The sequence below is a fragment of the Nocardioides sp. cx-169 genome, assembly GCF_021083605.1.
Lineage (GTDB): Bacteria > Actinomycetota > Actinomycetes > Propionibacteriales > Nocardioidaceae > Nocardioides.
Genome location: NZ_JAJNRO010000002.1, coordinates 55,463 through 168,167, shown reverse-complemented (window position 1 = coordinate 168,167; position 112,705 = coordinate 55,463). Strand labels below are relative to the sequence as shown.

Below are 112,705 nucleotides of genomic sequence, written 5' to 3'. Positions count from 1 at the left end.
CGCCGGGCAGCGTCTGGACGGCGCTCGCGCTGCTCGTCCTCGGTGGGGTGGCGACCCTGCTGGTGGGGGGCGGCCTCGTCGGCGCCTTCGGCAGCTCCACGAGCTACTCGGCCTCGCTCGACTACGTCCTCGACGCGATCCTGCTCGACCTCGGCCGGATCAGCCCCGAGCCGTCGGCCGCCGCGCCGTGGTGGGTCCGGCTGGTCATCGGAGTGCTCGGCGCCGTCGTGGTGCTCGGTGCCGCGCTCGTCCTGTTCCGGCCCTCTCGCGACACCCGCACCCTCTCGGTCGCCGACGAGGCCCGGGTGCGGGCGCTGCTGCGTGACTTCGGGGACCACGACTCGCTCGGCTACTTCGCGACCCGGCGCGACAAGTCGGTGGTGTGGGACACCGGCGAGCCGGCCACCGCGCGGGCGGGCGTCTCCTACCGCACGGTCGGCTCGGTGAGCCTGGCCAGCGGCAACCCGGTCGGCGACCCGGCGCACTGGCCCGACGCGATCGGCCGGTGGCGCGACCAGGCCCGGGCGAAGGGCTGGTCCCTGGCGGTCATGGGAGCCGGCCACGAAGGTGCGGTGGCCTACGCCGACGCCGGCCTCTCGCTGCTCGACCTCGGCGACGAGGCGATCGTCGACATGGGCGACTTCTCGCTCAACGGGCCGGGGATGAAGTCGGTGCGCCAGTCCGTCTCCCGCCTCCACCGCCGCGGCTACACCACCCGGGTGGCCCGCCACGCGACGCTGGGCGAGGCCGACTTCGCCGCCCTGGACACCGCCGCCGAGTCGTGGCGGGGGGACGGCGGCGACGAGCGGGGCTTCTCGATGGCGCTCGGCCGGCTCGCGGACCCTCTCGACGGGGCCTGCATGCTGGTGGCGGCGTACGACGCCGAGGGGGGCCTGCGCGGCTTCCTGAGCTTCGTGCCCTGGGGCCACACGGGGCTCTCGCTGGACCTGATGCGCCGTGACCCGACGTCCGACAACGGGCTGGTGGAACTGATGATCGCCAGCCTGGCCGACCAGGCGGCCACGTTCGGGATCGGGCCCGTCTCGCTGAACTTCGCGATGTTCCGCGAGGCCTTCGAGCGTGGGGCCGAGATCGGCGCCGGTCCGGTCGCCCGGCTCTGGCGCCAGGGCCTGCTCGTCGCCAGCCGGACCTGGCAGCTGGAGTCGCTCTACCGCTCGAACGCCAAGTACCTCCCGCGCTGGCAGCCGCGCTACCTGGGCTTCGAGTTCACCTCCGACCTGCCCCGGGTCGGCATGGCGGCCGGCAGCGCCGAGGGGTTCCTCACCGCGCCCTCGATCGCGCTGCTGCGCCGACAGGCCAAGGCCGAGGAGGGGCTGGAGACCGGCGGCCCCGACCACGCCGCGGCGGTGCTGGCCCTCATCCCGCCCGCGCCCGACGTCGTCGCCGAAGCGGTCTCCCCCGACCATCTGCCCGACCAGATGCGGGTCCGTCGCGCCAAGCTGGACCGGATCCGCGCCCGTGGGGTCGACCCGTACCCCGTCACCGCGCCCCGGACCCACACGCTGGCCGAGGTGCGTGGCCTGGTGGCCCCCGACCTCCCACCCGGCACCGAGACCCCGGCGATGGTCAGCGTGGTCGGCCGGGTCCTGCTCAAGCGGGACCTGGGCCGACTGGGCTTCGCCACGCTGCGCGACGGCAGCGGGGACCTGCAGGTGATGGTGGACGCGGAGCACGTGTCGGCCTCCGACCTGGACTTCTGGCGGCACTCGATCGACCTGGGCGACCACGTGGGCGTCACCGGGCGGGTGATCACGACCGAGAAGGGGGAGCTCTCGGTCCGGGCCGAGTCGGTGCTGCTCGCCAGCAAGGCGCTGCGCCCGCTCCCGGACAAGCACCGGGGCCTCACCGACCCCGAGGCCCGGGTCCGGATGCGCTACGTCGACCTGATCGTGCGCCCCGAGTCGCGCACGATCGCCTACCAGCGCGCGGCGGCCGTCCGCAGCGTGCGCGACTCGCTGCAGGCGCGCGGCTTCACCGAGGTCGAGACGCCGGTCCTGCAGACGGTGCACGGGGGTGCCAACGCCCGGCCCTTCGAGACCCACATCAACGCCTACGACCTGGACCTCTACCTGCGGATCGCGACCGAGCTGCACCTCAAGCGGCTGCTGGTCGGCGGGATGGAGAAGGTCTTCGAGGTGGGCCGGCAGTTCCGCAACGAGGGAGCGGACTTCAAGCACAACCCCGAGTTCACCTCGCTGGAGGTCTACGAGACCTACGGCGACTACGACACCATGCGGGTGCTGACCCAGGAGCTGATCCAGGAGGCGGCCATCGCGGTCCACGGCGCGCCGGTCGCCCGCCGGGCGGACGCCGAGGGCCGGGTCGTCGAGTTCGATCTGTCGGGGCAGTGGCCGGTGAAGACCATCTGTCAGGCCGTCTCGGAGGCGCTGGGCGAGGAGGTCACCACCGACACCCCGCTGCCGACCCTGCTCGCCTACGCCGACAAGATCGGCCTCGAGCTGGATCTCGACCCGTCGTGGGGGTTCGTGCTCGAGGAGATCTACGGCGAGCTGTGCGAGAGCCGGACCACCACGCCGGTCTTCTACACCGACTTCCCCAAGGAGAACGCGCCCCTGACCCGCCCCCACCGGCGCCACCCCCGGCTCACCGAGAAGTGGGACCTGGTCATGTTCGGCGCGGAGCAGGGCACGGCGTACTCGGAGCTGATCGACCCCGTGGACCAGCGAGAGCGACTGGTCGCCCAGTCGCTACTGGCGGCCGCGGGCGACGCCGAGGCGATGCAGGTCGACGAGGACTTCCTCCGGGCCCTGGAGTACGGCATGCCGCCGACCGGGGGGATGGGCCTGGGCATCGACCGACTGGTCATGAACCTCACCGGGCTCAGCATCCGCGACACCATCCTCTTCCCACTGGTCCGGCCACAGCGCTGAGCTGGGAGCGGGCTCAGGAGCGCGGGCAGGGCAACGCCAGCTCCGTCTCCTCGGGTCGCCCGCGCAGCAGCGCGCTGCCCTGCCGGCTCCACTGCGCCCCCTCCTCGCCCGCCGCCTCGACGGTGGCCCAGGTGGCGAGCAGCCGTCCGTCGACGCCCTTGGCGAGATCGGTCAGACGGGCGGCGGAGTTCACCGCGTCGCCGATGACGGTGTACTCGAAGCGCTCGCGGTGTCCGACGTTGCCGGCGACGACCTCCCCCGTCGCGACGCCGATCCCGGCCCCGATCTCCGGCACCTCGGCCGCCAGCCGCGCCGCCATTGCGCGCGCCGAGGCCAGTGCGGCGCCGGCGTGGTCGTCCAGCTCGACCGGCGCGCCGAAGATCGCGAGCACCGCGTCGCCGATGAACTTGTTGACGAGCCCGCCGTGGCGGTCGACCTCGTCCACGACGACGGCGAAGAAGCGGTTGAGCACCTGCACGACCTCGGCCGGTGAGTGCTCGGTGGCGTACGTCGTGGAGCCGACCAGGTCGACGAAGACCACGGTCACCGTCCGGGTCTCGCCGCCCAGCTCGACCTCGGCTTTCGCCGCGGCGTCCGCCACCACGCGACCGACGTGTCTGCCGAACATGTCGCGCAGGTGCTCGCGCTCGCGCAGTCCGTGGACCATCTCGTTGAAGCCCGCCTGCAGCAGCCCGAGCTCGGTGCCGTCGTAGACCGGCACTTCGCGGTCGAGGTCACCGCGCTCGACGTCGAGCAGGGCGTCGCGCACGGACAGGATCGGGGCGACGACCGAGCGCGCGTTGAGCACCGTGAGGAAGAACCCGAAGACCAGGATGACGCCGGCCAGCACGAGCGCCGTCACCGCCAGGCGGGTCAACGACGTGACGTCGTCGGTGAGCGCAACCACGGCGGCGACGACCAGGCCCACCACCGGTGCGCCGGTGCCGAGCCACCAGAAGAGCACCATCCGGCCGCCGACCCCCGCGCCCCGGGGGCGGCGCCTGCTGAGCGACGCACCGGCGAGGGCCCGGGCGGCCAGGGGGCGCAAGGTGAACTCCGTCAGCAGGTAGGCCACCCCGCAGGACACCAGCCCCGCGATGCCCACGGTCAGCCCGGTGCTCAGCGCCCTACTGGGCTGAAGCACCAGGGACAGCCCGGTGAACAGCACGGTGGCCACCAACCACATGAGCGCCTGCATCAGCGTCAGCCGCAGCGGCACGCGCAGCGCCTTGCGGCGGTCGTCGTCGTCGGGGGTGCTGTCGGTGGTCGCCCACCGCAGGGCCCGCAGCGTCGTCGCCGTACCGACCGCCGCGCCGACCAGCACCGCCGCCGCGACGTAGACCGGCACGGCGATCGCCAGCGACACCACCGTCGCGCGGGTGGGCTCGGGGGCGGGAACCACGAAGTAGGAGATCACGAACACCAGCGCCGCGCCGACGACGTTGGTGGTGACCAGCAGGGCGGTCAGCAGGACCTGCACCCGGATCCGCAGCGCCCTGGCGGACTGGTCGGCCGCCCCCAGGAGCCGCGAGCCGAACGGGTTGCGCCGGCGGGCGTCGGTGCGGCGCAGCGGCATGGGGCGGAGCCTAGTGCCGCAGCGGGCCGGGATGTCGTGGTCCCGGCAACGCCCACGCATACTGGTCGGCGTCATGTCCGGCCACCCACTGCGCAGCGCCCTGCTCCTCCTGGTGGCGCTGGGTGCCGTGGGCGCCGGGGGGTATGCCGTCCAGCAGTCCCTGTACGCCGGTCGCGAGCCGCTCGACCTGACCCCGGACGCCGTACTCGACGAGGCGCCGCCGCCGGCCACGGCCCCAGCCGCTCCGGCGAGCACGGTGCCGCTGATCGACGCGGCCTGGGTGAGCGCCACGGCGGCCCGTGCCGGGATCCCCGAGCCGGCCGTCCTCGCCTATGCGCGCGGCACCGTCCGCGTCGATCCCGACTGCGGGCTGGGCTGGACGACCCTGGCCGGCATCGGCTGGGTCGAGTCGCAGCACGGCGCCATCGGCGGCCGGCGGCTGCGGGCGGACGGCACCTCCTCCCGCAAGATCCTCGGCCCGGCGCTCGACGGTGACGGCGGGTTCGCCGCGATCCCGGCGACCGCCGAGTCGACGCGGTGGCACGGCGACCCCGACTGGGACCACGCCGTGGGGCCGCTGCAGTTCATCCCGTCGACCTGGGACGACTGGGCCTCCGACGGCGACGGCGACGGCCGGACCGATCCCAACGACATCGACGACGCGGCCTACGCCGCCGCCCGCTACCTGTGCCACGACGACGCCGACCTCACCACCGGCACCGGCTGGGCCCGCGGCGTCTTCTCCTACAACCACGCCCAGGCCTACGTCGACTCCGTCTACGCCGCGGCCACGTCCTACGCCTCCCGCACCAGCTGACCGGTCACAAACTCACGCAAGTCCCCGCTCACCCCTCAGGAACTTTCTGACGGGTCAGCGGGGAATCGGTGCAGGTTGGGACGGGTCGGTCAGGCGGGGACGCGCTCGCCCGCAGCCGTCTCCCGCTCGAGGGCGCGGGCGAGGCGCTCCTGGCGGACGGCCCACACGATGCCGCTGATCCAGAGCACCGCGATGGTCGCGGCGACGAGGACGACCGTGGTGGTGTCGGCGCCGAGGGTCTCCACGATGGTCTTGGAGTTGGTGAGCACGATCAGGCCGCCCGCCGCGACGCCGAGGACGCGGGCGGCGAGCTTCTTGACCAGCCAGGCCGCGATGGGGGCGGCGACGACGCCGCCGGCCAGCAGGGCCAGCGCGTAGGACCAGGGGATGTCCTCGGAGGCCAGCGCGAACAGGAAGCCCAGCGATCCGCCCACGGCCACCACGAACTCCGAGGTGTCGATCGAGCCGACCACCTTGCGCGGCTCGAGCCGGCCGGAGGAGAGCAACGTCGTGGTCCCGACGGGTCCCCAGCCGCCGCCGCCGATGGCGTCCAGCGCGCCGCCGACCAGGCCCATGGGGGCCAGCATGCGGGCCGACGGCCGGCTCTTGAACGTGGGTCGTCGGCCGCCGAGCACCAGGAAGCGCCAGATGACGTAGAGACCCAGGCAGAGCAGGATCCCGGCGACCCACGGCTTCGCGGCGTCGCCGTCGAGGTTGGACAGGAGCGTCGCTCCGGCGAAGGCGCCGACGAAGCCGGGCACGGCCAGGATCGACACGGTGCGCCAGTCGACGTTGCCGAGCTTGTGGTGCGAGAAGCCGGAGACCAGGGAGGTCCCGATCTCCGAGAAGTGGACGGCGGCGGAGGCGGAGGCCGGAGCGAGGCCCGCCGCGAGCAGCAGCGTCGAGGAGGTGACGCCGTAGGCCATCCCCAGCGAGCCGTCGATGAGCTGGGCCAGGAGTCCGACGAACCCGAGGACGATGAGCTTGCGCATGCGGTGCACCTTCCGGCTGTTCGGACCCTGCACCTGGCCCGACGTAGTCGACTGTGATTCAGTAATGGACTGAATTACTAGAGATTATGCAGTGACGCGACTGGATCGTCCAGTCGTCGGCGCGTCGCCGCGCCGGGGGGACGCCGAGTACGTCGAGCACGCCTACGACACCTTCCGGGACCGCGACGCGGGATGACCCTGCGCTGGGCCGAGGTCGCCGAGGCTCACGGCACCCTGTCGGAGCAGGGCCGCGCGTACGTCGCGACGTACGGCTGATCCCGGACACGACGCGAATCGGGGCATCCCGGACGCCGCGTTGACCTCGTCTGGGATGCTCAGGGGATGAGAACGGCGGCGAAGCGGATCGGGCTGGAGACAGTCGGCTGGGTGTTGGTCGTGGCCGGCATCGCGGCGCTGGTGCTGCCGGGCCCCGGCCTGCTCATGGTCTTCGGCGGTCTGGCGATCCTCTCCCAGCAGTACGAGTGGGCCGAGCGGCGCCTCGCACCGATCAAGTTCCGCGCGCTCAAGGGCGCCGCGGAGAGCGTCGAGACCCTCCCCCGGATCGTCATCTCCATCATCGGCGTCCTGGTCCTGCTCGCCGCCGGCGGGCTGTGGATCCTCAGCCCACCCTCCCCCGGGTGGTGGCCGCTGGGCGACCGCTGGTGGCTGCCGGGCGGCTGGGCCACCGCGGTCACCCAGATCGTGTCGGCGTTCATCGCGCTGGGGCTGATCGTCTACAGCTACCGCCGCTTCCACGGCGATCCCGACGCCGTCGCCCGGCTCGAGGAGGACCGGGAGCGAGCCGATGCCGACGCCCGGTGGAGCGACGACTGACCCGGCTACCAGGGCGCTGGGACAATAGGGGTCATGACCAAGCTCAGGCTGCCGCCGGGCGTGCGTGCCATCGACCGGCTGATGAAGGCGAACAAGAACTTCTCGATCGAGCGCATGGACGAGCGCGCGCTGGAGCGCGCTCAGACGACGGTCATCCCCGACGCCGGCCTCGGTGCGATCCTCGCCGGCCTGGTCATCGGGCGAGCGCGGGCGGGCGTCACGATCGCCACCAGCTCGTTCCCGGCCGAGCACGGTGAGGTTCCCCTGCGGGTCTACACCCCCGACGCCTCCGGCGGTCCCCGCCCGGTGGTGGTGAACTTCCACGGTGGCGGGTTCGCGCTCGGCAGCTCGCGGCAGGGCGACTGGATCTGCTCGACCGTCGCCGCCGACCTGGACGCCGTCGTCGTGTCCGTCGACTACCGGCTCGCGCCCACCCACCGCTTCCCGGCCGCTGTGGAGGACTGCTACGACGCCCTGGTGTGGACCGCCGCGCACGCCGACGAGCTGGGCGGCGACCCCGAGCGGATCGGGCTCATGGGCGACAGCGCCGGCGGGAACCTGGCCGCCGTCGTGGCGATCATGGCCCGCGACGAGGGCGGGCCGCGGGTCCTGCACCAGAGCCTGATCTACCCCGCGACGGACCTGACCGAAGGGCTGCGCGAGCACGAGTCGTACCTCGCCAACACGCGCGGGATCGTCCTGAGCAACGCCGACCTGGAGATCTTTCGCGCGTTCTACCTCACCGAGGACGACGACCCCTCCGACTGGCGCCTCTCGCCGCTGCACTCCAAGGACCTCTCCGGCCTGCCGCCGGCCGTCGTGGTGGTCGCGGGGCTGGACCCGCTGCACGACGCCGGAGTCCGCTACGCCGAGGCGCTCGTGGCGGCCGGGGTGCACGCCCGGGTGGAGGACTTCCACGTGATGCCGCACGGCTTCCTCGGCTTCCCGTACTTCAGCCGCGGTGCGAAGCCGGCCATGGCCGCGATCGTCGCCTCCCAGCGGGAGGCGCTGGCGCGGTGACCCTCAGCCCGTAGCGCCGAACTGCTCCACGCGGATCGTGTCGGCGCGCACCCCGACCTCGCCGAGCAGCCGGGTGGCGAAGGACGCGAAGCCGACCGAACCGCAGACGTAGGCCCGCTCCACGCCCTCGGCGAGGGGCGCGACCTCCTCGGGGTACGGCGGAGCGGCCACCCGGTCCCCGAGGTTCTCGCGGGTGAGCGCGACGAACGCGCCGGCCTCCAGCAGCTCGGCAGCGTAGGGGAGCTCGGCCAGGGTGCGCCCCACGGCGACCACCCGGAGCCGGTCGGCGAGCTGGTGGGTCCGCGCATGGCGCAGCATCGAGACGACCGGCACCACGCCGGTGCCGCCGACGACGCACAACGCGGTCGCCTCGCCGGCCCACGTGAACCAGCCGCCGATCGGGCCGCGCAGCTCGAAGACGTCGCCCACCTCCGCCACGTCGTGCAGGTGCCCGGAGACCTCGCCGCCGGGCAGGCACTCGACCATCAGCTCCAGGAGCGGGTCGCCGGGCGCGGACGCCACCGAGTACGAGCGCTGCGCGGTGTAGCCGTCGGCGGCCCGCAGCCGCAGCACGTAGTGCTGGCCGGGGAGGTGGTCGATCCGGTCCGCGACCTCCAGGCGCAGTCGGACCAGCCGGTCGCCGATCCGCTCCAGCTCGACGACCGCGCCCGTCGTCCAGTGGCCCACCGGCGCGGGGCCGGTGGGCAGGGGAGCGGTGCTCACGGGTCGCCCTGGTAGCGCTGCTCCAGCCACGGGTCGCCGCGGTCGTGGTAGCCGTTCTGCTCCCAGAAGCCCGGCCGGTCGCGGGTCATCAGCTCCAGCCGGTCGACCCACTTGGCGGACTTCCAGAAGTACAGGTGCGGCACCAGCAGGCGCACCGGCCCGCCGTGCTCCGCGGCCAGCGGGCGACCGTCGTACTCCCAGACCAGCCAGGCCCTCCCGCCCGTGACGTCGGCCAAGGGGAGATTGGTCGTGTAGCCCGTCGAGGAGTGCGCCATGACGTAGCCCGCCTCCGGGCGCGGCCCGGCCAGCTCGAGGAGGGTGTCGACGCTGAGGCCGGTGAACGTCGTGTCCAGCATCGACCACGTGGTCACGCAGTGGATGTCGCCGACGTACGACGAGCCCGGCAGCGCGTGCGCCTCGCGCCAGCTCCACGTATGGGGGCGCTCGACGGCGCCGTCGACGGTGATCGCCCAGTCCTCCGGCGAGATCTGCGGCTGGGCCTCTGCGGTGAGCACCGGCCAGTCGCGCCCGGTGTCGTACTGACCGGGCGGCAAGCGCTCCGGTCGGCCTCGCCGGTTGCCGCCTCCGAAGCCGCGTGTCACTGGCATGGGCCCAGACTGCCAGGTCCCGGCAGCTGCGGTGGGATCAGTCGGGGATGGCGGCGGAGGTGCCGGTGCGGAACAGCGTGGAGATGTAGAGGACGACCGGGGTCGTGCCGCGGTTGGCGGCGTGGTGGGTCATGTTCGGCTGCTCGACGATCCACTGGCCGGCGCGCAGGCGCGCGGTCTGGCCGGCCGCGATCCGCCGTACGACCCGGGGGTCGTCGGACGGCCCGGTGCGGACGGCGGTGGACGAGGTCTCGACCGTGTAGGTCAGGACCCCGGACTCGACGTAGGAGATCTGGGTGCCGGGGTGGTGGTGGCTGGCGAGCTCGGCGCCCGGCATCACGGTGACCCGATTGAGCCCCAGGGTGCGGTCGGCCGAGCCGCGCGGTGCGCGGTCCTCGGCGAGCAGCTCGCGCACGACGACGACCGGGGCGGCGGCCCGGTCTGCTGGGTCGGTCCGGTCCGCCTGGTCGGCGGAGGCGCTCCAGCCGACACCCACCCCGGAGGCGACGAGAGCTACGGCGGCGGCGGGGACGAGCAGGGTCCTGGTGAGGGTCATGCGTCGCAACCTAGCGCCGTACGGCGCTCGGTCGTGGCGCTTCACACGGATCGCTCAGGCGCGCAGGCCCGCCTCGATCTCGGCGAGCGCGGTGGGAAGGCCGATGGCGGGGTGCCAGCCCCAGGCGCGGGCGCGCTCGGCGGAGATGTGCCCGGTCCACGCAGGGCGGTCGTCCCACACCGGCTCGACGCCGACGGCGCGGGCGACGGTCTCGAAGTACTCGCGCTGCTGCGCGGGTTCGGCGGCGACGTTGACGGCGGTGAAGCCGCCCGGGACGGGTCCGGCCTGCGGGTCGTCCGCGGTGGCCACCGCGCCGGTGGCCAGGTCGGCGGCGAAGGCGGCGAGGTCGTCGACGTGCACCCACGACAGGGTCGCCTCGGGCACGGTGTGGCGCGCCCGCTCATCGCTGCGGATCGCCGCCGGGCGCTTGGTGTTCCAGGTCGAGGTCTCGCCGGCGCCGAACACCTGCGGAGGCCGCAGCACCACCCGCGTGATGCCCTCGATCCCGGCGAGGGCGGCGTCGGCGTCGCGCTTGGTGAGCGGGTACGCAGCCGCGGTGTCCGGGACCAGCGGCGCGGACTCGTCGACGACGAAGTCGCCGGGCTCGCGGTCGTAGACGGCGGCGGTGGAGACGTGCACGAACCTCTCGACCCCAGCGTCGGCGGCGACCCGCGCGAGCGTCGCGGTCCCCTCGACCCCGATGCGTCGCTGGGTCTCCAGGTCGCTGCCCATGGGGTGCACGGTGGAGACGACCGCGGCCGCGCCCTCGACGACCGAGGCCGCGAAGGCCGGCTCGTCGAACTCGCCGACCCACTCCTCCACCCCGACCCGCTCCGGCGCCGCACCCGCGCGCCGTACGACGGCCCGGACGGTGGCACCGCGCTCGACGAGGGCCGCGACGACGCGGGACCCGACCAGGCCGTTGGCGCCGGTGACGACGATGGGCGCGCTGCTGGGTGTGGTCATTCTCCCACCTTGACAGGACGGTGGCTGGCCGCGCCGCGCTCGTCTCAGTGGCTAGTAGGAGCCATGTCAGCGCCGCTTGCGCAGGGTGACCGACGTCGTCACGGAGCGGGCGGCGCCGCCGTTGGGGCGGTAGGTGACCTTGACCCGGACGGTGACGCGTCCCTTGCGCAGCAGGGTGCGGCGAGCCGCGCCTCGCGCGACGACGGGCAGGGAGAGCGTGCGGGCTCTCGCGGAGTCCAGGGAGACCGGCGCGACGCCGCGGCCGGCGAGGGTCGTCGTACCCACGCCGGGGACGGTGGCCGGGAGCACGGCGGTACCCGCAGCACGGTTGCCCTTGGCGGCGCCCAGGCGCAGCGTGTTGGGCGGCGCACGGAGCCCGAACCGGACGTCGTCGATCGCCTCGTTGGCGGCGGATCCGTTGGCCATGATCTGGACGTGGTCGATGAGCCGGTCCGCGGTGATCCCCACGAACCGCATCGCGCTCAGCACCGGGCAGTCGACGGTCAGCTGCGTCGCCGCGCTGAGGTCGACGTAGCTCACCGTGAGGACACAGGTCCCGCCCGCGAGGGTGCCGAGCCGGAACCCCACGGTGTCCACCGGGCTGGTGAAGTCGAGAACCAGCTCGTCGTCGGTGGCGTTGGCCAGCACGGCCGTCGAGGAGAGGCTCTGGTAGCCCGCCGCCCCGAGGGCCATGGTGAAGGTGGCGCCATCGCCGTCGACAACGCGGTAGCGCACCCCGGGGGTGAGCGTCCCGGCCGCGTAGCACTGGTCCGTGGTCGCCGCGGAGAGGACGTCGCTGCCGCAGTCCTTGACCCCGGAGGCGACCTTGGAGCCCTCGAAGTCCTCGCGCGCCAGGGTCGGATAGGCCAGCAGGAAGGTGTGCTCCGCGGCGGCGATGCTCGCCGTCCCCGCGCGGGCCGGCGCGGCGGGCGCGGCCAGCGCCGTACCGACGGCGAGCAGCACGGCGAGGCCGGGTCGGGTGAGGCGGGATCGGGGCATGGCGCTCTCCTGGGCCGGGTCCCGCTGCCCTGAGGGTGGCCTCGGGTCGTCATCACGCTGCCACCCGCGGGCGCCGTGCGCCATGGCCCCGATGGGTCATCCGGGTCTCCATCCACCCGCCGCCCCACCCCCGTCGGCGCTCCGCACTAGGGTCGGCGACGATGACGCTCCACCTGCACCGCGCGCCGCGCACCGACGAGCTCGCCGACGCGCTCGGCGGGCTGCTGGCCGACCCGCTGGCCGACCCGTTCGCGCAGGAGGTCGTGGTGGTGCCGGCGAAGGGCGTGGAGCGGTGGCTGACACAGCGCCTCAGCCACCGCCTCGGGGCGGGGCCCCGCGGCGGTGACGGCGTCTGCGCCGGGGTGCGGTTCCTCAACCCGCGCTCGCTGGTGAGCATGCTGCTCGACCGCGAGCGTGACGACCTGTGGGACCCCGACCGCCTGGTCTGGCCGCTGCTGGCCACCATCGACGACAGCCTCGACCAGCCCTGGTGCGCCACCCTCGCCGCCCACCTCGGCCACGGCCTCGACGGCGACGAGGGGATCCTGCGCCGCAACCGCCGCTACTCGGTCGCCCGCCGACTCGCCGGACTCTTCGCGTCGTACGCCGTCCAGCGACCCACGCTCGTCACCGACTGGCGCGAGGGCCGCGACGCCGACGGCGCGGGCGGCCCGCTGGCCCCCGACCTGGTCTGGCAGGCGCACCTGTGGCGCGCGTTGCTCGAGCGCACCGGGGTCGAGCCGCCCGACGTCCGCCACGCGCGGGCGCTCGACCTGCTGCGCGCCGGCGGCGACGGGCTTGACCTCCCGGACCGGCTGAGCCTCTTCGGCCACACCCGGCTGCCGGTGAGCGAGGTCGCGCTGCTCGGCGCGCTGGGCGAGCACCGCGACGTCCACCTCTGGCTGCCCCAGCCCTCGCCCGTGCTGTGGGACGCGCTCGCGGGGGTGGGCGCGGTGACCGCGCGCGACGACGACACCTCGGCCGAGCTCGTGGGCCACCCGCTGCTGGCCTCGCTGGGCCGCGACACCCGCGAGCTGCGTCGCACGCTCGCCGAGGTCGACACCGACGACCACCCGATCGCCACGAGCGCGCCGGCGCCGACCACGCTGCTCGGCCACCTGCAGCACGACCTGCGCGCCAACCACGCGCCCACGCCCGAGGAGCGCGCGCGACGCATCCACGACCCCGCCGACCGCAGCCTGCAGGTGCACTCCTGCCACGGTGCGGCGCGCCAGGTCGACGTGCTGCGCGAGGTGCTGGTCGGGCTGCTCGCCGACGACCCGACCCTCGAGCCGCGCGACATCCTCGTGATGTGCCCCGACATCGAGACCTACGCGCCGCTGATCTCGGCCGGGTTCGGGCTGGCCGACGTGGTGGACGACGGGGAGGGCGGCGGACACCCGGCCCACCGGCTCCGGGTCAGGCTGGCCGACCGCGCGCTGACCAGCACCAACCCGCTCCTGGCCGTCGCCGCCACCCTGGTGGACCTGGCCGACGGCCGGGTGCGCGCCTCGGAGGTGCTCGACCTGGCCAGCACCCCGGCGGTGCGGGTGCGGTTCGGGTTCAGCGACGACGACCTCGACCGGATCACTCGCTGGGTGGGCCAGGCCGGCATCCGCTGGGGCCTCGACGCCGAGCAGCGCGGACGCTTCGCCATGCAGGGCTTCGCCCACAACACCTGGCGCGCTGGGCTCGACCGGGTGCTGCTCGGTGTCGCGATGAGCGGTGACGACCACCGTCACCTCGGGCGCGGCCTGCCCGTCGACGACGTCGGCAGCGGCGACATCGACCTCGTCGGCCGACTCACCGAGATGGTCGACCGGCTCGCGGCCTGCGTCACGCAGCTCGGGCGGGCCACGGACGTCGACACCTGGATGCGGGTGCTCGCCGACGGCGTACGCGGGCTCACCGAGGTCGCCGCCGACGACGGCTGGCAGGTGCCGCAGCTCGAGCGGGAGCTGGCCCGCGCCGCCGCGTCCAGCGACGAGGGGCGCGCCGTTGCGCTGCGCCTGGCCGACGTGCGCGCGCTGCTGCAGTCGCGCCTGGGCGGGCGCCCCACGCGCGCCAACTTCCGCACCGGCACGCTCACCGTGTGCACGATGGTGCCGATGCGCTCGGTGCCCCACCGGGTCGTCTGCCTGGTCGGGCTCGACGATGGCGTCTTCCCGCGGGTCACCGTCGACGACGGCGACGACGCCCTGGCCCGTCGCCCGCTCACCGGCGAGCGCGACGCGCGCAGCGAGGACCGCCAACTGCTGCTCGACGCGCTGCTCGCCGCCACCGAGACCGTCGTCATCACCTACTCCGGCGCCAACGAGCACTCCGGCGCCGAGCGCCCGCCCGCCGTCCCCCTCGGCGAGATCCTCGACGCCGCCGACCGCACGACGTCCGCGCCCGTGCGCGACCGGATCCACAGCGTCCACCCGCTGCAGCCCTACGACCCGCGCAACCTGCAGCCCGGGCGCCTGGCCGTCGGCGACGACGCCCGTCCGTTCAGTTTCGACCGGGCCGCCCTGGGCGGTGCCCGGGCGCTGGTCACCGAGCGCCGGCCGGTGCCGCCGCTGCTCGACGCCCCCCTGGCCGAGCGGCCGGCCGAGGACGTGTCGTTGGCCGATCTCAAGGCGTTCTTCACCCATCCCGTGCGGTCCTTCCTGCGCCAGCGCCTGGAGATCTCGACGCCTCTGGAGCCCGACGAGCTGAGCGACGCGATCCCGGTCGAGCTCGACAACCTCGAGCTCTGGCAGGTCGGCGACCACCTCCTGCGCGAGGTGCTGGCCGGCCAGGACCCGACCGCCGTCATGACCGCCGAGCAGCTCCGCGGCACCCTCCCGCCCGGCGTGCTCGGCTCGGGCGAGCTCCGGAAGGTCGTCGAGGAGTCCCAGCGGCTGTTCACCCGCACCGCCGACCTGCGCGCCGGCACGCCCCGGTCCGTCGACGTCGACGTCGAGCTCGGCGGCGACCGGCGGCTGTCCGGCACGGTGTCGGGCGTCTACGGCGCCAAGCTGGTCTCCCTGGGCTACTCCCGCCTCAAGCCCCGCCAGCGACTGCTCTCCTGGATCGACCTGCTGGCGCTGAGCGCCTCGCGCCCCGACGAGAGCTACACCGCCCACGCCGTCGGCCGCGAGCGGGCCGGGCCGCGCCGGGCCCTCGCCGGACCGCTCGACCACCGCGCCGCCGAGCACCTGCGCACCCTCGTCGCGCTGCGCGACCTCGGCCTGCGCTCCCCGCTGCCGCTGCCCATCGCCACCGGCGCCGCCTGGGCCGAGGGTCGGGCCCGTCAGCTGCAGGGCGACGACGTCGCGCCGGAGTCGCTGGCTCGCAAGGCGTGGGAGACCGACCCCCACCACACCTTCGGCATCGAGGGCGAGGACGCCGACCCGCACCACGTGCGCACCTACGGCCGCGACGCGACGCTCGAGGTGCTGCTCGAGGCCGGCCTGGCGACGTACGCCTGGCAGGTCTGGGAGCCGCTCCTCACCGGTGGCGAGAGGGTGGGTCCGCTATGACCGAGCAGCTGCCGCCGTTCCACATCACCGCCGACCTGCCGCAGGTCGGCACCACGCTGCTCGAGGCCAGCGCCGGCACCGGCAAGACCTGGACGATCGGCGCCCTGGTCACCCGGTACGTCGCCGAGGGCGTCGCCGGGCTGGACGAGATGCTCGTGGTGACGTTCGGTCGCGCCGCCAGCCAGGAGCTGCGCGAGCGGGTGCGCGCCCAGCTCGTCGAGGCCGAGCTGGCCCTCGACGGCGACCCCGCGGTCGACCCGTCGGTCTCCGACCTGCTCCGGCTGATCCTGGACTGCGACGACGCCGAGCGCGCCCGGCGCCACCAGCGCGTCGTCGACGCCCTGGTCGGCTTCGACGCCGCGACCATCGCCACCACCCACCAGTTCTGCTCGATGGTGCTGAGCTCGCTCGGCGTCGCCGGCGACACCGACGCCCGCGCCCGCCTGGTGGAGGACCTCGACGACCTGGTGTCCGAGGTCGTCGACGACCTGTACCTGCGGGCCTTCGCGTTCTCCGAGGACCGTCCGGCCTTCAGCCACACCGAGGCGATGGCGATCGCGCGAGCGGTCGTGCGGGACCCGCAGGCCCACCTCGAGCCGGCCGCCGACGACCGCGCCACGCCGGCCGGTCGCCGCGTCTCGTTCGCGCTCAAGGTGCGTGAGGAGCTTGAGGTGCGCAAGCGGCGGCTCGGCATCCTCTCCTACGACGACCTGCTCGAGCAGCTCGCCCAGGCGCTCGAGCCGGCCGACTCGCCTGCCCGCGTGCGCATGCGGGAGCGCTGGCGGGTCGTGCTGGTCGACGAGTTCCAGGACACCGACCCGGTCCAGTGGCAGGTCCTCGACCGCGCGTTCACCGGCGTCGCCACAATGGTGCTGATCGGCGACCCGAAGCAGGCGATCTACGCGTTCCGCGGCGGCGATGTCACGACCTATCTCGCCGCGGCCGCGACCGCCACCACGCGGCAGACGCTCGGGGTCAACCGCCGCACCGACGCCGGTCTGCTGACCGCCTCGCAGCGGCTGCTGCTCGGGGCCGAGCTCGGCGACGACCGGATCGTGGTGCGCCCGGTCGAGGCCCACTACGACGAGAGCCGGTTGACCGGCGCGCCGTCGTCCTCCCCGTTCCGGCTGCGCGTCGTACGGCGTGACACGTTCGGACGCGGAGCCAACGCCACGCTCGCGGTCGCCGACGTCCGGCCGCACATCGCCCGCGACCTGGCCCTCGACGTACGCCGCCTGCTCGCCGCCGGAGCCACCTTCGCCGGCCGCCCGCTCGAGCCCGCGGACGTCGCGGTCATCTGCTACCGCCACGCCGACCTGGCCGAGTCCCAGCGGGCGCTGCACGCGGTCGGCGTCCCAGCCGTGATCGCCGGTGGCGGCAGCGTCTTCGCGACGCCGGCCGCCGTGGAGTGGCTGACCCTCCTGGAGGCGCTCGAGCAGCCGCACCGCTCGCCTCGGGTGCGCGCCGCCGCGCTCACCTGCTTCCTGGGCCGCACCGCCGCCGAGCTCGACCAGGGCGGCGACGCCCTCACCGACGAGCTCAGCGAGATCCTGCGCGGCTGGGTGGAGCTGGTCCCGCGCCGTGGCATCGCCGCGGTCATGGAGGCCGCCTCCGCCGGGGGGCTGCCCGCACGCGTGCTCGCCGAGGTCGGCGGCGAGCGACGGCTCACCGACCTGCGCCACCTCGGCGAGGCCCTGCACGAGGTCGCCACCACCGAGCGCCTCGGTGTGGTCTCGTTGCTCGCCTGGCTCCGGGCGCGGGTGGCCGAGGGCCGCGGGGGTCGGGGCCAGGAGCGCACCCGCCGCCTGGACTCCGATGCCGCGGCCGTGCAGCTGGTGACGATCCACGCGAGCAAGGGCCTGGAGTACCCCGTCGTCTACCTGCCCTCCCTGGCCGACCGGTTCGTGCCCAAGCCAACCCGGCCGCTGTTCCACGACCCCGACGGCCGGCGCTGCCTGGACGTCGGGGCCGGCGGCTCCGGGTGGACCGAGCACGTGCGTCGCTGGGCCGACGAGGAGGCCGGCGAGTGGCTCCGGCTGCTCTACGTCGCCCTCACCCGCGCGCAGTCGCAGGTCGTGTGCTGGTGGGCGCCGACCAAGAACGCCGCCGCGTCGCCGCTGCACCGACTGCTGATGCGCGACCCGGGAGCCGACCTCGGAGCCGGGCTGGTGCCGGAGACGCCGCCGGTGCCGTCTGACGAGGCCGTCGTCGGGCTGTTCTCGGCGTGGCGGGACCGCGGTGGGCCGGTGCCGGAGGCCGCCCTCCACGCCGATCCCGGACCCGACCCGGTGCTGCCGGCCGTCGGCGACCTGGCCGTGCGCACGTTCGACCGCGAGGTCGACACCGAGTGGCGGCGCACGTCGTACTCCGCGCTGAGCAACGTCGAGGCGGCGCCGGCGGCGGGCGTGGCCAGCGAGCCCGAGGTGGAGGCCAAGGACGACGAGGACGTCGAGGCCCTCCCGGAGGCCGCCGCGGGGGCGGGTGGCGGGGTGCCGTCGCCGATGGCGGGCCTGCCGGTCGGTGCGACGTTCGGCTCGTTGGTGCACGGCGTGCTGGAGCACCTCGACCCCGACGCGCCGGACCTGCGCGCGGAGATCCTCGAGCACCTCGACGAGCAGCTCGTCTGGTGGCCGGTCGAGCTGGACCGTGACGAGCTCGCCGACGCCCTCGTCGCGGTGTGCGACTCGCCGCTCGGGTCCCTGGCCGGAGGCACGACGCTGCGGCGCATCCCGCTGCGCGACCGGCTGCGCGAGCTCGACTTCGAGCTGCCGCTGTCGGGGGGCGACCTCGCGGCGGAGGGCGAGCGGGGGGCCCGACTCGCCGACCTCGCCCCGCTGCTGGTGCGCCACCTGCCCGAGGGCGACCCGGTGCGCGGCTACGCCGACGCGCTCGAGGTCCCGGCGCTGGGCGAGCAGTCGTTGCGCGGCTACCTGACGGGCTCCGTCGACGTCGTACTCCGGCTCGGCGACGCCGAGGACCCGCGCTACCTGATCGTCGACTACAAGACCAACTGGCTGGGCCCGCGCGACCTCCCGCTGACCGCCCACTCCTACCGGCCGGAGGCGCTCGACGCCGCCATGGCCCACTCCGACTACCCCTTGCAGGCCCTGCTGTACGCCGCCGTCCTCCACCGCTTCCTGCGCTGGCGACAGCCCGGCTACGACCCGCAGCGCCATCTCGGCGGCGTCCTCTACCTCTACCTGCGCGGCATGTGCGGCCCCGAGACCCCGCTGGTCGACGGGGAGCCGTGCGGGATCTTCAGCTGGCGTCCGCCGGTGGCGCTGGTCGAGGAGCTCTCCGACCTGCTCGACGGCGTCGTCGCCCCGGGGGCGAGGCCATGACCGAGCTCTTCGAGCCCGCCCCTTACGACCGGCGCCTCGCGCTCGCCGCGGCCGGGCTGGTGGCCTCCTTCAACGTGGCCGGCGTCCTGGAGGCAGGCGACGTGCACGTCGCGCTGCGCGTCGGCGACCTCGGCGGCGAGTCCGACGAGCGGGTGCTGCTCGCGGTCGCCCTGGCCGTGCGCGCCGTGCGATCCGGGTCCGTCTGCGTTGACCTCACCACCGTCGCCGCCTTGGCCCCCGAGCTCCCCTGGCCGACGGCCCAGGACTGGACGGCGGCGGTGGCCGCCTCGCCGTTGGTGGCGGCCGGTGCGATCCGGATCGAGGACGCGCTGGTCTACCTCGACCGCTACCACCGCCTGGAGACCCAGGTCGGCGAGGACCTGCTCGCCCGCGTCGCCGCGAGCGCGCCGCTGGTGGCGCAGGAGGCCCTGGCGTCCGCGCTCGCGCGCGTCCGGGGCGAGCACCTCAGCGCTGCCCAGGAGGCCGCGTCCGTGGCCGCGGTCCGGCAGTGGACGACCGTCCTCACCGGCGGCCCCGGCACCGGCAAGACCACCACCGTGGCCAGGATGCTGGTGCTCCTCGCCGACCAGGCCGCCGCTCTGGGCGAGCGCTTCTCGGTGGCGCTCGCGGCCCCCACCGGCAAGGCCGCGACCCGCCTCCAGGAGGCGGTGCTCGGCGAGCTCGCCCTGCTGGACCCGAAGGACCGCGAGCGCGTCGGTCGCCCCGAGGCGATGACGCTGCACCGGCTGCTCGGCTGGCGCCCCGACAACGCCACGCGCTTCCGCCACGACCGCGGCAACCGGCTGAAGTACGACGTGGTCGTGGTCGACGAGTGCTCGATGGTCGAGCTCACGATGATGGGCCGGCTGCTGGAGGCGGTGCGTCCGCAGGCCCGGCTGGTCCTGGTGGGCGACCCGCGCCAGCTCACCTCGGTCGGGGCCGGCGCGGTGCTGGCCGACGTGGTCCGAGGCTTCGAGGGCCACCCCGGCTCGCCGGTCGTGTCCCTGACCGAGAACTACCGCTCCACCGAGGACATCAAGGACCTCGCCGAGGCACTGCGCGTGGGCGACGCCGACGAGGTGCTGGCGACCTTGCGCCGTGCGAGCGAGGAGGTGGAGTTCGTCGAGACCGACGAGCCGGCCGAGGCCCTGCGCGCCGATGCGCTCGACGCGGCCCTGGAGATCCGCGCCGCCGCGGAGGCCGGCGACCACGAGCGGGCGCTCGCGGCGCTCGACCGCCACCGTCTGCTGTGCGCCCACCGCGAGGGGCCCTACGGCGTCCGCCACTGGAACCGCACCGTCGAGCGCTGGGTCGCCGAGGAGACCGGGCAGCCGATCTACACCGCCTGGTACGTCGGTCGCCCGGTGCTGGTGACGACCAACGACTACGCGCTGGGCGTCTACAACGGCGAGACCGGCGTGGCGGTGGCGCAGCCCGACGGGCGCCTGCGGGTGTGGGTCGCGGGCTCGGAGTCGGTGCGCGACCTGGCCCCGGGGCGGCTCGAGGCGATCGAGACCATGCACGCGATGACGATCCACAAGAGCCAGGGCAGCCAGGCCGAGCGGGTCACGGTGCTGCTCCCCGAGGCCGGGTCGCGGCTGCTGACGCGCGAGCTCTTCTACACCGCGGTGACCCGGGCCCAGCGGCAGGTGCGGGTGGTCGGCACGGAGGCCGCCGTACGCGCCGCGGTCGAGACGCAGGCCCAGCGCGCCACGGGGCTGCGCCAGCGCCTGCTCGCGGCTCGCTCCGCGGACTGAGAAGCCGAAACGGGACCGCAACACCCGCGGGTTAGGGTCGAGCGGTGCCCTACTTGCTGCGTGTCGAGCTGCCCGACGTCCCGGGGTCGCTGGGGCGCCTCGCGACCGCCGTCGGTGAGGCCGGCGGCGACATCGAGGCGATCGAGATCGTCGAGAAGCGCCACGACGGCATGGCCGTCGACGACGTGCTGCTGGAGATGCAGCCCGGGAGCATGCCCGACTCGATCGTGTCGGCCTGCCACCTGCTCGACGGCGTCAAGGTCGTCTGGATCAGCCGGTACGCCGCCGGCGGCAACCTGTTCCTCGACCTGGAGGCCGTCGAGGACCTCACCGCCCACCCGGCCGAGGCCGTCAACCGACTGGTCGACCTGCTGCCGATGACCTTCCGCTCCGACTGGGGCATCCGGCTGCACCGCGCCAAGGGCATCCTCTACGGCACCGGCGCGGCTCCGGAGGAGCTCGCGTTCGTCGAGATCGAGCGCCCCGGCCGACTGGAGTCCCTCGCCGAGGAGGTCACCCTCTACGCCGCCGCCCGACTCGACGGCAACGAGATCCTGGTCATCGGTCGCCACGGCGGCCCGGAGTACCTCGACTCCGAGATCGCCCGCCTCGGCCACCTCGCCGGCCTGGCCCAGTCCATCGCCCGCGTCGGCTGAGCGCACCTCCGTCACGGGGGCGGCTACAGGGGCGGCGCCAGCAGCCGACGCCGGCACCCGCCCGCCCGCCCGCTGGGCTAGTCCCTAACAAAATCGTCCAGTAAGAGGGCTCTTGTTGACGATTTCGTTAGGGACTACCCGGACGGCCCGGCCTCAGTCCTTGCGCTCCAGCAGGAACACCGGGATCTCGCGGTCGGTCTTCTCCTGGTACTCCGCGTACGGCGGGTACTGCGCGACGCAGCGCTCCCACCATTCGGCCCGCTCCTCGCCCTCGGCGACCCGGGCGACGTAGGTGTGCGGCTCGGGGCCGTCCTGGAGGTCGACCTCGGGGTGGGCCAGGAAGTTGCGGTACCAGGACGGGTGCTCCGGGTCGCCGCCCTTGGACGCGACGGCGGCGTAGACGCCGTCCTTCTCGACCCGCATGACCGGGTTCTTGCGCAACTTGCCGGAGGTCGCTCCCCGAGACGTGATCACCACGATCGGCCACTCCGGCTTGCCCATCAGCGTGTTGGCCTCGCGGCCGCCGCTGGCCTCGTACTTCTCGACCTGGTCGCGCACCCACTCGCTGGGGCTGGGCTCGTACTCGCCTTCAAGTGTCATGCCTCCAGAAGACCACAGCGTCGGCGTCTGTTCCAGCGCCGATACAGTCGCCGGCATGAGTGCCATCGACGGGGTGTCGGAGACCTTCGACCCCGAGGCCTGGGATGCCGTGCCCGGCTTCGAGGACCTGACCGACCTGACCTACCACCGCGCGAAGGCGCACGGCACGGTCCGGGTGGCCTTCGACCGGCCAGACATCCTCAACGCCTTCCGGCCGCACACCGTCGACGAGCTGCTGCGGGTCCTGGAGCACGCGCGCATCAGCAGCGACGTGGGCTGCGTCCTGCTCACGGGCAACGGCCCCGGCGAGCGCCACGGCAAGTGGGCGTTCTGCACCGGGGGCGACCAGCGCATCCGGGGTCGCGCCGGCTACCAGTACACGCGACCGGAGGGAGCGGACGGGAGAGCGGGTGAGACCTCGGACTCTGTCGACAAGGCCAAGCTCGGCAGGCTGCACATCCTCGAGGTGCAGCGCCTGATCCGGTTCATGCCCAAGGTCGTCATCTGCGTCGTACCGGGGTGGACGGCCGGCGGCGGGCACAGCCTGCACGTCGTGTGCGACCTGACGATCGCGAGCAAGGAGGAGGCGCGCTTCAAGCAGACCGACGCCGACGTCGGCTCCTTCGACGGCGGCTTCGGCTCGGCCTACCTCGCCCGCCAGGTCGGCCAGAAGTTCGCTCGCGAGATCTTCTTCCTCGGCCAGGAGTACGACGCCGAGGACGGCGTCCGCATGGGCGCGGTCAACAAGGCCGTGCCCCACGCCGAGCTCGAGGCGACCGCGCTGGAGTGGGGCCGGCTGATCAACGGCAAGTCCCCGACCGCCCAGCGGATGCTCAAGTACTCCTTCAACCTCATCGACGACGGGCTCGTCGGCCAGCAGCTCTTCGCCGGCGAGACCACCCGCCTGGCCTACATGACCGACGAGGCAGCCGAGGGACGAGACCAGTTCCTCGAGAAGCGCGAGCCCGACTGGTCGCCGTTCCCCTGGTACTACTGAGCAGCGCGCTGGGGAGTGGAGTGCGCGGCAGTCGGCTCGTGACCCGGTGGCGCTCCTACCTCACGCGCCGGGGAGCGGTTGTCGCACTCGCGGACCTGTGACCGGCCCTGCTCGCGGTGACCCGCACCGTCAACCGCGTGCCGCGATCTGCTCGCACCACCCGGTGGCCGCGCGTGGTCGCTCCCTTGATCGCCTTGCCGTTGCGCATCCACTGGAACCGGAACGCCGACGGGGCGGGTGACCAACGGCCGACGGTCGCGGTGAGCTTGCGTCCCACCTTGGCGGCACCGGTGATGACGGGGCGCGCCTGGTTGCGGAGAGCGGCGACGGAGACCGCGCTGAGACGGGCCGCGGACCAGTCCGGCTCGGAGCCACCGGGGATCACGAGCCGCTGGGTGGAGCTGCAGTCGTCGACGCCGGCCTTCGCCCAGATGCCGTCGCCTTCTTGCCAGGCGAGCGAGTCGCTGTCGGGGGCCCAGGTCGGGCCGGTGATCCCCGGCCACGGAATCCCGCAGAACAGATCGGGCAGCCCGGGCGGTGGGCCCTGCTTGGCCGAGCCGTTGACGTCGTACCAGACCATGGCGGTGTCCTCGCCGTAGCCGCGGATCGCCGCGAGGTGACGCCCGTCGGGCGAGAGCTCGGTGTCGCCCAGGTCGGTGGGGGGTGAGCTCATCATCCGGTCGTCGAACCAGTACTTCGGAGCAGATCCCACGTCGTGCAGCTGGACCTGCGAGTCCCACCCGCCGGTCTGCAGCGTCCGGGTGTCGGTGACCCAGGACGGGTCCCAGAAGTACGTCGAGTCGCCCGCCGGGTCGAACCCCGTCGACCTGGTGTAGCCGGTGGCCGAGCAGGGAGTCCCACCGGAGCAGGTCTGGGAGAACGTGTAGGCGATGCGGGAGCCGTCCGGGGAGATGGCCAGGTCGATCGGTGTTCCGTCGATGTCGTCCCCAGCACCGGTGGGTAGCGGCCGGGGGTCGATCGTGTTGAGGACCCGGCCGCTCTGGGTCATCCGGACGATCAGCTTGTTGTGCGATGCGACCACGACTCCGGCATCGGACTGGCTGGGCGCGCCGTAGGGGAAGGCGAAGGTGCCGTCGGTGGAGAGCGCCCGGGCGCCGGAGCCGTCGCCGCGTGCGATCCACACGTTGAACTTGTAGATGTAGACCAGCGTCCCGGCTGACGAGGACTGGCGCGCCGCCGTCCCCGCTCCGGACGGGGTCCCGTCGGGCGATGCGGCACTCGCGGCCACGCCGGCGACGCTGGTCGACAGCACCAGTGAGGCGGCCGCGCCGCTCAGCAGCGCCGCGCCGACCCGACGGGTCGATCTCGTGGCGGCTGGTTCGGTCGAGATGTGGGGCATGGTTCCTCCGGTTGCGATGAATGGAGGCCCCAGCCTCGACCGCTCCTCTGCGGCCTCACTGTGACTCCTCTGCGGTCGGTCTCGCCGACCACGCGGGGCCCTCAGCGCGCCGGCAGTTCCATCCACTGCTTCCAGGTGAGGTCTCGTCCGACGTACCGCGGGCGCTCGAGTGGCCAGGACGTGGCCACCCATTGCGGCACAAACGAGTTCAGAGCCGTGTGGACCTCGGTTCCGACACAGGCGTCGATCACCCACCAGGAGATCTCGGCGTCGGCGCCCACCTTCTCCGGGGGGTCGATGTAGACGCAGCCGAGGAGTGCGGTCTCGTCGGCGTCGAAGAGTGCGTAGTTGAACGATTCGTGCGTCTGCATCTCCGCGGCGTGACGGGCGAGGTCCTCCCTGTCCTGCTCGTGGGTCATGGCCGCCGGCGGCCAGCCCCAGGCGGCTCCGTAGATGCTCCAGAGTCGCTCACGGGAGCTCATCACGGCCACCATGTCGAGATCGACGTCCTCTGCGCGGATGGGGCGCAGGTGGTGTCCGGTCGGGATCTCGACGTGGGTGGGGTGGACGAAGTCGGGGGGCAGCCAGGGATTCTCGGGCTTCGTGGGCATGGGGTGGTCCTCTCGTTGCTCGTCGTTCAGGGATGGTGTTCGGTCGGCGGCGACCGGCCGCGAGTCGGCAGTCAGACGCCGACGACGAGGGTCCCGCCAGCCAACCGGTCGTGCCATCCGCGGCGGTGGAGGTGGTCGGAGCTGATGCCGACCGCGATGGTGACCACGGCGGCGAGGGACGCCAAGCCGCCGAGCAGCGATCCGACCAGGGGAATGATGGCGGCCACCCCGAAGGCGACCCAGATGTTGCGGGTCACCGCTGGGACGAGGCCGATGTGGTGACCGTCGTCGGTGGTCACCTTGAGTCCCAGGAACCTCTTGCCCAGCGTCTGCTGAAGGCAGGCCTCCATGAGCGAGAAGTAGGCGAGGAAGGTGGCGGCGTTGACCAGCGCGATGACAGCGGTGGTCAGGTGCCCGGAGGGCGACCCGGCCATGGTCGCGGGCAGGATCGCTGAGGGGATCAGGGCCACGGGCACCAGCACGAGGCCGTCGATGAGGCGTGCAGCGGCACGCCGGCCCGGGGATCCGGCCACGGGATGAGCGACCGGGCCGGGCTCGGGGCTCTTCATCTGGCCGGGGGAGTACGGCGTTGTCATGGCTTCCTTCTCACTGATGGGTCGTCGGGCGTGCCGCTCGCAGGAGCAGTGTCCTGGGCGACCGGGGTTCAGGGAGAGGATCGACACGGTTACTGCGCTCCGGCTGGGTCACGGCTGTAGCTCGACCAAGCAGGCACCGAGAGTCCTGGCGCACGTGCGGCGCGCCTGGCGCGCCGGCCCGGCCGTCAGAAGTGGTAGCGCTCCCGCAGGTCCGAGAGCCAGCTCGTGGCGCGCGACATCCCCCACCGGCTGCACTGCTCGAGCGCGGACTCGGCGTGGGCGGCCGCCTGAGCGGGCCGGCCTGAGCCTGCTGCCGCAAGGGCCAGGAAGGCGTCGACCGGGCCTAGAACCGCGGTGGATCCGGCGGAGGCCACGCCGCCGCTGTACGGCTGCAGCCACTCGTACATGCGCTCGGACAACGGCCGCCGACCCAGGTGCAAGGCGACCTCCGCGCTGACGGCGGCGACAAGCATGCCCATGTAGGTGCCGTCCGGCTCCAAGGCCGGCATCGAGGCATAGTGAGCGTGAGCCGCTTCGTCGAGACCCAGACGGAAGAGGATCAAGACCGCGGTCAGCTCGATCGGGGCCTCCTGGTCGGGGGGCGACTGCGTAACTGCCGCGACGAAGTCCGAAGCCCGTCCTTGCCACATCATGGCCAGCATCTGCGAACCGGCGATGGCGGCGGGCAGGTTCGATCCTGTGATGCGTTCCTGCAGGCCCACCACGCGACGCAAGGACGCGCTCGCCTCGTCGTCGCGACCCGCGAGCAGCTTCAGCGGCACCCGCAACAGCTCGAGGATCGCCACGACCGTCGCGAACTCCTGACGAGTCGCCAGGTCGAGGGCCTGAGCCATCACGACCTGGGCTTCTGTGAGCCGCCCTGCCTCGACCAGGGCGATGGCGTGCAGGGCCCCGCACGTCGCCTCGAAGCGCAGGCTCCCCGCGGCGCGGGCGAGCCCGAGGCCCCGCGAGGCGATGTCGATGCGCCACTGCACGGTCCCGGGCCGCCACCGAGCCGAATAGGCCTGTTGCAGGGCCAGGCACTGCAGCTCGGGGTCCGGCACCTCATCTGCGATGGCAAGGGCCTGCTCGACGTAGGTGTCGAGCTCGTCGTGGGTGGCGATGTAGTAGCTCTCCTGAGCGATCGTGAGGAGCAACCGGCACCGCAGCACGACATCATCGGGATCTGCCAGCGCCAGGCAGCGGTGAAGTGCGTGCACGAGATCCGCGGAGACGGTGCCGTAGCGCTGCACGTGCCAGATCGATCCCTCCGGGAGGCTGGTCGCTGCTCGGGCCGCGAGCTCGGGACGGTCCATCCGCTCCGCCATGGCGATGGCTTCGATGACGGCCGTCGCGGCCTGGTCCCAGTCGGACGAGAGCCGACATGCAGTCGCGCGCCGCTCGAGCAGGTCGAAGCGCTCGAGGTCCGTGCTGGAGGCATCCACGCGCTGCGACGCCAGGGCTTCGGCGAGGAGTCCAGCCTCCTCATGGAAGGCGAACAGCTGGTGTGCGCGACCAGCCGCACTGGCTGTCGAGCGCCAGGCTTGCGCGGCATGGTGAGGGCCCGCAGCGCGCCAGTGTCGCGCCACCTCGCTCCGGGTGAACGCGTCGGCTGCGGTCGAGTCCAGGGACGCAGCGATGCGTGCGTGCCAGCCACCGCGCTCCGAGGGACGCATGGCATCGACGACGGCATCGCGGACCAGCGCGTGAGCGAACGTCCACGTGCCGCCTGTCCGCTCACGCAGGATGCCGGCGAGACGGGCGGGCTCGATGACGGGCAGGAGGTCGCTGGACGAGTCGGTCGCCAGCGCGAGGGCCCCCACAGTGAACTCGCGGCCCAGCAAGGCCGCGACCTGGACGAGCCGAGCCGTGTCGTCGGGCAGCGCCTGGAGCCTGCGGTGCACCAGCCCGGCCAGAGAGGCAGGGAGGTGGGATCCTTGCTGGCCGGCTGCTCGCAGCAGCTCGGAGACGAACAGGGGGTTTCCACCCGAACGCTCCTGGATCTCTTTCAGCTCGTCATCGGACAAGACGGGGTCCGTCAGGTGGTCGGCAAGTTGCCGGACGTCCATGGAGGTCAGGCCCTGCAGGTGCACCCAGGTGCCTCCGCATCTGGTCACGGTGGTCGACAACGCTGCGGCAGCCGCCGTCTCGTCTTCGCTGCGGCGGGTGATCACGACCATCAGAGGCAGGTCCAGGGCGTGCTCGACGAGGTGGCGCACCACCCGAAGCGTTGACGGATCCGACCAGTGGGCGTCCTCGACTACCAGCAGCAGCGGCCGTGCGCGTGCCACGTGGCGCACGAAGGTCGCAAGCTGGTCGTCGAGGGCGAACTGTCCGGCGCCGGCGGCCTCGTCACCCTCGACCTCGACGTCCTGGGCGATGGTCGGCACGGCGATGCCCGTCGCCTCAGAGAGCTCTCCCAGGGTCCGCAGGAGTGCCCACAGGGGAGGAGCACTGTCGCTTTCGACATTGCGCACGGTGGCTGTCAGGGCGAGGCCCTGGGTCCTGACCCATCGCACCAGCTCGGTCGTGAGTCGCGACTTCCCCACCCCGGCCTCGCCCCACAGCAGGAAGAACTGGGGGTGGCCACCGGCCGCCGCCCGCATCCCGTCCTGCAGCCACTTCAACTCACGGTCTCTCCCGACGAACGGGGGTCCGTTCGGCGCCAGTGGAGCGCTTCCGGCAGCGACATCGGGCGCGCCCGCTGAGATCGGCGGTGCCTTTGCCGGCAACGTGGGAGGTGCGGCCGGAGGGCTCGCGGGGACGCCCAGAACGCTGGGGTCCTGCCGGAGGACGGCCTCGTGGAGCCTGGCGATCTGGGGGCTGGGGTCGATACCCAGCTCGTCGGCGAGCGTGGTGCGCAGGCGTCCCAGCACCTCCAGCGCATGGGCTTGGCGGTCGTTGCGTACCAGGGCGACTGCCCACATTCCCCACAGCTGCTCGCGCAGCGGGTGGAGGGTGATCAGCTCCTCGAGCACCGAAGCGGCGCGTGCGGAGCGGCCGAGCGTCAGGTCGACGACGACGTCGGCCGTGCGCACGTCGACGAGCAGTGTCTCCAACCGTCGCCGCTCGGTTGCCGCGGGCGTGAAGTCCTCCAAGTCGGCGTAGGCCTCGCCCCGCCACAGCCCCATGGCCTCGGCAAGGTCTGCTTGCAGAGCCTCGGCCGCCGAGCCGGCTGCCGAGCCGGCCGCCGTCAGGTGGGGACGGGTCGGGTCGGGGAAGCGCTGGAGGAACGAGCGGCCGGCGTCGACTGCTGACTCGAATCGCTCCGCATCGATCTGATCGGCACCCAGATCTAGTCGGTATCCGCCGGGTTCGTGCAGCAGGATCGACGGGGCGGCGCGCGGTCGTCGCTGCGGCTCGAGGGTCCGACGCAGGCTGGCTACGTAGCCCTGCAGGGTGTTGGCGGCACCCGGCGAGGGCGCTCCCTGCCACAGGACATCGATGAGGCGTTCGGCGCGAGTGGCCTGGCCGCGCCACAGAACGAGCGCCGCCAGCAGGCTCCGCAATCGTCGGGCACTCAACGACGCGGGTGCTCCGTCGACGATCGCCAGGGTCGGGCCCAGGATCCCGAGCTCGACATCAGCAGTGACCACGGTGCTTCCTCATGGAGGGGTGTGTGACGTGTTGTGTTGCGGGTACGAGGGCTGGGAGCGTAACCGCCCCTGCCGTCGTTGACGATCGGTTTGTCGGCATGGCAAGGACGAGGGCTCGACTCGTCCAGAACGAGCGGCGTGTGGAGCTCACCCACGCTCGCAGTGGTCCCGCAGCGCCACCCAAGCGAGTCTCGGCAGGCTCTTGGCAACGAAGTCCGCAGCGCAGACCGTCAGTGAGAAGGAATCGCCATGACCGCCGCATCCTCTGCTCCCGAGCAGATCTCCGCTGTTCCGACGCGCCTCGGCACGCTCCATGTCCGTGTCATCGGTGAGGGCCGCCCCTGCGTTCTGTGGCCCTCCATGTTCGTCGACAGTCACACCTGGGACCAGCTCCTCGGGCACCTCGCGGAAGACCGGCGGTACCTGCTCGTGGACGGTCCAGGTCTCGGCCTCAGCGAACCCCTGCGGCGTGAGAGCAACATCGACGAGGCAGCGGACGCAGCCACTGATCTGCTCGACGGGCTCGCGATCGCCGAGCCGGTCGATTGGGTGGGCAACGCCTTCGGCGGCCACGTCGGATTCAAGCTCGCGATCCGCCGCGGCGTCCTGCGAAGCCTTGTCGCCATCAGCGCTCCGACCGAGCCCATCGCCCCCGCGCTTCGCCGCCGCATCGTGATGCTCCGCCCGCTCCTCCGCGCCTTCGGCCCTGTCGGCCCTGTCCGCGGCGCGATCCTGGACGCCATGCTCACCGAGCGGTCGCAGGGTGACCCCGCGTTGTGCCGCGTCGTCCTCGACAGCCTCGCCCGGCCGGACCGCGCCAGTCTCAGCGCCGCGCTCGAGTCCTTCATCCTGAACCGGGCCGACGTCAACCACGAGCTCTCGGACATCGCCGTACCCAGCCTGTTCATCGCCTCCGATGACCGCGGCGACTGGAGCCCGGAGGACGCCGCAGCTGCAGCGGCGCGCACCAAGGGAGCCCGTGTGGAGACCGTGGGCGGCGCGCGCACCCTCGTGCCGCTCGAGCAGCCCGAAGCCGTGGCGGCCCTGCTGAACGGGTTCTGGGACTCGTTGCGCGACTGAACGAGGCGGACCGACGCTTCATCTCTGGACCGGAGTCCCCCGCTGAAGGAGCGCTCGCTCCGCCGCTGCCCTCGACGCCTGCGCTGCGGCACCCGCGGGTTCCTGCTGAGCGCCACGGTCCTCGGGGCGCTGCTCGTCGCAGTGCGAGCCCAGCACCGCCGCAGCCGACGAACGGATCATTCGAGCCATGATTCCCAGCATCCCAGTACGCGGCACCCACTCGATCGCAGCCGTTCTCCTGACCGCCGCCGGCCTGATGGCCGCCAGTCTCGCCACCGATGCTCCAGCCGAGGCCGCACCAGCTCGGCTCCCCGACACGAGCGTCGTCGGTGTCACTGCGCCGAAGGAGATCACCGCCGGTCAGACGATGACGGCAACGGCGCGGGTAGCCAACCGCGGCCGCGCCGCCGCCTCCCCAGCGCGCGTGCGTTTCCTGCTCTCGCGCGATGCCCGAACCGGCAACGACGTCACACTGTCCCCCCGCACCCGCGCGCAAGGGCTGCCTCCCGGCCGACGGATCACTGTCAGGGCACGGGTCCGGGTCCCGAGGTCGCTGGCCGCCGGCACCTACTACGTACTCGCGTGTGCCACCCCAGGTGGCCGGGACGCCAGCAGGGCCAACAACTGCAGGACCGGGAGCCGGATCCGTGTGCTCGAGGCACCGTGGGAGGGCCGACTGAGCGGCGAGCTCACCTTCACCGCCGCCACCGAGGTGGTCAAAGACGGCTCGAAGGTGACCACCTTCGATCGACTCCAGCTCGGTTTCGACATCGACGTGGACGAGGACGAGGAGGGCTGGCCCGCCTTCCAGAGCGTGGGCAGCGCCTACACCTATGACGGCACCCGGACCGAGGTGGACATCAGCCCCAACTGCCGCGTCGACGAGCGGGGCACGTCTCACGGCGGCGGCCCCATCACCCAGACCTGGCACCCCTACTACGACGTCCTCTACGGGAAGTTCGCACGAACCGACCACAGGGAAATCCGCCTGACCACCCGGCTGCCCTTCACGAGCACCAACCACATCACCCGTAAGCCGCTGACGGAGTACGGCTGTGGCGACGGGCCCACCGTCGAGAGCTTCGAGGCCGACCAGATCGACTCTCTGCTGTTGCGCGAGGTCAGGCGCAACGCGGCCGAGGTCGTCTACGAGGTCGCCGAAGCGGAGCACGCCGAGAGCCAGCCCACCACCTGGCAGCACATCACCGGCACGCTGGTCTTCACGCACGCAGGCTGACCTCGCAGGCCGGCGCCCGTCCGCCGAGACCCCCTCGCGCCATGCCTCGAGCACCGCGTGGCGCAGGGAGGCCGTGGGCGGAGCACCCACCCCGGGCGCTCCCGCGGCCGATCGCCAGGATCGGGCGCGGCCGAGGGAGTCGCCGGGAGTCAGGGCCCGCCGACCGGCGTCAGCCGGTCGGCTCGGGGTCGGCCCCGGCCGAGACGAGCACGCCGTCGTCGTCCGCGTCGGCGGACTTCGAGGGGCGCTCGGGGCGGTGGCGCGGTCCCATCGGGGCGGGAGGCCGAGCGCTGCCCCGGTTCAACCACCGGTCGGCCACCAGCAGGTTCAGCAGCAGACCGACGGCGCCCCAGATCCCGATGACGAGCAGGTTGCCGCCGACCCCCTCGCCGTCGAAGTAGACCACCGAGCGGGCGAGGTCCACGGCCGCCGGGAGTGGCAGGAGGTCGGCGAGGGGCCGGAAGAACTCGGGAACCATGTAGAGCGACAGCCCGCCGCCGGAGGCGGGGACGCCGGCCAGCATGACCACGACCATCACCGGGACCAGGGCGCCCAGCCCCCACATGCGGATCAACACGGCGCTGGCCCAGGCGACCGCGAAGACCGTGAGGGATCCGTAGCCGATCAGCTCGAGGGCGTGACCGTTGACCGCGCCGATCAGCACGTCGTAGAGGAACCACAGCCACACCGAGATGCCGATCGACCACCCGGTGACCAGAGGCAGGAGCTGACGGGTGCGGGTGAGGTCGGGCGCGCCCCCGCGCATCACGGCGAAGAAGAGGAAGGCCGCCATGATCCAGCCCATGCCGACGTACATGCTGTTGCTGCCGTTGCTGTCGTCGTCGGTCAGCGGGGCGAGGTCCTCGATGGCCAGTGCGCCGCCGCTCTCGGCCGCCACGCCCTGGAACATCTGGGTCACGACCGACTGCTGGCTGGGGCCGGCGCCGGCGGCGGTGATCAGCGTGGGGTCGGCTCCGGCGGAGGTCGGCAGGACGTACGCGGCGACCAGCTCCTGGCGGCGCAGCAGGTCCTCGGCCTCGTCGGTGGACTCCACCACGCGCAGGTCGAGGTAGTCGCCGAGACCCGCCTCGAGGCCCGCGAGGGCCTCGTCGGCCTGCGCGGCCGGGCCGACCACGGCGACCGGCATGTCGTGCACGTCGGGCTGGTGCATCGACAGGCTCATCAGCGTCACGACGGTGATCATGATGCTGAGCGGGAAGAGCGCGGTCGCGACCAGACGGGTCCGGTACGGCGCCACGGGCCCGCCGGGAAGCGCTGCGAGGGGCGCGTCAGGGCCGGTGTAGACGGGTCCGCCGACGATGAGGTGGCCGGAGCGGCGCTCCTTGAGGGCGGCCAGGCCGGCGGCGACCACGAGCCAGACGGCGAGGGTGAGGACGTGGCCCCAGAGGCCCGAGCCGTCGAAGTAGATCGCCGAGCGCAGCGCCTCGCCCGCCGCGGGCAACGGCAGCACGCCGTGCAGGAACTGCAGGAACTCCGGCATCGAGTGCACCGAGAGGGCCAGGTTGGAGGACGGCACCCCGAAGATGACCCACAGCAGCATGCCCAGCAGCACGGCGAACGGGCCCATCACCTTGGTGAAGAGCAGCTGGGCCGTGCCGACGGCGGTGACCGCCAGCGTGCCGACGCCGAGGAAGAGGGGGTAGTGCCCCTCCACGGCCCCGACGATCGGCCCGAGGATCAGCCAGATGAGCGAGCTGGTGAGCGCACCCCAGCCGACGGCGAGGGGCAGGAAGCGACGCACCCGCAGCAGGTTCGGCGTACCGCTCAGCACGGAGCTCAGCGGCACGTAGCCCGCCAGCATCATGCCCATCGCGGCGAAGAGCGCCATGGTCCCGGAGCCGTCGCCCTCGGGGAGCTTGCCCAGGTCGACGGTCTCGACCGGCCACGACTCCGCGACGGCGGCGCCGCCGAGCATGCGGTCGACCAGCGTCGCCTGGGAGGCGCCGCCGGCCATCGCCCGGTAGACGGTGGCGGCCCCGCGCCCGTCGGCGGGCGTGATCGCACCCGCAATCTCCTGCTCCTCGATCAGCTCCTCGGCCTCGGCCAGGTCCTCGACCAGACGTACGTCGAGCGCCTCATCGGCGCTGTCCTCGAGCCGCTCGGCGAAGCGCTCGGCCGCGGCTCCCTGGCCGACGACGGCCACGGGCAGGTCGCGGGGCTGGGGGTCGTGCATGGTGCCCATGTAGGTGGCGTACATCATCGTGACGATCAGGAACGGCATCACGAAGAGGGCGATCATCCGGCCCTTGCGCTCGGCCGGGGTCTCCGGCGGCGGCGGCGGGTACTTCACGCCGGCAGGCTCAGTGGTCGTAGACACGGGGGTCTCTCCTCAGCGGCGCCTCGGTGGGCGCCGCACGCGGTGGCGGGACCCGGTGCCGGGCCTGGCAAAATATTAAGTCACATGGCGTAAAACACCAAGACTCGGTACCGTGGGCGCCGCGTCGCCAGCCACCGAGGGGGAGCCATGCCGCGGCCGGACGTCCGCCAGCCTCTCCTCGACGCTGCCGAGCGGCTCTTCGCCGCGCGCGGGATCTCGACGGTCTCGGACCGCCAGGTCGCAGAGGCGGCCCACAACAGCAACCACTCGGCCGTCCGCTACTACTTCGGCGGCCGGACCGGGCTGCTGGAGGCGCTGCTGGATCGTCACGCCGCCTCCGTCGAGCCGGCGCAGCAGCGGATGTTCGCGCAGTCGGACTCGCTCCTCGGTGACGTTCGTGCCCTCGTCATCCCGGTGACCGACGCGCTGGACGAGCTGCCGTTCCCGTCGTACCGGGCGCGCTTCCTGCGCCAGGCGATGCACGACCCCACGACCGCGGAGCTGATGCGGGACCGGGAGCGGTTCGCCGCCTCCACCCGCATCGTCGCCTCGGCCGCCGAGCGGCTCGCGAGCGTGGATCCACGGGTCATCAGGGGGCGGGCCAGGCTCACCGCGCACGTGGTGAGCACCGCCTGCGCCCAGATCGAGGAGGACGCGGAGCGCACGGGCGAGCGACCGCGCTGGAGCGAGGTCGGCGCCTTCCTGTGCGACGCGGTCGCGGGCATGCTGCAGGCCCCGGTCAGCACGACGTAGCGGAGCGGACCGCTGGTCCGCGAGCCGGCCTCGAGACGGGCCTGGTACTACTGGTCCGTGACCCTCTGGCAGCGCATCGCCCGCGAGACGACCGGCGACGACTACGCCGCGGCGTACGCTCGCCGGTTCGCCGCGCTCGCGGCCCGGGGCCAGGACGTCCACGGCGAGGCCGCCTTGGTCGGCGCGCTGGTCCAGCCGCCCGCGCGGGTGCTCGACGCCGGGTGTGGCACCGGCCGGACCGCCGTACGGCTCCAGGAGCTGGGCTACGCCGTCGTCGGGGTCGACGTCGACGCGACCATGCTGCGTGAGGCCCGTGCCGCGGCGCCGGAGCTCGACTGGCGCGAGGGCGACCTCGCCACCCTCGACCTCGGTGAGACCTTCGACCTGGTGCTGCTCGCCGGCAACGTCATCCCACTTCTCGAGCCGGCCACGCTGCTGGCGGCCGCCGCCCGGCTGGCGGCGCACGCGGTGCCCGGAGGCCTGGTCGTGTGCGGCTTCGGCCTCGACGCCGACCACCTGCCCGGGGACTGTCCGGTGACCCCGCTGGCCGACGTCGACGCCGCCTTCGCCGCCGCCGGCCTGGTGGCGCAGGAGCGCTTCGCCACGTGGGACCGGGCGCCGTACGACGACGGCGGCTACGTCGTGACGGTCCACCGGAGGCTCCCATGAGGATCGTCGTGCTCACCGGCGCCGGCATCTCCGCCGAGAGCGGGGTGCCGACCTTCCGTGACGCCGACGGGCTGTGGGAGGGCCATCGGGTCGAGGAGGTCGCGACCCCCGAGGGCTACGACCACGCGCCGATCCGCGTGCACCGCTTCTACGACGCCCGTCGCGCGGCGCTCGCGGGCGTCCAGCCCAACCCGGCCCACCACGCGCTGGCCAGGCTGGAGCAGGCGCTCGGCGACGACCTGCTCGTCGTGACCCAGAACATCGACGACCTGCACGAGCGGGCCGGCTCGACGCGCGTGGTGCACATGCACGGCGAGCTGCTCTCGGCGCTGTGCCGCGGCTGCGGTCAGCGGGTGCCTTGGGACGGCGACCTGGTGCACCTGCCGCCCTGCCCTCGGTGCGGGGTCAGCGAGCTCCGTCCGGACGTGGTGTGGTTCGGCGAGGTGCCCTACGAGATGGACCGGATCCTCGATCGGCTCGCCACCACGGACCTGTTCGTCTCCATCGGGACCTCGGGTGCGGTCTATCCGGCCGCCGGCTTCGTCCGGGAGGCGGCGGCGTACGGCGCCCGCACCCTCGAGCTCAACCTGCAGCCCAGCGAGGGCACCGACCTGTTCGACGAGGCCCGGCACGGCCCCGCGGGGCTGCTCGTCCCGGCCTGGGTCGAGGAGCTGCTGGGCGGCTAGCTCCCCGACCAGGCGTGCCAGAGCCCGGCGTACACGCCGCCGGCGGCGACGAGCTCGTCGTGGGTGCCGGTCTCGACGACGCGCCCGTGCGCCATCACGACCACCCGGTCGGCGGCCCGCGCCTGGGTGAGCCGGTGCGCGATCGTCACGGTCGTGCGTCCGGCGGTGACCGCCGCGGCCGCCTCCTCCAGCGCCCGCGCGCCGGATGACCCGGCCTCGGCGGTGGCCTCGTCGAGCACCACCACGAGCGGGTCGGCGAGCGCGACCCGCGCGAGCGCCAGCTGCTGGGTCTGCGCCGGCGTCAACGGCAGGGCGCCGCTGCCCACCACCGTGTCCAGGCCGTCGGGCAGCGCGGCCACCCACGCCCACGCGCCGACGAGCCGGAGCGCCGCGCGCACCTGCTCGTCGTCGGCCGACGGAGCCGCCAGGGTGAGGTTGTCGCGCACCGACATCGCGAAGACGTGCAGCTCCTGGGTCACGAGTGCCACCGCCTCCCGCTCCCCGTCGGCGCTACGCCGCAGGGGTGCGCCGCCGACCTCGACGGTGCCCCTCGTGGGTCGCAGCTGCCCGGCGACCGCCGCGCCGAGCGTCGTCTTGCCCGCTCCCGTGGCGCCCACGACGGCGACCCGCTCGCCCTGCGCCACGGTGAGCGAGACACCGGACACGGCGGCCCGGCCGGCGACGTACTCGTGGTATAGGTCGGTGACGGCGAGATCGCCGCGATCCAGGACCGGACCGGCGGCTGCGGGGTCGCGCCCGGGCAGCTGGGCCAGTCCGGCGATCCGGGTCAGGGAGGCGCCCGCCGACTGAGCCTCGTCGAAGAGCGCGAGCAGCGCGCCGATGGGGTTGAAGAGCCGGTGGAAGAACAGGGCCGCCGCGGTCACTGCCCCCACGGTCGTGGCGTCGCTGCGGACCAGCTGGAAGCCGACGACGAGCAGCACGAGCAGCCCGACGAGCTCGGCCCGGTTGAAGCGGCCGGTGAAGCGCGAGTACAGGCGGTAGACCTCGATGGAGATGTCCGCGGAGCGCCACGAGGCGTCGGTGACCCGGACCTGCTGCTGCTCGGCCAGTCCGAACGCGCGCAGCGTCCGGCTGCCCTGCACGCCGGTCACGAAGGCCTCCGCGCGCTCTCCGTTGGCCTCGCGCTCGCGTCGGTAGAACGGTCCCGACCGCGGGAGGTACCACCGCAGCGCCTGCGCGTAGAGCGGCACCGCGGCCAGCCCCGCGAGGCCCAGTCGCCAGTCGAGCGTGAACAGCCCGATCGCCGTGAACACGACCATCAGCAGGGAGCTGACGAGGTGCGGGACCACCTCGGTGATCGACACGGCCACGAGTCGGACGTCGTCGCTCACCCGGGACAGCAGATCGCCGGAGCCGACGTGCTCGAGCTCGGCCGACTCCAGGTGCAGGGCGCGCTCGAGGGACTGCTCGCGCAGCTCGGCAAGCGCCGGCTCGGCGGCCCGGGCGAGCGCCCCGATGGCCAGCGCGGTGGCGGCACCCGCGGCCAGCGCCGCGCCGAGGATCCAGAGGATGGGGGCGACCAGGGCGCCGGTGTCGGCCCCGCGGTCGACCAGGTCGACGATGCGGCCGAGCATCAGCGGCGCCACCAGCCCGGCCAGGGCGTCGACGACGAACATCGCGCACGCCGTGGCCAGCGCTGGGCGGTGCGCCGACAGGAGGTGCCAGGCGAGCGCGGCGGCCTCCCGCGACGTGGAGACCGGCAGGAGCTGGGGCTGCGCCGTCACCGCAGGACCGCCGCTCGGTAGTCGTCGTCCGCGACGAGCTCGGCGTGCGCCCCGGCCCGCACGACCCGTCCACCGCGCAGGTGCACCACCGTGTCGGCCCTGGCCAGCAGGGCCGGGCTGCTCGTCAGCACGAGGGTCGCGCCGCCACCGCCGCGATGCCGTACGTCGTGCAGCGCGGCGGCGATCCGGTGCTCGGTGACCGCGTCGACCGCCGTGGTCGGGTCGTGCAGCACCAGCACCGGCGCCTCGGCCGCGAGGGCCCGCGCCAGGGCGATGCGCTGACGCTGACCGCCGGAGAGGGCCGTCCCATCGGCGTCGACGTGCTCCTCCAGTCCGGCGGCCGAGCCGACGACGACGTCGTCCGCGGCGGACGCCTCCAGCACCTGTGCGAGCCGGTCCGGGTCGAGCCGGTCCGCGGGGTCGACGTTGCTGCGCAGCGTGCCCGCGAACAGGTCGACGTGATGGTCGGCGACCAGGAGCAGCGAGCGGACGGTCTCGATCCGCAGGTCGGTGATCGCTCGCCCGCCGAGGAGGACCGAGCCAGACTCCGGCACGGCCTCGCCGCGCAGGAGGGTCATCAGCGCCGCGGCGTCGGCGGGGTCCTCGACGGCCAGCGCCACGAGCCGGCCGGGTGCCACCCGCAGCGAGACGTCGCGCAGGGGGCCGTGCTGGATCCGGTCGAGGACGAGGGTGCTCCCGTCGGTGGTCGTGTCGTCGCCCTCGTGCACGAGCGGTGGGGCGGCGAGGAACTCCACGATGCGCCCGGCCGAGGCGCGCGACTGCGCGACCTGGGCGACCATGTAGGAGAGCAGGGCGATCGGCTCGGCGACGAACTGCGCCAGCCCCACGACCGCGATCAGCTCGCCGATCCCGATGTCGCCCGACAGTGCGCGGTGACTCGCGATCAGTGCCACGACCACGAGGAACAGGCCGCTGAGCCAGCGCGTGAGGCCGTACATCGCACCCTCCCAGCGGGCGGCGGCCACGCTCGCGCGCGCCGCCTGCCGGCTGGCGGTGCGGAACCGGTCGACGGCGGCCCCCTCGGCGCCGATCCCCTTCAGCGGGCGCAGCCCCCGGACCAGGTCCGCGGCCACGCCGGTCGCCGTGCCGAGCGCCGCCTGGCGCGCCTCGCTGCGCCGCGCGAGGGGCGCGGACAGCAGCTGGGTCACGCCGAGCACGGCCGGGACGCCGAGCAGCACCACGACCGCCAGCAGCGGGTCGATGACGGCCAGGATCACCGCGCTCACGGCGAGCCCGAAGACCGCGGCGGTGCTGTAGACCAGCTGACGCAGGACGCCGGCGGCCATGTCCGCGTCCGCGGTGGCGATGGACAGCAGGTCGCCGGGCAGGCGCTCGGTCCGGGCGCCGCGGGCGTCGAGCACGCGGCCCGAGACCTCGGTGCGCAGGCGGTGGCCCTCGCGCTGCAGGGCCCCGAACCCGAGCCGGGAGCCGAACCGGTAGGAGTAGCTGAGCACGGCGAAGAGCGCGCACAGGGCCAGGCTCCAGAGCACGAGCTCGGAGACGTCGCCGGTGGCGACCGCGCGGTCGATGAGCACCCCGATCAGCACCGGCACCAGCGACTCACAGACCTGCCAGACGGTGATCAGGGCGATCGCCCCGGCCAAGGGGCGCACGTTGCGGGTGACGGCACGGCGCAGCAGCGCCCCCGCAGTGGCGACCCGGTCGGTGTGCGGCTCAGGCATGGCCGACCGGCACGACGGTGGGGAGCCCGGCGACGGGGTCGGGGAAGACATGGGCGTCGATGCCGAAGACCGTCGACAGCATGGTCTCGGTGACCACCTCGGCGGGGGCGCCGGTGGCGACGACGCGGCCGGCGTCCATGACGACCAGGTGGTCGCTGTAGCGCGCGGCGAGGCTCAGGTCGTGCAGGACGAGCACCACCGTCTTGCCGGCGTCGCGACGCAGGGCGACGACGAGGTCGAGCACCTCCACGGCGTGGGCGAGGTCAAGGTGGCTGGTGGGCTCGTCGAGCAGCAGCAGGTCCGTCCTCTGGGCGAGGGCCATCGCGATCCAGGCGCGCTGCCGCTGGCCACCGGAGAGCTCTTCAAGTGGCCGGTCGGCCAGGTCCGCCACCCCGGTCGCCTCCATGGCCTGCCCGGCGATCTCCTCGTCCTCGCGCGACCATTGGCGATACCACGGCTGGTGCGGCTGCCGGCCCCGTGCGGCGAGCTCGCCGACGGTCATCCCCTCGGGCGCGACCGGGCTCTGCGGGAGCATCGCGAGGCGCCGCGCCAGCTCCCGTCCACCGAAGCTGCCGATGGACTGACCCTCGAGCAGCACGTCGCCGGACGTCGGGCGCAGCAGCCGTGACAGCACCCGGACGAAGGTGGACTTGCCGCAGCCGTTCGGCCCGACCACCGTGGTGACCTGCCCACGTGGGAGCTCGAGGTCGATGCCTCCCAGCACCTCGCGGTCGCCGTACCCGGCGACGATGCCGGCCGCCCTCAGCGCAGCGGTCTCAGACACTGGTCCTCCTGGTGCTTCGCGTGACGAGGTAGAGCAGGAACGGCGCCCCGACGACGGCGGTGACGATGCCGACCGGCAGTGGCGCGGGCAGTCGCTGCGCGACGACGTCGGAGCCGAGCAGGAGAGCCGCCCCGACGAGCCCCGCGGCGAGCGGGGGTGGGCCCGCGGTGCGGAAGACCCGCAGCGCCACCTGGGGCGCGATGAAGGCCACGAACCCGATCGGCCCGGCGATGGCGGTGGTCACCGCGGAGAGCAGGACCGCGACCAGGAGGGCGCCGGCCTCGGTGCGGGCGGTCGGGGAGCCGAGCAGCGAGGACACGTCGCGCCCGAGTCGGAGCGAGGAGACGTCCCTGGTCAGCACCAGGGTCGCCAGCGCCCCCACGACGGCGACCGGCAGCAGGACCGCCAGGTCGTCGTAGCGGGCGCCCTCGAGGCTGCCGACCAGCCACCTGGTCGCCACTGCCGCGCTCTCCAGCTCCGATCGGGTGATCAGCCAGCTGGTGACGGCGACCGCGAGCGAGTTGACCGCGATGCCGACCAGGATGAGCCGCATGCCGGAGAAGCCGCCGCGCCAGCCCAGCAGCAGGATCAGCCCGGTCGTCACCAGACCCCCGACGATGGCGGCCGGGACCAGGATCGAGGCGGCGCGCAGGCCGGAGTCGTTGGCGACGATCTCGGGACGCGTGAGCAGCAGCGTCGCGGCGGCGCCGGCTCCGGCGGTGATCCCGAGGATGTCGGGGCTGGCGATCGGGTTGCGGGTGATCGACTGCGTCAGGCCGCCGGCGGCTCCCAGCGCGAAGCCGATGAGGATCGCGGCGACGGCGCGCCCGAACCGCCGGTCCAGCACCACCAGCTCCTCGATCCGGGTGCCCTGACCGCTCAGCGCCGCCCACACCCGGTCCGGCGCGACGTCGATCGTCCCGGTCAGGAGCGACAGGAGCAGCAGGCCCACCACGCTGAGGCCCAGAGCGAGTCCGGCCAGCACCGCGCGCCGGCGGACCACGATCCCGACCGGGCCGATCCGCACCCCGGGGCGTGCCGTGGGCGCGCTCACAGCGAGACCAGCCGGCGGCGCCGCGTGATCGCGAGCAGCACCGGCGCCCCGAGGGCGGCCATGACGATCCCGGCCTGCAGCTCCCCGGGCCGGGTCAGCACCCGGCCGAGGGTGTCGGCGGCGAGCAGCAGCACCGCGCCCGCGAGGCCGGCCAGCGGCACCAGCCACCGGTAGTCGTGACCGGCCGCCCAGCGTACGGCGTGCGGCGCGACGAGGCCGACGAACCCGATCGGTCCGCAGACGGCCGTGCTCGCCCCGCACAGCAGCGTGATGGCGGCGATCCCGGTGATGCGGGCGGTCCGGACCCGGCTGCCGAGGGTCTGGGCGACGTCCTCGCCGAGCGCCAGGGCTCGCAGCGAGACGCCGTTGGCGAGAGCGAGCGCCGTGCCCAGCGCGATCAGCGGCATCACCAGCCACCAGGTCGAGGTGTCGGGGTTCGCCAGGGACCCGGCCTCCCAGAAGCGCAGCACGTCGAGGGTGCGCCGGTCCAGCATGATCAGAGCCGAGGTCAGCGCCGTGAGCAGCGCGGCCGCGGTGGTGCCGAGTATGGCCAGCGTCACCAGCGCCGAGCCGCGCATGCTGTTGAGGCCGGCCACGAAGACCAGGACGGACACCGCGCCGGCGCCCACCAGCGCGGCGAGGACGATCGCGGAGTCGGAGGCCACCCCGAAGCCGAACACCAGCACCGCCACTCCGAAGCCGGCGCCCGCGTTGACCCCGAAGAGCCCGGGGTCGGCCAGCGGGTTGCGGGTGTGGCCCTGCATCAGCGCGCCCGCCATCCCGAGCGCCGTACCGGCGACCAGCGCCAGCATCGTGCGGGGCAGGCGCTGGGAGGTGACCACGGTCGCGTTGTCGGTGGCGTCGGAGCCGAAGAGCGCGCCGAGCACCTCGGGGAAGGGGATCGGCCGGCTGCCCAGGGCGAGGCTGGCAAGCAGGGCCGCCACCACCAGGATGCCCAAGGCCGCGGCGGTGGGCAGCGGCCGCCGTCGGCGGACGCCGGACGCGGTCGGCACGGCTTTAGGTTAGCCTTCCCTGATTCTTCTCCCCCAACCGCCCAGGAGTCCCACGTGTCCCACCCCCTCGTTCCCCGCGGCGGCCGTCGTGCGGGCGGTCCCGTCGTCGCCCTCGCGGCGAGCCTCGTCCTCGTGCTCGCCGGGTGTGCCAACTCCGACAACGACGCGGACGGCGAGGACAAGGACGCGGCCCCAGCAGCCACGACGCGCACGATCGAGGACACCATGCTCGGCCCGGTCGAGGACGTGCCGACCGATCCGCAGCGAGTCGTCGCCCTGTGGCGCACCGGCGCCCTGCTCGCCGACATCGGCGTGAAGCCGGTCGGCCAGCTCGTCGACGAGTTCAGCGAGTCCGAGCTGGACGCGGAGACCTTCGCCGAGTATGGCGACGTCCCGGTCGTCGGCACCTTCGACGGCATCGACGTAGAGGCGGTCATCGAGCTGGAGCCGGATCTGATCATCGGCATGGACAACGGCGGCCTGGACTTCTCCTACGACGAGCTCCAGGAGATCGCGCCCACGGTCATCCTCGACATCGCCGAGCCGACCGACGTGTGGGCCAACTATCCGGTCGTCGCCGACCTGGTCGGCGAGACCACCGACTTCGAGGAGGACCTCGCCGAGCTCGACGCCGAGCTGGCCGAGGTCAAGGAGCAATTCGGCGAGGCGATGTCCGGGCTGCAGGCGACCTCGCTCGCCGCCTTCGACTCGACCCTGCTCATCGACACCAGCAAGTCGCTGACCTACCAGCGCCTCGCAGCGGCCGGGTTCGGCTACAACCCGACCTACACCGACAACCCCGAGCGCTACGTGACCGAGCTGTCCCTGGAGAACGTCGCCGACCTCGCCGACCAGGACCTGATCCTCTTCGACGTGGGCCTCGACGGGAGGCCCGACCCCGAAACCCAGGCTGTCATGGAGACCGCCTCGTTCAAGCGCCTGCCCGCGGTCGTCAAGGGCAACGTCTTCCCCCTCACCAGCGGCACGATCTACACCTTCGCGGCCGCCGAGCAGCAGGTGGCGGACCTGATCGCCGCCGCCGAGGGCTACCAGCCGTGAGCGCCGCGGACGCCGACCTGGGCGAGCCGCCGATCGCTCAGAACGCGGTGTTCGACATCAAGATCCGCGAGCTCGTCGTGCTCCGGCGGGTGCACCTCACCGGCCGCATGGTCCGGGTGACCCTCGGCGGGCCGGGCATCGCCGGCTTCGAGAGCCACCTGCCCGACGAGCACGTCAAGCTGGTCTTCCCGGACCCCGAGACCGGGGTGACCCGCCCCCCAGAGCAGGACGGCGATCACCTGCATTGGCCCAAGCCGTTCCCGCCGACCCGGGAGTACACCGTGCGGCGCTATGACGCCGCGGCCGGCGAGGTGGACTTCGACTTCGTGACGCACGAGGGCGGGCTGGCCGCGACCTGGGCGCTCACCGCCGAGCCCGGCAGCACGCTCTGGGTGGCCGGGCCGCGTCCGGGCCCCGTGGTGCCGCCGGAGTTCGGCTTCCTGGTCCTGGTCGCCGACGAGACCGGCCTGCCCGCGGTCGCCCGCTGGCTCTCCGAGCTGCCCGACGACGCGCGCGGCGCGGCCGCCGTCGAGGTGGCCGACGCTGCCGACGAGCAGGACCTGCGGGTCCCGGACGGCTTCACGCTCACCTGGCTGCACCGCGGCGGGCCGGCGACGGGGCACAGCCCGCTGCTGGGGGACTTCGTGCGCGGACTGACCTTGCCCAGCGACACCTTCACCTATGTGTGGGCCGGCGGGGAGGCCGGGTCGGTCAAGCCGGTGCGCACCTGGGCGCGTGCCCAGGGCATCGGCAAGGGGCAGTCGAACATCTCCGGCTACTGGCGCCGGGGCACCAGCAACCAGGTGCCGACCTCGCTGCTCGGCCGACTCCGCGCCGACGTACGACACCTCGTGGAGCACGTCACGGAGCGCTGATCCGCCGGTGCCTACCCGTCGGTAGGATCGGCGCATGAAGCGCGAGATCTACGACGAGGACCACGAGGCGTTCCGCTCGTCGGTCCGCGAGTTCCTGGACCGGTCGGTCGTCCCCCACGTCGAGCAGCACGCCGCCGACAAGGCGCTGCCGCGGGAGTTCTGGCTGGAGGCCGGCAAGCAGGGCTTCCTCGGGCTCGAGGTCCCCGAGGAGTACGGCGGCGCGGCCGCAGGCGACTACCGGTTCAACGCCGTGCTCCTGGAGGAGCTGTCCAAGGTCAACGCCGCGCTGTCGTCCTGCGTGGGCATCCACGCCGACATCGTCACGCCGTACCTCGTCGAGCTCACCACCGAGGAGCAGCGCCGGCGCTGGCTCCCCGGGGTCGCCTCCGGCGAGCTCCTCACCGCGATCGGGATGACGGAGCCCTCGGGCGGCTCGGACCTCGCGGCGCTGAAGACCTCGGCCGTGCGCGACGGTGACGGCTGGGTCATCAACGGATCCAAGACCTTCATCACCAACGGCTACTCCGCCGACCTGGTCGTGGTCGCTGCCCGTACCTCGCCGGAGAAGAAGGCCAAGGGCATCACGCTGTTCGGAGTCTCGACCTCGGCCGAGGGCTTCTCGCGCGGCCGCAAGCTCGACAAGGTCGGCCAGGACGAGTCCGACACCGCCGAGCTCTTCTTCGAGAACGTCCGGGTCACCGACGACGACATCGTCGGCGAGTTGGACCAGGGCTTCATCCACATGATGCAGAACCTCCCGCAGGAGCGTCTGGGCTGCGCGATCTCGAACCTCGCCCACGCCCAGCAGATCCTGGTCGAGACGCTGCAGTACACCAAGGACCGCAAGGCCTTCGGTCAGGGCATCGGGTCCTTCCAGCACAACAAGTTCCTGCTCGCCGAGCTGTTCACTCAAGTCGACGTCACGCAGGCCTACGTCGACCAGTGCGTCGTCGCGCACACCAACGGCGAGCTGAGCGCGGTCGACGCCGCGAAGGCCAAGTGGTGGACCTCGCAGGTGCAGAACGAGATCCTCGACCACTGCGTGCAGCTGCACGGCGGCTACGGCTTCATGAACGAGTACCGCGTGGCGCGCGCCTGGCGCGACGCCCGGGTCTCGAAGATCTGGGCCGGATCCAACGAGATCATGAAGGAGCTCATCGGCCGCGACCTCGGGCTCTGAGCGTCCCGCCGCTCTTCGACCCAGGCTCACCTTGCTTGCGGCCGCCCAGGGCGCTCGGGACCATGAGCCCATGAGCACCGCCGCGGGGATCGGGGCCGGCCGGCACGAGGACGAGCCGCACCAGGAGTCCTCGCGCAGTCGACTCAACTGGCTGCGCGCCGGCGTCCTGGGAGCCAACGACGGCATCGTGTCGACGGCCGGCATCGTCGTGGGCGTCGCCGGCGCCACCCTCGACCGCGGCTCGATCATGGTCGCCGGCGTAGCGGGCCTGGTCGCGGGCGCGATGAGCATGGCGGCCGGCGAGTACGTCTCCGTGAGCACGCAGCGCGACTCCGAGCTCGCGCTGCTGGACCTGGAGCGGCGCGAGCTGAGCGAGGACCCGCAGGACGAGCTCGCCGAGCTGGCCGGCCTGTACGTCGACAAGGGCCTGAGCGAGGAGCTGGCGCTCGAGGTCGCCCGCGAGCTCACCGCGCACGACGCACTCGGCGCGCACGCCGAGGCCGAGCTGGGCATCGATCCCGACGACATCACCAGCGCATGGAGTGCGGCGTTCGCCTCGATGGTGAGCTTCACCGTCGGTGCGCTGCTGCCGCTGCTCACCATCCTCCTGGTGGGCCGGGACCTGCGCGTCGGGGTCACGGTCGCGTCGGTGACCGTCGCGCTCGCGCTCACGGGCTGGGCGAGCGCGCGCTTGGGCTACGGCCCGACCGGCCGGGCGGTGGTGCGCAACGTCGCGGGGGGCCTGTTCGCCATGGGGGTCACCTACCTGATCGGGACGCTGCTCGGCACGCAGGTCTGAGGAGGCTGGACCGATGGGGCAGCGCATGTTCGTGGCCGTCGTGCCGCCGCTCGTCGCGACCGAGCATCTCGACGCGTTCTTGGAGCCGCGTCGAGAGGCCGCGCCCTTCCGCTGGACGCCGTGCGATCAGCTGCACGTCACGCTGGCCTTCCTCGAGTCGGTGCCGGAGCGCCGACTCGACGATCTCGTCGAGCGCCTGGGCGCGGCCGCCTCACGCCGTAAGCCGTTCGAGACCCGGATCGCCGGAGGCGGGGCGTTCCCCCACGTCGCCGGGTCGCGCGTGCTCTACGCGGGCCTGGCGCTGGGCGAGGAGGAGCGCAGCTCACTCGAGCGCCTGGCCGCCGGCACCCGCACCGCCGCGGCCACCTCGGGCATCGAGATCGACGGGCGGCGGTTCCGCCCGCACATCACCGTGGCCCGCATCGCTCGACCGACGCAGACCAGTAACTGGGTCCGCCTCCTCGACGCCTACGAGGGCCCCGGCTTCACCGTCGACCGGATCTCCCTGGTCGCCTCGCACCTCGGCGAGGGCCCCCGCCGCCGCCCCCGCTACGAGATCGTCGACACCTTCCCGCTCGGCTGAGGTGCGCGCCGCAGGCTTGTCACCAGGTAGCCACGTGTGACCTGCGCTTCAGGCCGCCCACCGCACCGACTCGTGGATCAGGTCCGCCATGGGCACGACGCCCTCGAGGTCAGGGCGGCGCTCGAGCAGCACGGTGACGCCGCTGTGGTGGCGGATCGTCGCGTCATAGCGGCGAAGGGCCTTCGCCAGGGCGTCGTCGGTCGGGTGCTGGGTCATGGTCGTCTCCTGTGATTTAAGTGGAGTAACCCTATCGCATTAAGACAAAATTGGGCTCAGAGGCCCGGCAGCGAGGGGACCAGCCCCTGCACCAGGTCGTACGTCGCCCGGTCGGCCGCCGCGATCAGCCCGCGCGGCTCCGGCGCCTGCGGCCGGTACGGCGCCCCGCCGAAGGTGCCGACGAAGCCCCCGGCCTCGGTCAGCAGCAGGGAGCCCGGCGCATGGTCCCAGGGCTTGGTCCCGGCGTAGAGGGCGTAGTCGGCGGCGCCCTCGACCAGGCGCGGGTAGTCCACGCCGCAGCACACCCAGGTCAGCTCCAAGGCGCGCAGGGTGCCGAGGGCCCGCCCGATCCAGGTCCGGCGCGAGGTGACCCCCCGCACCACCTCGCCGTGCGGCGGCCGGACCAGCCGCTCGCCGTCGCGCCACGCACCGGCGCCGTGCTCGGCGACGTAGGCGACCCGGTGCTGGGGCTGCCAGATCCAGCTGCGCACGACCTCGCCGGCCTTCAGCTCGGCGACCATGACGGCGTGGTCGGGGGAGCCCGAGACGAAGTTCTTGGTGCCGTCGACGGGGTCGACGGTGAACGCGTGCTCGGCGCCGGCGTAGCGCTGCAGCACCGACGCGTCCGCCGAGGCCGCCTCCTCGCCCAGGACCACCGCGTCGGGATAGGCCGCGACGAGGGCGTCGGTGATGAGCACCTCGGCCTCGCGGTCCGCGACCGTCACGAGGTCGCCGGGGCCCTTGTGCGAGATCTCCTCGGAGGCCAGGGCGCGGAAGCGGGGGTCGATGACCTCCGCCGCCACGTCCTTGAGCAGGGTCAGGACGTCGTCGGTCTCCACGCGTCCCAACCTACTGATCGGGTGCGGCCGGCTAGTCGGGCAGGGCGCGCACGATCTCCTCGACGCGGTCCTTGGCGTCGCCGAAGAGCATGCGCGAGTTGTCCTTGAAGAAGAGCGGGTTCTGCACACCGGCGTAGCCGGTGGCCATCGACCGCTTGAAGACGATCACGTCGCGCGCGTTCCAGACCTCGAGGACCGGCATGCCGGCGATCGGCGAGCCCGGCTCGTCGAGCGCGGCCGGGTTGACGGTGTCGTTGGCGCCGATGACCAGGACCACGTCGGTGCCGGGGAAGTCCGGGTTGATCTCGTCCATCTCCAGGACGATGTCGTAGGGCACGCGGGCCTCGGCGAGCAGCACGTTCATGTGGCCGGGCAGGCGCCCGGCGACCGGGTGGATGCCGAACCGTACGTCGACGCCGCGCGCGCGCAACCGGGCGGTGAGCTCCGCGACCGGGTACTGCGCCTGGGCGACGGCCATCCCGTACCCCGGCGTGATCACGACCGAGGAGGCGCCGGCCAGCAGCTCGGCGGCCTCGTCGGCCTGGATCTCACGGTGCTCGCCGTAGTCGCGCGCCTCGCCGGACACGGCGCCGTCGGAGCCGAAGCCGCCGGCGATGACGGAGATGAACGAGCGGTTCATCGCCTTGCACATGATGTAGCTCAGGATCGCACCGGAGGAGCCCACCAGGGACCCGGTGATGATCAGCAGGTCGTTGTCCAGGAGGAACCCCGCGGCCGCGGCGGCCCAGCCGGAGTAGCTGTTGAGCATCGAGACGACGACCGGCATGTCGCCGCCGCCGATCGCGGCCACCAGGTGGAAGCCGAGCGCCAGGGCGAGGACCGTCATGAGCAGCAGCGGGACGATGCCGTGGTCGTGGTCGTTCATGAACCACACCAGTAGGCCGACCGAGGCGACGATGACGCCCAGGTTGAGCAGGTGCCGCGCAGGCAGCACCAGCGGGCTCGACTTCATCTTCGCGCTGAGCTTGAGGTTGGCCACGATGGAGCCGGTGAGCGTCACCGCCCCGATGAAGACGCCGAGGAAGACCTCGACCTCGTGGATCGCGCCGAGGGAGCCGGTGGTGGGGGCCTCGGGGTCGAGGAAGGAGTTGATGCCGACGAGCACGGCGGCGAGGCCGACGAAGCTGTGCAGGATCGCGACCAGCTCCGGCATCCCGGTCATCTCGACCGTGCGGGCCCGCCACGCCCCGATGACCGCGCCGACCAGCATCGCGGCGAGCGCGAGCCCGAGGGTCGAGGCGAGCCCGCGCCAGTGGTCGAGCGGGTCGGGCAGCTCGGCCTGGCGCGCGGCCAGCAGCAGGGTGGCGACGAGTGCGATGGCCATGCCGGCCATGCCGGCCAAGTTGCCGCGCTTGGCGGTCTCGTGCTTGGACAGCCCTGCCAGGGCGCCGATGAACAGCACCGCGGCGACGATGTAGGCCGCCTGCACCAGCCCCGGCAGCTCGTCCGAGGTCAGGAAGTCGCCCATGTCAGTCCTTCCTGAACATCTCGAGCATCCGGAGCGTCACGAGGAAGCCACCGAAGATGTTGATGCTGGCGACGAGCACGGCCACCGCCGCGAGCGCGGCGATCGCGGGATTGGTGGAGCCGACCTGCAGGATGCCGCCGACCAGGATGATCCCGCTGATCGCGTTGGTCTCGCTCATCAGCGGCGTGTGCAGGGCGTGCGCGACGTTGGAGATCACGTAGTACCCCACGAACACCGCCAGCGCGAAGACCGTGAAGTGGTTGAGGAACACCGCGGGCGCGTACGCCGCCAACGCGGCGAACAGCACGACGCCGAGCCCGGCGGCGTACACCTTGCGCCGGGGGTCCGGGGGTGGCTTGGGGGCCACCGGCTCCGGCGCGGCGACCGGCGCGGCGGCCGGGGCGGCAGAGACCTGGACCGGCGGCGGCGGCCACAGCAGCTCGCCGTCGTGGGTGACCGTGATGCCGCGCTGGACGACGTCGTCGAGGTCGAGCACCACCTGTCCGTCCTTGCCGGGGGTCAGGAGCTTGAACAGGTTGACGATGTTGGTGCCGTAGAGCTGCGAGGTCTGCGCGGCCAGCCGGCCGGCGAGGTCGGTGTAGCCCAGCACCGTGACCAGGTTGTCGGTGACGACCTTCTGGTCGGCCACCGTGACCTCGCAGTTGCCGCCGTTGGCGGCCGCCATGTCGACGATGATGCTTCCGCTTCGCATGCCGGCGACCGTCTCGGCCGTGATCAGCAGCGGAGCCGGGCGCCCGGGGATCAGCGCGGTCGTGATGACGATGTCGGCGTCGCGCGCCTCCTGGTCGTACATCGCCGCGGTCGCCGCGACCTGCTCCGGGGTCATCTCCTTGGCGTAGCCGTCGGCGCTGACCTCCTGCTCCATGTCGACGGTGACGAACTGCGCCCCCATGGAATGCACCTGCTCGGCGACCTCGGGACGCACGTCGAACGCCCGCACGACCGCACCCATCGCGTTGGCGGCGCCGATCGCGGCCAGCCCGGCGACCCCGGCGCCGACCACGAACACCTTGGCCGGGGGGACCTTGCCGGCGGCCGTGACCTGGCCGGTGAACTGCCGGCCGAACTCGTGGGCGGCCTCGATCACCGCCCGGTAGCCCGCGACGTTGCCCATGGAGGAGAGCACGTCCAGCGACTGGGCGCGCGAGATGCGCGGGACCGCATCCATCGCCAGGGCGGTGACCCCGGCCTGGTGCAGCCGCTCGACGAGCTCGGGGCTGCGCGCCGGCGCCATGAGCGAGACGACCGTCGCCCGCGGCCGAAGTGTGCGGATCTCGGCGCTGGTGGGCGCGTCGACCTTGACGACGACGTCGCTGTCCCAGACCTCCTCGGCGCCCGCGACGGCGATGCCGGCCGCCTCGAAGGCGGAGTCGGGCTGATCGGCCAGGAGTCCGGCCCCGGACTCCACGACGACCTCGTAGCCCAGCTTCGCGAGCTGGGAAGCGGTCGTCGGCGTCGCGGCGACGAGGGTCGCGCCGGGCTTGGACTCGCGCGGGATGCCGATGCGCACCGATGCCTCCTGTGGGTTGAGCCGCAGGTCAACCTACACAGGCGCGCGAGTGACGTGGGTCACGGCCCAGCGGGTGTCAGTGGGCGAGCCCGTACAGCCGGTCGCCGGCGTCCCCGAGCCCGGGCACGATGTAGCCCTTCTCGTCGAGACGCTCGTCCACGGCGGCGGTGACGATCGTGACCGGGACGGCGAGGTCGGCGAGCTCCCGCTCGAGGCGCGCGCAGCCCTCGGGCGCGGCGAGCAGGCAGATGGCGGTGATGTCGTCGGCGCCGCGGTCGGTGAGGAACCGGATGGCCGCCGCCAGGGTGCCACCGGTGGCCAGCATCGGGTCGAGGACGTAGCACTGGCGCCCCGAGAGGTCCTCCGGGAGGCGCTCGGCGTACGTCGAGACCTCGAGGGTCTCCTCGTTGCGCATCATCCCGAGGAAGCCCACCTCCCCGGTCGGCAGCAGGCGCATCATCCCGTCGAGCATGCCCAGGCCCGCCCGCAGGATCGGGACCACCAGGGGCTTGGGGGTGGCGAGCTTGACGCCGGTCATCGGCGCGACGGGCGTGGTGATGTCGTGGGGGTCGACGCGCACGTCGCGGGTGGCCTCGTAGGCCAGCAGGGTCACGAGCTCGTCGGTCAGGCTGCGGAACGTCGGCGAGTCGGTGTTCTCGTCGCGCAGCGTCGTGAGCTTGTGGGCGACGAGCGGGTGGTCGACGACGTGGGTGCGCATGCGCAAACCCTAGTGGTCGCCGCGGGGAACAGGGTTGGCCGCCGCTGGCTTCCGTGCCACCCTGGACAGCACCCTGCGGGCAGCACCGCGGGGCTCGTGTCGCGACCGTGGAGAGGAGCAGCGATGACCGAGCGCACGGACGGCATCGACTTCGCCCTCGCCGCCTACCGCGAGGAGGGGGTCTGGACGGTGCAGGAGCTGGTGCACGAGACCCTGTTCGAGGTCGAGACCCTCGCCCACGCCCTGCGCCGGTTCCCCGGCGACGGCGGCGCGGTCGGGATGGTCGCGGTCGACGAGGACTTCTTCCTGGTCGTGCGCGTGGCCGGCCCCCGCACCCGCGTGCTGCTCTCCGACATCACCGCCGCCGACGAGTGGGAGCTGGCCAGCTCCGCGGTCGACTTCCTGCACCTGCCGCCGCCCGAGGACGACGACGAGCAGGCCCCCGCCGGCGACCTGGACCTGCTCGGCGACCTCGGCATGCCGGCGATGGACCTGGCGATCCTGCTCGACGACGACGACCTCTACCCCGACGAGATCCTCTCCGACGTCGCTCGGCGCCTGGGCTTCGGCGCGGAGTTCGACGACGCGGCCGGCCTCACCTCCGCGTGACGGACCGGGCCGGCTGGCGCGAGCCCATGCTCGCCGCCCTTGCCGAGGCGCGCGCCGCGCTGGCGACCGACGACGTCCCCATCGGAGCGGTCGTCGTGGGGGCCGACGGCTCGCTCGTCGGGACCGGTCGCAACCTGCGCGAGGCGGAGGGCGACCCGACCGGGCACGCGGAGGTGGTCGCCCTGCGCTCGGCCGCGACGGCGCTGGGACAGTGGCGGCTCGCGGGCTGCACCTTGGTCGTGACCCTGGAGCCCTGCACGATGTGCGCCGGCGCCGCGGTGCTGAGCCGGGTCGACCGGATCGTGTTCGGCGCCTACGACGAGAAGGCCGGTGCGGTCGGAAGCCTGTGGGACGTCGTGCGCGACCGCCGTCTCAACCATCGCCCGGAGGTGCTGTCGGGCGTGCTCGCCGAGGACTCCGCGGCCCTGCTCGAGGAGTTCTTCTCCCACCGGAGGGGCAGAGAGTCACGCGATTAGGGCAGACGCGGTCACCGGTCGCGGGTTAGGCTTTTACCGTGTTGATCCGCGCCGGCCTCGGGGCCATCGTCGCGGTGGTTGCGGCCATCGCGGCGACCGCCACGCCGGCGCAGGCCGACTCCACCGTGACGGTGCGAGGCGTGGCCTTCCCCGACGGCTCCGTGCAGCTGGGGGCCGTCGGCTGCGAGTCCTTGCTCGCCCGCACCGCCGAGCCGATGCAGCCACGCATCGGGCGTGGCAACGGCGCCCCCGTCGCCGGCCAGCGCAGTCTCGGGTACGACCTCGCCGGCGGGAACGCGATGGGAGCGCTGTTCTCCGTGCCCTCCGTGACCCGCACCGCGGTCGCGGGCATGGCCGTGCAGGCGCCCGGCGGCGCCTCCGGCGTCGCCTACGCCGGCTACCGCTCGCCCGCCGACGCCGGCACGGACCTGGTGTGGTTCGGTCGCGCACCGCTGAGCGCGGTGCCCGGTGGCTGGCAGCAGGTCGACGCCAGCCGGCTTTCCTACACCTGGACCAAGTACGACCTCGGCACCGGTCAGGTCGTGGCGCCCCCCTCCGGGGCCGCACGGACCACCGCGCCCGCGTTCGCCGCCGCCCACGGCGGTGACGGCCCCGGACTCTTCACGGTCGGCTTCGGCTGCGACGGCCGCCCGTTCAGCATGGACGCGGTGCGTGCCGGCACCGCCGGTGACGTCACGACGTACGACGTGGAGGGGCTGCTCACCACCACCGAGATGGTGGGCACGCGCTCCAGCGTCGAGCCCGGTGAGAGCGTCGACCTCGTCGGCCGCCTGGTGGTCCCCGGCGGCGTCGTACCGCACGCCACGCTGGTCCTCGAGGAGCTTCCGGCGGGCGCGAGCGCGTGGCGGGTCGTCTCCGTGGTGGCCGTCGGCGACGACGGTCTGGCCCACGCGCGGGTGACGCCGCAGACCCGGACCTCCTACCGCTGGCGCTTCGTCGACCGGCCCCTGGCCGAGGGCAGTGAGTCGCCGTCGCTCCTCCTCGACGTGGTCACCGCGGCTGCGCCGAGCCCGAGCCCGAGCCCGTCCGCCAAGCCGAGCCCGTCCGCCAAGCCGAGCCCGTCCGCCAAGCCGAGCCCGTCCGCGAAGCCGAGCCCGTCCGCGACTCCCGTCCCGAGCCCTTCCTCTCCGTCGTCGCCGGTCCCCTCGGCTCCGTCCTCGTCGGTGCCGTCGATCTCCCCCACCCCCAACCCCAGCCCCTCCCTCTCCCCGTCGCCGGTGCCCTCGCCGACGCTCCTCCAGGAGCCCGGCCCCACGGGATGAGGCGCCAGCTGCCACGGCGCCACGACCTGGCTCCGCTGATGAGGTTCAGGCGGCCGGTGCTGTCCCCGCGCGAACGCCGCCTCGCCGGCGCCCTCACGGTCGAGGACCTGCGCCGGATCGCCCGGCGGCGTACGCCGAAGGCTGCGTTCGACTACACCGACGGCGCCGCCGACGGCGAGGTCTCGCTGGCGCGGGCGCGCCAGGCGTTCGCGGACGTGGAGTTCCACCCCGCGATCCTGCGCGACGTCTCCTCGGTCGACACGTCGCGGGAGGTCCTCGGAGGGCGGGTCGCGCTGCCGTTCGGGATCGCGCCGACCGGCTTCACGCGGATGATGCACGCCGAGGGGGAGGTGGCCGGCGCGACCGCCGCGGCCGCGGCCGGCATCCCGTTCGCACTGTCCACGATGGGCACCACCTCGATCGAGGACGTGGCGACCGCGGCCCCCGGCGGGCGGCACTGGTTCCAGCTGTACATGTGGAAGGACCGGGAGCGGTCCATGGCGCTCGTCGACCGCGCGGCCGCGGCCGGCTACGACACGCTGCTGGTCACCGTGGACGTCCCGGTCGCCGGCGCCCGGCTGCGCGACGTACGCAACGGCATGACGATCCCCCCGACCCTGACACCACGCACGGTGCTCAACGCGATCCCGCGTCCTGGCTGGTGGCTGAACTTCCTCACCACCGAGCCTCTCGCCTTCGCCTCGCTGGACTCGTGGTCCGGCACCGTCGCCGAGCTGCTGGACACGATGTTCGACCCCACCGTGACCTTCGAGGACCTGGCCTGGATCCGGTCGCAGTGGCCGGGCAAGGTGTCGGTCAAGGGCGTGCAGAGCGTCGACGACGCCAGGCGGCTGGCGGCCCTGGGTGTGGACGCGATCGTGCTGTCCAACCACGGCGGTCGCCAGCTCGACCGGGCACCGGTGCCGTTCCACCTGCTGCCCGACGTCGTGCGCGAGGTCGGCGACGACCTCGAGGTCCACCTCGACACCGGCATCATGTCCGGTCAGGACATCGTGGCCGGCCTCGCCCACGGGGCCCGCTTCACGATGATCGGCCGCGCCTACCTCTACGGCCTCATGGCCGGAGGTCGCCCCGGCGTCGACCGTAGCCTCGAGATCCTCGCCGGCCAGCTCGAGCGCACCCTGCGCCTGCTCGGCGTCACCACGCTCGACGAGCTCGAGCCCCGCCACGTGACCGCTCTGCGGCGGCTGGGGCCGGTCGGCTGAATGTGGATGGATACCCGGCTGACCGGGTATCCATCCCGCCGAACGCAAGCGACCAGGTCAGCCCCGCAGACTCGCGGCGGCGCGCGCGAGCGCCTCAACGCGTGGCCAGTCGCCCGAGTCGAGGACGGCGGCGGGGGTGAGCCAGGAGCCGCCGACGCAGCCGACGTTGGGCAGGGCGAGGTACGCCGGGGCGCTCGCCGCCGTGATGCCGCCGGTCGGGCAGAAGCGGGCGGTCGGGAGGGGGGAGGCCACCGACCTCAGGTAGTCCACGCCGCCGGACGCCTCGGCGGGGAAGAACTTCATCGACGCGTAGCCGGCCTCCAGCACCGCGAGAGCCTCCGACGCCGTGGCCGTGCCGGGCAGGAACGGCAGGCCCGTGTCCGCCATGGCGCCGAGCAGCGTCGGCGTGCAGCCGGGCGAGACCAGGAAGCCGGCGCCAGCGTCGGCGGCCTCCTTGGCCTGCCCGGGCGTCACGACGGTGCCGGCGCCGACCAGGATCTCGGGCACCTCGTCCGCGATCGCGCGGATCGCGTCGAGTGCGACCGGCGTGCGCAGCGTGAGCTCGATGGCCGGGAGGCCGCCGGCGACCAGGGCGCGGGCCACCGGCACCGCGTCGGACAGGCGCTCGAGGACGACGACCGGCAGGACCGGGACGACATCCAGTAGCGACTCAGACAGGCTGGGCAAGGGGCACCTCCGTAGCCGGGAAGCCGTACGCCGGGAAGACGCTCGCGCCCGCGTCGGCGGGGCCGACCGTCGCGCGGAACGCCGAGAACAGCTCGCGGCCGGTGCCGGCCCACTCCTCGCCCTCGAGGGCGCGCCCGCTGGGGACGCGCTGCTGCAGGGCGAGCACGTCGTCCACGAGCAGCCGGCCGGTCACCGCGTCGACGGTGATCAGGTCGCCGTCGCGCACCCGCGACAGCGGGCCGCCGAGCGCCGCCTCCGGGGTGACGTGGATGGCGGCCGGGACCTTGCCGGAGGCGCCGGACATCCGGCCGTCGGTCACGATCGCGACCCTCTGGCCGCGGTCCTGGAGCACGCCCAGGGCCGGGGTCAGCTTGTGCAGCTCGGGCATGCCGTTGGCGGCCGGGCCCTGGTAGCGGATCACCGCGACCAGGTCGACGCCGTCGAGCCGTCCCTCGGCGAACGCCGCCAGGAAGTCGGCCTGGTCGTCGAAGACCAGTGCCGGCGCGGTGACGACGCGGTGCTCCGAGGCGACCGCGGAGGTCTTGATTACCGCCGTACCGAGCGGGCCGGTGAGGACCTTGAGCCCGCCGTCCGCCGCGAACGGGGCGGACGCCGGGCGCAGCACGTCGCGGTCGAGGCTGGCCTTGGGGCCCTCCTCCCAGGTGAGGTCGTCGCCGCGCAGCACCGGCTCGGTCGTGTAGCGGCTCAGGCCGTGGCCCATGATCGTCTCGACGTCCTCGTGCAGCAGACCGGCGCGCAGCAGCGTGTGGATCAGGAAGCCCACGCCGCCGGCGGCGTGGAAGTGGTTCACGTCCGCGGAGCCGTTGGGATAGATCCGCGCGAGCAGCGGCACGACGGCCGACAGGTCCGAGAGGTCCTGCCAGGTGAGCGAGATGCCGGCAGCCCGCGCGATCGCGACCAGGTGCAGGGTGTGGTTGGTCGACCCGCCGCTGGCGAGCAGCGCCACGCAGGCGTTGACGATCGCCTTCTCGCTCACGATCTCGCCGACGGGCGTGGGCTCGCCCCCCTGCCGGGTGATGCCCACCGCCCGGGTCGCGGCCGCGCGGGTCAGCGCCTCGCGCAGCGGGGTGCCGGGGTTGACGAAGGACGAGCCCGGCAGGTGCAGGCCGAGCACCTCCATCAGCAGCTGGTTGGAGTTGGCGGTGCCGTAGAAGGTGCAGGTGCCGCGCGAGTGGTACGACGCCGCCTCGGCCTCGAGCAGCTCCTCGCGGCCGACCTTGCCCTCGGCGTGGAGCTGGCGCACCCGTGCCTTCTCGCCGTTGGGCAGGCCGGAGGCCATGGGTCCCGCCGGCACGAAGACCGTCGGCAGGTGGCCGAACGACAGCGCGCCGATCAGCAGCCCGGGCACGATCTTGTCGCAGACCCCGAGCATGAGGGCGCCGTCGAACATGTCGTGGCTGAGCGCGATCGCCGCCGACATCGCGATCACGTCGCGGCTGTAGAGCGAGAGCTGCATGCCGTCGCGCCCCTGGGTGATCCCGTCGCACATGGCGGGGACGCCGCCGGCGACCTGAGCGATCCCGCCGGCGCGGACGGTGGCCTGCTTGAGGACCGGCGGGTACTCGCCGTACGGCTGGTGCGCCGACAGCATGTCGTTGTAGCTGGTGACGATCGCCAGATTGGGCTTGGTGCGCCCGCGCAGCGCGGTCTTCTCGGCGGGCCCGGCGGCGGCGAAGCCGTGCGCGAGGTTGGCGCAGCCGAGCCTGCCCCGAGCGGGGCCCTGGTCGGCGGCCGCGCGGATGCGGTCGAGGTAGGCGCGACGGCCGGGGTCGCTGCGCGCCACGATCCGCGCCGTCACCTCCGCCACGACGGGGTGGGTGGTGGGGCTCATGCGTCGGACTCCTGCCAGTGTCGGCCGTCGCGCTCGAGGAGCGTGGCGGCGGCGGTCGGCCCGCTGGTGCCGGCCGGGTAGCGCTTGGGACGGTCCGGCGACGTCGCCCACCGCCTGAGGATCGGCTCGACCCAGGTCCACGCGGCCTCGACCTCGTCGCGGCGCATGAACAGGGTCGGATTGCCGCGGATGACGTCCATGAGCAGCCGCTCGTAGGCGTCGGGGCTGCGCTGCGTGAACGTCGTCGCGTAGCTGAGGTCCAGCGACACCGGCCGCAGGCGGATCCCGCCGGGCCCGGGCTCCTTGGCGGTCAGGTGCAGCCGCATGCCCTCGTCGGGCTGGACCTGGATGTGCAGCCGGTTGGGTGAGCTGGTGCCCTCGCTGTGCGGGAACATCGCGTGCGGGGGCTCCTTGAACACCACCACGATCTCCGACATCCGCCGGTCCAGGCGCTTGCCGGTGCGCAGGTAGAACGGCACTCCGGCCCAGCGCCAGTTCTGCACCTCTGCCCGTACGGCGACATAGGTCTCGGTGCTGCTGGTCGAGTGCCCCACGTCGTCGGCGTACGCCGCCGCCGGCAGCCCGTCGACCAGCCCCTCGCCGTAGCGGCCGCGCACGGTGTCGCGGTCGACGTCCTCGGGCGACATCGGCTTGAGCGCCTGCAGCACCTTGAGCTTCTCGTCGCGCACCGTCTCGCGACCGACGTAGGTCGGCGGCTCCATGGCGACCAGGCAGAGCAGCTGCAGCAGGTGGTTCTGCACCATGTCGCGCAGCGCGCCGGAGGTGTCGTAGTAGCCGCCCCGGTCGCCGACGCCGAGGGTCTCCGCGGCGGTGATCTGGACGTGGTCAACCCAGCGCGAGTTCCACAGCGGCTCGAGGAAGGTGTTGGCGAAGCGCGTGACGAGGAGGTTCTGGACGCTCTCCTTGCCGAGGTAGTGGTCGATGCGGAAGATCTGGCGCTCGGAGAAGACCCGCCCGACCTCGTCGTTGATCGCGAGGGCCGAGGCCAGGTCGCGGCCCACGGGCTTCTCCAGGACCACCCGCGAGCTCTCCTCGACCACGCCGGCGGCACCGAGGCGCTCGCAGGTGGGGCCGAACAGCGAGGGCGCGACGGCGAGGTAGAAGACTCGCACCGCCTCCTCGTCGGTGGGCCGGTCCTTGAGGAGGTCGTGGAGCAGGTGCCAGCCCTCGGGCTCGTGGGAGTCGAGGGTCAGGTGCCGGACCCGGCCCAGCAGGCGGCGTACGGCGCCCTCGTCGAGCTCGTCGGCGACGACATGTCGGTGCAGGGCCTCCTGCACGACGTGGCGGTAGCCCTCGTCGTCGAGCTCGGAGCGGGAGACGCCGACGACGCGCGTGGCGTCGGGGAGTTGACCCTCCTGCTCGCGCTGGTAGAGGGCCGGCAGGAGCTTGCGCAGCGCCAGGTCGCCGGTGCCGCCGAACACGGTGAAGTCGCAGGCCGGGAGGCCGTCGGCGAGCTCGGTCGTGGGCAGGGTCACATCGCCACGGTAGGGACCGGAAAGTGCATTCGACAAGCACCTGTTAGGCATTTTTAGGACAAAAGTCCGGTACATGTCCTGGTGACGAGGTCGAAAGCGCCTAGGATCCGAGGCGTGACCTCTGCCGGCGACGTGCTCGACCTGGTGCGGTCGGGACGGGCCAGCACCCGCTCCGAGCTGCGACGGCTGACCGGGCTGTCCCGCACGGCCGTGGTCGCCCGGGTCTCCGCGCTGGCCGAGGCGGGCCTGCTGCTGGTGGGCGAGGAGCTCGCCTCGACCGGCGGGCGGCCGCCCGGCAGCATCGTGTTCCACCAGGACGCGGGCGTCGTGCTCGCCGCCGCCATCGGCCGCTCCCGCTCTCAGCTCGCGGTCTTCGACCTCGCCGGGGAGGAGCTGGGCTCGTCGTCCCTCGACCACGAGGTGGGGGCCGGGCCAGAGGCGGTGATGCCGCCGGTGGCCGAGCATCTGTGCCGCCTCCTCGACGAGACCGCCGGCGGTCGGGCCGTGCTGGCCATGGGGGTCAGCCTGCCGGGCACCGTCGACCCGGCCCGCGGCGTCAGCGTCGACTCGCCGGTCATGGGCGGGTGGGACGGCGCCGACCTCACGCCGTACCTCGCCGAGGTCGGAGCCGCACCGCTCTACGTCGGCAACGACGCGGACGTGCTGGCGCGCTCCGAGCGGCTCGGACACGCCGCGCGCTTCCAGGACCTGCTCGTCGTCAAGGCCTCGACCGGGCTGGGGCTCGGCATCATCGCCGAGGGCCGGGTGGTGTCCGGGCACCTCGGCGGCGCCGGCGAGATCGGGCACACCAAGGTGGACGCCGCCGATGGCCGTCCCTGCCGCTGCGGCGCCACCGGCTGCCTCGAGACCCTCGCCGGCGGCTGGGCCATCGTCGCGCGGCTCACCGAGCAGGGCCACCACGTCGACCACGTGCGCGACCTGGTCGCCCTGGCGCTGTCGGGCGACGCGGACGCCAAGCAGCTGCTGCGCGAGAGCGGCCGCCGGCTCGGCGAGGTCCTCGCCGTCGCGATCAACCTGCTCAACCCCGAGGCCGTCGTCCTCGGTGGCGACATGGCGGCCGCCTTCGACGTCTACGCCGCCGGCGTACGGGAGAGCGTCTACGCCCGCGCCTCCGCACTGGCGACCCGCGAGCTGCAGTTCCTGCCCTCGACCTACGGCGACCGCGCCGGCCTGGTCGGCTGCGCGTCCATGGCCCTCGACCAGGTCCTCAACCCCGCCGCCATCGACGCCCGCCTCTCCCAGCGACCCGACCCTTCCTGAGCCCGTCGCCGCGGTAGTCCCGGACGTATGTGTTGTTGAAACGCCGTTCCCACCGACACGATCGTCAGGGACTACCTCCGTGGTTCGATCAGGCGGAGCGGGCGGCGTACCGGCCCGGGGGGACGCCGAGGACGCGCTTGAAGTGGCGGGTCAGGTGGGACTGGTCGTGGAAGCCGACCTCGGCTGCGACGCGGGCGGCGGGGACGCCGTCGAGCAGCAGCCGTCGGGCCGCGTCGACCCGGCGGCCGGTGAGGTAGCGGTGCGGCGAGATGCCGAGCTCGCGCCGGAAGGTACGCACCAGACGTACGGGCGACGCCTCCAGCTCGGCGGCGGCCTCGGCCAGGCTGATGCCGTCGACGAGGTGGGAGTCCAGGAGCTCGCGCAGGCGCGCCGCGAGCCCCGCGTCCGACACCGGGTCCCGCACCGCGTCCCGCCCGGCCTCCGCGACCGGGGCTCCTCGCAGATGGGCGTCCAGCCGCTCGACCACGAGCGCCAGGTCGGAGGCCGCCTCGAGCTCGTCGCCAGGTCGGCCCAGCGCGTCATGCAGGGCCCGCACCCGCCGCAGCAGGGCAGGGTCGCCGCTCGTGGGGTCGTCGACGGCGCGCCCGGAGCGCCGGGGGTCTAGGACGTCGGCCTCCAGGTAGATCACCCGCTTGCGGAAGCCCTCCTCGGTCGCACCGCGCCCGTCGTGCGGCACGTGCGGCGGCAGCAGCGTCACCGATGCCCGGCGGGTCGCGTGCTCGTGGCCGCCCAGGTCGTAGACGACCGTGCCGGTGTCGACCAGGAGCAGCGTCCACGTGTCGTGGGTGTGCGACGGGTACGCGTGGTGCGGGAAGTGCGCGTGCAGGACCTCCGCGACCCCCGGCACCGGCGGCCGCCAGGCTCGGATCCAGGGCCCGCGCTCCATGTGCCGAACGTACAAGACCGCCGCGCCCCGCCGGGTCACGATCGAGGCATGCACGAGGCCCTCACTCCGCCGTTCGACACCAAGATCGCCCTCCTGGTCCGCGACGACCTCGTCGCCTGGCAGCGCCTCAACGTCACCGCGTTCCTCGCCAGCGGCATCACCGCCGCGTCCCCGCACCTGGTCGGCGACCCGTACGCCGACGCCGACGGCACGGCGTACCTGCCGCTGCTGGGGATGCCCGTCCTGGTCTTCCAGGCCGGCGCGGACACCCTGCGCGCGGCCCGGGAGCGGGCGCTGCGGCGCGGGCTGCCGCTGGCGGTCTACACGAGTGACATGTTCCGCACCGGGGACGACGCGGCCAACCGCGCCACCGTCGCCGCGGTCGCCGGCGCCGGCCTCGACCTGGTCGGCCTGGCCCTGCACGGTCCCAAGAGCGCGGTCGACAAGGTCACGAAGGGCGCACGCCTCCATCCCGCCGACTAACGTCGGGGTCATGCGGATCAGCGAGTGGGGCACGACGCCCTCCGGCGAGACGGTGCATCGCCTGGTCCTCGGCTCCGCCCCCGGTGCGGTGCTGCACGTGCTGACGCTCGGAGCCACGGTGCACCGGCTGGAGGTCGAGGCAGGAGGCCCGCGGCGCAACATCGCCCTCGGCCACCGCGACCCCGCCGACTACCTCGGCTCCAGCGACTACATCGGCGGCACGATCGGCCGCTACGCCAACCGGATCGCCGGCGGGCGCACCACGCTCGACGGGGACGAGCTCACGCTCGGCGCCCACGACCGCGGCAACCACCTGCACGGCGGTCCCGACGGCTTCGACCGGCGGGTCTGGGAGGTCGCCGACGCCGGCGAGGACCACGCCGTGCTGCGCCTGGTCAGCCCCGACGGCGACCAGGGCTTCCCCGGAACCGTCCGGGCCCAGGTCACCTTCACGGTGACCGGCCACGCCGTCGGCGTCGAGCTGGAGGCGACCACCGACGCCCCCACGCTGGTGAACCTCACCTCCCACGCCTACTTCAACCTCGACGGCGACGGGGCAGGCACGATCGACGAGCACCGCCTCACCGTGCCCGCCGAGCGCTACACCCCGGTCGACGCGACCGGCATCCCGCTCGGCGACCACGCGCCGGTGGCCGGCACGGCCTTCGACTTCCGCCGACCGGCGGCCATCGGCCCCAGGGTGCGGCGCGACGAGGAGCAGATCGTCCTGGCCCGCGGCATCGACCACAACTACGTCGTCGACGGCGAGGGCTGGCGCACCGCGGCCGTGCTCGAGTCGCCCGCGGCCGGCACCCGACTGATCCTGCGCAGCGACCAGCCCGGGCTGCAGGTCTACACCGGGAACTTCCTGGACGGCAGCCGACGTACCGCGCAGGGAGGGCTCTACCGCCAGGGCGACGGGATCGCCCTGGAGCCGCAGCTCCACCCCGACTCCCCGAACCGGCCCGAGTGGCCCTCGGCCGTCCTGCGCCCCGGCGAGACCTACCGCTGCCGCCTCGAGTGGGAGCTCTCCGCGATCGGCCGATGAGTCGTCCGCCCCGCGGCGGTCAGCCCGGTATGGACATCCTCGACCTCGGCCCCGCCACGGCGACCATGCGACGCCTGGTGCTCGGCATCGGCGACGACCAGCTCGCCCTGCCCACCCCGTGCACGGCGTACACCGTCGGCGACCTCGTCGAGCACGTCGGCGGCCTGGCCCTCGCCTTCACCGGTGCCGCGCACCACCGGTCCGTGCCCGGCGCGGACGGCATCGGCGAGGGGGACGCCTCCCGGCTGGAGGATGGCTGGCGGCACCGCATCGTGCGTGACCTGGAGGTCCTGGCCGGGGCCTGGCGCAGCCCCGTGGCGTACGACGGGATGACCGCGGCGGGCGGCGTGGCCCTGCCCGGCGCCGTCGCCGCCCGGATCGCGCTCGACGAGGTCGTCGTCCACGGCTGGGACCTCGCGCGCGCCACGGGCCAGCGCTTCGAGGCCCACCCGCCCTCGGTGGCGGCCTGCCTGGAGTTCGTCTCCGGCTTCGAGGTGCCGCCCGAGGCCGGCGATGGCCCCTTCGGGCCTCCGGTCCCGCCTCCGCCCGACGCCACCGACCTGGAGCGGCTCCTCGCCCTCACCGGCCGCGACCCGCGCGCCCGGTGACCCCCTGGGGCGGCGGCCCCAGATTTCACCGAGCCCGACAGGCTCCGGTAGCCTTCCCGGCGGTGGCGTGTCCGAGCGGCCTAAGGAGAACGCCTCGAAAGCGTTTGTCGGTGCAAGCCGACCGAGGGTTCAAATCCCTCCGCCACCGCCATTGTGATGTCTCAGGACATCCGTGACACCCGGCCCCACGCAGACGTGGGGCCGGGTGTCGTTCGTTCGGAGCGCGAACGCCGACAACCTTCTGCGGCTCGTGGTGGTCTCAGCTGCGACAACATACGTCGGGGAGGCGCCAGCGGGAGGCCAGGAGTGCGATGAAGCGAATGCTGGTGGCTGCCCTCCTTGGTGTCTTGGCGCTCGCGGGGTGCACCGGTCCGCGGGACCAGGGGCCAGCGGCGGCCGAGAGTCCGTCGGCCCCGCCTGCGGGCGGTGCCGGTAGCCCGTCCCTCGCTCCCGACCCCACCCGAACGCAGCCGCCGAAGGACCCGTCGGCGCGCTGGCGCGTGCTGAAGGAGTGGCGGCGGGACCAGCCGGCGGTGACGGGCGACCACAACGGGACCTACACCGCGTTCCACGAAGACGGCAGCCCGGACAGCAGCTCCCCTCAGCAGACCCGGGTCTTCGATCGCCACGGCAGCCTGGTCCTGGAGCGTACGTCCGAGGGCTCGGGGTGGTTCACCCAGGAAGCCTGGCTCACCGATCACTTCGCCGTCGTCGAGGACCTCCACGAGGGACAGCGGCTGGTCCGGCTGTTCGTGTACGACCTGCGCACCGGTGAGGCCGTCGAGCTGCCCGGCGGGCTCCAGCCGACGCAGCCGGAGGTCGATGCCGGCTCAGGACAGGTGAGCTTCACGACGGGCACCGCGGAGACGCGGATGTGCCAACAGCTCGTCGACCTCGAGTCCGGGGTGGCGAAGGCGCCGACCTGCGCATCGACGGGGGAGGTGCTGGCCGACACCGTCGTCGGGGCGTCGGCGTACTCCTTCAGCCGGGTCCGGTCGCCGAACGTCGAGCAGCGCTGCAAGAACCTCACCGTCGTGCAGGGAGAGCGCCAGAGCGACATCCCATTGCACGAGAAGTGCCTGGGCTGGAGCGCCGCAGTGATCGAAGGGGCCGTGGCGTGGGACGAGGCGGATCCGTTGTCCGAGAGCCTCTGGCTCGGCGAGGGGTATGTGCGCCCTGGCGACGAGCAGCCGATAGCGCTCGGGCCGGTCGTCACCGACACGATCGTGGGCTGCGGTGATCGCTTCTTCTGGGAGGGCCTCGGCCACCACGACTCGTCGGGGATCGAGTCGTGGAGCGCCGAGCACGGTGTCCAGACGGTGTGGGGGCCGCAACGCGACGTCGTCCCGGTCGACCTCGAGTGCTCCGACGGTCGTTGGCTCCACCTCCGGCTGGACGAGATCACCGGCAAGGACGAGATGCTCCGGATCATCGTCCTGGACACCCGCACGATCTCCTGAGCGCCCGCGTCGCTCAGTGCTCAGCGGCGCTGGTTGTCCGGCTCCCGCTGGTCCGGCGGCTGGGTCGGCTCGAACGGCTCGACCGAGATCGCGAAGTCGTCGCCGTGCTGGGTGACCCCGCTGACCACCGCCTCGTCGACGACCTGGGCGCCGTAGGCGCGCCGCACGATCATCGGGTCGGAGCGCAGGTCGCGCACCAGGGCCCAGCCGAGGCCGATCATCACGAGGGCGAAGGGGACGGCGGCGACGATGGTGAGGTTCTGCAGCCCGCTGAGCGCGTCCTCGTCGATGAGCAGCATGACCGCGGCGACGCTGCCGGTGGCCACGCCCCAGAACACGACGTTGACGCGGCTGGGCTCGATGGTGCCCTTCTGGGAGAGCGTGCCCATCACGATCGAGGCCGCGTCCGCGCCGGACACGAAGAAGATGGCGACCAGCACCATGACCAGGATGCTGGTCACGGTGGCCCAGGGCATCGTCTCGAGCAGGGCGAAGAGCTGGCCCTCGGACGTCGCCTCCCCGGCGAGGTCGGTGCCGGCCTCCTGGGCGTGGATGGCCGCGCCGCCGAACACCGCGAACCAGACCAGGCTGACCAGGCTGGGGACGAGCAGCACCCCCGTGACGAACTGGCGGATCGTGCGTCCGCGGGAGATGCGGGCGATGAACATGCCGACGAACGGCGTCCAGGACATCCACCAGGCCCAGTAGAAGATCGTCCAGCCCGCCAGCCACTCCGACATCCCCTCCCCACCGGATGCGCCCGTGCGGGCCGCCATGGTGCCGAGGTCGGAGAGGTAGCTGCCGAAGGTCGTCGGGATCAGGTCGAGGATGAACACCGTCGGGCCGACGAGGAAGACGAAGAGCGCGAGCGTGACCGCCAGGACCATGTTGATGTTGGAGAGCCACTGGATGCCCTTGGCCACCCCGGACACCGCGGAGGCGATGAAGCAGATGGTGAGGAGCGCGATGATGCCCACCAGCACGCCGTTGCCGACCTCGCCGATACCCGTGACGATCTCCAGGCCGCTGCCGATCTGCAGCGCACCGAGCCCGAGCGAGGCGGCGGAGCCGAAGAGCGTCGCGAAGATCGCGAGGATGTCGATGACCCGGCCCGCGGGGCCGGCGGCCCGGCGCGCGCCGATCAGCGGGGCGAACGCCGCGCTGATGAGCTGCAGGCGCCCCTTGCGGAACACGCCGTACGCGATAGCGAGCCCGACCACGGCGTACATGGCCCACGGGTGGAAGGTCCAGTGGAAGAGCGTCGTGGCCATCGCGGTCTGGACCGCCTGGTCGTTGCCGACCTCGCCGGTGCCGGGCGGCGGGGTGACCAGGTGCGACAGCGGCTCGCTGACGCCGTAGAACATCAGGCCGATGCCCATGCCGGCGCTGAACATCATGGCGACCCAGGAGACGGTCCGGAACTCCGGCTCCTCGTCGTCACCGCCGAGCGGGATGTCGCCGAACTTGCTGGCCGCGAGCCACACCACGAACACCACGAGTCCCGAGGCGAGGATGGTGAACAGCCACCCCAGGTTGGTCACCGTCCAGTCCAGCGACTTGTCCGAGGCGGTGCCGAGACTCTCGGTGCTGACCAGCCCCCAGGCCACGAAGCCGATCGCGATCACCGCCGTCACGGCGAAGACGATCCGGTCCAGCTCGGGTCGGCCGGGGTCCCGCTCGGCCGTGCTGGGCGGCTCGAGGGCCGGGTGCGACGGCGGATGCGGGCTGCCGGGGAGCACCGTGCGGCCCTGACGAGGCCGGCGCGGCCGGCGGTGCGGTTGGCTCCGGTGATTCGACTTTGTGCTCATGGCGCCGCGCGCCGCTGCCTCGGCGCGCCCTTCCCGAGTGTGGTGGCAGTCCTGCGAGCCCACCACACCGACGAGGGTCCCGCAACGGGGGCGGACCCGTCAGCGGAAGGTGACCTCGCCACAGCTGCAGTCGAACTGTGAGACGGCGACTGCCGGCTGCTCGAGCACGAGGAGGCTCAGATCTCGGTCCGGCGCTCGCTGACCGTCTGGCTGCCGTCGGGGTGGACGGTGGTGGCGCTGCTGCGGGCGCGACGCCCGGCGTTCATGGTCACAGCGGAGAGGATGATCACGCCGAGTCCGACCAGCGCGCAGATCCAGCCGACCATCTGCAGGTCGACCTCGTTGATGCTGTCCTGGACGGCGAGCGCCAAGACGAGTCCCACGACGAGGAGAAAAGCTCCGAGTCCGTATCCCATAGCGAGCTCCTTGCGTCCGTGGCCCCTACTGTGGCGCCAACCCCGGTCGCTTACCCGGCCGCCGGTCGCCCGAAACATCCGGTGGTCAGCCGCCGGGGCGATCCTCGTCCAGGCAGAGCGCCACCAGGACGCCCGGGCGGCGCTCGGTGAAGACCGCCCAGCCTTCCTCGAACGAGACGTGGTGGAGCCGGCCGTGCCGGCGGATCAGCGCCGATCTCGGCTGGACCTCGGCGCCGAACCCAGCCTCCGCGCAGTCGTGGCGGTCGAGGGCCCGCGCCAGCCTCGTCGCCGGGTCCGGCAGGTCCACCGTCGACAGCGGCGGCCGGGGCTGGGACGGAGTGGAGCTCGGGCTCCCGACCAGGCCGAAGGCCAGCACGACCACCGCCACGAGCACCAGCGACTTGGCAACGGAGAGCGCGAGGGCTGCGCTCGAGGGCGGTCTGCGCCGCATGTCGTTCTCCTCCTGCCGAGCTCCCGTCTTCCCAACGAGGCACGGTGGGGCGGGTCACGCGGCGCCGCGGCGCAGGGGGGTGCGCGAGGATGGGGGGCATGACCTGGTTCGCCTCACCCGCCGACGCCGCCGAGCGTCTGACCGCCACCGGCTACCTGGCCGACGCGGCCACTGCCACGACGACGTTCCTGGCCGGGGCGCTGGAGAAGCCGATGCTGGTCGAGGGGCCGGCCGGGGTGGGCAAGACCGAGCTGGCCAAGGCCGTCGCGCGCGCGACGGGCTCCGAGCTCGTGCGGTTGCAGTGCTACGAGGGCCTCGACGAGGCGCGCGCGCTCTACGAGTGGAACTACAAGAAGCAGCTGCTGCGCATCCAGTCCTCGCACGGAGAGCAGGAGTGGTCGGCGACCCACGACGACATCTTCACCGAGGAGTTCCTGCTGACGCGGCCCCTCCTGACGGCGATCCGCCGCGAGGAGCCCACCGTCCTGCTCATCGACGAGGTCGACAAGACCGACGTGGAGGTCGAGGGGTTGCTGCTCGAGGTGCTCTCGGACTTCCAGGTCACCATCCCCGAGCTGGGCACGGTGTCCGCCGTACGCCGCCCGCTCGTCTTCCTGACCTCCAACGCCACCCGAGAGCTGTCCGAGGCCGTCAAGCGTCGCTGCCTCTACCTGCACCTCGACTACCCCGACGCCGAGCGCGAGCGCGAGATCGTCGCCTCGCACGTGCCGGAGCTCGATGACCGGGTGGCCGAGCAGCTCGTCGCCACGATCGGTCGCCTGCGCGAGCTGGAGCTGAAGAAGGCGCCGTCCATCGCGGAGTCCGTGGACTGGGCCCGGACGCTGATCGCGCTGGAGATCCGCGACCTCGACGACAAGGCCGTCAACGACACCCTCGGTGTGGTGCTCAAGCACGCCTCCGACCACGACCGCGCGGTCCGCGAGCTCCGGCTGAGCAGATGACTCCGGCCGCTCCGCGCTCGGGTCTCGTCGACCGCCACATCGCCTTCCTCGAGGCGCTGCGGGGGGCCGGGCTGCCGGTGTCCCTGGCCGAGGACCTCGACGCCGTCGCGGCCCTCACCGCCCTCGACTGGTCCGAGCGCCTCGTCATCCGCGACGCGTACGCCGCCACACTGGTCAAGCGCCGCACGCAGCGCCCGACGTTCGAGGCGCTCTTCGACATCTACTTCCCGCGCCTGGTCGGCGCGGGCGCGACGCCGTACGGCGAGGAGCAGGGCGCCGACGAGTCGGGCGTGCGCGACAACGGGCAGGCGCTGGCGAGCTTCCGGGAGGAGCTGCTGGAGGCGCTGGCCGACGGCGAGGAGCAGCGGCTGGCCAGGCTCGCGGCCGAGATGGTCGGCCGCTTCGGGGCGATGCCCGGCCGCGGACCGGGGCTGTCCTCGTGGTCGGCCTACACCGCGCTGCAGCGGGTCTCGCCGCAGCAGCTCGTCGACCAGATCGTGTCGGCGCTGCTGGCCCAGGGCCGCACCGAGGAGGAGGCGCAGCGGGTGTCCGGGCGCCGGGTCGGGGCGTTCACCCGCCAGGTGGAGGACGACGCTCGCCGCCGCATCGCCGAGGAGAAGGGCCCCGACCACGTCGCCAAGGTGGCGACCAAGCCGAGCATCGACCGTGTCGACTTCACCGCGGCGCGCAAGTCGGACCTCGAGGAGATGCGCCGCGAGATCTACCCGCTGGCCCGCCGGCTGGCCACCAGACTGACCCAGGAGCACCACGCCCGCCGGCGTGGGCCGCTCGACTTCCGACGTACCGTCCGGGCGTCGATGTCCACCGGCGGCGTCCCCATCGCCACCCATCACCGGCCCAAGCGGCCGCACCGCACCGAGCTGGTCGTGCTCTGCGACGTCAGCGGCTCGGTGGCCAACTTCGCCCAGTTCACGCTGCTGCTGGTCTTCGCGCTGCAGGACCAGTTCCAGAAGGTCCGGGCCTTCACGTTCATCGACCACGTGCACGAGGTGACCCACCACTTCCGCCCCGGCGCCGACGTCGTGGACGTCATGGCCGACCTCGCCGCGAGCACCTCCCACGCCGCTCTCTGGGGGCGGACCAACTACGGGCGGGCGCTCGCGACGTTCGAGGAGGCGCATCCCGACGCGCTCGGGCCCAAGTCCTCGCTGCTGATCCTGGGCGACGCGCGCTCCAACTACAGCGACCTCAACCCCGACGTGCTGGCGCGGCTCGCGCGCTCGGCGCGCCACGCCTGGTGGCTCAATCCCGAGGCGGTGCGCCACTGGGGCACCGGCGACTCGGCCGCCCGGACCTACGGCGACATCGTGCCGATGGTCGAGTGCCGCAACCTCACCCAGCTCGGCGAGTTCGTGCACGACCTCGCGATCTAGATCAGCCCTTCACGGCCCCCGACAGGAAGCCCTGGGTGACCTGGCGCTGCAGGGCCACGAACAGGACGACGACGGGCAGGATCGTGATGAGCGCACCGGCGGCCAGCGGCCCGATGTCGACCGAGCGGCCGCCGAGGAAGAGGTAGAGGCCGGTCGTGAGCGGCTGGTACTCCCCGCCCGGCATGTAGAGCAGCGGCACCAGGAAGTTGTTCCAGTTCTGCAGGAACGTGAACACCGTGAGGGCACCCATCCCCGAGCTGACGAGCGGCAGCATGATGCGCGTGAAGATCTTCCACTCCGAGGCGCCGTCCATCCGGGCGGCCTGCTCGAGCTCCTGAGGCAGGTCGGAGAAGAACGCCCGCATGAAGAACGTGCCGAAGGACAGCCCGGTGCTCGCGAGCACCAGGTTGATGCCGACCAGGCTGTCGAGCAGCTGCATGCTGCGCAGCTGGTAGTACAGCGGGATCATGTAGGCGAAGAACGGCACGAGGAGCCCGAGGATCACCAGGTAGAACACCATGGTCCGGCCTGGGAACGGCAGCCTCGCGAAGACGTAGCCCCCCATCGTGGACAGCACCACGACGAGCGCCGTGCTCGGCACGGTCAGCAGGAAGCTGTTGAGCAGGTAGTCGCCGAAGTTTCCGACCGTCCACGCCGTCTCGAGGTTCTCCGTGGAGAACGACGAGAACAGTCCGAAGGGGTTGGTCGTGACGTCCTTGCTGTCCTTGAACGCCGTCGAGACGGTCAGCACCAGGGGGAAGACCATCACCAGGCACAGGGCGACCAGCGCGACATGGCGCAGGCCGACAGCCACGCGCCGCCGCGGGGTCGTGCGGTTGACTCGCTCGCTCATGCGCCCGTCCCCTCGAGGGACAGGCGGCGCTGCAGCCGGTTGAGGCCCACGGCGAACGGGATCGCCATGACGGTGATGATCAACGCCAAGGTGGTCCCGTAGCTGATGCGGTTGAGCTGGAAGGCGCTGCTGTAGGCGTAGGTCCCCAACGTCTCGGTGGCGCCGGCGGGACCGCCGCCGGTCATGACGAAGACGATGTCGAACACGCTGAAGCCGCCGATGAGGGTGATCGTCGTGACCATCAAGAAGACCGGCATGATCTGCGGGAGGATCACGTAGCGCAGCCGCTGAACCGGATTGGCCCCGTCGAGCATCGAGGCCTCGACCAGCTCGATGTCCACGTTGCGCAACGCCGACAGGACGATGATGAACACGAAGCCCGAGGTCGCCCACACGGCAGTGCCGAGCACGGCGTAGAGCGCGGTGTCCGGGTCGCCGAGCCAGCCGCGGGTGAGCGAGCCCAGCCCCACGGCGTCGAGCACGCGGTTGAGCCAGCCCCGGGTCGGGTCGTAGATCCAGCTCCACACCACGCCCACGGCCACCTGGGGCAGCACGTAGGGCAGGAAGAGCGCGGTCCGGTAGAGCACGCTGCCCCGCTTGACCGTCCACACCAGCAGCGCGTAGCCCAGACCGATGGCGAGCGGGGCGACGGTGCCCAGGACGATCCAGATGACGTTGTTCTTGAACGCACCCCAGACGTCGGAGTCCTGCGCCAGCTCGGTGAAGTTGGCCGTGCCCACCCAGGGCGGCGTGACGTCGATGCCGTCGAAGTCGACGAAGACGTAGTAGACGGCGTTGGCGAGGGGGAACAGCAGGAACACGGCCACCACGGCCACCAGCGGCGCCACCATCAGCATGCCGAGCCGGGCCTGCGCCCGACGGGTCGCGGGCGGCGCGTGGGACGCCGCGGGCCGCGACCCTCGTCGGGCCGGGGCTCGTGGGCGGGCCGGCGGGGTCGGCAGCGCGGTCGTGGTCGTCACGACGGCTCCTGCGAGCTCCGGCTCACTTCTGTGCCGCCTCCTGGAGGTCTGCGGCGACCTCCTCGGGCGACTGCTGGCCGGTCAGGACGGCCTGCACGCCGTCGTAGAGCGCCTCGTTGAACGCGTCGGTGGTCAGGACGTCGATGTTGTAGCCGAAGTCGCCGGTGGTCGACAGCGTCGCGGTGTCCTCGAGGACCTGGGCGAACAGCGGGGAGACCTCGAGCTCGCTGGTCTCCAGCGGCATCGGCGGGATGGTGTGCAGGTTCTCGACGGTCCACTCGCCGTGCTCGGGGGAGGCGAGGAAGTCCACGAGCTCCAGGGCGACGTCGGGGTCGGTGGCCTGCGCCGAGACGAACGGGCCGGAGCCGAGCCCCCCGGTGAAGATGCCCGGACCGTCGGGTGCGGGGAATGGGATGTAGCCGGCCTCGAACTCGGCGTTGTCGTCGATCTCGCCGACGAGCCAGCTGCCGGTGGGGACCATGGCCGCGTCGCCGGCGTAGAACGGCGCCAGCGAGTTGTCGTAGTCGACGGAGGTGGGCGACTCCCCGAGGTAGCCGGACTCGTTGAGGTCGCGCCAGACCTCGAGTGCCTCGACGACCTCCGGTGAGTCCCAGGAGGTCTCCCCGTCGATCAGGGCCTTGACGCCGTCGGAGCCGACCGCGCTGGAGAGCACCATGCTCAGGAGGTGGCCGCCCTCCCAGCCCTCCTTGTCGCCGACCGACAGCGGGATCTTCCCGTCGGCCTTCACCGCCTTCGCCGCGGCCTCGAGGTCGGCCAGGCTCTGGGGCTCCTCGAGGCCGAGCTCGGCGAATAGGTCCTTGTTGTAGAAGACCCCGATCGTCTCCATCTCGCCGGGGAGCCCGTAGAGCTTGTCATCGACGGTGACCCGCTCCTTGGCGAAGTCGTAGACCTCCCAGCCGTTGTCCTCGTAGGCGTCGGTCATGTCGTAGAGCAGGCCGGCCTCGGCCAGGGCGCCACCGAAGCCCGGGCCCGAGCCCCAGTTGAAGACGTCCGGGCCGTCTCCCGAGCGCAGCTGGGTCTGCAGGACCGTGCGCATGGTGTCGAAGGGCAGCGTGTCCACGTTGACCTTGATCCCGGACTCCTCCTCGAAGTCCGCGAGGTGCTTCTTCAGGGCGTCGAGGGCCTCGGGGTCCTCCGGCTCCTCGATGAGGTAGTCCAGGGACTTCGCGTCGCCCTCGCCCTCGCCATCGTCGACGGACTGGCCGGTGCAGCCGGCGAAGGCGAGCACGAGCGCGGCGGCCGCGACCGGCGTCCTGAGGGTCCTACGTCGCATGGCGTCCTCCAGTCGGTCCGTCCTGCCCGGGCGGTCCGCCCGGCCCGACCAAGGGTCAGCGCCCGCGTGCGATGTGTCAACCGTCACAAGGGGTGGTGGCGGCGCCACGGGCGCGCGGCTGGTTACCCGGCCAGGTAGCCCAGGGACTGGATCCGCGAGATCTCCTCACGCAGCTCGGGGTGGCTGGCGCCGTCGGCGGCGCGCCCGCCGGTGACGTAGACGCTCTCCCCGTCGCGGCCGGCGCTGTCGAAGACCACCGTCAGGCGGTTGGTCGCGCCGGCGCTCATGAGCGAGCCGAGCACGGCGACCGGGTCGGAGCGGTCCTCGAGCGAGAGCACCCGCGTCCCCTCGGGGATCCGCGGCACATGCGCCGACGGGGCGCCGGCGGTGATGACCTGGTCGATCACGAAGGTCTCGGAGGGCGCCCTGGCGGCCACCTCGGCGGCCGTCACCCCGCCCTGCGCGGAGCCGACCAGCATGACGTGGGCGCCGGGGTCTCCCTGGACGGCTGACTCGATGCTGAGCAGCACCTGGGCGGCATAGGTCGTGCGATCTCCGCCGACCAGGCGCAGGCGCCGGCCGTTGCCGACCGAGGGACCAGGCAGGTAGGCGATGTAGCGGCCATCGGTCACCTTGTGGACGACCACGCTGGTGGCGGCGTTCTCCAGGGCGGACATGAGGTCGGCCAGGGTGCGCGGTGCGGCGGCGTCGGCGACCAGGGGCTCCACGGGCGGTGCGGTCTCCATCAGGCCGCCGGCAGTGTCGCGCAGGGCTGCGCCGAAGTCGGCGGGGAAGGGGGTCACTCCCATGGCGCGCAGCCCGCCGCGCCCGGCCAGTCGACCCTCGTCGCCGGACAGCACGCCGGCGGTCAGGAGCGAGCGCATCTGGAGGCCGTCGAGGAGGCCGCCGCCGCCGCTGGTGACGTGCTCCATGAGCTCGGGGTTCTTCTCCGCCAGCTCGTTGAGGTAGGCCGCCACGCCGTCGCGGTCGAGGGCGTCGGTCTCGATCAGCCCCGCCGAGACGATGGCCCCGCCGAGCGCCACCTCGGGGGCGAGGTACCCGATGGCGCGCCCCGCGATGGAGCCGAGGGTCTGGTATGCCGCGGCCTGCAGCTCGTCGATCCAGCGGTAGGTCAGCACGGTCGCACGCAGCACGAGGGCGTCGGCGTCCAGCTCGATCGAGCGCGTCAGCAGGCCGTGGGTGCCGGTCGTGGCGCCGCGGACGTCCTCCTCGGCCTGGGCGTGCGTGGCGGGCGACAGCCCGGCCGACTCGGTGAACGCCGGGTCGTTGACCAGATCGGTGCCGAGCTTGGCACGCTGCCGCATCTCCTCGCCGGCGGAGTCGAAGAGGTCGGCCAGACGCATCATGCGGTCGTACTTGTCGGCCAGGTCGAGGGCCTCCGCCTGGGTCGTGGGCGCCTCGCGCGTCTCGCGCGCGGCGGCGCCGACCACGGAGTCCTGGCTGGTCTCCTCGGAGCTCATCGGCTCACCTCCGCGAGCACTGGGGCGAGGTGCTGGGCCAGGTCGGCCGCGTCCATGCGCCGTACGAGGACCCGGAGGACGTCGTCCTCCAGGTGGGGGCAGAGCGCTCGCCAGCCGTCGGCCAGCAGCACCCAGGAGACGACCCCCACGACGGTGGTGGCCTCCGACGAGACGTCGGCGACCAGGCCGCGCAGGCGTCCCTGCGCCTCGCCGGACAGGGCGGTGAGGATCGCGACCAGCTCGCTCTCGCCGAGCGAGCGCCCCTGGGCGTCACGCGCGGACTGGGAGTGCTGCGCGGCCAGGACCGGCAGCAGGTCGTGGCGGGCGGCGGCGACGGCCTCGACGGCGGCGTCCACCAGCTCGTAGGGGAGGTCGACCTCGTCGGGTACGACGGAGTCGCGCAGCGCCAGGTCCTCGGGGATGACCGCGACCCGGGCGAGCTCGGAGGGCCAGTGCCCGTTGGCGAACCAGGCAAGCTCGAAGACGATGCCGTCCACGGTGGCCAGTGTGGCGACGGCGTCAGCATCCTGGCGGTGCCACGCCTTGGCCTGGACGTCGCCTGCGGTCACGTCCAGGTCCAGCGCGAGGGTCGGGGTGGCCAGCAGTCCCACGGCGCCGACCAGTCCCTCGTCGACGGTGCCACCGACCATGAGGCCGCGGCGGCTCAGCGAGTCGGCTCCGTCGTGGAGCGAGGCCACCGCGGCGACGTAGGCCCGGTCCTCCGAGGTGCCCCTGGTCTGGCCGAGCCGCCCCTCGAGTGGCGGGGCGTCGGGCGGTGCGGTGAGGTCGAAGGGCAGAGGAGCGCCGCCGGCCGCCTCGGCGACCAGTCGGAGCTCCGTCAGCGTCAGAGTCGCCCTACGGGGCAGTGACTCGAGGGTGCCGGCCGGGGCGGGCGGTGGCGTGCTCAGGTCGATGGTGGTCATGAGGTCCTCGAGTCGTCGCGAAGGCCCGGCAGCTCGACGGTCAGCCAGTCCTTGTGGCCCGGCGGGGGTGGCGTGAACGCGACCAGCGCGGTGTCGTCGGGGTCCGGGACCCGGCGTACGGCGCCGTCGGCGCCCTCGTTGGCCGCCTCCACCTGGGCGATGCGGGTGCGGGCGTCGGCCACGAGGGAGGCCACGGTCCGCTCGCGCTCGGCGATCGCGTCCTTCAGCGACGTGACCTCCTGCGTGTGGCGGCCGAGACTGTCGGCCGCCGTGTCGTGCGCGGCGGCCACTGCGCGGAGGTGGTTGGCGCGCTCCTGCACGCGCAGTCGCATGCTCTCCGCCGCGCGACCGGTCCAGCCGAGCCCCTCGGTCTGCGCGATGAGCTGCTCGGCCAGCATCCGCACGTCGACCCCCTGCTCGCGCAGCTGGTCGGCGCGCCTACGCAGCACGTCGGTGTCGCCGTACATGGTCACGTCCTCCGCCCGGTTCCGTGTCGTCAGGCGCTTTCCCTCGTTGAACAGTGCCGAAACGCCCTCCCCAGGCCCGATCCTGGTGGCCTCTCTCACGAAGGAGCAGCCGGATGACACGGTCTGCAGCCCACCGCGCGGCGGTGGTGGCCCTGGGCGCCGCGCTCGCCCTGACCGGTCTGGTCGTCGCCACGGCGCCGGCCCCGGCGTCCTCGGCGGCGCCCGTCGTCAACGAGCAGCGGGCGAAGATCCCGCCCGGCGTACGCCGCGTGGTGTTCGTGGGCAACAACTGGGACGGCACCGCGGACCTGCTCGCGCCGGGCTCGTTCCAGCGGCTCGCGCGCATCAACGTGATCCCGGACTACGACGCGCGCATGCAGGAGATCGCGACCAACCCCTATCGGCTGGCCTACTTCCTGGCGATCCGCGCGCTGATCGGCGAGGGACACGACCAGTTCGTGGACGACATGTACTCCTCGAACGACGGCCGGCTGGTGGTCATCTCTCGGCCGTCCTTCGGCGACGTGGTCGCGATCAGCCTGCGCACGCGCAAGATCGTGTGGCGCTTCGCCGTCGACGGGGTGCGCTCGGACCACATGGCCGTGTCGCCCGACGGCCGGCGCGTCGTCGTGAGCGCCTCCACGGGCAACGTCGTCCACGTCCTGCGCGTGCGTGACGGCAAGGAGCTCGGCCGCTTTCCCTCCGGCGGGTCACCGCACGAGAGCGTGTTCATCGACGGCGGGCGCCGGATCCTGCACGCGAGCATCGGCATGGTCTACAGCCCACTCGACGACCCGGCGCTGGACGCGACCAAGGACGACCGGGTCCTGCAGATCGTCGATGCGCGCACCTACCGCGTGCTGCGGCGCTACAACCTGCGCAAGGCGCTCGACGTGCGCGGCCTCGACGACGTCAGCACCGCCGTCCGGCCGATGACGCTGTCGCCGGACGAGAAGAAGATCTACTTCCAGCTGTCGTTCTTCCACGGCTACGTCCAGCTGGACCGCCGTACCGGCAGGATCACGCGGGTACGCCGGTTGCCGAACCTGGTCCCCGACACCCCGCGTGAGCTCTACCTGCTGGACTCGGCTCACCACGGCATCGCGATGAACCCGCGCGGCACGAAGCTCTGCGTCGCCGGCACCATGTCGGACTACGCCACGGTGGTCGACGCCCCGAGCGGCCGGCGCAGCCGCCTGATCAAGGGTGGGCTCAAGCCGTACTGGGTCACCCCGAGCTGGGACGGCCGCTACTGCTACATCTCCTGGTCGGGCTCGGACACCGTCTCGCGGATCAGCTACGCCACCGCGCGCATCGTGTCGACCACCAAGGTCGGCGACCACCCCCAGCGCGTCCGCAACGGCGTGATCCGCCGGGCCTTCCTGGCGAGCCCGACGTCCTCCTGAGCGTCGTCACGTCCAGGCGCGGCGCAGGCGCTCGAGGGCCTCTTCGATGTCGGTGTGGGGGCCGGCGAAGCTGAGGCGGATGTGGTGGTGGCCCTCGGCGGTGTCGAAGTCGACGCCGGTGGCCAGGGCGACGCCGGTACGGGCGAGCAGCTCGCGGGTGAAGGTCATCGAGTCCTGGGTCAGGTGCCCCACGTCGGCGTACACGTAGAACGCGCCGTCGGCCGGAGCCAGCCGGGTGATCCCCAGCTCCGGCAGGGTGTCGAGGAGCAGTCGGCGGTTCTCCGCGTAGCGGCGCACATGACCGTCGAGCTCGGCGTACGCCGCATCGTCGAAGGCGGCCAGGCAGGCCCGCTGGGCGATGACGGGCGGGCAGATCGTGAAGTTGCCGGTCAGCACGTCGACCGCGCGTCGGAGTCGCTCGGGCACCAGCATCCAGCCGATCCGCCAGCCGGTCATGGAGAAGTACTTCGAGAAGCTGGAGAACACCACCGCCTCGCGGCTGGTCTCCCAGGCCGACCGGGAGAGGCTCGTGCCGCCGTCGACGCCGGCATACTCGATTCCGTGGTAGATCTCGTCGGAAATCAGCTGCACCCCGGCCCCGTCGCACCACCGGGCGATCGCGGCGAGCTCGGCCGGCAGCAGCATGGTGCCGGTGGGGTTGGCCGGGCTGGCGACGACGACGCCCTTGAGCGGGGTGCGCTCGTGGGTCTCGGCCAGCTGCGCCACGGTGGGCTGGAATCGGGTCTCCGGCCCGGTCTCGACCTCCACCACCTCGCAGCCGAGGGCGGCCAGGACGTTGCGGTAGCAGGGGTAGCCGGGTCTCGCCATCACCACCCGGTCGCCCACCTCGAACGCCGCCAGGAACGCGAGCAGGAATCCGCCGCTCGAGCCGGTGGTGACCACGACCTCGTCGGCGGACACCTCGATGCCGTGGGTGCGCCGGTGGTGCCCCGCGATCGCCTCGCGCAGCTCGAGGATGCCGGTGGCGGGGGTGTAGCCCAGCGGATCGCCGGTCCCGAGCAGGCGCACCGCCTCGTCGCGCACCGGGGCCGGCGCCCCGCTGCTCGGCTGGCCGGCGAGCAGGTTGATCACGTCGCCGTGCGTGCGCTGGCGCTGCGCGGACGCCTCCAGCAGGTCCATCACGTGGAACGGCGGCACGTTGGCGCGCTGCGCCACCTGGAGGCGGTTGGTCACGGTGGTGAGGCTACGGGGTGGGGAGGTGCGGGTGGGAAACGCGAGTTTCACCGCTGGGGCGGTGGAACTCGCGCCCGTGGCGCCGGCCGCCCTTGTGTCATGAAACTCGTGCGGCGTGCCGGCCGGCCCGGCGGCCGAAGTACGACCCCTCGCCCAGCTGGGTGCCCGAGCAGTAGCCCTTGCCGTCCTGGGCCAGGTTGGAGGCGCACGCGCCGGCGGCGTACAGGCCGGTCACGACCGAGCCGTCGGGGCGCTGCGCCTCGCCGTCGACGCTGACCCGGATGCCGCCGAGGGTGAAGCCGGCGTAGAGGGCGTGGCCGAGCCGGACGTCGAAGACCGCCCAGGGGCCGATCGACTGCGGCGCGAGCCACTCGGCGGCCTTGTGGAAGTCGGGATCCTCGCCGTGGGCGGCGTGCTCGTTGTAGCGGTCGAGGGTCTCCTGCAGCGCCGCCTCGGGGACGCCCAGCCCGAGAGCCATCTCGGCGACGCTCTCGTAGCCGTCGAGCAGCGGTACGAGCGGCATCGCGGGGTACTCGACGTGCTCGCTGTCGACGATGAGGTACGCCGCCGAGCCGGTCTGCTCCATGACGAACTGCGACGTGCGCGAGTGGTAGCTGTCCTCGGCGACGAAGCGCCGGCCCTCCTGGTTGACCAGCAGGCCCGTCACCAGCACCGACGGCGGGTAGACCGGAGCGGTGATGAACGGCTCGTCCATGTGCTTGAGCTCCGCGCCCACCGACCGGCCCAGGCGGATGCCGAGGCCGTCGTCGTAGGTGGAGCCGAGCGTGAACAGCTTAGACCCGAGGGCGGGCGTGTGCTCGGCGACCATGTCGGGGTTCATGACGAACCCACCGGCCGCGAGGACCACCGCGGGCGAGGCGACGCACCCGGTCTCCTCGAACGAGCGCCAGGCGACACCGACGACCTCTCCGCCGGTCGAGGCGACGAGGTTGGTCGCGCCGGTCTCGTAGCGGACCGTGACCCCGGCCTCCTCGACCCGCTCGCGCAGCAGGTCCATCACCATCCGGGCGCCCTCCGTGTCTCCCGGCACCGGCACCTTGTGGCCGCGCGGCGCGGGCCTGGCCTGCTCCCGGAACGGCCACACCTTCTCGTTGCCGGTGAACATCAGCCCCTGCGTGCCGGGTTGGATGACCGCTTTCTCCGGGTAGAAGCTGCGCTCGAACTCGAAGCCCAGCGACTCCAGCCACTCGAAGTGTGCGACCGAGTCGTCGCAGTAGGCGCGGATCTTGTCGGGCTCGGGGTCCTTCGACACGGCGACCAGGTAGTCGTACATCGCCTCGGCCGAGTCCTCCTGCTCGGTCGCGCGCTGCACCGCGGTGCCGCCGCCGAGATAGAAGTGCCCGCCCGACATGCTCGACGTCCCGCCGTGGACGGCCGCCTTCTCGAGCAGCAGCACTGAGGCGCCGGCCCGGGCCGCCTCCAACGCCGCGCAGCCGCCGGCGATCCCGAACCCCACCACGACCACGTCGTACGCCGGCGCATCGGACGGCAGGTCGTCCGCCGCGAGGACGTGGGGGACCGCGGTGCCCTTGGCGCTCATAGGGCAAAGGTAGAACATGTTGCAGTTTCTTGCGGCGCAACCCGTGCGGAGCCAGCCTCCGGCTGCCGATAGACTGCGCCGGAGACCGACCACGAGAGACGCGAGGTGACATGTCCTTCGACGTCCACCAGCTCGACACGGTCCTCCTGGTGGGCTCGGCCGTCACCCTGCTGGCCATCCTCGCGGTGCGCGTCTCGTCGCGGGCGGGGCTCCCCAGCCTCCTGATCTACCTGCTCATGGGCGTCGCGCTGGGCGAGGAGGGCCTCGGCATCCCGTTCGAGGATGCCGAGCTCGCGCACGCTCTCGGCTTCGCGGCCCTCGTCCTGATCTTGGCCGAGGGCGGTCTCACGACCAACTGGCGCGAGATCCGTCCCGCCATGCGCCTGGGTGTCTCGCTGGCGACCATCGGCGTCACCGTGTCGGTGGGGGTCGTGGCGCTCGGCGCCCACTACGTGCTGGGGCTGCCATGGGAGACGGCCGTGCTGCTGGGTGCCGTCACCTCGGCGACCGACGCGGCCGCGGTCTTCTCTGTGCTGCGCACGGTGCCGTTGCCCCGCCGGCTGACCGGCTCGCTGGAGGCTGAGTCCGGCCTCAACGACGCCCCCACCGTCGTCCTCGTGGTCCTGGTCTCGTCCGGAGCGGCCGCGGAGGAGGGCATCCTGCGGATGATCCTCCAGATCCTCTTCGAGCTCTCCGGCGGCGTGCTCCTGGGTCTCGCCGTGGGCTTCGGCGGCGCCTGGATGATGCGTCGGGCCGCCCTGCCGTCGACCGGGCTGTACCCCATCGCCGTCATCTGCCTGACCGTGCTGGCCTACGCCGGCGGCGCCGCCGTGCACGTTTCCGGCTTCGCCGCGGTGTACGTCGCCGCGTTGGTGCTCGGCAACTCCGAGCTCCCCCACCGCGGCGCCACCCGGTCCTTCTCCGAGGGGATCGCCTGGCTGGCACAGATCGGGCTCTTCGTGATGCTCGGCCTGCTCCTCTCGCCGTCGCGGATCTCCCTGGAGACCGTGGGTCTCGCCATCGCGGCCGGGCTGATCCTCACCTACGTCGCCCGGCCGCTCTCGGTGCTTGCGAGCTCGGTGATGCAGCCGATGCCCTGGCGGGAGCTGGGCTTCCTGTCCTGGGCCGGGTTGCGCGGCGCGGTGCCGATCGTGTTCACGACCATCCCGCTGGCCGAGGGCGTCGCCGACTCGGAGAGGCTGTTCGACATCGTGTTCGTGATGGTCGTCATCTACACCCTGCTGACCGGTCCGACGCTGCCCCTCGTCGCTCGGATCTTGGGGGTGGCCCAGCGCTACGAGCCGCGCGACCTCGAGCTCGAGGCCGCCCCGCTGGAGCGGGTCGCGGCCGACCTGCTCCAGATCACCATCACACCGGGGTCGCTCATGCACGGCGTCGAGGTCGGCGAGCTGCGGCTGCCGCCCGGTGCCTCGGTCTCGCTCATCATCCGCGACGGCGAGGCCAAGGTGCCCGAGCGACGCTCGGTCCTGCGCCACGGCGACGAGCTGCTCGTCGTGGCCCCGCGCAAGCTGCGCGAGCTGACCGAGGAGCGGCTACGGCAGGTGAGCCGTGGTGGTCGCCTCGCGCAGTGGCTCGACGACGACTGAGGAGGCTCGGCGAGGACCGCTCAGTCCACGACGCCGGGGTCGTCGTCGGCCTCGGCCGGCGGGCTGCAGATCACGCTGTCCTGGTCGGACTTGGCCCATTGGCCGCCCTTGGCGAGCTCGACGAAGTCGTCGCCGACGATCACGTTGACGCCGGGCAGGGTGGTGTCGCGGCGGACCACCTGGGCCCGCTTGCCGAGCCGACTCTTGACCAGCTTGACCGCCGGGCTCTGCGGCTGGTCGGTCCAGATCTCGGCGAATCTCACGTCGGTGCCGTCGGGCGCGTTGTTGATCCCGCCCCTGCCGAAGCCGCCGTCGACCAGGAGCTGCATGGTCCGTCCGGCGAGGCCCTCGCGCGTGCCCGCGTTGGCCACACTCACCGTCACCTGGTCGGGATAGACCTTCGTGCCCGCCGGCACGTCGGTGTCGCTGCAGATCGGCACCTCGTCGGCCTCGGGGAACGGCTCGGTGGCGGCGCCCCAGCCCCAGGCGACGCCGACCAGCAGCAACAGGGCGAGCGCGAGCAGGGTGAGTGCCGAGCGCAGCCGCGCGCCGGCGAAGCCGAGCATCTCAGGCCTCCAGCCGGTGGACGCGGGCGTGCAGGACGTTGCGCTGCTGCAGGGCCGCCCGCAGCGCGCGGTGCAGCCCGTCCTCGAGGTAGTACTCCTCGCGCCACTCCACGACGTGGGCGAACAGATCGCCGTAGAAGGTGGAGTCCTCGTCGAGCAGCGCCGCCAGCTGCAGGGTGTCCTTCGTCGTGACCAACTCGTCGAGCCGGACCTGGCGCGGCGGCACCGCCGCCCAGGCCCGGGTCGAGAGGCCGTGGTCGGGGTACGGCCTCCCGTCTCCGACTCGCTTGAAGATCACGCCGCGACTATAAACGGCCTCTCCCCACGCCCCATGTCGGCGGGCGCCACGCGACCCGCAAGCACGCCCGCCGAATCGGTCAGGGCGCGGGTCTGCCCCGCGCCGACTAGGCCGTCCAGCGCACCGCGTCGTCGACCAGGTCGGCCAGGGCGTGGACGCCCCGCAGGTCCTCACGCTCTCCCATCAGCGTGGTCAGCCCGCGCGCGTGGCGCAGCTTGAACGCCGCCCGCCGCTCGCGCGCCGCGTCGGTCTCCTGCTCGGTGACGATGTTGTCGTCCATCGGGGGTCTCCCTCTGTCTCTCGGTGCTCTGGTGTGAGACCAGCCTGATCCGCGAAGATGCCCGACAGGTTGAGCGCGAGTTACAACGAAGTCTCACCCCGTCGAGAAGGTGTGATCCGGCTTACATTGCTGGCTGTGACCGACTACCACGACATCTGTCAGCTCAAGTACCGCTACCTGCGCACCCTGGACACCAAGGACTGGGACGCCTTCGAGGCGTGCTTCCAGCCCGACGCCACCGGCGACTACGACGGGCTGGTGTTCGAGGACCGGGCGGCGTTGGTCTCCTACATGCGCGAGAACCTCGGGGAGGGGCTGATCACCCTGCACCAGGTGCACCACCCTGAGATCACCGTCGACGGCGACGAGGCCACGGCCCACTGGTACCTGGAGGACCGGGTCATCGTCGAGGCCTTCCGGCTCATGCTCGAGGGGGCGGCGTTCTACAACGACCGCTACGTCCGTACGCCGGACGGTTGGCGGGTCGCCCACACCGGCTACCGCCGTACCTTCGAGCTGAGCTACGACCTCGCGGACCTGCCCGGGCTGAAGATCAACGGCCCCGGCGTGCGTACCCACTCCTGAGGGTGATCGGGGACTGCCCGCCGCGCCAAGCTCAGAGGGTCGGGTCGGTCCACGCCGTCTGGACGACCTCGGTGCCGCGGTCGCGGGTGATCAGGCGGCCCCGACCGGGCGGCAGGGGGACCGGGCGCAGGTTGCCAAGCAGCGGACCCTCGTCGGGGCTCCCGGAGAGCATCAGTCCGGGCATCGCCAGGTCGCGCATCGACTGGATGACCGGCTCGTACAGCGCCCGCGAGGCGCCGCCGGAGCGGCGTGCCACCACGACGTGCAGGCCGACGTCGCGCGCCTGCGCGAGCAGCGGCTGCAGCAGGGCGACCGGCGAGGTCTGCTGGGTCGCGACCAGGTCGTAGTCGTCCACGACGACGAACACCTCGGCCCCGGTCCACCAGGACCGGTTGCGCAGCTGCTCGGGCGTGACGTCCGGGCCGGGGATCCGGCTCTCGAGGTACGTCGCGAGGTCCTTGAGCGCCGGCGTGGCCTGGGTCGCGGAGGTGAGGTAATTGAGCAGGTAGTCCTCGGGCACCTCGCCGAGCAGGGAGCGCCGGTAGTCGACGACGACGACCTGGGCCTGCTTGGACGTACGCGTGCGCATCACCTCGTGGATGTAGGTGCGCAGGACCGAGCTCTTGCCCGACTGGCCGTCGCCGAAGATCAGCAGGTGCGGCTCGGCGTCGGCGTCCAGGGTGACCGGGGCGAGCTCCTTCTCGTTGATGCCCAGCACGAGGAGTGCGTCGTCGGTGCCGGCGACCTCGGCCTGCTCGCGCACCAGCTTGAGCTCGATCCGCTCGGGCAGCAGCCGCAGCTTCGGTCCCGCCGGTCCGCGCCAGGCGGCGGCGACGCGGCTGATCAGCTCGTCGACGCCGTCGCCGAGGCTGCCCGGGTCCGGGTTGCCGTCGATGCGCGGCAGTGCGCCCAGGAAGTGCAGCTTGCTCTGGACCAGGCCGCGCCCGGGGCGGCCCGTCGGGACCAGCTGGGCGATCTTGCGGTCGATCTCGGAGTCCATGGCATCGCCGAGGCGCAGCTCGAGGCGGGTGCCGAACAGGTCGCGCATGGCGGCGCGGAAGTCGGCCCAGCGGGCGGCGCCGGTGACGATGTGCAGCCCGAAGGTGAGACCGCGCGAGGCGAGCTGCTGGATCTCGATCTCCAGGTCGTCGAAGTCCGAGCGCAGTGTGCTCCAGCCGTCGATGACCAGGAAGACGTCGCCGTAGCCGTCGTCGACGCGGCCCTCGGCGCGACGCGACCGGTAGGTCTCGATCGAGTCGATCCCGTTGGCGCGGAAGTACGCCTCGCGGCGGTCCACGACCCCGGAGACCTCGGCCATGATCCGGCGTACGACGTCGGGCTCCGAGCGGGTGCCGACGCCGGAGACGTGGGGCAGCCGGGCCATCGGCGCGAAGGTGCCGCCGCCGAAGTCCAGGACGAAGAACTGCGACTCCTGCGGGGTCGTGGTCAGCGCCATGCTGGTCACGATGGTGCGCAGCATCGTGCTCTTGCCGCTGCGGGGGCCACCGACGACGGCGACGTGGCCGCTCGCGCCGCTGAGGTTGATGGTGAGCGTGTCGCGGCGCTGCTCGCGCGGGCGGTCCACGGTGCCGAGGGGCACGACCAGCCCGCCGAGGGCGCGCCACTGCTGCGAGACCAGGCCGAGCTCGGCGTCCTCGACCAGGTCGCTCATGAGCTCGTCGAGGGTGTCCGGCACGTCCAGCGGCGGGAGCCAGACCTGGTGGGCGGCCGGGCCGTGGCCGACCATGTGACCCACGGCGACGTCGAGCAGCGACTCCTGGGACTCCGGTTCGACCTGGGGCTCCGGCTCGGGCTCGGGGTCGCTCATCTCGAGCTTGTGCACCTCGGAGATCGTGAACGGCAAGATCCCCTGCAGGTGGCCGCCCTCGTCGCGACGGACGCGCACCCGGCCGGTGGCCGGCGGTCCCGAGACGTACGCCGCCTTGAACCGCGTCATCGAGGTCGGGTCGGGCTTGAGGAAGCCCAGCCCCGGCACGGCCGGGAGCTCGTAGGCGTCGGGCACGCCGAGCACCGCGCGCGACTCCTGCGAGCTGAAGGTGCGCAGTCCGACGCGGTAGGACAGGTGGGACTCCAGGCCGCGCAGCCGGCCCTCCTCGAGACGCTGCGACGCGAGCAGCAGGTGCAACCCCAGCGAGCGGCCGAGGCGGCCGATGGCGACGAAGAGGTCGATGAACTCCGGCTTGGCCGACAGCATCTCGGAGAACTCGTCGACCACCAGGAACAGCGACGGCATCGGGTCGAGCTCCTCACCCGCGGCGCGTGCCTTCTCGTAGTCGCGGATCGAGGCGAAGTTGCCGGCGTCGCGCAGCAGCTCCTGGCGTCGCACCATCTCGCCGGAGAGGGCGTCCTGCATGCGGTCGACGAGGGTGAGCTCGTTGGCGAGGTTGGTGATGACGGCCGAGACGTGCGGCATCTCCGACATGCCGGCGAACGTCGCGCCGCCCTTGAAGTCGACGAGCACCATGTTGAGCTGCTCGGGGGAGTGCGTCATCGCGAGCCCGAGCACGAGGGTGCGCAGGAACTCCGACTTGCCGGAGCCGGTCGCGCCGATCACCAGCCCGTGCGGTCCCATGCCCTGCTGGGCGGACTCCTTGATGTCCAGGTGGACCAGGCCGCCGCCCTCGCCGAGCCCGATCGGCACCCGCAGCCGGTCGCGCGCGGGCCGGGGCCGCCAGGCGGCGGTCGGGTCGAACCGGCGTACGTCGCCCAGGCCCAGGAGGTCCATGAAGTCGCTGGGGCCGGTGATCTCGCCGGGGGTGGCGGTCTCGGTCGTGCCGGTGTTGACGGTGTGCAGCGGCGTCAGGCGGCGGGCGAACGCCTCGGCCGTGGCCAGGTCGCACTGGTCGCCCTTCGCCAGGATGCCCTCCTCGCGCAGCCGCAGCGCCAGCACCGGCACCTTGTGCTCGTCCTCGAGCACCGGGCCGTCGAGCTGGATCCGCAGGCGGCTGAGGTCGTCGAGCTCGCCCCAGCGGGCCGGGAGGTCGAGCACCGTCACGCCGTGCAGCCCGTCGGGAGGGATCACATGGTTGCCGGGCGGCAGCTCGACGCCGTCGGTGACCAGGAGGATGTGCGGGGTCGCCGGCCGCTCGTCGGCGCCGAAGCGCGGGCGGTCGCTGAGGTCGGGCGGGAGCAGGTTGGCGAGGTCGGCCAGGGAGGTGACGACCATGCGCATCGGGCCGACCGCGTCGCTGTGCTGGGCGCTCAACGCGTGGGGCAGCCATTTGATCCAGTCCCAGTGGGCCAGGTGCAGCTCCGAGGAGAGGACCGCGACCACCAGGTTGTCGGGGGAGTGGAACGCCGTGGCGGAGCAGATGATCGCGCGCGCCAGGCTGCGCGCCTCCTCCTCGTCGCCGCAGATCTCGACCCGGTCGAAGGCCCGGAGGTCGATCGAGGCCGGCAGGTCGGGCTGCAGGCGGTGGACGACGAGCAGCCGGTGCAGGGCCGAGGCGGCGGCGGGGTCGACCTCGTCGATCGGCGCGCTCTCGGGCGGCACCAGCTCGAGGGCGAGGGGCTGGGCGCACAGCCCGTAGCGCACGTGCAGGAACTGCGGGTCGCTCGACGTGTGCTCCCAGATCCGGGAGCGCTCCTCGGCCATCGCGGGCAGCGACGAGGGGTCCGGGTGGTGCCAGGTGAGCGCGCGGCGCTGCTGGTCGGCGGACTCGCGGGCGACCTTGCGGACGTTGCTCAGATAGCGCAGGTACTCGGTGCGCGAGCCGGTGACCTGCTGGGCGCGCTGCTTACGCTGCCGGTCGATCTGGACCAGGATGAAGCCGATGGTGGCGAAGAGGAACATGCCGGCGGCGATGAAGCGGATGGACCCGTTGCCGGTCTTGGCGCCCATCGTGGCGACGAGCACGATCGAGCCCAGGCTGCCCAGCATCGGGATCGCGTTCATCATCACGCCGGCCGCGCCCTCGGCGGGCTGGATCTGCGGTGGCGGCTGGAGCACCAGCTGGCCGGTGGGCATCTCCGGCTCGTCCACCCGCGCCCCGCGCAGCGTCGTGCTCACGCTCACTCGTCCCCTCGCCGTCAGCCGCCGGTTGTCCGAGAGGTCCGGACACACCGCTGCGGTGGCACGATGATAGGCACACCCACAGCGATTAGGCTGCCCTCGACCGGGCGGTCCCGCCTGGGTTCTGCGGGAGGCGACGTGAGCGGGTCGGGTGCCGGGTCGGCCGGGGGCGCGACCGATGCGGTGGCGCTCACCGTGATGGGGCCCTCGGGTGCCCTGGACCTGCTCGTGCCGGCCGGGGCGTCGGCCCACGACGTCGCCGTCGAGTACGCCGCGCAGGCCGGCGTCGACGCGCTGCCCACCATCTACACCCGAGTGGGCCGGCCGCTCGCCCCCGACACCGCGCTCGAGAGCGCCGGCATCGGCGCGGGCGCTCTGGTGGTCGCGCTGCCGTACGGCGCGGCCCCGCCGCCGGTGGCCGGCCGCCGGCGTCGTGCCGACCCCCGGCCCACGCGGCGCCCCGAGGAGCCCGGATCCCTGTCCGTGCTGTGGTTCTGCGTCAGCGCCGCGGCCGCGCTGCTCGCCGGGTGGTTCGCCTCCCAGCAGGAGCCGTCCGACCTGCGCACCGTGACCGTCGCGCTGCTCGGCGGCGCGGCCCTCCTCGGGGTGCTGCCCGTCGGCAGGTACGCCGCCCACCGGATCCTCGCCGCCCCAGCGTTCGCCGCGTCGGCAGCCTTCGTCGTCGCGTGGGACCCCGCCCCGGAGCGGCTCCCCACCATCGTCGGCGTCGCGGCGCTGAGCGCCGCCGTCACGGCCGCGGTGGCCAGGGCCCTCGACCGCTACTCCGAGGAGGCGCTCCGGGTCTGGGTGGTCGTGGGCGTGGCCGTCTTCGTCGTCACCTGCGCGGTGGCCCTGCTCGACTTCCGCCCCCAGGTGGCCTGGGCACTCCTGCTGGTCGCGGCGATGCTGGCGGCGCGCTTCGTGCCGACCCTCGCCGTGGACGTCCCCGACCAGTTCCTCATCGACCTCGAGCGCCTCGCCGTGACGGCGTGGTCGGCGCGCGATCGTCCCACCGGCCGCCGTGGCCGGATCGTCGTACCGCCCCGCGCGGTGGAGATCGTCGCCGCCCGCGGCACCCGGATCATCACCGCCTCGTCGGTCGCGATCCTCGCGGTCGTGGTGGTCGCCGCGCCGCTGCTGCTGGAGACGGCCACCCAGCGGCCCGACTGGCTCGGCGCGCGCTGTGTGGTCGGCTTCGCCGGAGGATCTCTGCTCTTCGTGGCCCGCAGCTACCGCCACGCCGCCGCCCGCGCCCTGCTCCGCGCGGCGGGTCTCGTCTGCTGGGCGGCCCTGCTCGTCGTGCTGTTCCGCGGCCTGGAGCCGGGGTCCCTGATGGCGGTCGGGATCGTCGCCACCGTGGTGGCCGCGCTGCTGCTGCTGGTGGCCGTCGCGCTCGGCCGCGGCTGGCGATCGGCGTGGTGGTCACGCAAGGCCGAGGTCGCCGAGGCGATCTGCGGATCCTTCGCCGTGGGGGCCCTCGTCCCCGCCGTGGGGCTCTTCCGGCACCTGTGGGAATTGACAGGGTGATGTTTAGCGTGTTTGCCCCCGGGTAGACGACTGCGTGTCCGGATCGGTAGCCGAGAAGGACCACGAACGACATCGCACCACCCACTTGTCAGGAAGCACCACCACGATGCGCGGCGACATGCCGCCACACATGAAGGAGCAGGCGACATGTCCGAAAACTCCAACGAGTTCGGCCAAGGCGAAGGTGTACTCACCCGCGCCGCTGGGATGGTGGCCGACGCGCGGGTCGACTTCAACAACATCAGCCGGCAGCTGACCGACCAGATCTCGGCGGTCCAGGGCCGCTGGGGCGGCCAGGGCGCCACGGCGTTCTTCGCCCTGCAGCAGGCCTGGACGGAGAAGCAGCAGGTCATCGTCGACGCGCTCAACGAGTTCGAGAACTCCCTCGGGGTCACCGAGCGCGACAACATCAGCACCGACGAGACCCAGGGCTCCAACTTCGCCAACCTGACCCACAAGCTCGGCTGACCGCCGCACCAGACCAAGGAGAACAGTCATGAACCTCGACGGAATCCGCGTCAACCACGGTGCGGTCGACCAGGCCGCAGCCGACATGTACCAGAAGGTCAAGGACATCGACGACCGCATGAACCGGCTCGAGTCCGAGCTCGAGCCGCTGCGCAGCCAGTGGATCGGTCAGGCACAGTCCCAGTACACGGTCTCGAAGGCCAAGTGGGACATGGCGATCCAGGAGATGCGCGACCTGCTCGACAAGAGCAGCCAGACCGTCTACCAGTCCAACGCCGAGTACGCCGCCGCCGACAAGCGCGGTGCCGCGCAGTTCGAGATCTGAGCCAACGCACGATGCAGATGACTCCGAGGGGGCCGACACCGTGAGGTGTCGGCCCCCTCTCTGACGACGTCGTCCGACACCGGCCGGATCTTCGCCGACGAGCAGGGGTGGACCGAGGACGACGGGGCCGCGCCGGATGTGATCGACTGACGCCCCGCGGAAGGCAGTCCGGCCGGTAGCATGCGGCTCGCCCGACGGTCGGACGGTGGTCGCTGCCCCCGCTCGGCTCGCACTGCGACCGCTGCGAACACTGAGGGAGAGACGATGAGCCAGGCCACCGCCGGAGCCTCGGGACTGGTGCGGGTGACGGTGACGTCGGGGACGCGCCGGGTCGACCTGGTGCTGCCGGGTGCCGTCCCGGTGGCCGAGCTCGTCCCGGAGCTGGCCCGCAGCGTCGGGCTCCTGGACGCCAGCACTGTCTACGGCGGCTACCGCCTCGTCACCTCCGAGGGCCGTCGGCTCGCCCCCGACTCCGGCCTGACCCTGCAGGGCATCGAGGACGGCGTGACGCTCACCGTGACCGCGGGCATCGACGAGGCGCCGCCCCGGGTCTACGACGACGTCGTCGAGGCCATGACCGACGTGGTCGAACGCGACCTCAAGCCCTGGGAGCCGGCGTCCGGCCGACGGGCCGCGCTCACGGCGGCCGGCCTGCTGATGGCCCTCGGCGCCGTCGCCCTGCTGATCCAGCGCGAGAAGATGCTGGCCTCCGTCGCGGCGGTGACCGTGGCCGTCGCCCTCACCGCGGGCGCGATCGTGCTGTCGCGCGCCCAGCGTGAGCGCGAGGCCGCCGTGGCCGTGGCCTGGATGGCGGCCGGGTACGCCGCGCTCGCCGGGCTGATGCTGGCGCCGGACGGCGAGCTCTTCGACTACCCCGTCGCCTACGCCGGAGCCGGCGCGCTGATTGCGGGCGTCATCTGCCTCGTGGGTCTCGGCGAGGGCCGGCCCTTGGTCCTGCCGCCGGTCGTCGCGGGCGCGGTCTACGTGGCAGCCGGGCTCCTGCTGCACGCGATCGACGGCCTCGACGCCGCCGTCCTGCTGACGATCGTCCTGACCGTGGTCGTGATGATCGGCAGCATCTTCCCGTGGCTGGCGCTCGGCGTCACCGGGACCACCGTCGACCAGCTCTACTCCGACGCCGACATCACCGCCGACCCGACCGACGTCGACCCGGCCCGCGTCGGCGCCGACGCGAGGGTGGCCCACGAGATCCTGATCGCGATCTCCGGGACCGTCGGGGTGCTGCTGCTGACCATCGCTCCGCTCGCGGTCTCGCTGGGGCTCTTCGGCACGCTGCTGGCGGTCGACGCCTCCCTGGTCGTCATGCTCCGCACCCGCCAGTACCGCACGGGCTCCGAGGTCCTCGTGGGCCTGGCCTCCGGCATCGCGGGGCTGGTCTCGACGGCCGTGTCGATGTTGGTGCTCTACCCCAGCTGGCACCCGGTGGCGGCCGTCGTGCTCGCCGCGTCGGGCGCGGTGCTCCTCGCCGCCACGCTGGTGCCCGGCACGCCGTCGGTGCGTCGGGGCCGCTTCGGCGACGTCGTCGAGAGCATCGCGCTGCTGGCGCTGCTCCCGCTCCTGGTCCTGGCGGTCGGGATCTTCGATTTCGCCCAGTCGGTCGGCTAGTCGCATGGCCACCAAGAAGGACCTCGTCGAGGCCTACTCGTTCAGCCGGCGCCGGCTCGTCACGGCGTTCGTCTCGGGTGCGCCCGGAGGTCGGGAGGTCGAGCCCACCAAGCCCGGGCGCACGATCGTCGGCGGCCTGGCCCTGGCGATCCTGCTCCTGGCCGGTGCGGCGATCGCGGGAGTCCTCAAGCCCAACGTCGACGTCGACTGGGAGCAGCCCGGCTTCGTCCTCTCCAAGGAGAAGGGCGCCGCCTACGTCATCCTCGAGCCGGACGAGGAGGGCAACGCGCGGGTACGCCCGGTCATCAACGTCACCTCGGCACAGCTGATCCTCGGCGAGGACATCGAGCCCGAGGTCGTGCCCCAGGAGGAGATCGACACCCAGACGCCGGGCGCCGACATCGGGATCCTCGGCGCGCCGGTCACCGTCCCCGACACCGACCACCTGGTCGAGAGCGGTTGGACCGCGTGCACCGGCGACGGGCTCGGGATCAAGCTCGACGTCCGCACCCGGCCCGACGCGACGCCCGTCGCCTCGGGGGGCGTCGTCGTCCGGGCCGGCAAGGCGGTCCACGTCATCGCCGAGTCCGTGCCCGAGGACGGCGACGAGCCGACCGCCCGCCGCTTCGAGCTGCCCCGGACGCCGGGGATGGACATCCTGCTGGGCGCCCTGGGCCTGGAGAAGTCCGGCTCGGCCGCCAAGGTCCCGACCGACTGGCTCGACCTCTTCCCGCGCGGCGGGGCCCTTGCGGCCGAGAGCCTCGGGCTCGACGGCTTCGGCACTCCCTCGGCCGCCGCCGGCAAGGGCGGCCTCCCGGCCGACGCCAAGGTGGGCGACTACTACGAGATCGACAGCGTCCTCTACGTGCTCACGAAGGAGGGTCCGGCCCAGTTCACGGCGTTCCCGAGCGCGGTGTTCCTCAACCTCGACTTCCCCCAGCCGCCGAGGGACCTGGGGCTCGAGGAGCCGCCTGACCTGCTGCTGGAGGACCCGCCGTACGCGGCGGCCGGCTGGCCAGACGAGCTCCCCACCGTGGCGAGCGCGGAGTGCGCCCAGCTCCTGCCGCTTGAGGGTGAGAAGCCGCGGGTGCTGCTGGCGGACGGGCCGGGAAGTGACGCGAGCGCCGAGGACGTGGAGCGGAAGAACCGCGAGGTGACGGTCGAGGCCGGGCAGGGCGCCTACGTCCTCTCGGGAGGCTGGGACTCGGCGGACGTCGGGGAGCCCTTCGTGGTCGACTCCAAGGGCTTCAGCTACGCCCTGCTGGGCACCGACGCGGTGGAGAACCTCGGGTACGCCGGCTACGACGCGCCGGTCGTGCCGGAGAGCTGGATGGAGCTGTTCGGGTCCGGCGTGGCGCTGTCGGTCAACGCCGCCCTGTGCCCGCCGTCCCGCCCGGACGCCCCGGCACAGGAGGCGGCGGCACCGGTGGAGTCGGCCGAGGAGGGCCGCTCGTGCGAGTGAGCGGCGTCCTGCGGGGCGTGCTCGCGGCCGGGCTCGCGCTCGGCGTGCTCGCCGTCGGGTCCGCGCCGGCGCACGCGGAGGACCAGGACTGCTCGAGCATCAACGCGGAGGTCACCGACACCGTCGAGGCGACCTCGCCGAGCTCGCCCGCGCAGCTGATGCAGGTCGCCCAGGCGCAGCGACTGGCCGCGCGCTCCGGCAGCGGGCCGGGTCAGGGCGTGACGGTCGCCGTCCTCGACTCGGGGGTCGCGCCGTCCACCCGGCTGAACCCGATCGTGGCGGCGCCCTCGTCGGGGCGGAGCCCGGAGCTCCTGGACTACCAGGGCACCGCTATCGCCGGCCTGATCGCCGGTCGTGGGGAGCCGGACAAGCCGATCGGCATCGCTCCGGAGGCCACGATCATGGATGTGCGGGTCTACGACCGGCGCGAGGCCCAGGACCCCGCCGCCGAGACCGAGCCCAGCCTCGACCTGCTGATCCAAGGTCTGCGGCACGTCGCCAACCTCCCGCGGGGCCGGGTCGGGGTCGTGAACGTGTCGCTGGCCCTGCCGGCACGCGAGGAGCTGGGTGACGCGCTGCGCGCCGTGCTCGCCGACCTCGCCGCCAAGGACGTCGTGGTCGTCGCGGCCACGGGTGACCGGCCTGAGGAGTCCGACGCCCTCTACTCCGAGTTCGGCTACGCCGAGCGCGACGGCGAGGACGAGGGATCGCCGCCCCCCGGCGAGGATGCCGGCGGTGCGATCTGGCCGGCCGCCGCCCCCCACGTCGTCGCGGTCAACGCCACCGCGACCGCTCTCGTGGAGGATGAGGTGGTGGTCGGCGACGCCGCGGACAGCGTGCTTCGCAGCTCCGACACGGACCTCGCCGCACCCTCGAGCGGTGCGGTGTCGCTCGGCATGGACGGGCGCAGCACCTGCGTGCTGGGCGAGGTGTCCAGCGAGTACGCCGCCGCCGAGGTCTCGGGCGTCGTCGCCCTGCTGCGCTCCGCCTTCCCGGACGACACGGCCGCGCAGGTCGTGGCCCGGCTGACGCGCACTGCGACCGGCTCTCCGCTGACGAGGAACGTGCTCACCGGCCACGGGATCGTGCAACCCGTCGAGGCCCTCACCCGGCCGCTGCGTCCGGGCAAGAAGGGCCAGCTGCCCGCCACCACGATCGACGACCGGGGCGACGAGCGCGCCACGGCTCCCCGCGAGCAGCCCGACGTACTCGCCAGCACGAAGCGCAACGCGGTCTGGTGGGGACTGCTGGCCGGCGGCGCCCTCATCGTCGCGACCATGCTCCGGCCGGTGCTGGCCAGACGCCGCGAGTGACCCGCACGGACCGTCAGCTGGCGCCGACGTCCGCGCGAGGCTCGATCACGGCCGTGCCGTCGACCAGGAAGCGGTAGAGCTGGTAGCCGGTCACCAGGCGGGTCTCGGCGTCCATGAAGACGACCGGGAACGACGCCTCCTGCTGGGGTGGCGACCACGGCGTCGAGAAGCTGTTGATGGTCGAGGCCGCCACGGCCCCGCCGGAGGTGTTGAGCTCCATCACGAAGGTCCAGGTGCCGTCGGAGTTCCACACCACCCGCGGCTCGACGGAACGGTGCCAGTGCCCGTAGAACACCGCGCCCGCCGGCAGGTCGCGCACGTCGTCCTCGACCGGGTCGACCAGCGAGGTCGGCTCCGCGAAGAACGCGCGGACGTCGTCGACGCCGAGGAACGCCGCGGCGGCGTACCCCTCGTGCATGAGGACCAGGTCGGGCCGGTCGCCGTCCGCGGCCTCGTCGTAGAGCCGGGCGCCCTGATCCTGCTGGGTCTCGTCCCCTCGCGGGGACGAGCCGCCGAACAGCTCGGTGCGGCTGGGGTCGCCGTCCCCGAGGACGCGGACGTCTGCCACATCCTCGGCGCCGCCGGCGAGGACGGTCATGCCGGCGCCGGCCATCTGCTGCGCGCTCAGCTCGGTCTCGTGGTTGCCGGTGATCGCCACGACCGGCAGGTCCCCGCCGATCGCGGCCTCGTCCCGGATGCAGGTGCCCTCCGCGGCCGTGCCGTTGGTCGTGAGGTCGCCGGCGATGGCCAGCATCCGCAGCGCGTCGTCGCCGTGCTCCTCGCGAAGGAGCGACGCCACGCGTGACTGGAGGCCGATCATCGTGGCGTTGCAGTGCATGTCGGACTGCATCAGCACGGCCAGCTCGCCGTCCTCGGGCCCCTCGATCGCGTCGGCCTGGTCGTCGAGTGAGGCCTGCGCCTGCTCGCGGTAGGCCGCGACGCTCTCCTCCTGCCGCTCGACGAGGACCTTCGCCTTGGCCACCGCCCCACCGAGGAGCGCGCGAAGCACCGGACTGTTGGTCGTGCTCCCCTCGGCCAGCGATCCGTCGAGCGCGGGGAGCGCGTAGGGGCCGTCCGCGCGGGCCGTCCCCGCGTCGGAGGTGTCGAGCTGGAGCCACGCCACGGCGCCGCTGGTCGAGAGTGCGAGGACCAGTGCCAACGACCCGCGGGTGAGCCGCTCCCGTCGGGACGCGGCGGGGCGCACGGGCAGGAGGGAGCGCAGGCCCAGCAGCAGGGCACCACCCCCACCGGCGACGACGGCCAGCGCCACGAGCAGCTGGTGGCGGAACTCCTGCTCCACGAGGTCGACGTACTCCTGCACCGCGGCCGCCGGGTCGTGGAAGAGGCCGGTGTAGAGGGCGAGCATCTCGGGACGGACGTACGCCGCCAGGTCGCCGCTCCCGGCGCCTGGGTCGCCCGGGCCCTCCACGGTCGCCACGACCCCCACGCCGCCTCGGGACTGGGGCACGAAGACGGTCCCGGCGATGCCGAGGCGCAGCTCGCTGTGGCCACGGGTCGTCAGCGAGAACGTCGTCGGGGAGGTGCCGATGTGCGACTGGACCTGCGTGTGGGTGAGCGCCCACGCGACGGCCAGTGGCGACCCGACGAGGCCGGCCAGGAGCACCGAGACCAGCACGCGCACGGCGAAGCGGGTGACCCGCCGCCCGCCACTGTCCTCCGGGGCCACGCCCGCCTCCTCCACGCCTCCAACCTAGCCAGCGCGGCGGCAGGGCGCGCGAACGGCGAACGGCGCCGCACGTGAGCGCGGCGCCGTTCGGCTGGCGGAGGATAGGGGATTCGAACCCCTGAGGGCTATTAACCCAACCCGCTTTCCAAGCGAGCGCCATAGGCCACTAGGCGAATCCTCCGCCGGAGACCCTACCGGGGGCGCGACGGGCGGAGAAATCCGCCCGGCCGGGGTCCCGGTCCACGGCCCACGGACGATCGCCTAGACTCGGGGCAACCCCCCGTGCGGCGGTATCTCGCTCAACTCCCCCAGGGCCGGAAGGCAGCAAGGGTCGGCGGGCTCTTCCGGGTGCACGGGGGGCCTTTTCACGCCCCGACGTCCGAGCTTGCGACCCGTCTCGAAACCTGAGTCGTGGTGTGGACACAATGCGGCACCCGCCCCGCCAGAGGTTCGGGCCCACCGCTCGCCGCCGCCCACCTACCCGCTGTCGGACCCGGTGGTTAGGGTTCAGAGGTGGAGTCCCCCCTGGCGCTGTACCGCCGCTACCGCCCCGAGACCTTCCAGGAGGTCATCGGGCAGGAGCACGTGACCGAGCCGTTGCGGGCGGCGCTGGCCAACAACCGGGTCAACCACGCCTACCTGTTCTCCGGTCCGCGCGGCTGCGGCAAGACCACCTCGGCGCGCATCCTGGCCCGGGCGCTCAACTGCGAGCTGGCGCCCGTCGCCGACCCGTGCGGCGAGTGCGACAGCTGCCGTGACCTCGCGCGCGGCGGCCCGGGCTCGATCGACGTCATCGAGATCGACGCCGCCTCCCACGGCGGCGTCGACGACGCCCGCGACCTGCGGGAGAAGGCGTTCTTCGCGCCGGTGCGCAGCCGCTACAAGGTCTACATCATCGACGAGGCCCACATGGTGACGACGCAGGGCTTCAACGCCCTGCTCAAGCTGGTGGAGGAGCCGCCACCGCACCTGCGGTTCATCTTCGCGACCACCGAGCCCGACAAGGTGATCCCGACGATCCGCTCGCGCACGCACCACTACCCGTTCCGGCTGATCCCGCCCCGGCTGCTGTCGTCGTACCTCCTCGAGCTCTGCGCCCAGGAGGACGTCAGCATCGAGCCGGCCGCCCTTCCGCTGGTCGTGCGCGCCGGTGCCGGCTCCGCGCGCGACACCCTGTCCGTGCTCGACCAGCTGCTGGGCGGGGCGGGCGAGCAGGGCGTGACCTACGCGCTGGCCAGCGGGCTGCTCGGCTACACGCCGGACACGCTCCTGGACGAGGTGGTCGACGCCTTCGCCGCCGGCGACGGGTCGGCGGTGTTCGGGGTGGTCGACAAGGTGATCGAGACCGGGCAGGACCCGCGCCGGTTCACCGAGGACCTGCTGCGCCGGCTGCGCGACCTGGTCATCGTCTCGGCGGTGCCCGACGCCCCCGCGAGCGGCCTGATCGACGTCTCCGAGGACCAGGGCGAGCGCCTGGTCGCGCAGGCGGCGCGCTTCGGCGCCGCCGAGCTGACGCGCGCGGCCGACCTGGTGGCGACCGGGCTGACCGAGATGCGCGGGGCCACCGCACCGCGGCTGCTGCTCGAGCTCATCTGCGCCCGGGTCCTGCTGCCCGGGGCCGACCACTCCACCGACGGCGTCCTGGCCCGCCTCGACCGGCTCGAGCGCCGTGCGGCCATCAGCGGCACGCCGTCCGTCGAGGCCGCGGCGCCGCCGGCCCCCGCCCAGGACCGCCCTGCCCAGGCGCGCCCGGCCCCCCGCGAGCCGGCGCCGGCACCCCCAGCGCCCCCGGCGGCGGAGCCCGCCCCTGGGCCCGCTCCGGTCCCGGTGACAGCCACGTCGCCGGCACCGGCCCGACGGGTCGAGGTGTTCCCGGAGCGCCCACCCGCGGCTCCCGAGCCGGTGGCCCCGCTCGCGCGGACCGCGCCGACGGTGGCTGCGCCCGAGCCCGAGGCGGCCACGGTCGGCTCGAGCACGCTCTCCCTGGTCGACGTACGCCGGCTGTGGCCCGACATCGTCGAGGCCACCAAGCAGCGCCGGCGGGTCACCTGGATCCACCTGACCCAGCACGCGCAGGTGGTGGCCGTCGACGCCCGCACCCTGACGCTGGGCTTCTCCAACGCCGGGGCCCGCGAGTCGTTCGACAACGGCGGCAGCGCGGAGATCGTCCGCCAGGCCGCCATCGACGTGGTCGGCGCCGACTGGAAGGTCGAGACGATCGTCGACCCCGGGGCCAGTGCCGACGCCGCGCCGCCGCCCGCCGCCGTCCCGGCCGCGCCCGAGCCGGTGCGCCCGGACCCGCCGGTGGCCCGCGACGAGGTGGAGGCACCGCCGGCCTGGGTGAGCGACGACGAGGCCGCGCCGGCACGGCCCGGGCCCGAGGCGGTCAACGCGGCCCGGGAGGCCATCAAGTCCACCAGGCCCGCCGGCGGGGAGGCCGACCTCGGGTCGAACCTCGCGGAGGCCGACGCGGACGCCCGTCCCGACGACCTCGACGCCGACCACGACGAGCTCGGGGGCGCCGAACTGCTGGCGCGCGAGCTCGGCGCCCAGGTGATCGAGGAGATTCCCCACTCATGACCTTCATCCCTCCCACCGACCGTTCCCCTAGCCATGAGGTGACCCGATGACCCAGAACCCCTTCGACGCGCTGGGGGGCGGCGGCTTCGACATGAACGCCCTCCTCCAGCAGGCCCAGCAGATGCAGGAGCAGCTCCAGTCCGCCCAGCAGCGCCTCGCCGACACGGTCGTCGACGGCACCGTCGCCGGCGGTGCCGTGACCGTCAAGGTCAGCGGCGTCGGCGAGCTCGTCGGTGTCGAGATCAAGGCCGGCGGGTTCGACGGCAGCGACGCCGACGACCTGACGGACCTCGGCGACATGATCGTCGCCGCCTACCGCGACGCCAAGTCGCAGGTGGACGCGCTGGCCGCCGAGGCCCTCGGACCGCTCGCCGAGGGTGGCGGCCTTCCGGGTATGCCGTCCTCGGGACAGCTCGGGTTCTGAGCGGCCTTGTACGAAGGTGTCGTCCAAGACCTGATCGACGAGCTCGGTCGGCTGCCGGGGATCGGTCCCAAGAGCGCCCAGCGGATCGCGTTCCACCTGCTGCAGGCCGAGCCGACCGACGTACGCCGCCTGGCCGACGTGCTCTTGGAGGTCAAGGCGAAGGTGCGGTTCTGCTCGGTGTGCTTCAACGTCTCCGAGGACGAGCAGTGCCGGATCTGCCGCGACCCGCGGCGCGACGCGTCGGTGCTGTGCGTGGTCGAGGAGTACAAGGACGTGGTCGCGATCGAGCGCACCCGTGAGTTCCGCGGCCGTTACCACGTACTCGGCGGGGCGATCTCGCCGATCGACGGCATCGGGCCCGACCAGCTCCGCATCAAGGAGCTGATGCCGCGGCTCAACGACGGGGTGGTCACCGAGGTGATCCTGGCCACCGACCCCAACCTCGAGGGCGAGGCAACCGCGACCTACCTCACCCGCCTGCTGAGTCCGATGGGCCTGCAGGTGACGCGGCTGGCGAGTGGACTGCCGGTGGGCGGCGACCTGGAGTACGCCGACGAGATCACCCTGGGACGAGCATTCGTAGGAAGACGGGCAGCACAATGAGCGACACGACCATGGACGACACCGAGGACTTCGCCCAGCAGATCGCCGACAGCGTCGAGAGCTTTCTGCTCGCGCTGCGCGCCATCAGCCGGGAGGCCACCTCGGGGCAGGCGATCTCCCTGCTGCTCCTCGAGATCAGCCAGGTCCTGCTGGCCGGCGCCCGGCTGGGCGCGCAGCAGGACTTCACCCCGACGGCCGACTACCAGCCCGACGTCGGGCCCGAGGCCGACCTCGACGCCATGCGGCTGCGGCTGGCCGAGCTGCTCGGCAACGTCGACACCTACAGCTTCGTCTTCGACCCCTACGTGCCGGACGTCGTGGAGAGCCAGCTCTCCGACGACCTGACGCAGATCGCCAGTGACCTCGAGAACGGCCTGCGGCACTACCGCTCCGGCGACATCGCGGAGGCGCTGTGGTGGTGGCAGTTCTCCTACGTCGCCTCGTGGGGCAACCTCGCCGGCGCGGCGCTCAACGCGCTGCTCTCGGTCGTCTCGCACGACCGGCTCGACGTCGACAATGACGCCGAGATCGAGCAGATCGTGGCTGCCGAGGCGGTCTTGGACGTCGACCCGGTCTGAGCCCCGGCACTCGGTAGGATCGGGTTGTCCTTCCCCGATCGCAGGAGTGAGCCCGTTGGGCATTGTCGTGCAGAAGTACGGCGGTTCGTCCTTGGCCGACGCCGGCCGCATCAAGGAGGTCGCGCGTCGCATCGTCGAGTCCAAGAAGGCCGGCCACGACGTCGTGGTGGCCGTCTCGGCGATGGGCGACTCGACTGACGAGCTCCTGGAGCTGGCCGAGGGAGTGAGCCCGCTGCCGCCGGCCCGCGAGCTGGACATGCTGCTGACCGCCGGCGAGCGGATCTCGATGGCGCTCGTCGCGATGGCGATCTCCGACCTCGGGTTCACCGCGCGCTCCTTCACCGGGTCCCAGGCCGGCGTCATCACCGACTCCGCGCACGGCCGGGCCAAGATCATCGACGTCACGCCGGGGCGCATCTCCGCGGCCATCGCCGACGGTCACATCGTGATCGTCGCCGGCTTCCAGGGCGTCAGCCAGGACACCAAGGAGATCACCACCCTCGGCCGCGGCGGCACCGACACCACGGCCGTCGCCCTGGCCGCCGCGCTCGGCGCGGCGTACTGCGAGATCTACACCGACGTCGACGGCGTCTTCACCGCCGACCCGCGGATCGTCCCGACCGCGCGTCGCCTCGAGCGCGTCTCCTACGAGGAGATGCTGGAGATGGCTGCGTCCGGCGCCAAGATCCTGCACCTGCGGTGCGTCGAGTACGCCCGCCGCTACGACATGCCGGTCCACGTCCGGTCCTCCTTCTCGCACAAGGAGGGGACCTGGATCACCCCCAGCCAACCAGGAGAAGAAGAAGCCATGGAGCAGGCGATCATCGCGGGCGTGGCCCACGACCGCAGCGAGGCCAAGATCACCGTCGTCGGCGTTCCCGACAAGGTCGGCGAGGCGGCCCGGATCTTCGAGGCGCTCGCCGCGAGCGAGGTCAACATCGACATGGTCGTGCAGAACGTCTCCGCCGCCGCGACCGGCCTGACCGACATCTCCTTCACGCTGCCGCGCACCGACGGCCAACAGGCGATGAGCGCGCTGGCCGGCATCCAGGACGAGGTCGGCTACGAGAAGCTCCTCTACGACGACCAGGTCGGCAAGGTGTCGCTGATCGGAGCCGGGATGCGCTCGCACCCCGGGATCACGGCGAAGTTCTTCGCCTCGCTGGCATCGGCCGGCGTCAACATCGAGATGATCTCCACCTCCGAGATCCGGATCTCGGTGATCGTCGACGAGGCCCAGGTCGACGAGGCCGTCCGCGCCACGCACACGGCGTTCGAGCTGGACGCCACCGAGGTCGAGGCCGTCGTCTACGGCGGGACCGGGAGGTAGTCATGGGTGTCCGACTCGGCATCGTCGGCGCGACCGGGCAGGTCGGCGTCGCGATGCGCCAGATCCTCGAGGAGCGGGACTTCCCCGCCGACGAGGTCCGCTTCTTCGCCTCAGCGCGCTCGGCCGGCACGGTGCTGCCGTACGCCGGACGCGAGATCACCGTCGAGGACGCCGCCACCGCGGATCCGAGCGGCCTGGACATCGCGCTCTTCTCCGCTGGCGCGACCACGTCGCGCGCACTGGCCCCAGCGTTCGCGGCCGCCGGCGTGATCGTCGTCGACAACTCCTCGGCGTTCCGCATGGACCCCGACGTCCCGCTGGTCGTCTCCGAGGTCAACCCTCAGGACATCGACCAGGCCCGCAAGGGCATCATCGCCAACCCCAACTGCACGACGATGGCCGCGATGCCGGTGCTCAAGCCCCTCCACGACGAGGCCGGGCTGGTGCGGCTGATCGCGTCGACCTACCAGGCCGTCTCCGGCTCGGGCGTCGCCGGCGTCGAGGAGCTGGCCGGTCAGGTCGCAGCCGCAGGCGACAAGGCGCGCGAGCTCGCTTACGACGGCGAGGCCGTGACGTTCCCCGACCCGGACAAGTACGTGCGCACGATCGCCTACAACGTGCTGCCCATGGCCGGCTCGATCGTCGACGACGGCCTCGGCGAGACCGATGAGGAGCAGAAGCTCCGCAACGAGTCCCGCAAGATCCTGGGCCTGCCCGACCTGCTGGTCTCCGGGATCTGCGTGCGGGTGCCGGTCTTCACCGGCCACTCGCTGGCCATCAACGCCGAGTTCTCCTCGTCCATGACGCCCCAGCGCGCCCGCGAGCTCCTCGCCTCGGCGCCGGGCGTCGAGCTGTCCGACGTACCCACCCCGCTCCAGGCTGCCGGCAAGGACCCGTCGTACGTCGGTCGCCTGCGGCAGGACCCCGGCGTCCCCGACAACCGCGGCCTCGCCCTGTTCATCTCCAACGACAACCTGCGCAAGGGCGCCGCCCTCAACACCGTCCAGATCGCGGAGCTCCTCGCCCGACGCTGACCCGTCAGTCTGCGGTGGGCTCGATGAAGGTGGCGGTGACCCAGTGGGAGAGCAGGTGGGTGGCCACGCTGACGAGGGGGATGACCAGGAGCATCGACCAGTGGTCGAGCACGTCGATGAGGAAGAGCAGCGCCACGACGCTGGTCATGCCGGTGGCGAGGAAGCTGGTGCTGGTGGGGTCGGGGACCGCGAACCGGCCGAGTAGGAGCGCCCCGACGGCGATCGCCGCGACGAAGATGAGGGCGAGCAGCGGGAAGCCCGCGCGGCCGCAGGACGACGTGCCTTGGACCGCCTCGCAGCCCTGCAGCGCCCCGTAGGTTCCGCCCACGAGCACCAGCCCCACCACGACGCCCGTGAGGGCCGTGGCGGCGCGGCCGGACAGCGGCTCGCGCGGTGCCCTCGGCTCCTTGGCGGGCTCGGGCGCCTCGGCCTTCGTCTGCGGTACGACGGCGGCCGGCTCGGCCTCGACGGCCGGCTCGTCCTCCACCTCGTCGGCGAACAACGGCGGAGCGCTCTCGCCCGGAGGCACGGGATCGGGCTGGACGACACGGGTCGGCTCGTCCTCGTCCGGCTCGGCCTCGTCGGCCGGCTCGAGCGCGACCTCGGTCGGCTGGTCCGCCTCGATGATCTGGGTCGTCTCGACGTCGGCGGGCTCCGGCTCCGGCGCCGGCTCGGGGTCCGGCATCCGCGTCGCGGGCACCGGGTCCGGGTCCGGGTCCGGCGTCGGCTCCGGGGTGGCGTCCTGGGGGACAGGGGCAGGCGTCTTGGGGCGCCTCTTGCGCCCGAAGAGCCGGGGCGGCTCGAGCTTCGCGGCGGCGTCCTGCTGGTCCTCGTCTGCCATGCCGGGCAGTGTGCCACCGCCGACCGTCCAGAACGGGCAGAACCCCGGACCTCATCAGGTCCGGGGTTCTGTCGTTCATCTGGTCGGGCTGACAGGATTTGAACCTGCGGCCTCCTCGTCCCGAACGAGGCGCGCTACCAAGCTGCGCCACAGCCCGATCATGGGCTCGTTCCCCGTGAAGGGAGGTGAGCCCACAAGCACGGGAGCATACCGGAGCGCCCAGCGCTGTTCGTAATCGGTAGGGCGTGCGGGTCAGGGGCGAGCGACCAGCGTCAGGAGGGTGGCCTCGGGCCGGCAGGCGACCCGGATCCGCGCGTAGGGGCTGGTGCCCAGGCCGGCGCAGACGTGCAGCCACGCGGAGCCCGGGTCGCCGGGCCTGGAGTCGGCGGGGTGGCGGTGCAGGCCGCGGGCGCGGGCCGGCTCGAGGTCGCAGTTGGTGGTCAGGGCCCGCCCACCGGGCAGGCACACCTGGCCGCCGTGGGTGTGGCCGGCGAGGATCGCGTCGTAGCCGTCGGCGGCGTACTGGTCCAGGACCCGCAGGTACGGCGCATGGGCGATGCCGAGCCGCACGTCGGCGGTCGGGTCGGCCGGACCGGCGACGAGGTCCAGCCGGTCGTAGCCGAGGTGCGGGTCGTCGACGCCGGCGAACGCGAAGGTCGTCTCGCCCACCGTGACGGAGTCCTTGCGGTTGGTCAGGTCCCGCCAGCCGGCGTCGGACAGCGTGCGGGTGAGCAGCGGCCAGGGCAGCTGGGCGACGTCGGTGTGCCGCTTCCCGTCGTCGGGCATCAGGTAGCGCAACGGGTTGCGGAGGGACGGCTCGTAGTAGTCGTTGGAGCCGTGGACGAAGACCCCGGGGACGTCGAGCAGCCGACCCAGGGCGTCGCGCACGACCGGCACGGAGTCGCGGTGGGCCAGGTTGTCGCCGGTGTCGACGACCAGGTCCGGCTCCAGCTCGGCGAGGCCGCGCAGCCACTCCTGCTTGCGGGCCTGGCCCGGCGTCATGTGGATGTCGCTGAGGTGCAGCACGCGCAGCGGGCGCTGGCCGGCCGGCAGCACCGGCAGCTCGACGCGTCGCAGCGTGTAGGCGCGGGCCTCCCAGGCGGCGTACGTCGTCAGCCCGGCGCCGGCGAGGGCCCCGGCGCCCAGGAGCCGGGGGAGGAGGCGGGGGAGAACGGGGAGGCTGGGCATCGGACCAGGCTGCCACAATGGCCTCATGAGTGCTCTCAAGGACCGCCTGCGCGCCGATCTCACCACCGCCATGAAGGGTCGTGACGAGGTGCGCTCGTCCACCCTGCGGATGGTGCTGACCGCCATCACCAACGCCGAGGTGGCCGGCAAGCAGGCCCGCGAGCTCTCCGACGACGACATCATCGGCGTGCTGTCCAGCGAGGCGAAGAAGCGCCGCGAGGCCGCCACCGCCTTCGCCGACGGCGGGCGCGCCGAGATGGCGGCGAAGGAGCAGGCCGAGGCCGCGGTGATCGCCGACTACCTCCCCGAGGCGCTGACCGAGGCCGAGATCTCCGCGCTGGTCACCGCGGCCATCGAGCAGACGGGTGCCGCCGGTGAGGGGATGCGCGCCATGGGCAAGGTCATGGGCGTCGTCACCCCGCAGGTCAAGGGTCGCGCCGACGGTGGCGCGGTCGCCGCGGAGGTACGCCGCCAGCTGGGCTGAGCCGCTCAGCGATCGCCGCGTCGGCCCCTGGGCGGCTTGCCGGTGGAGGTGTAGATGACCACGGTGTCGCCGCTGGCGAGCTCGGCGCCGGCGCCGGGCTCGCTGTAGGCGACCGTGTCCCTCGGGTAGCCCGACGGTCGGCGCCCGCCGAGGGTGACCGAGAACCCGAGGTCCTCCAGCTCGCGGGTGGCGTCGTCGACGCTCATCCCACCGACGTCGGGGATGCCGGTCAGGACGCCGAGCACGTCGGTGCTGCTCGGCCGGACGAAGTCCTCGTCGTCGAGCCACTGCTCGATCTCCTTCATCGCATCGCCCCACATCGGGCCGGCGAGTGTGGAGCCGAACGCCGCCGAGACGTACGACGGGCCGATCGTCTGCCCGTTGAGCGTGATCGGCTGTCCCTCCTTGTTGGCACCGGCGATCATCGAGGCCGTGGCCAGGTTGGGCGTGTAGCCGATGAACCACACCGCGCGGTTCTCCTGGATCGTCCCGGTCTTGCCGGCCGCCGGCTGCACGGTCTGGATGTTGGCGCCGTAGCCGAACCCGCCCGGCTCGAGGAGGCCGCGCAGGACGTCGTTGACGGCGTCGGCCACGGAGCTCGGCATCACCTGGGTGCATCGGGCGGGGTACTTCTTCAGCACGTTCTGGTTGGCGTCCATGATCGCCGTCACCGGTCGGGCGTCGCAGTGCAGGCCGCGCCCGGCGAAGGTCGCGTAGGCCTCGGCCATCTCCAGCGGGCTCACGTCGGCGACCCCGAGGGTGAAGGTCGGCACGAGCTCGCGGTCGGGGTCGGTCAGCTGGATGCCCATCGACTTGGCGAGCTCGTAGGGCTCGCACAGGCCGGTGCGCTGCTCGAGCTGGGCGAAGAACGTGTTCACCGACAGCCGGGTGCCGGTGTAGAGGTTGAAGGTCCCCGAGTCGGTGGAGTTCTGGGGGTCCCAGATCTGCGAGCTGGGGTAGTTCTGGCCGTCGCACACCTCGAAGTCACCCTGGTTCAAGAACACCTGGGGCGGGGACGAGATGGTCTCCGAGAGCGGGATTCCCTGCTGGATCGCGGTGGCGAGGACGAACGCCTTGAACGTCGACCCGGCCTGGAAGCCGTTGGAGTCGCCGTACTGGGACGGCACGACGTAGTTGAGGTAGGACTCGCCGGCGTTCTTGCGGCGGCCCATGGGCCGCGACTGCGCGATCGCCTTCACCTCTCCGGTGCGCGGCTGGACCATCGCGAGCGCGCCGATCGCGTTGTTCTCCTTGTAGACGTGCGCGCGGACCGACTTGTCGGCCGCGTCCTGGAAGCGCAGGTCGATGGTCGTGCGGATGGTCAGGCCGCCGGACTTCAGCAGCCGGTCGCGCTCCTCGGCGGTCTTGCCGAGCGAGCGGTCGCGCATCAGGTAGTTGAGGACGTAGTCGCAGAAGAACGGCGCCCGCGAGTAGACGCAGCCGTTGCGCGTCTTGCGCACCTTGAGCGCGAGACCGCGCTCCTTGGTCTTCTCGGCCTGCTTGCGGCTGATGACGTTGAGCTGGGCCATCCGGTCCAGCACGATGTCGCGCCGCACCTTGGTCCGGTCGGGGGAGTTGGTCGGGTCGAACTTGGTGGGGTTCTGGACCAGGCCGGCCAGGATCGCGGACTGGTTGAGGTTGAGCTTGCGGGCGTTGACGTTGAAGTAGTGGCGCGCGGCCGCCTGGATGCCGTGCGCGCCGTCACCGAAGTAGGCGGTGTTGAGGTAGCGCTCGAGGATCCAGTCCTTGTTGTAGCGCTGCTCGAGCGCGATGGCGTAGCGGAGCTCGCGGAGCTTGCGGGCGTAGGTGCGGTCGACCGCCGCCTTCTTCTCCTCGGGAGTGTCGGCCTGGCTGAGCAGCGTGAGCTTGACCAGCTGCTGGGTGATCGAGGAGCCGCCCTGCACCGTGCTGGAGGAGGCGGAGTTGGTGAGCAGGGCGCGCAGCGTGCCCTTGAGGTCGAGCGCGCCGTGCTCGTAGAAGCGGTAGTCCTCGATGGCCACGATCGCCTCGACCATGGTGCGCGAGACCTGGTCGAGCGAGACGTTGACGCGGTTCTCGTCGAAGATCGTCGCGATGGTCTCGCCCTTGGCGTCGACGATCCGGGTCTTCTGGGGCAGCGCCCCGGCCTCGAGGTCCTGCGGCAGCTGGTCCATGCTGTCGGCGACGTTCTCGGTCGCGACGCCGAGCACGGCGGCGAACGGGATCGCCAGGCCGGCCACGACGACGCCGAGTACGGCGGACACGGCCACCATCACGCCCAGGTGGGAGAACACCTTGGCGAAGGGCAGACGCTCGGAGCGGGGGCGCGACATGGCGCCCAGCGTACGTGAGGAGCGGGCGTGGGGCCGCCTCGCCGCGGTGCGCCCAGGATGACCCCCCGGGTGGCCCCGAGGGGGCTCATGGCCCAGACGGACTAGTCATTTAGGACTAGACAAGTTGGGTCGAGAGGACCTTCCGCCGTGCGGCATTGTTCCTTAACTTGGGATCCAATGGGCTGAGCTCGGAGAGGCGTCATGGGGACGCCGCTCTTGCTCAGAAGATGTGGGGACATCATGTGGGTAGAGGACTGGGCGCCGCGCGCCGCGTGCCGGAGCACGACGCCGGACCAGCTGTTCGTCCGTGGGGCTGAGCAGAACAAGGCAAAGCAGCTGTGCTCGGGGTGCCCGGTTCGCACCGAGTGCCTGGCTGAGGCCCTGGACAACCAGATCGAGTGGGGTGTGTGGGGAGGCATGACCGAGCGCGAGCGCCGGGCGCTGCTGCGCCGCCGTCCCGCCGCGTCCTGGCGGACGGTCCTCGAGACCGCCCGCGCGGGCGCCGGCCAGGAGCCGGTCTCGGTCTGAGCCACGGACGCGACGCCTGAGCCGACCCCGGGAGGGAGGGTTCAGGCGCCGCCCGTGGGGGGCTGCTCGCCCTGCGCGAGCAGCTCGCCGATTCGGCGCAGACCCTCGAGGTCGTGCACGTCCCCGGCGAGCGCCGGCACGACCGCCGTCGCGACCTGGGGGTGGGCGGCGTGGAAGCGCCGCCGCAGCCGGGCCTCGCGCTCGACGAGGCGGCTCTGGTCGGCGTGGAGGCGCAGCATGCCTGCCGTCGGCGACTCCGGGTCGTGTCGACGCAGTCGCTCGGCCGCGGCCATCGCCTCGTCGGCGGAGAGCCGGCCGAGCGGCGCCGGGCTCGCCCGGTTGACGATCAGCCCCGCCAACGGCATCTCGTCCTCGCTGAGCCGCTCGACGAAGTACGCCGCCTCGCGCAGCGCGTCCGGCTCCGGCGCGGCGACCACCAGGAACGCCGTGCCTTCGGCCTGGAGCAGTGCGTAGGTCCTCTGGGCGCGCTGCCGGAAGCCCCCGAACACGGTGTCGAGCGCCGAGACGAAGGTCTGCAGGTCGCGCAGCACCTGGGCGCCGAGGATCCGGGTCAGCGCGTTGGTGATGATGCCGAGGCCGGCCGACATCAGCCTGGCCGGTCCCCGCGCCGGGGCCAGCATCAGCCGAATGAAGCGGCCGTCCAGGAAGCTCGACAGCCGCTCGGGGGCGTCGAGGAAGTCCAGCGCGGAGCGCGAGGGCGGGGTGTCGACCACGATCAGGTCGTAGGTGCCGTCGGCGACCGAGGTGCTGTGGATCTGGCCGAGCTTCTCCATCGCCATGTACTCCTGCGTGCCCGCGAAGGAGCTCGACAGCGCGATGTAGAAGGGGTTCTGCAGGATCTGCTGCGCCTTCTCCGGGCTGGCCTGGCTCTCGACCACCTCGTCGAAGGTGCGCTTCATGTCCAGCATCATCGCGTCGAGGTGCCCGCCGGCCGTGCCGTCGACGGCGGCCACCGGTCGGGGAGTGTTGTCGAGCTCCTCGATGCCCATCGACTGCGCCAAGCGGCGGGCCGGGTCGATCGTGAGCACCACGACCTTGCGCCCGCGCTCGGCGGCGCGCAGCGCCAGCGCCGCCGACGTCGTGGTCTTGCCGACGCCCCCGGAGCCGCAGCACACGATGATGCCGGTGCCGGGATCGTCCAGCAGCGCGTCGACGTCGAGCATCCGCGCGCTCTTGCCCGTCGGTCCCACCCGCGTGCGTGTCTTGGTCATCTAGGCCATCCCCTGCTCGCGGAGGGCGGCAGCCAGCTCGTAGAGCGCGCCGAGGTCAACGCCCTGGGCCAGGCGCGGGAGCTCGTAGGTCGGCACGCCGAGCTCGTCGACGATCACCCGCTGGGAGTCCTCGAGGGCGCGGCGCTCGGCGTGGTCGCGCGCCTCGGCCAGAAGGCCGTCGACCAGCGCCGGCTCGGTGTCGATCCCGGCGCTCGTGAGGTCGGTCTCGAGCCGGGCGCGCTCGAGGGTGCCGGCCCGCGTGCGGGCGAGGTCGGCGGGCGTCAGGTCCTGTGGGCGCACCAGGTTGACCACGACCCCGCCGACCGGCAGCTCGGCGGCGCGCAGCTCGGCGATCCCGTCGGCGGTCTCCTGCAGGGGCATCTCCTCCAGGACGGTGACCAGGTGCACGGCGGTCCGCGGGGAGCGGAACAGCGTCATCATCGTGTCGGACTGCGACTTGATCGGGCCCACCTTCGCCAGCCCGGCCAGCTCGTTGCTGACGTTGAGGAACTGCACGATCCGGCCGGTCGGCGGGGCGTCGAGCACGACGGCGTCGTACTGCTGGGCGCCCTTGTTGCGGCTGTTGCGCTGCACCGCCTCGAAGACCTTGCCGGTGAGCAGCACGTCGCGGACGCCGGGCGCGATCGTGGTGGCGAACTCGATGACCCCGAAGCGGTCCAGCGCCCGGCCCGCGCGGCCGAGCTTGTAGTACAGGGAGAGGTACTCCAGGAGCGCCGCCTCCGCGTCGATGTGGAGCGCGTGCACGACCCCGGGCGTGCCGTCGGCCCCGGGCAGGCCGGTCGTCAGCCGGCGCTCCTCGGGCGGCAGTGGGTCGACGTCGAACATCCGGGCGATGCCCTGCCGTCCCTCGACCTCGCAGAGGAGAACGTTCTTCCCGCCCTCGGCCAGGGCCAGCGCCAAGGCGGCGGCCACCGTCGACTTGCCGGTGCCGCCCTTGCCGGTGACGACGTGCAGTCGGACCTTCGGCCAATCGCTCACGAGAAGAGCCTAGGACCTGCGCGGTCGGCGCAGCGCGCGAGACAGGTCGTGCGCGGCCTGGAGCAGCAGGCCGCCGAGCTCGCGGCGGCGGTCCTCGGCGAAGCGCTGCTCGATGCCGGTCAGGCTCAGCGCCCAGGCCGGCCGCTCCTGGTCGTCGAAGACGGCCGCCCCCATGCCCCAGCTGCCCGGGACGATCAGGCCGGGGTTGACCGCGTAGCCGTCGCCGCGGGTCGTCGCGACCCGCGCCCGCACCCGGTCGGCCGCGTGCTCGGCGCCGAACTGCGCGGCGAGGTCGGCGCGCGCGAGGTACTCCTCGATCTCCGGGTCGGAGAGGAAGGCCAGCACGACCATCCCGGCCGAGGCGACGCCGAGGGGGAACCGGGTGCCCTCGGAGAGGACGTGGGAGCGGATCGGGAAGCTGCCGTCCTCGCGGACCAGGCAGATCGTCTCGTCGCCGCGGCGGGCGGAGAAGAACGCGCTCTCGCCGGTAGCGAGGGCCAGGCGGCGTACGACGGGCTGGGCCACCGCGGTGACGTCGTAGCGGGACGCGGCGGCGGCGCCGAGGAGGTACAGCTCGGGCCCCAGCAGCCAGCGCCCGGTCGCCTCGTCCCGCTCGAGGAGCCCTTCGGCCAGCAGGGACGTCAGGAGCCGGTGGGCCGTGGGGCGGGCGAGGTCGCTGGCGCGGGCCAGGACGGAGGTCGTCGCGCCGGCGGGCTCGTGGGCCGAGACCGCCCGCAGCAGCGCTCCGGCCCGACCCAGGACGTCAACGGGAGCGCTCACTGAATGAACGGTAGCTGAACTGAGGGTCCACTCTCCGATTGATCTGCGTCTGGTGGGTGGGCGCGCGTTGACGGCGAGGCCTGCGGTGCGTTGGATCGGCGCATGGACAAAGTGGTGGCATCCGCGGCCGAGGCCGTCGCCGACATCCCGTCCGGGTCGACCCTCTCCGTGGGCGGGTTCGGCCTGTGCGGCATCCCCTCGACCCTCATCGACGCCCTCCTGGCCGCCGAGGTGAGCGATCTGGAGGCGGTGTCGAACAACTGCGGCGTGGACGACTGGGGCTTGGGCAGGCTGCTGGCCGCGAAGCGGATCCGGCGGATGATCTCCTCCTACGTCGGGGAGAACAAGGAGTTCGCGCGGCAGTACCTCTCGGGCGAGCTCGAGGTCGAGCTGACCCCACAGGGCACGCTCGCGGAGCGGATGCGCGCCGGCGGATCGGGCATCCCGGCGTTCTTCACCGCGACCGGCTCGGGCACGCAGGTGGCCGAGGGCGGGCTGCCGTGGCGCTACGACGACGCGGGCAACGTCGTGGTGGCCTCGCCGCCGAAACAGACCCAGTCCTTCGAGACCGCCGAAGGACCGCGGGAGTTCGTGCTGGAGCACGCCATCGTCGCGGACTTCGGACTCGTGCGGGCGTGGAGGGGCGACCGGCACGGCAACCTCGTCTACCGCGACTCCGCGCGCAACTTCAACCCGCTGGCGGCGATGTGCGGGCGGGTGACCATCGCGGAGGTCGAGCAGCTCGTCGAGCCGGGGGAGATCGACCCCAACCACGTGCACACGCCCGGCGTGTTCGTGCAGCGCGTCGTGGCGCTGACCCCCGAGCAGGCCGCGGACAAGCGGATCGAGAAGCGCACGGTCAGGAGCAGGGCATGAGCTGGACCCGCGAGGAGATGGCCGCGCGCGCGGCCTCGGAGCTGACCGACGGCTCCTACGTCAACCTCGGCATCGGGCTGCCGACGCTGGTGCCCAACTACGTCGACGACGACGTCGAGCTGGTGCTGCAGTCCGAGAACGGGATCCTCGGCGTCGGCGCCTACCCCGTCGAGGGCGAGGAGGACCCGGACCTGATCAACGCCGGCAAGGAGACCGTCACCTTGCGCCGCGGCGCGAGCTTCTTCGACTCCGCGACGTCGTTCGGCATGATCCGCGGCGGCAAGATCGACGCCGCGATCCTGGGTGCCATGCAGGTCTCGGCCGGTGGCGACATCGCCAACTGGATGATCCCCGGCAAGATGGTCAAGGGCATGGGCGGCGCGATGGACCTGGTCCACGGCGCCAAGCGGGTGATCGTGCTCATGGAGCACGTCGCGCGCGACGGGTCCTTCAAGATCGTCGAGGAGTGCTCGCTGCCCTACACGGGTCGTGGCGTGGTCCAGCGGATCATCACCGACCTCGGCGTCCTCGACGTGACGCCCGAGGGCCTGCGGCTTGTGGAGCTCGCGCCCGGGGTCACCGAGGACGAGGTGCGCGAGAAGACCGAGCCCGCCCTGATCTGACCCCCGGCTTGGGCGGCTGGGCGCGCGCGGTCGTGACCCCGCGCGCCAGCCAGGCCGCCAGCTCGACGTCCGTGCCGAGCGCGGCCGCGTCGATGCGCAGCCACGTGCGTGAGGACTGGGAGCCCATCACCATGGGACCGACGTGCTTCTGACTCAGCAGCTCCTCGGACTCCGAGCCGTCGGTGCGGACCAGCAGGCCCCCGTCGTGGCTCACGCACACGGCCATGTGGCCCTCCAGCAGGAACGCCAGCCCGCCGAACATCGCCTTCTCCTCGGCGGGGCCGTGCTCGGCCATCAGCTCGCGGACCCGGGCGGCCAGCTGCTCGTCGTACGTCATGGGACCGAGTCTGGCGGGCGACACCGACATCGCGCCAGGATGGCCTCATGAGGATCGCGGTCGCGGGGGCCACCGGTGTCGTCGGACACCACGTCGTCGACGTCGCGCAGGGCCGCGGGCACGAGGTGGTGGGGCTCGCCCGGTCGCTGGGCGTCGACCTCACCACCGGGAGCGGGCTCGCCGAGCGTCTCGCGGGCGT

At 72.7% G+C, this 112,705-nt stretch carries 100 protein-coding genes, 3 tRNA genes and 1 other RNA gene (2 of these 104 cut by a window edge); 52 read left to right on the top strand and 52 right to left on the bottom strand.

Going from position 1 to position 112,705, the window contains the following annotated elements; translation table 11 throughout:
* Nucleotides 1–2,912 carry the 3' portion of a bifunctional lysylphosphatidylglycerol synthetase/lysine--tRNA ligase LysX gene (gene lysX / locus LRP67_RS01955; RefSeq protein WP_231268463.1) on the top strand. The gene continues 421 nt to the left of window position 1, outside the view, so only the last 2,912 of its 3,333 coding nucleotides appear in the window; the start codon falls outside the window, past its left edge; it ends in the stop codon at nt 2,910–2,912.
* Between the two features lie 13 nt (nt 2,913–2,925).
* Here lysX and LRP67_RS01950 read toward each other — a convergent pair whose 3' ends face one another.
* Nucleotides 2,926–4,488, bottom strand: coding sequence for an adenylate/guanylate cyclase domain-containing protein (locus LRP67_RS01950; protein ID WP_231268462.1), 1,563 nt, complete (start codon nt 4,486–4,488; stop codon nt 2,926–2,928).
* 73 nt (nt 4,489–4,561) lie between these two features.
* On the opposite strand from LRP67_RS01950, the gene LRP67_RS01945 reads away from it, so the two are divergent.
* Nucleotides 4,562–5,305 carry a lytic murein transglycosylase gene (locus LRP67_RS01945; RefSeq protein WP_231268461.1) on the top strand — a complete coding sequence of 248 codons (744 nt, stop codon included), beginning with the start codon at nt 4,562–4,564 and terminating at the stop codon, nt 5,303–5,305.
* A gap of 89 nt (nt 5,306–5,394) precedes the next feature.
* Here LRP67_RS01945 and LRP67_RS01940 read toward each other — a convergent pair whose 3' ends face one another.
* Nucleotides 5,395–6,297, bottom strand: a complete 903-nt coding sequence (locus tag LRP67_RS01940; protein ID WP_231268460.1) for a sulfite exporter TauE/SafE family protein — start codon at nt 6,295–6,297, stop codon at nt 5,395–5,397.
* Between the two features lie 342 nt (nt 6,298–6,639).
* On the opposite strand from LRP67_RS01940, the gene LRP67_RS01935 reads away from it, so the two are divergent.
* The gene (locus LRP67_RS01935; protein WP_231268459.1) at nt 6,640–7,131 is read left to right on the top strand and encodes a PGPGW domain-containing protein; all 492 of its coding nucleotides are present in this window, start codon (nt 6,640–6,642) and stop codon (nt 7,129–7,131) included.
* 33 nt (nt 7,132–7,164) lie between these two features.
* Nucleotides 7,165–8,151 carry an alpha/beta hydrolase gene (locus LRP67_RS01930; protein ID WP_231268458.1) on the top strand — a complete coding sequence of 329 codons (987 nt, stop codon included), beginning with the start codon at nt 7,165–7,167 and terminating at the stop codon, nt 8,149–8,151.
* 3 nt (nt 8,152–8,154) lie between these two features.
* Here LRP67_RS01930 and LRP67_RS01925 read toward each other — a convergent pair whose 3' ends face one another.
* The 5 genes from LRP67_RS01925 to LRP67_RS01905 form a co-directional block, all read right to left on the bottom strand.
* Entirely contained in the window at nt 8,155–8,874 is a 720-nt protein-coding gene (locus tag LRP67_RS01925; RefSeq protein ID WP_231268457.1) for an FAD-binding oxidoreductase, read from the bottom strand.
* The gene (locus tag LRP67_RS01920; RefSeq protein ID WP_231268456.1) at nt 8,871–9,482 is read right to left on the bottom strand and encodes a sulfite oxidase-like oxidoreductase; all 612 of its coding nucleotides are present in this window, start codon (nt 9,480–9,482) and stop codon (nt 8,871–8,873) included. Before LRP67_RS01920 ends, LRP67_RS01925 begins: the two co-directional genes overlap by 4 nt.
* A 37-nt stretch (nt 9,483–9,519) precedes the next feature.
* Nucleotides 9,520–10,038, bottom strand: coding sequence for a cupin domain-containing protein (locus tag LRP67_RS01915; RefSeq protein WP_231268455.1), 519 nt, complete (start codon nt 10,036–10,038; stop codon nt 9,520–9,522).
* A gap of 54 nt (nt 10,039–10,092) precedes the next feature.
* Nucleotides 10,093–11,004 carry an NAD(P)-dependent oxidoreductase gene (locus tag LRP67_RS01910; RefSeq protein WP_231268454.1) on the bottom strand — a complete coding sequence of 304 codons (912 nt, stop codon included), beginning with the start codon at nt 11,002–11,004 and terminating at the stop codon, nt 10,093–10,095.
* Between the two features lie 66 nt (nt 11,005–11,070).
* Nucleotides 11,071–12,003 carry a hypothetical protein gene (locus LRP67_RS01905; protein WP_231268453.1) on the bottom strand — a complete coding sequence of 311 codons (933 nt, stop codon included), beginning with the start codon at nt 12,001–12,003 and terminating at the stop codon, nt 11,071–11,073.
* 161 nt (nt 12,004–12,164) lie between these two features.
* Here LRP67_RS01905 and recC point away from each other — a divergent pair, with 161 nt between their 5' ends.
* Genes recC through LRP67_RS01885 form a run of 4 tightly spaced genes read left to right on the top strand, consistent with a single transcriptional unit; the run spans nt 12,165 to nt 21,263 of the window.
* Entirely contained in the window at nt 12,165–15,509 is a 3,345-nt protein-coding gene (recC, locus tag LRP67_RS01900; RefSeq protein ID WP_231268452.1) for an exodeoxyribonuclease V subunit gamma, read from the top strand.
* Nucleotides 15,506–18,850 carry a UvrD-helicase domain-containing protein gene (locus LRP67_RS01895; protein ID WP_231268451.1) on the top strand — a complete coding sequence of 1,115 codons (3,345 nt, stop codon included), beginning with the start codon at nt 15,506–15,508 and terminating at the stop codon, nt 18,848–18,850. Before recC ends, LRP67_RS01895 begins: the two co-directional genes overlap by 4 nt.
* Entirely contained in the window at nt 18,847–20,607 is a 1,761-nt protein-coding gene (recD, locus tag LRP67_RS01890) for an exodeoxyribonuclease V subunit alpha (protein WP_231268450.1), read from the top strand. The genes LRP67_RS01895 and recD overlap by 4 nt, the downstream gene beginning before the upstream one ends.
* A gap of 53 nt (nt 20,608–20,660) precedes the next feature.
* On the top strand, nt 20,661–21,263 hold the full coding sequence (locus LRP67_RS01885; protein ID WP_269211023.1) for an ACT domain-containing protein: 603 nt from the start codon (nt 20,661–20,663) through the stop codon (nt 21,261–21,263).
* A gap of 153 nt (nt 21,264–21,416) precedes the next feature.
* Here the strand turns inward: LRP67_RS01885 and LRP67_RS01880 are convergent, their stop codons facing one another.
* Nucleotides 21,417–21,863 (bottom strand): nitroreductase family deazaflavin-dependent oxidoreductase, encoded by a 447-nt coding sequence (locus LRP67_RS01880; protein WP_231240999.1) that lies wholly within the window; start codon nt 21,861–21,863, stop codon nt 21,417–21,419.
* Between the two features lie 55 nt (nt 21,864–21,918).
* On the opposite strand from LRP67_RS01880, the gene LRP67_RS01875 reads away from it, so the two are divergent.
* Nucleotides 21,919–22,860, top strand: coding sequence for a 1,4-dihydroxy-2-naphthoyl-CoA synthase (locus tag LRP67_RS01875; RefSeq protein WP_231268447.1), 942 nt, complete (start codon nt 21,919–21,921; stop codon nt 22,858–22,860).
* A 55-nt stretch (nt 22,861–22,915) separates the two neighbouring features.
* Here LRP67_RS01875 and LRP67_RS01870 read toward each other — a convergent pair whose 3' ends face one another.
* The 4 genes from LRP67_RS01870 to LRP67_RS01855 form a co-directional block, all read right to left on the bottom strand.
* Nucleotides 22,916–24,220, bottom strand: coding sequence for a hypothetical protein (locus LRP67_RS01870; RefSeq protein WP_231268446.1), 1,305 nt, complete (start codon nt 24,218–24,220; stop codon nt 22,916–22,918).
* A gap of 101 nt (nt 24,221–24,321) precedes the next feature.
* On the bottom strand, nt 24,322–24,831 hold the full coding sequence (locus LRP67_RS01865; protein WP_231268445.1) for a GNAT family N-acetyltransferase: 510 nt from the start codon (nt 24,829–24,831) through the stop codon (nt 24,322–24,324).
* Nucleotides 24,832–24,902: 71 nt separating this feature from the next.
* Complete coding sequence (locus tag LRP67_RS01860) at nt 24,903–25,427, bottom strand: RDD family protein (protein ID WP_231268444.1); 525 nt, start codon at nt 25,425–25,427, stop codon at nt 24,903–24,905.
* Between the two features lie 185 nt (nt 25,428–25,612).
* Entirely contained in the window at nt 25,613–29,023 is a 3,411-nt protein-coding gene (locus LRP67_RS01855; protein ID WP_231268443.1) for a BTAD domain-containing putative transcriptional regulator, read from the bottom strand.
* Nucleotides 29,024–29,272: 249 nt separating this feature from the next.
* On the opposite strand from LRP67_RS01855, the gene LRP67_RS01850 reads away from it, so the two are divergent.
* Nucleotides 29,273–30,103, top strand: a complete 831-nt coding sequence (locus LRP67_RS01850; RefSeq protein WP_231268442.1) for an alpha/beta fold hydrolase — start codon at nt 29,273–29,275, stop codon at nt 30,101–30,103.
* Between the two features lie 187 nt (nt 30,104–30,290).
* Nucleotides 30,291–31,340, top strand: coding sequence for a CARDB domain-containing protein (locus LRP67_RS01845; protein ID WP_231268441.1), 1,050 nt, complete (start codon nt 30,291–30,293; stop codon nt 31,338–31,340).
* Nucleotides 31,341–31,509: 169 nt separating this feature from the next.
* On the opposite strand, the gene LRP67_RS01840 is transcribed toward LRP67_RS01845, so the two are convergent.
* Entirely contained in the window at nt 31,510–33,678 is a 2,169-nt protein-coding gene (locus LRP67_RS01840; RefSeq protein ID WP_231268440.1) for a hypothetical protein, read from the bottom strand.
* Nucleotides 33,679–33,825: 147 nt separating this feature from the next.
* Between LRP67_RS01840 and LRP67_RS01835 the strand changes: the two genes are divergently transcribed.
* The 3 genes from LRP67_RS01835 to LRP67_RS01825 are packed head-to-tail and all read left to right on the top strand — an operon-like array spanning nt 33,826 to nt 35,786.
* Nucleotides 33,826–34,431: a TetR/AcrR family transcriptional regulator gene (locus LRP67_RS01835; protein ID WP_231268438.1), complete on the top strand. Its 606-nt coding sequence runs from the start codon at nt 33,826–33,828 to the stop codon at nt 34,429–34,431.
* A 57-nt stretch (nt 34,432–34,488) separates the two neighbouring features.
* Nucleotides 34,489–35,100, top strand: a complete 612-nt coding sequence (locus LRP67_RS01830; RefSeq protein WP_231268437.1) for a bifunctional 2-polyprenyl-6-hydroxyphenol methylase/3-demethylubiquinol 3-O-methyltransferase UbiG — start codon at nt 34,489–34,491, stop codon at nt 35,098–35,100.
* Entirely contained in the window at nt 35,097–35,786 is a 690-nt protein-coding gene (locus LRP67_RS01825; protein WP_231268436.1) for an NAD-dependent deacylase, read from the top strand. The genes LRP67_RS01830 and LRP67_RS01825 overlap by 4 nt, the downstream gene beginning before the upstream one ends.
* Here LRP67_RS01825 and LRP67_RS01820 read toward each other — a convergent pair.
* Genes LRP67_RS01820 through LRP67_RS01800 form a run of 5 tightly spaced genes read right to left on the bottom strand, consistent with a single transcriptional unit; the run spans nt 35,783 to nt 42,085 of the window.
* Nucleotides 35,783–37,531 (bottom strand): ABC transporter ATP-binding protein, encoded by a 1,749-nt coding sequence (locus LRP67_RS01820; RefSeq protein ID WP_231268435.1) that lies wholly within the window; start codon nt 37,529–37,531, stop codon nt 35,783–35,785. The two genes, LRP67_RS01825 and LRP67_RS01820, sit on opposite strands and share 4 nt — an antisense overlap.
* Nucleotides 37,528–39,234 carry an ABC transporter ATP-binding protein gene (locus LRP67_RS01815; RefSeq protein WP_231268434.1) on the bottom strand — a complete coding sequence of 569 codons (1,707 nt, stop codon included), beginning with the start codon at nt 39,232–39,234 and terminating at the stop codon, nt 37,528–37,530. Before LRP67_RS01815 ends, LRP67_RS01820 begins: the two co-directional genes overlap by 4 nt.
* Nucleotides 39,227–40,018 carry an ABC transporter ATP-binding protein gene (locus tag LRP67_RS01810; protein ID WP_231268433.1) on the bottom strand — a complete coding sequence of 264 codons (792 nt, stop codon included), beginning with the start codon at nt 40,016–40,018 and terminating at the stop codon, nt 39,227–39,229. The genes LRP67_RS01815 and LRP67_RS01810 overlap by 8 nt, the downstream gene beginning before the upstream one ends.
* Nucleotides 40,011–41,072 carry an iron chelate uptake ABC transporter family permease subunit gene (locus tag LRP67_RS01805; protein WP_231268432.1) on the bottom strand — a complete coding sequence of 354 codons (1,062 nt, stop codon included), beginning with the start codon at nt 41,070–41,072 and terminating at the stop codon, nt 40,011–40,013. The genes LRP67_RS01810 and LRP67_RS01805 overlap by 8 nt, the downstream gene beginning before the upstream one ends.
* On the bottom strand, nt 41,069–42,085 hold the full coding sequence (locus tag LRP67_RS01800) for an iron ABC transporter permease (RefSeq protein WP_231268431.1): 1,017 nt from the start codon (nt 42,083–42,085) through the stop codon (nt 41,069–41,071). Before LRP67_RS01800 ends, LRP67_RS01805 begins: the two co-directional genes overlap by 4 nt.
* Nucleotides 42,086–42,139: 54 nt before the next feature.
* Here LRP67_RS01800 and LRP67_RS01795 point away from each other — a divergent pair, with 54 nt between their 5' ends.
* The 5 genes from LRP67_RS01795 (at nt 42,140) to thpR (ending at nt 46,581) form a co-directional block, all read left to right on the top strand.
* A complete protein-coding gene (locus LRP67_RS01795; RefSeq protein ID WP_231268430.1) occupies nt 42,140–43,144 on the top strand; it encodes an ABC transporter substrate-binding protein in 1,005 nt (334 codons plus the stop codon).
* Nucleotides 43,141–44,019: a siderophore-interacting protein gene (locus tag LRP67_RS01790; protein ID WP_231268429.1), complete on the top strand. Its 879-nt coding sequence runs from the start codon at nt 43,141–43,143 to the stop codon at nt 44,017–44,019. Before LRP67_RS01795 ends, LRP67_RS01790 begins: the two co-directional genes overlap by 4 nt.
* A 34-nt stretch (nt 44,020–44,053) precedes the next feature.
* A complete protein-coding gene (locus tag LRP67_RS01785) occupies nt 44,054–45,199 on the top strand; it encodes an acyl-CoA dehydrogenase family protein (RefSeq protein WP_231268428.1) in 1,146 nt (381 codons plus the stop codon).
* Nucleotides 45,200–45,269: 70 nt separating this feature from the next.
* Nucleotides 45,270–45,998 carry a VIT family protein gene (locus LRP67_RS01780; protein WP_231268427.1) on the top strand — a complete coding sequence of 243 codons (729 nt, stop codon included), beginning with the start codon at nt 45,270–45,272 and terminating at the stop codon, nt 45,996–45,998.
* Nucleotides 45,999–46,011: 13 nt separating this feature from the next.
* Nucleotides 46,012–46,581, top strand: a complete 570-nt coding sequence (thpR, locus tag LRP67_RS01775; protein WP_231268426.1) for an RNA 2',3'-cyclic phosphodiesterase — start codon at nt 46,012–46,014, stop codon at nt 46,579–46,581.
* Nucleotides 46,582–46,629: 48 nt separating this feature from the next.
* On the opposite strand, the gene LRP67_RS01770 is transcribed toward thpR, so the two are convergent.
* The 5 genes from LRP67_RS01770 to upp all read right to left on the bottom strand — a co-directional run bounded on the left by LRP67_RS01770 (nt 46,630) and on the right by upp (nt 51,374).
* Nucleotides 46,630–46,797, bottom strand: a complete 168-nt coding sequence (locus LRP67_RS01770) for a hypothetical protein (RefSeq protein ID WP_231268424.1) — start codon at nt 46,795–46,797, stop codon at nt 46,630–46,632.
* Nucleotides 46,798–46,853: 56 nt separating this feature from the next.
* Nucleotides 46,854–47,636 (bottom strand): inositol monophosphatase, encoded by a 783-nt coding sequence (locus LRP67_RS01765; RefSeq protein WP_231268423.1) that lies wholly within the window; start codon nt 47,634–47,636, stop codon nt 46,854–46,856.
* Between the two features lie 31 nt (nt 47,637–47,667).
* Nucleotides 47,668–49,125, bottom strand: a complete 1,458-nt coding sequence (gene pntB, locus LRP67_RS01760; RefSeq protein ID WP_231268422.1) for a Re/Si-specific NAD(P)(+) transhydrogenase subunit beta — start codon at nt 49,123–49,125, stop codon at nt 47,668–47,670.
* A 1-nt stretch (nt 49,126) separates the two neighbouring features.
* Nucleotides 49,127–50,656, bottom strand: coding sequence for a Re/Si-specific NAD(P)(+) transhydrogenase subunit alpha (locus LRP67_RS01755; protein ID WP_231268421.1), 1,530 nt, complete (start codon nt 50,654–50,656; stop codon nt 49,127–49,129).
* A 76-nt stretch (nt 50,657–50,732) separates the two neighbouring features.
* Nucleotides 50,733–51,374 (bottom strand): uracil phosphoribosyltransferase, encoded by a 642-nt coding sequence (gene upp / locus LRP67_RS01750; protein ID WP_231268420.1) that lies wholly within the window; start codon nt 51,372–51,374, stop codon nt 50,733–50,735.
* Nucleotides 51,375–51,497: 123 nt separating this feature from the next.
* On the opposite strand from upp, the gene LRP67_RS01745 reads away from it, so the two are divergent.
* From LRP67_RS01745 to LRP67_RS01730, 4 genes are read left to right on the top strand one after another with little or no spacing between them, the layout of a single operon-like run.
* Nucleotides 51,498–51,983 (top strand): tRNA adenosine deaminase-associated protein, encoded by a 486-nt coding sequence (locus LRP67_RS01745; RefSeq protein WP_231268419.1) that lies wholly within the window; start codon nt 51,498–51,500, stop codon nt 51,981–51,983.
* Nucleotides 51,984–52,009: 26 nt separating this feature from the next.
* A complete protein-coding gene (gene tadA, locus LRP67_RS01740; protein WP_231268983.1) occupies nt 52,010–52,459 on the top strand; it encodes a tRNA adenosine(34) deaminase TadA in 450 nt (149 codons plus the stop codon).
* A 38-nt stretch (nt 52,460–52,497) separates the two neighbouring features.
* On the top strand, nt 52,498–53,742 hold the full coding sequence (locus tag LRP67_RS01735) for a hypothetical protein (RefSeq protein WP_231268418.1): 1,245 nt from the start codon (nt 52,498–52,500) through the stop codon (nt 53,740–53,742).
* 38 nt (nt 53,743–53,780) lie between these two features.
* Nucleotides 53,781–54,968 (top strand): alpha-hydroxy acid oxidase, encoded by a 1,188-nt coding sequence (locus LRP67_RS01730; protein WP_269210961.1) that lies wholly within the window; start codon nt 53,781–53,783, stop codon nt 54,966–54,968.
* Between the two features lie 57 nt (nt 54,969–55,025).
* Here LRP67_RS01730 and eda read toward each other — a convergent pair whose 3' ends face one another.
* The 3 genes from eda to zwf are packed head-to-tail and all read right to left on the bottom strand — an operon-like array spanning nt 55,026 to nt 59,003.
* Nucleotides 55,026–55,655 (bottom strand): bifunctional 4-hydroxy-2-oxoglutarate aldolase/2-dehydro-3-deoxy-phosphogluconate aldolase, encoded by a 630-nt coding sequence (eda, locus tag LRP67_RS01725; protein WP_231268415.1) that lies wholly within the window; start codon nt 55,653–55,655, stop codon nt 55,026–55,028.
* On the bottom strand, nt 55,639–57,507 hold the full coding sequence (edd, locus tag LRP67_RS01720; protein ID WP_231268414.1) for a phosphogluconate dehydratase: 1,869 nt from the start codon (nt 57,505–57,507) through the stop codon (nt 55,639–55,641). The genes eda and edd overlap by 17 nt, the downstream gene beginning before the upstream one ends.
* Nucleotides 57,504–59,003, bottom strand: coding sequence for a glucose-6-phosphate dehydrogenase (gene zwf / locus LRP67_RS01715; protein ID WP_231268413.1), 1,500 nt, complete (start codon nt 59,001–59,003; stop codon nt 57,504–57,506). The genes edd and zwf overlap by 4 nt, the downstream gene beginning before the upstream one ends.
* Before the next feature lie 114 nt (nt 59,004–59,117).
* Between zwf and LRP67_RS01710 the strand changes: the two genes are divergently transcribed.
* The gene (locus LRP67_RS01710) at nt 59,118–60,284 is read left to right on the top strand and encodes an ROK family protein (RefSeq protein ID WP_231268412.1); all 1,167 of its coding nucleotides are present in this window, start codon (nt 59,118–59,120) and stop codon (nt 60,282–60,284) included.
* Between the two features lie 88 nt (nt 60,285–60,372).
* On the opposite strand, the gene LRP67_RS01705 is transcribed toward LRP67_RS01710, so the two are convergent.
* Nucleotides 60,373–61,191, bottom strand: a complete 819-nt coding sequence (locus LRP67_RS01705; RefSeq protein ID WP_231268411.1) for an AraC family transcriptional regulator — start codon at nt 61,189–61,191, stop codon at nt 60,373–60,375.
* A gap of 48 nt (nt 61,192–61,239) precedes the next feature.
* Here LRP67_RS01705 and LRP67_RS01700 point away from each other — a divergent pair, with 48 nt between their 5' ends.
* The 5 genes from LRP67_RS01700 (at nt 61,240) to LRP67_RS01680 (ending at nt 64,790) form a co-directional block, all read left to right on the top strand.
* A complete protein-coding gene (locus tag LRP67_RS01700) occupies nt 61,240–61,674 on the top strand; it encodes a DUF2000 family protein (protein WP_231268410.1) in 435 nt (144 codons plus the stop codon).
* Nucleotides 61,675–61,684: 10 nt separating this feature from the next.
* On the top strand, nt 61,685–62,722 hold the full coding sequence (locus LRP67_RS01695; RefSeq protein ID WP_231268409.1) for an aldose epimerase family protein: 1,038 nt from the start codon (nt 61,685–61,687) through the stop codon (nt 62,720–62,722).
* Nucleotides 62,719–63,330, top strand: a complete 612-nt coding sequence (locus LRP67_RS01690; RefSeq protein WP_231268408.1) for a TIGR03086 family metal-binding protein — start codon at nt 62,719–62,721, stop codon at nt 63,328–63,330. Before LRP67_RS01695 ends, LRP67_RS01690 begins: the two co-directional genes overlap by 4 nt.
* A gap of 61 nt (nt 63,331–63,391) precedes the next feature.
* Nucleotides 63,392–63,481: transfer RNA gene (locus tag LRP67_RS01685), tRNA-Ser, on the top strand.
* Nucleotides 63,482–63,863: 382 nt separating this feature from the next.
* The gene (locus LRP67_RS01680) at nt 63,864–64,790 is read left to right on the top strand and encodes a hypothetical protein (protein WP_231268407.1); all 927 of its coding nucleotides are present in this window, start codon (nt 63,864–63,866) and stop codon (nt 64,788–64,790) included.
* A gap of 20 nt (nt 64,791–64,810) precedes the next feature.
* Here LRP67_RS01680 and LRP67_RS01675 read toward each other — a convergent pair whose 3' ends face one another.
* The 3 genes from LRP67_RS01675 to LRP67_RS01665 all read right to left on the bottom strand — a co-directional run bounded on the left by LRP67_RS01675 (nt 64,811) and on the right by LRP67_RS01665 (nt 67,465).
* Nucleotides 64,811–66,529 carry a BCCT family transporter gene (locus tag LRP67_RS01675; protein WP_231268406.1) on the bottom strand — a complete coding sequence of 573 codons (1,719 nt, stop codon included), beginning with the start codon at nt 66,527–66,529 and terminating at the stop codon, nt 64,811–64,813.
* Nucleotides 66,530–66,774: 245 nt separating this feature from the next.
* Complete coding sequence (locus LRP67_RS01670) at nt 66,775–67,014, bottom strand: DUF6458 family protein (protein ID WP_269210959.1); 240 nt, start codon at nt 67,012–67,014, stop codon at nt 66,775–66,777.
* Nucleotides 67,015–67,099: 85 nt separating this feature from the next.
* Complete coding sequence (locus LRP67_RS01665) at nt 67,100–67,465, bottom strand: hypothetical protein (RefSeq protein WP_231268404.1); 366 nt, start codon at nt 67,463–67,465, stop codon at nt 67,100–67,102.
* Nucleotides 67,466–67,554: 89 nt separating this feature from the next.
* Between LRP67_RS01665 and LRP67_RS01660 the strand changes: the two genes are divergently transcribed.
* Nucleotides 67,555–68,427 (top strand): AAA family ATPase, encoded by an 873-nt coding sequence (locus LRP67_RS01660; protein WP_374107388.1) that lies wholly within the window; start codon nt 67,555–67,557, stop codon nt 68,425–68,427.
* Entirely contained in the window at nt 68,424–69,821 is a 1,398-nt protein-coding gene (locus tag LRP67_RS01655; RefSeq protein ID WP_231268401.1) for a VWA domain-containing protein, read from the top strand. The genes LRP67_RS01660 and LRP67_RS01655 overlap by 4 nt, the downstream gene beginning before the upstream one ends.
* A gap of 1 nt (nt 69,822) precedes the next feature.
* On the opposite strand, the gene LRP67_RS01650 is transcribed toward LRP67_RS01655, so the two are convergent.
* The 6 genes from LRP67_RS01650 to LRP67_RS01625 form a co-directional block, all read right to left on the bottom strand.
* On the bottom strand, nt 69,823–70,674 hold the full coding sequence (locus LRP67_RS01650; protein ID WP_231268400.1) for a carbohydrate ABC transporter permease: 852 nt from the start codon (nt 70,672–70,674) through the stop codon (nt 69,823–69,825).
* On the bottom strand, nt 70,671–71,654 hold the full coding sequence (locus LRP67_RS01645; RefSeq protein WP_231268399.1) for a carbohydrate ABC transporter permease: 984 nt from the start codon (nt 71,652–71,654) through the stop codon (nt 70,671–70,673). Before LRP67_RS01645 ends, LRP67_RS01650 begins: the two co-directional genes overlap by 4 nt.
* A 22-nt stretch (nt 71,655–71,676) precedes the next feature.
* Nucleotides 71,677–72,948, bottom strand: a complete 1,272-nt coding sequence (locus LRP67_RS01640; protein WP_231268398.1) for an ABC transporter substrate-binding protein — start codon at nt 72,946–72,948, stop codon at nt 71,677–71,679.
* Between the two features lie 122 nt (nt 72,949–73,070).
* On the bottom strand, nt 73,071–74,429 hold the full coding sequence (locus LRP67_RS01635) for a hypothetical protein (RefSeq protein WP_231268397.1): 1,359 nt from the start codon (nt 74,427–74,429) through the stop codon (nt 73,071–73,073).
* The gene (locus tag LRP67_RS01630; protein ID WP_231268396.1) at nt 74,426–75,352 is read right to left on the bottom strand and encodes a hypothetical protein; all 927 of its coding nucleotides are present in this window, start codon (nt 75,350–75,352) and stop codon (nt 74,426–74,428) included. Before LRP67_RS01630 ends, LRP67_RS01635 begins: the two co-directional genes overlap by 4 nt.
* Nucleotides 75,349–75,819, bottom strand: coding sequence for a hypothetical protein (locus tag LRP67_RS01625; RefSeq protein ID WP_231268395.1), 471 nt, complete (start codon nt 75,817–75,819; stop codon nt 75,349–75,351). The genes LRP67_RS01630 and LRP67_RS01625 overlap by 4 nt, the downstream gene beginning before the upstream one ends.
* A 113-nt stretch (nt 75,820–75,932) precedes the next feature.
* Here LRP67_RS01625 and LRP67_RS01620 point away from each other — a divergent pair, with 113 nt between their 5' ends.
* Nucleotides 75,933–77,225 carry a YncE family protein gene (locus tag LRP67_RS01620; protein WP_231268393.1) on the top strand — a complete coding sequence of 431 codons (1,293 nt, stop codon included), beginning with the start codon at nt 75,933–75,935 and terminating at the stop codon, nt 77,223–77,225.
* Between the two features lie 6 nt (nt 77,226–77,231).
* Here LRP67_RS01620 and LRP67_RS01615 read toward each other — a convergent pair whose 3' ends face one another.
* Nucleotides 77,232–78,419, bottom strand: a complete 1,188-nt coding sequence (locus LRP67_RS01615; protein WP_231268391.1) for a pyridoxal phosphate-dependent aminotransferase — start codon at nt 78,417–78,419, stop codon at nt 77,232–77,234.
* 97 nt (nt 78,420–78,516) lie between these two features.
* Entirely contained in the window at nt 78,517–79,980 is a 1,464-nt protein-coding gene (locus LRP67_RS01610) for an FAD-binding protein (protein WP_231268389.1), read from the bottom strand.
* A gap of 110 nt (nt 79,981–80,090) precedes the next feature.
* Between LRP67_RS01610 and LRP67_RS01605 the strand changes: the two genes are divergently transcribed.
* Entirely contained in the window at nt 80,091–81,587 is a 1,497-nt protein-coding gene (locus LRP67_RS01605; RefSeq protein WP_231268388.1) for a potassium/proton antiporter, read from the top strand.
* Between the two features lie 20 nt (nt 81,588–81,607).
* On the opposite strand, the gene LRP67_RS01600 is transcribed toward LRP67_RS01605, so the two are convergent.
* The 3 genes from LRP67_RS01600 to LRP67_RS01590 all read right to left on the bottom strand — a co-directional run bounded on the left by LRP67_RS01600 (nt 81,608) and on the right by LRP67_RS01590 (nt 82,731).
* Complete coding sequence (locus LRP67_RS01600; RefSeq protein ID WP_231268386.1) at nt 81,608–82,153, bottom strand: LytR C-terminal domain-containing protein; 546 nt, start codon at nt 82,151–82,153, stop codon at nt 81,608–81,610.
* Between the two features lies 1 nt (nt 82,154).
* The gene (locus LRP67_RS01595; protein WP_231268385.1) at nt 82,155–82,451 is read right to left on the bottom strand and encodes a type II toxin-antitoxin system VapB family antitoxin; all 297 of its coding nucleotides are present in this window, start codon (nt 82,449–82,451) and stop codon (nt 82,155–82,157) included.
* A 106-nt stretch (nt 82,452–82,557) separates the two neighbouring features.
* The gene (locus LRP67_RS01590; protein WP_231268383.1) at nt 82,558–82,731 is read right to left on the bottom strand and encodes a hypothetical protein; all 174 of its coding nucleotides are present in this window, start codon (nt 82,729–82,731) and stop codon (nt 82,558–82,560) included.
* Nucleotides 82,732–82,866: 135 nt separating this feature from the next.
* Between LRP67_RS01590 and LRP67_RS01585 the strand changes: the two genes are divergently transcribed.
* Nucleotides 82,867–83,316 (top strand): nuclear transport factor 2 family protein, encoded by a 450-nt coding sequence (locus LRP67_RS01585; RefSeq protein ID WP_231268382.1) that lies wholly within the window; start codon nt 82,867–82,869, stop codon nt 83,314–83,316.
* Between the two features lie 31 nt (nt 83,317–83,347).
* Here LRP67_RS01585 and eccCa read toward each other — a convergent pair whose 3' ends face one another.
* A complete protein-coding gene (gene eccCa, locus LRP67_RS01580) occupies nt 83,348–87,346 on the bottom strand; it encodes a type VII secretion protein EccCa (RefSeq protein WP_231268381.1) in 3,999 nt (1,332 codons plus the stop codon).
* A 141-nt stretch (nt 87,347–87,487) separates the two neighbouring features.
* Here eccCa and LRP67_RS01575 point away from each other — a divergent pair, with 141 nt between their 5' ends.
* The 6 genes from LRP67_RS01575 (at nt 87,488) to LRP67_RS01550 (ending at nt 94,070) form a co-directional block, all read left to right on the top strand.
* Nucleotides 87,488–88,876 (top strand): hypothetical protein, encoded by a 1,389-nt coding sequence (locus LRP67_RS01575; protein ID WP_231268380.1) that lies wholly within the window; start codon nt 87,488–87,490, stop codon nt 88,874–88,876.
* A gap of 147 nt (nt 88,877–89,023) precedes the next feature.
* The gene (locus tag LRP67_RS01570; RefSeq protein WP_231268379.1) at nt 89,024–89,344 is read left to right on the top strand and encodes a WXG100 family type VII secretion target; all 321 of its coding nucleotides are present in this window, start codon (nt 89,024–89,026) and stop codon (nt 89,342–89,344) included.
* 28 nt (nt 89,345–89,372) lie between these two features.
* Nucleotides 89,373–89,669, top strand: coding sequence for a WXG100 family type VII secretion target (locus tag LRP67_RS01565; protein WP_231240949.1), 297 nt, complete (start codon nt 89,373–89,375; stop codon nt 89,667–89,669).
* Between the two features lie 264 nt (nt 89,670–89,933).
* Nucleotides 89,934–91,295 (top strand): type VII secretion integral membrane protein EccD, encoded by a 1,362-nt coding sequence (gene eccD / locus LRP67_RS01560; RefSeq protein WP_231268378.1) that lies wholly within the window; start codon nt 89,934–89,936, stop codon nt 91,293–91,295.
* Nucleotides 91,296–91,299: 4 nt separating this feature from the next.
* Entirely contained in the window at nt 91,300–92,757 is a 1,458-nt protein-coding gene (locus LRP67_RS01555) for a type VII secretion protein EccB (RefSeq protein ID WP_231268377.1), read from the top strand.
* Nucleotides 92,748–94,070, top strand: a complete 1,323-nt coding sequence (locus LRP67_RS01550; RefSeq protein WP_231268376.1) for a S8 family serine peptidase — start codon at nt 92,748–92,750, stop codon at nt 94,068–94,070. Before LRP67_RS01555 ends, LRP67_RS01550 begins: the two co-directional genes overlap by 10 nt.
* Nucleotides 94,071–94,083: 13 nt before the next feature.
* Here LRP67_RS01550 and LRP67_RS01545 read toward each other — a convergent pair whose 3' ends face one another.
* Both LRP67_RS01545 and LRP67_RS01540 read right to left on the bottom strand, forming a co-directional pair.
* The gene (locus tag LRP67_RS01545) at nt 94,084–95,772 is read right to left on the bottom strand and encodes a metallophosphoesterase (RefSeq protein WP_231268374.1); all 1,689 of its coding nucleotides are present in this window, start codon (nt 95,770–95,772) and stop codon (nt 94,084–94,086) included.
* Between the two features lie 77 nt (nt 95,773–95,849).
* Nucleotides 95,850–95,938 (bottom strand) — tRNA-Ser (locus LRP67_RS01540).
* Between the two features lie 93 nt (nt 95,939–96,031).
* Between LRP67_RS01540 and ffs the strand changes: the two genes are divergently transcribed.
* From ffs to LRP67_RS01505, 7 genes are all read left to right on the top strand, one after another.
* Nucleotides 96,032–96,122: signal recognition particle sRNA small type (ffs, locus tag LRP67_RS01535), an RNA gene on the top strand.
* Nucleotides 96,123–96,270: 148 nt separating this feature from the next.
* Nucleotides 96,271–98,337, top strand: coding sequence for a DNA polymerase III subunit gamma and tau (locus tag LRP67_RS01530; protein WP_231268373.1), 2,067 nt, complete (start codon nt 96,271–96,273; stop codon nt 98,335–98,337).
* 46 nt (nt 98,338–98,383) lie between these two features.
* The gene (locus LRP67_RS01525) at nt 98,384–98,761 is read left to right on the top strand and encodes a YbaB/EbfC family nucleoid-associated protein (protein WP_231240943.1); all 378 of its coding nucleotides are present in this window, start codon (nt 98,384–98,386) and stop codon (nt 98,759–98,761) included.
* A gap of 6 nt (nt 98,762–98,767) precedes the next feature.
* Nucleotides 98,768–99,364: a recombination mediator RecR gene (gene recR, locus LRP67_RS01520; RefSeq protein WP_231268371.1), complete on the top strand. Its 597-nt coding sequence runs from the start codon at nt 98,768–98,770 to the stop codon at nt 99,362–99,364.
* Entirely contained in the window at nt 99,361–99,942 is a 582-nt protein-coding gene (locus tag LRP67_RS01515; RefSeq protein ID WP_231240941.1) for a DUF5063 domain-containing protein, read from the top strand. The genes recR and LRP67_RS01515 overlap by 4 nt, the downstream gene beginning before the upstream one ends.
* A 55-nt stretch (nt 99,943–99,997) precedes the next feature.
* Nucleotides 99,998–101,272, top strand: a complete 1,275-nt coding sequence (locus LRP67_RS01510; RefSeq protein WP_231268369.1) for an aspartate kinase — start codon at nt 99,998–100,000, stop codon at nt 101,270–101,272.
* A 2-nt stretch (nt 101,273–101,274) separates the two neighbouring features.
* On the top strand, nt 101,275–102,306 hold the full coding sequence (locus tag LRP67_RS01505; RefSeq protein WP_231268368.1) for an aspartate-semialdehyde dehydrogenase: 1,032 nt from the start codon (nt 101,275–101,277) through the stop codon (nt 102,304–102,306).
* 4 nt (nt 102,307–102,310) lie between these two features.
* Here the strand turns inward: LRP67_RS01505 and LRP67_RS01500 are convergent, their stop codons facing one another.
* From LRP67_RS01500 to LRP67_RS01490, 3 genes are all read right to left on the bottom strand, one after another.
* Nucleotides 102,311–103,147: a hypothetical protein gene (locus LRP67_RS01500; protein ID WP_231268367.1), complete on the bottom strand. Its 837-nt coding sequence runs from the start codon at nt 103,145–103,147 to the stop codon at nt 102,311–102,313.
* A gap of 80 nt (nt 103,148–103,227) precedes the next feature.
* Nucleotides 103,228–103,304 (bottom strand) — tRNA-Pro (locus tag LRP67_RS01495).
* A gap of 95 nt (nt 103,305–103,399) precedes the next feature.
* On the bottom strand, nt 103,400–104,335 hold the full coding sequence (locus LRP67_RS01490) for a metallophosphoesterase (protein WP_231268366.1): 936 nt from the start codon (nt 104,333–104,335) through the stop codon (nt 103,400–103,402).
* A 25-nt stretch (nt 104,336–104,360) separates the two neighbouring features.
* Between LRP67_RS01490 and LRP67_RS01485 the strand changes: the two genes are divergently transcribed.
* Entirely contained in the window at nt 104,361–104,819 is a 459-nt protein-coding gene (locus LRP67_RS01485; RefSeq protein WP_231268365.1) for a GatB/YqeY domain-containing protein, read from the top strand.
* A 5-nt stretch (nt 104,820–104,824) separates the two neighbouring features.
* On the opposite strand, the gene LRP67_RS01480 is transcribed toward LRP67_RS01485, so the two are convergent.
* Nucleotides 104,825–107,131, bottom strand: coding sequence for a transglycosylase domain-containing protein (locus tag LRP67_RS01480; RefSeq protein WP_231268364.1), 2,307 nt, complete (start codon nt 107,129–107,131; stop codon nt 104,825–104,827).
* A gap of 240 nt (nt 107,132–107,371) precedes the next feature.
* Between LRP67_RS01480 and LRP67_RS01475 the strand changes: the two genes are divergently transcribed.
* Entirely contained in the window at nt 107,372–107,659 is a 288-nt protein-coding gene (locus LRP67_RS01475; protein WP_231268363.1) for a WhiB family transcriptional regulator, read from the top strand.
* Between the two features lie 41 nt (nt 107,660–107,700).
* Here the strand turns inward: LRP67_RS01475 and LRP67_RS01470 are convergent, their stop codons facing one another.
* The 3 genes from LRP67_RS01470 to LRP67_RS01460 are packed head-to-tail and all read right to left on the bottom strand — an operon-like array spanning nt 107,701 to nt 110,670.
* Nucleotides 107,701–108,891 carry an ArsA family ATPase gene (locus LRP67_RS01470; protein WP_231268362.1) on the bottom strand — a complete coding sequence of 397 codons (1,191 nt, stop codon included), beginning with the start codon at nt 108,889–108,891 and terminating at the stop codon, nt 107,701–107,703.
* Entirely contained in the window at nt 108,892–109,890 is a 999-nt protein-coding gene (locus LRP67_RS01465) for an ArsA-related P-loop ATPase (RefSeq protein WP_231268360.1), read from the bottom strand.
* A 9-nt stretch (nt 109,891–109,899) separates the two neighbouring features.
* A complete protein-coding gene (locus LRP67_RS01460; protein WP_231268358.1) occupies nt 109,900–110,670 on the bottom strand; it encodes an IclR family transcriptional regulator in 771 nt (256 codons plus the stop codon).
* A gap of 102 nt (nt 110,671–110,772) precedes the next feature.
* Between LRP67_RS01460 and LRP67_RS01455 the strand changes: the two genes are divergently transcribed.
* Complete coding sequence (locus LRP67_RS01455) at nt 110,773–111,546, top strand: CoA transferase subunit A (protein WP_231268356.1); 774 nt, start codon at nt 110,773–110,775, stop codon at nt 111,544–111,546.
* Nucleotides 111,543–112,169, top strand: a complete 627-nt coding sequence (locus LRP67_RS01450; protein WP_231268355.1) for a CoA transferase subunit B — start codon at nt 111,543–111,545, stop codon at nt 112,167–112,169. Before LRP67_RS01455 ends, LRP67_RS01450 begins: the two co-directional genes overlap by 4 nt.
* Here the strand turns inward: LRP67_RS01450 and LRP67_RS01445 are convergent.
* Nucleotides 112,123–112,506 (bottom strand): TfoX/Sxy family protein, encoded by a 384-nt coding sequence (locus tag LRP67_RS01445; protein WP_231268353.1) that lies wholly within the window; start codon nt 112,504–112,506, stop codon nt 112,123–112,125. The two genes, LRP67_RS01450 and LRP67_RS01445, sit on opposite strands and share 47 nt — an antisense overlap.
* A 47-nt stretch (nt 112,507–112,553) precedes the next feature.
* Here LRP67_RS01445 and LRP67_RS01440 point away from each other — a divergent pair, with 47 nt between their 5' ends.
* Nucleotides 112,554–112,705, top strand: the 5' end (the start) of a protein-coding gene (locus LRP67_RS01440) for an SDR family oxidoreductase (protein WP_231268352.1). Its footprint extends 589 nt past the window's final position; the window shows 152 of its 741 coding nt (coding positions 1–152); the start codon lies at nt 112,554–112,556; its stop codon lies off the right edge, out of view.

What these genes read in the sequence shown, in the direction of transcription:
- LRP67_RS01950 (WP_231268462.1), bottom strand. Translation starts at nt 4,488, where the DNA reads ATGCCGCTGCGCCGCACCGACGCCCGCCGGCGCAACCCGTTCGGCTCG.
- LRP67_RS01945 (WP_231268461.1), top strand. Translation starts at nt 4,562, where the DNA reads ATGTCCGGCCACCCACTGCGCAGCGCCCTGCTCCTCCTGGTGGCGCTG.
- LRP67_RS01940 (WP_231268460.1), bottom strand. Translation starts at nt 6,297, where the DNA reads ATGCGCAAGCTCATCGTCCTCGGGTTCGTCGGACTCCTGGCCCAGCTC.
- LRP67_RS01935 (WP_231268459.1), top strand. Translation starts at nt 6,640, where the DNA reads ATGAGAACGGCGGCGAAGCGGATCGGGCTGGAGACAGTCGGCTGGGTG.
- LRP67_RS01930 (WP_231268458.1), top strand. Translation starts at nt 7,165, where the DNA reads ATGACCAAGCTCAGGCTGCCGCCGGGCGTGCGTGCCATCGACCGGCTG.
- LRP67_RS01920 (WP_231268456.1), bottom strand. Translation starts at nt 9,482, where the DNA reads ATGCCAGTGACACGCGGCTTCGGAGGCGGCAACCGGCGAGGCCGACCG.
- LRP67_RS01915 (WP_231268455.1), bottom strand. Translation starts at nt 10,038, where the DNA reads ATGACCCTCACCAGGACCCTGCTCGTCCCCGCCGCCGCCGTAGCTCTC.
- LRP67_RS01910 (WP_231268454.1), bottom strand. Translation starts at nt 11,004, where the DNA reads ATGACCACACCCAGCAGCGCGCCCATCGTCGTCACCGGCGCCAACGGC.
- LRP67_RS01905 (WP_231268453.1), bottom strand. Translation starts at nt 12,003, where the DNA reads ATGCCCCGATCCCGCCTCACCCGACCCGGCCTCGCCGTGCTGCTCGCC.
- recC (WP_231268452.1), top strand. Translation starts at nt 12,165, where the DNA reads ATGACGCTCCACCTGCACCGCGCGCCGCGCACCGACGAGCTCGCCGAC.
- LRP67_RS01895 (WP_231268451.1), top strand. Translation starts at nt 15,506, where the DNA reads ATGACCGAGCAGCTGCCGCCGTTCCACATCACCGCCGACCTGCCGCAG.
- recD (WP_231268450.1), top strand. Translation starts at nt 18,847, where the DNA reads ATGACCGAGCTCTTCGAGCCCGCCCCTTACGACCGGCGCCTCGCGCTC.
- LRP67_RS01880 (WP_231240999.1), bottom strand. Translation starts at nt 21,863, where the DNA reads ATGACACTTGAAGGCGAGTACGAGCCCAGCCCCAGCGAGTGGGTGCGC.
- LRP67_RS01875 (WP_231268447.1), top strand. Translation starts at nt 21,919, where the DNA reads ATGAGTGCCATCGACGGGGTGTCGGAGACCTTCGACCCCGAGGCCTGG.
- LRP67_RS01870 (WP_231268446.1), bottom strand. Translation starts at nt 24,220, where the DNA reads ATGCCCCACATCTCGACCGAACCAGCCGCCACGAGATCGACCCGTCGG.
- LRP67_RS01865 (WP_231268445.1), bottom strand. Translation starts at nt 24,831, where the DNA reads ATGCCCACGAAGCCCGAGAATCCCTGGCTGCCCCCCGACTTCGTCCAC.
- LRP67_RS01860 (WP_231268444.1), bottom strand. Translation starts at nt 25,427, where the DNA reads ATGACAACGCCGTACTCCCCCGGCCAGATGAAGAGCCCCGAGCCCGGC.
- LRP67_RS01850 (WP_231268442.1), top strand. Translation starts at nt 29,273, where the DNA reads ATGACCGCCGCATCCTCTGCTCCCGAGCAGATCTCCGCTGTTCCGACG.
- LRP67_RS01845 (WP_231268441.1), top strand. Translation starts at nt 30,291, where the DNA reads ATGATTCCCAGCATCCCAGTACGCGGCACCCACTCGATCGCAGCCGTT.
- LRP67_RS01835 (WP_231268438.1), top strand. Translation starts at nt 33,826, where the DNA reads ATGCCGCGGCCGGACGTCCGCCAGCCTCTCCTCGACGCTGCCGAGCGG.
- LRP67_RS01825 (WP_231268436.1), top strand. Translation starts at nt 35,097, where the DNA reads ATGAGGATCGTCGTGCTCACCGGCGCCGGCATCTCCGCCGAGAGCGGG.
- LRP67_RS01815 (WP_231268434.1), bottom strand. Translation starts at nt 39,234, where the DNA reads ATGCCTGAGCCGCACACCGACCGGGTCGCCACTGCGGGGGCGCTGCTG.
- LRP67_RS01785 (WP_231268428.1), top strand. Translation starts at nt 44,054, where the DNA reads ATGAAGCGCGAGATCTACGACGAGGACCACGAGGCGTTCCGCTCGTCG.
- LRP67_RS01780 (WP_231268427.1), top strand. Translation starts at nt 45,270, where the DNA reads ATGAGCACCGCCGCGGGGATCGGGGCCGGCCGGCACGAGGACGAGCCG.
- thpR (WP_231268426.1), top strand. Translation starts at nt 46,012, where the DNA reads ATGGGGCAGCGCATGTTCGTGGCCGTCGTGCCGCCGCTCGTCGCGACC.
- LRP67_RS01770 (WP_231268424.1), bottom strand. Translation starts at nt 46,797, where the DNA reads ATGACCCAGCACCCGACCGACGACGCCCTGGCGAAGGCCCTTCGCCGC.
- pntB (WP_231268422.1), bottom strand. Translation starts at nt 49,125, where the DNA reads ATGGGCGACTTCCTGACCTCGGACGAGCTGCCGGGGCTGGTGCAGGCG.
- upp (WP_231268420.1), bottom strand. Translation starts at nt 51,374, where the DNA reads ATGCGCACCCACGTCGTCGACCACCCGCTCGTCGCCCACAAGCTCACG.
- LRP67_RS01745 (WP_231268419.1), top strand. Translation starts at nt 51,498, where the DNA reads ATGACCGAGCGCACGGACGGCATCGACTTCGCCCTCGCCGCCTACCGC.
- tadA (WP_231268983.1), top strand. Translation starts at nt 52,010, where the DNA reads ATGCTCGCCGCCCTTGCCGAGGCGCGCGCCGCGCTGGCGACCGACGAC.
- LRP67_RS01730 (WP_269210961.1), top strand. Translation starts at nt 53,781, where the DNA reads ATGAGGTTCAGGCGGCCGGTGCTGTCCCCGCGCGAACGCCGCCTCGCC.
- edd (WP_231268414.1), bottom strand. Translation starts at nt 57,507, where the DNA reads ATGAGCCCCACCACCCACCCCGTCGTGGCGGAGGTGACGGCGCGGATC.
- LRP67_RS01705 (WP_231268411.1), bottom strand. Translation starts at nt 61,191, where the DNA reads ATGGAGCGCGGGCCCTGGATCCGAGCCTGGCGGCCGCCGGTGCCGGGG.
- LRP67_RS01700 (WP_231268410.1), top strand. Translation starts at nt 61,240, where the DNA reads ATGCACGAGGCCCTCACTCCGCCGTTCGACACCAAGATCGCCCTCCTG.
- LRP67_RS01695 (WP_231268409.1), top strand. Translation starts at nt 61,685, where the DNA reads ATGCGGATCAGCGAGTGGGGCACGACGCCCTCCGGCGAGACGGTGCAT.
- LRP67_RS01690 (WP_231268408.1), top strand. Translation starts at nt 62,719, where the DNA reads ATGAGTCGTCCGCCCCGCGGCGGTCAGCCCGGTATGGACATCCTCGAC.
- LRP67_RS01670 (WP_269210959.1), bottom strand. Translation starts at nt 67,014, where the DNA reads ATGGGATACGGACTCGGAGCTTTTCTCCTCGTCGTGGGACTCGTCTTG.
- LRP67_RS01665 (WP_231268404.1), bottom strand. Translation starts at nt 67,465, where the DNA reads ATGCGGCGCAGACCGCCCTCGAGCGCAGCCCTCGCGCTCTCCGTTGCC.
- LRP67_RS01660 (WP_374107388.1), top strand. Translation starts at nt 67,555, where the DNA reads ATGGGGGGCATGACCTGGTTCGCCTCACCCGCCGACGCCGCCGAGCGT.
- LRP67_RS01655 (WP_231268401.1), top strand. Translation starts at nt 68,424, where the DNA reads ATGACTCCGGCCGCTCCGCGCTCGGGTCTCGTCGACCGCCACATCGCC.
- LRP67_RS01650 (WP_231268400.1), bottom strand. Translation starts at nt 70,674, where the DNA reads ATGAGCGAGCGAGTCAACCGCACGACCCCGCGGCGGCGCGTGGCTGTC.
- LRP67_RS01640 (WP_231268398.1), bottom strand. Translation starts at nt 72,948, where the DNA reads ATGCGACGTAGGACCCTCAGGACGCCGGTCGCGGCCGCCGCGCTCGTG.
- LRP67_RS01635 (WP_231268397.1), bottom strand. Translation starts at nt 74,429, where the DNA reads ATGAGCTCCGAGGAGACCAGCCAGGACTCCGTGGTCGGCGCCGCCGCG.
- LRP67_RS01630 (WP_231268396.1), bottom strand. Translation starts at nt 75,352, where the DNA reads ATGACCACCATCGACCTGAGCACGCCACCGCCCGCCCCGGCCGGCACC.
- LRP67_RS01625 (WP_231268395.1), bottom strand. Translation starts at nt 75,819, where the DNA reads ATGTACGGCGACACCGACGTGCTGCGTAGGCGCGCCGACCAGCTGCGC.
- LRP67_RS01620 (WP_231268393.1), top strand. Translation starts at nt 75,933, where the DNA reads ATGACACGGTCTGCAGCCCACCGCGCGGCGGTGGTGGCCCTGGGCGCC.
- LRP67_RS01610 (WP_231268389.1), bottom strand. Translation starts at nt 79,980, where the DNA reads ATGAGCGCCAAGGGCACCGCGGTCCCCCACGTCCTCGCGGCGGACGAC.
- LRP67_RS01605 (WP_231268388.1), top strand. Translation starts at nt 80,091, where the DNA reads ATGTCCTTCGACGTCCACCAGCTCGACACGGTCCTCCTGGTGGGCTCG.
- LRP67_RS01600 (WP_231268386.1), bottom strand. Translation starts at nt 82,153, where the DNA reads ATGCTCGGCTTCGCCGGCGCGCGGCTGCGCTCGGCACTCACCCTGCTC.
- LRP67_RS01590 (WP_231268383.1), bottom strand. Translation starts at nt 82,731, where the DNA reads ATGGACGACAACATCGTCACCGAGCAGGAGACCGACGCGGCGCGCGAG.
- LRP67_RS01570 (WP_231268379.1), top strand. Translation starts at nt 89,024, where the DNA reads ATGTCCGAAAACTCCAACGAGTTCGGCCAAGGCGAAGGTGTACTCACC.
- LRP67_RS01565 (WP_231240949.1), top strand. Translation starts at nt 89,373, where the DNA reads ATGAACCTCGACGGAATCCGCGTCAACCACGGTGCGGTCGACCAGGCC.
- eccD (WP_231268378.1), top strand. Translation starts at nt 89,934, where the DNA reads ATGAGCCAGGCCACCGCCGGAGCCTCGGGACTGGTGCGGGTGACGGTG.
- LRP67_RS01555 (WP_231268377.1), top strand. Translation starts at nt 91,300, where the DNA reads ATGGCCACCAAGAAGGACCTCGTCGAGGCCTACTCGTTCAGCCGGCGC.
- LRP67_RS01525 (WP_231240943.1), top strand. Translation starts at nt 98,384, where the DNA reads ATGACCCAGAACCCCTTCGACGCGCTGGGGGGCGGCGGCTTCGACATG.
- LRP67_RS01515 (WP_231240941.1), top strand. Translation starts at nt 99,361, where the DNA reads ATGAGCGACACGACCATGGACGACACCGAGGACTTCGCCCAGCAGATC.
- LRP67_RS01505 (WP_231268368.1), top strand. Translation starts at nt 101,275, where the DNA reads ATGGGTGTCCGACTCGGCATCGTCGGCGCGACCGGGCAGGTCGGCGTC.
- LRP67_RS01500 (WP_231268367.1), bottom strand. Translation starts at nt 103,147, where the DNA reads ATGGCAGACGAGGACCAGCAGGACGCCGCCGCGAAGCTCGAGCCGCCC.
- LRP67_RS01490 (WP_231268366.1), bottom strand. Translation starts at nt 104,335, where the DNA reads ATGCCCAGCCTCCCCGTTCTCCCCCGCCTCCTCCCCCGGCTCCTGGGC.
- LRP67_RS01485 (WP_231268365.1), top strand. Translation starts at nt 104,361, where the DNA reads ATGAGTGCTCTCAAGGACCGCCTGCGCGCCGATCTCACCACCGCCATG.
- LRP67_RS01480 (WP_231268364.1), bottom strand. Translation starts at nt 107,131, where the DNA reads ATGTCGCGCCCCCGCTCCGAGCGTCTGCCCTTCGCCAAGGTGTTCTCC.
- LRP67_RS01475 (WP_231268363.1), top strand. Translation starts at nt 107,372, where the DNA reads ATGTGGGTAGAGGACTGGGCGCCGCGCGCCGCGTGCCGGAGCACGACG.
- LRP67_RS01470 (WP_231268362.1), bottom strand. Translation starts at nt 108,891, where the DNA reads ATGACCAAGACACGCACGCGGGTGGGACCGACGGGCAAGAGCGCGCGG.
- LRP67_RS01455 (WP_231268356.1), top strand. Translation starts at nt 110,773, where the DNA reads ATGGACAAAGTGGTGGCATCCGCGGCCGAGGCCGTCGCCGACATCCCG.
- LRP67_RS01450 (WP_231268355.1), top strand. Translation starts at nt 111,543, where the DNA reads ATGAGCTGGACCCGCGAGGAGATGGCCGCGCGCGCGGCCTCGGAGCTG.
- LRP67_RS01445 (WP_231268353.1), bottom strand. Translation starts at nt 112,506, where the DNA reads ATGACGTACGACGAGCAGCTGGCCGCCCGGGTCCGCGAGCTGATGGCC.